Raw genomic sequence first — 113,290 nt, forward strand, 5'->3', positions numbered from 1 at the left:
TGGAAGCGCTGCTCTCCGACGGTGTCAGGCACCCGTTGCCACCCGGTCTCCCCCCGTGGCGGCTGCTGGTCACCCCGCTCGCCGTGGTGCTGCTCGGCCACCACGCCCTGCTGGACGGCCGGTCCCTGGAGACTCTCTTCCGGCTGCTGATGGACGACGCCGTACCGACCGGTCCTCCCGGGCCGGGTGCGGCAGACCCGTCCGCGACGGCGCGGCAGCGGCCCCGGGTCGGTCCGCGCGGTGTCGGCGGGGAACTGCGTCGCGTCAGGGCTCTCGGTCAGCGCCTGCCCGTGGTCCCGGCCGGCGAGGCGCGGCCGTCGGTGGCCGTCGTCGAACTCGACCCGCAGGTGATGCGCGCGGCCCGTCGACAGCCGGCGGACGGGCGCGGGGCCACGCTCAACGAACTGCTGCTGAGCACGTACGCCGGCGCTCTCCGCTCCTGCTACGGGCCGCTGAGCGCCTGGCCCACCGGACCGGCCCCGCTGTACGCCACCGTGCCGGTGGACCTGCGCACCCGCGACAACGCCCGGCGGCTCGGCAACGGGGTCACCGCGCTGCGCGTCCCGCTGCCCGTCGACACCGAGTCCCCCATCGCCCGCCTGCGCGCCTGCCAGGAACTGGTCGCGGCGTTCCAGCACCGCAGCGACGCCCACCGTGCGATCCTGCCCATGCTGCAGGCCGTCGCCCGTGCCGTGCCGTGGCTGGCCGGGGTGATGGCCAGGAGCCTGGCGCGTCCCGAGGTGACCACGAGTCTGTGCACGGCCTTCAAGTGGCGGGACAACCCCAGCCACCTGCTCGGCCGTCCGCTCTCGCGGGTCGTGCCGCTGCCGCAGCTCTCACCGCCGGGCACGGCGAACCTCTGCCTCGTCCACACCGGCGACGCCTACACGTTGACTGTCGTCAGCCACTTGCGTGCGGGGGATGCGGGGATGTTGGGGGAGGCGGTCGCGCAGGACCTGAAGGCGGTCGCGGTGTCCTAGGTGTATTGACCCGCAGGCAACGTTCGCCAGGCATGGCCGACTTCCTGCCGTGCCCGATACGTCGGCCGTACCCTGGTCGGCACCATCAGGGCGTCTTGGCGGCTGTCTGGAGGTAACGGGGTGGCAGGGCGGGTGCGTAATCCGGAGCGGGTTCGCAACAGGTTGGTTGTCTCCATCGTGGATACCCTCCAGGGTGCGGCCACGGTGAATCAGGCGGGCAGCCGGGAGTTATGGCGGGAGATACTCGCTGCCGAACTGGATTCTCCCGTGGAGCCCTTCGGCAGTGACCGGCTGCGGCCCTGGTTGCTGCATGTGGTGAAGAGATGCACCGAGGTGGGCGACGGCCTGGCCTGCCTCGTACGGTCGCTGGAGTACGTGGAGCAGCAGTCGGTGACGGTCGCCGCGCTGTGGCCGCTCGTGGACGAGTGGGAAGCCGTCGACTTCTTCAACCACGCCGACCTCGGCGAGCTGCGGCCCGTTCTGTCGTCCCTGCCGTCCTCGGACCTGGCCGCCATGACGCGGCGCGCGAGCCGTTCACGGGTCCAGGAGCTGCCTGTGTGGTGCCAGACGGCGTGGCAGGTCTTCCTGCGGCTGGCAGGCGAGAACTCCCCGGTCGGGGAACTCCCGCCCAGCATGGCCTTCCTCGCGCTCGCCGCCGACCGGTTCGTCGAGGAGGGCCGGCCCGACGCCGCCGAAGTGCTGCGCCGGTTCAATCGCGCCACGGCCACGGACCTGGGCGTGGCCGACCTGCTGGCGGACTGGCAGCACTCGGAGTTCCTGCAGCCGGCGCCCTCCCTGGTACCGGCGTATCTGCTCATCCAGTTCGAGCCGGACCGGGTCGAGGCGAATCACTACTACCTCTCGCACTGGCGTCAGTCCGACTCGGAGGGCTGGCATCCCGTGCGCGGCGAGACCGTTCGTCTGACCAGGGAAGAGCTGCCGGCGGCTGTGGAGCGGCTCATCGAGGACGTCGAGGAGAAGTGGGCCGATCTGCGGCAGCCGGTGATCCTCGAATTCGTCCTGCCGTGGGAACTGCTCAACGAGCCGGTCGAGTGGTGGTCCAAGGAGTCTGATTCCTCTTCTCCCACACCACTTGCCCTGGACTACCCGGTCGTGGTGCGCAGCCTGGAGCGGTTGCAGCGGGCCGCCTGGCACCGGCCCTGGCACAACAAGTGGCGCCAGCTTCGGGAACGCCCGGCGGACAGCCATCCGCACTGGAGCCGCCCGGAGGAGGACGGGGCGTACTTCTTCCACCTGGAGCGTGAACTCAAGGAAGACCTCCGCGCGGTGTGCCTGGTGCTCAGCGAGCCGCCCGGCGATGACTCGGGCACCGGACGCAGCGAGGTCCTTGCCGGGCTGCGGGCCGGGGTGCCCGCGATGATCTGGCACCGCAACGACTGCTCCGACCCGGCGTTCCAGGACGCCATCGGCGAGATCCTGGAGGACCGGGGGCTGGGCAGTCTGGCCGAGCGTGTCGGCAAGTGGCGCAAGGAGGCGCTGGCCCTCGGCCCGGGCGGCTGGGGGCAGCATGTCGGACGCCATCTGGCCATCCTGCTCGACGATCCGGAGCGCAAGCCGAGCCCGCCCGGGCCGGCGTAGCCTGCCGTGCTGTGCGGCACGCGGTCGTGGAGCGCGCGATCGCTGCACGGCAGAGGGGGTGACGCCCACGGGTTCCTGACTCACCCACGCGGTGAGAACGCCGCCGACGTGCGCGCCGGCCCCACCTCGTGGCACGGTGCTTTGTGGCTTGTGCCCCATGTTGCAAGGTACGCGGACCGCTGCCAGTCTTGGCACGTGGATGTCACGCATGCCCGCGGACTGCGGGACTCCTCTTCAGTGCCTCCTCCGTCCCTCCGCTCGCCCTCCGGCATCACCGGACGCTCTGAGAGCGCTCATGCAGTGTGACCACGGCCCACGCCCGGTACCAGCACCAGAATCTGACATGGCATCAGTCGACGTGGTGGTGCGGATCCTGAGTGAACTGGAGCGACTGGACTCGCCGACGCGCCCCGGTGTGCTGCTCGTCCTGGACGACCACGTGACCATGCGGGTCTGGGACGAGACGGTCGGCCGACTGGCCGAGGCACTCACCCACGACGAGCGGCTGGGCGAGGTCACCACGCTACGGCTGCTGAGTTCGGACGACACCGAGCCGGAACGGATCCGGCTGGAGCACGAGCACCTCCCGCCCGCCGGCTCCGGGCGCCGGGTGGTGCTGGTGCTGACCGACGGACTCGCCGCGGGGTGGCGGTCGGACGCGGTGTTACCACTGCTGCGTGAACTCGGACGGAACGAGCCGCTGGCGATCCTGCATCTGCTGCCGCAGCGACTGTGGTTCCGCACCGGCCTGGACGTCCACCGCATGGGGCTGCTCGCCGAGCACCCCTGGGCACGCAATGCATCCCTGCGCTGGGAACTGCGCACCTCCCCGCTCGAACCCGTCGACGACCCCGCCGCGCGTGACGGCGTGGTGCCCGTCCCCGTTCTGGAGCTGACCGAGCGCTCCCTGTCAGGCTGGACGGACCTGGTGGCCGGGCGCTCCCGCGACTGGCTGGAGACATCGGGCGTGCGTGCCCGCGACTGGAAGCGGCGGGCGGACGCCGCGCGGGCGGTGCCGTGGATCGAGGACGTGCCCGATCCCGCCAGCGCCGTGCCGCCCCGGGAGCGGATCTCGGAGTTTCGCGCCGCCGCCTCTCCCACCGCCTTCGCACTGGCCACCAGGCTCGCGGCGGCGCCGTTGACTCTTGCGGCGATGCGAGCCGTGACCGCCTCCGTGCCGGGCGCCGGTCCGGCGCACCTCACCGAGCTGTTGATGAGCGGACTCGTGCGGCCCGCGGGCACGGACGCCGAGCGGGCGGCCGGTGTGGCCTTCGCCTTCGGTCCGAACATCCGCCAGGAGTTATTGGCGCTGGCCCGCCGCAGGGACACCGCTCGTGTGCTGCACGACGTGCGAAAGCTGCTCACGCATGTCCAGGAGGGCGACGATCCGGTCCTGCCCACCGCCGACGACCTGTTCGAGGCGGCCGAAGTACCGCCCGTGACCCGGCGCAACGTGGCGTTCCTGCGCGTGGAACTGGCCGCTCTGCGCGCACTGTCCGGCCGCTTCCTGTCCCGTGCCGAGCGCCTGGCGCAGGCACTGCGGACCTACGACCGGCAGAACACGGTCAGCCTGAGCAAGGGATCGGGCGGTCGTGCCACAGGCGAGATTCCCCACCCTGTCGAACACAGGCCCACCGGGGGCCGGACATCTTCAGAAGGAGCGACGGCGATGGCGACCACGCAGCAGCCCGCAGTGGAGGGCGGGCGATCGACGCAGCCGCGCATCTGGGGGAACATCCCGCCGCGCAACCCGAACTTCACGGGCCGGGTGGACCTTCTGGAGCGACTGAGCGAACGCCTGCGGGAGGGTATGACCACCGTGCTCCCCGAAGCTCTGCACGGGATGGGCGGTGTCGGCAAGACCCAGTTGGCGATCGAGTACGCGTACCGCCACCAATCCGAGTACGACATCGTGTGGTGGATTCCCGCCGAGCGCCCCGGCAAGATCGGCCAAGCGCTGGTGGAGCTTGCCCAGCGGCTCGGCCTGAGCACGAGCGCCGAGGCCAACATCGCCGGTCCCGCGGTGCGCGAGGCGCTGCGCGAGGGCCGGCCGTACTCCCGCTGGCTGCTCATCTTCGACAACGCCGACGACCCCGAGCGGGTCCGCGAGTACTTTCCCGCCACGACCGGTGGCAGTGGCACCATCCTCGTCACCTCGCGCAACCGTCGCTGGAGTGTGAGCGGCCACGGGCACTCCCTGGAGGTGGACGTCTTCACCCGGGCGGAGAGCAAGGAACTGCTGCGTCGCTCGGGACCGGCCGGGAACGACCTCGACGACGGCGAGGCGGACCGCCTGGCCGAGGCCCTCGGCGACCTGCCGCTGGCTCTGGAACAGGCCGCTGCCTGGCGTGGAGAGACCGGCATGCCCGTGTCGGAGTACCTCCGCCTGTTCGAGCACAAGCGCAGTGAACTGCTGGAGGTCTCTCCGCCCCCGGACTACCAGCTGCCCGTGGCGGCCGCCTGGAACGTCTCCCTCGACCATCTGCAGACGCGCAGCCCGACCGCGCTGCGGCTGCTGCAGCTGTGCTCCTACTTCGCGCCGGACCCCATTTCCCGGTCCATCTTCTCCGGCCTCGGCGGAGGCAGCATCGACCCCGATCTCGACCGCGCCCTGAACGACCCCATGCGGCTCGCACGCGCCGTACGGGAGATCAACCGCTACTCACTAGCCCGGATAGACCACCGCACGAACTCGATCGAGATGCACCGGCTGGTTCAGGCGGTATTGATCAACCGTATGACACCCGAGGAACAGACCCGCATGCGTAACGGCGCCCACACCCTCCTGGCCGCCTCCGACCCGAAGGGCCCCAATCAGCCCGCGAACTGGCCGCGGTACGCCGAGCTGTACGGCCATGTCATCGCCTCTGGCGCCATCGAGTCGGATCAGCCGTGGGTGCGGGAACTGGTGATGAACGTCGCCAAGTACCTCTGGTACTGGGGCGACCACAAGGTGGCACTCGAGTTCACGGAGCAGGCCTGGCAGACGTGGGAGCGCAAGTTCGGGGAGGAGGACCAGCAGGCGCTTCTGATGGCGTGGTGGCTCGGCTTCCTCTACCTGAAGGTGGGCCGCTACGACGACGCCTCGGAGCTGGTCGCCCGGATGAAGGGCGTCTACGCCCGTACGGCGCCGCAGGGCCGCGAGGACATCCGCGAGGACGCTCTGGAGACGTTGATGCTGGAGGCGGCCGTACGGCGGGTGCAGGGGGACTTCGCCGCCGGTGCCGAGCTGGACGAGATGGCCTACGACCGGGCGCGCCGCGCCTTCGGCGAGGACGACCCGACGACGCTGAGCACCGCGCACAACCTCGGGGTGAGTCTGCGGCTGGTCGGGGAGTTCCAGCGGGCGCTGGAACTGGACGAACACACGCACGAGATGAAAACGCGTCTGTTCGGCCGTGATCACCAACAGTCCCTGATCACCGAGGGCAGCATCGCCATCGACGTGCGCGAGACCGGTGACTACGTCGGAGCGCGGTCCAGGCAGCAGGGGGTCGTCGACGGCTTCCGGGCCGAGTTCGGAGCCGGCAACCCCTCGACGCTGGGGACGGTCCGCCAGCTGGGTGAGGCCTGCCGCAAGGAGGGGGACCACGCCACCGCGCTGGAACTGGCGCGCGAGGCGTACAACCAGTTCGTCCGCCGCTACGACGACATGCACCCGGAGGCCCTGACGGCGGCACTCGCGTTGTCGGTGGCCCTGCGGCACAACGGGGACCTCGAGGCGGCACGGGAGCTCGGCAGGACCACGTCGCAGCGGTTCCGGACGCTGTTCCAGCCCCACCATCCGCACGTGCTGGCGGCCGACGTCGACCTCGCGGTGACCCTGCGGCTGCTGGGCCGGGGGGAGGAGGCCAAGGAACTGGACCAGGCGGCACTGGAGTCCCTGACCGGACGGCTCGGGGCGAGCCATCCGATGGCTCTGGCCTGTGCCATCAACCTGGCGAGCGATCTGAGCGCCCTCGGGCGGGTGACCGAGGCCTGTGAACTGGGCCGCAGGACGCTGGAGCGGTGCCGGACGAGGCTGGGCGAGGACCACCCCACGACGCTCGTGGGTGCGGCCAACCTCTCCCTGGACCTGTTCGCCCTCGGTGAGGAGGCCGAGAGCGAGGCCCTGCGGGCGGATGCCCTGGCACGTATGGAGCGGGTCCTGGACGAGCCGCGGCGGAACTCCGCCCAGACGGCACCGCACCCCGCGACGGTGCAGACCCGAGCCCGCGAGCGGGCCAACTGCGACATCGATCCGATGCCGCTGTGATATGACGCGCGGCCCGTGGGGCGGCGCCAGGAGTGCCGCCCCACGGTGAATTTCATTCCATCGATACTTGCGTTCCCGAGCGTGTATCGCGCTTTTCCGATCGGGGGCGCGGAGCGGTAAAGTTCCGGCTTGGCGGTCGGCTAAGGTTCCGATCGAAACCCTGACTTCTCGTATGGGTACCCCTTTCCCTGATTTCGGGATCACCGGGGGGTGGATGAAAGGTGTTCTGTAATGGCGCACGATGCTGTGGACTGTCCCTATCAGCGCGTGGTGAGGGCGGCCGCCTGGTCGGTCTCGGGCGTATCAGGGCTGGCCAGTGCGGGTTCTGTGGGGGTGATGGTGTGGGAGATGGCTCAGCAGGACGGGCCGATGGTGGCGGGCTGTGCGGCTGCGGCCACCGTATTCGGCGGCGTCTGCGGCGGTCTTGTGAAGTGGCTGAAGAAAGACAAGGGCAGGGAGTCCTGACCCATTCTCGCGAAGGCTAGATCATTTTCTTTCGAATGGCCCCCGGTGTGAAAGTCACCGGGGGTTTTCTCATGCCCTTTTTCGAGGTCCTCCGGGCAGGAAAAGGGAACGCCGCGTCACGAACGCAGCCATGTCGCCAGTCGGATCGGGTCGGGTGCGGGGTGGGTGGTGCGGGTCACGGCCTCGTGGACCGTTCGGGCCCGTTCCGGGTGGTGGCACAGGAGGTGTGCCGCGCCGGGGGCGAAGCCCGATGACCTGAGGGCCTGGCCCAGGCCGGCCCACGCTCCGGCCGTGCCCGGGTGGGCCGTCAGGTGGGCGACGTAGGCATGGCGGGCCGAGTCGGCGTCACCGGCCACGAGCAGCGCGTCGGCGGGCAGGGCGCCGGTGACTTCGGCCGCGGCCTTCTCCGGGTCCTCGGGTGCCGCACGGCCGTCGGCGGCGTCAACGAGGCGATGGCGGACCAGTGTCGCCATGCTGTCCAGCCCGTGTGCGGAGGTGTCGGGCACGATGACCGGCTCGACCGACAGGGAGGAGGGCGGTCCGCTCGCGCCGGTCAGCCAGGCGCGCACCGCCTCGTCCACCGCCGGGGCGGGGGGACGTAGGTGGTGGGCCCGCCAGCGGGCGACGTGGTAGTCGTTGCACAACCTCGCCAGGGCCGACTCGGCCTCGGGCACCGGCTCCCGCAGCCACTCGGCGCAGCGGTCGCGGAGCGTGTCCAGCAGGGCCGCTCCGACAGGGGTCAGACGTGCGTGCCCGCGGATCTGCTCCAGCGCGGTCGCCACATGGGTCCGCCACAGGGCGAACTCGAAGTGCTGCAAGCCGTTCGGTGCGGTGGCGGTAGCGCGCCGCGCGCGCCAGAACCCGGTGACGCCCATGAACGCGTAGATGCCCTGCAGCAGCCCGTCGATGGGGCGCGGGTCGTCCCGCCAGGGCGCGTACCACAGTTCCCCCGTCTCCCCAGGGCTGCCGTTCAGGAGGGGAGTCAGGTGCAGCAGTCCGCCCAGCTTGGTGTGCTGGAACTCGTGCACCAAGGTGGCGGCCAGCTGAACGGCGTCGTCCGGCTCCGATGCCTCCATCCCGCCGAAGGCGTCTCCGGCTGACACGCTGCGTGGCCGGAACCTTTCTCCAGCGGTGGTCGGGGTGAGCGACAGCATGCCTCGCCGCATGGCCTCGGCGGTTCCTGGAAGTTCACGCAGCAGTACGTCCCATGCCTGGCCCAGCACTTGCCGCCACCGCGCCGCCGCCTGCTCGGACACCGGGTGCGGCACGGTCGGCAGGGGATAGGTCCGGAACGGATCCGTGTCGTCCAGGGTCAGGTTCAGCCGGCGTCCCGGCGGGCCGACTGCGACCCGGCGTACCGGATGCCAACCGGGCCTCGGTGAGTTCGGCGGGTCCGGTAAGGCGACCGACGCCTCGCGCGTCTCGATCGCCGCTCGTCCCGAGGAGGCGCGGACCGTGGCCGTCGTCCATGGTTCGGGCACGGGCAGTTCGGCGCAGCCTAGGGTCGGCAGGGAAACCCGGCCGTGCCACACCGGCACGTCGAGGGCGAAGTCAAGGCCCGCGCGCAGCGCCGCCGCGGAGGCCAGGGCCGCGAAGTGGCCGAGCACCACCCCCAGCGGAGGTTCGTCCTTCGGTGCCGTGCCGCGCAGCCGGCGCAACGCCGTGGCCAGCCACATGCCCGTCTGCGGGTACATGAGCAGATCGTCGACGACGGCCGGGGCACGCCGCTGCGCTCGGCTGAGCACGTCCCAGGCGGGGCCGAGGTCCGTGGCGTCGTCGAGCATCCGCAGGAGCAGCAGCCGTCGGCTGCGTTCGGCGCCCAGCAGGACGTCCACGGTGGCCGGCCCGCCCTCGCCCCGGAGCAGTTCGGCCAAACAGGAAGCGGGCAGGTGGTGGTGGGGCAGGGACGGCTCAGTGCTCATGGCCGGCCCCGGCGTCGTCAGTCGAAGCGCTCCGCCGGGTTGAAGTCGCCACCCCCGCTGGCCTGCGGATGGTCGATGCGCTGCCGCAGCTCCTCCAGTGGAGCGGCGAGAACTCGACCGTCGATGGAGCGCAGCGCTTCAAGAGACACCCCCGCGAGATCGACAAGGCTGGACTCGACGGTGGCCACAGACGGCTCGATGACGGCCAATCCCCTTCCCTCCCCGATTGGTTCGTCGATGCGATCTGCCCACATCCCCCTGATGATGGCCCGTCGTGCGGAGGATGAAACACCGCTCTCTCAGGGCGCCGCGATATCAGGTCAGCGTCTTTCCTCGGACCGGCCATGGCTGCGCGACAGCGCCGCCGCCTCCTGGTCCACGCGGATCATCCCGGCGGAGTTGCCCTCCAACAGCCTTATCTCATCGAGGAGTTGGTCGAGAGTGCCGGGATAGCGCAGGCATGTCCTCACGATCCCGAACACATCCGGCCGCAGGGCGGGAGAGCGCAGGCTCATGGCGGCGATCACCGGGTCGATGCCGGCCAGGACGAGAGCGAGGGACGTGCGGTCGCTCACCGTGGGCAGGGCGGTCAACGCGTCCACGAGGCCGTTGATCTCGCGCAGGGGGAGATCGTCCGGGAGGCCCGCCAGGCTGAACCGGGGTGTCGTGCCGGGGGGCGGGCAGGAGAAGCGGACCAGTTGGTCCGCGGACGGGGGGAGACCGGCGTGCTCGTGCAGCAGGGCCAGTTCGGTGGCGGTGAGGAGGTCGTACCAGCGGTCCACGCGGACGGCGGCCAGCCGGCCCGGCCCGTCGGTGCGGTGGTGTGCGCTGACCAGGCCGATGAGCGTGCCGTCGTGCCAGACCGCCGCGCCGGACATGCCTTCCCAGGGTGAGCGGTCCGGCTCGGGGTCCGTCCCGGGCGGGGTGACGGCGATCTCCAGGGTGCCTTCGCGGCGGTTGGACAGCACTGAGATCAGGCCGGACGCGTGGCAGGAGTCGCGGTACTGGGACGGTGATCCGTCGTCGAGCCGCCGCATCCGGTGCTCGCGGAGTTTGAACCGCGGGAAGCCCATGGCCGTTACCGGCAGCACGTCGTCCGTGTCCGGCACGGCTCCGAACGCGGGCGAGGTCTCGGCCGCAGTCGCGTGCACGCCCGCCGGCACTGCTCCGGTGATCTCCAGGAGCGCCACATCGGCCTTGTCGGCCACCAGCGCCACGTCTGCGGACACGGTCCACTCGTCGGCGCGGTCGGCCTCGAACCGTACCCGTGCGGCTGCCGGGTCGGTGTCCCGGACGACGTGTGCCGCGGTGAGGACCCAGCGCCGCCCGACCCTGTAGCCGGTCCCGCGACGTCCGGGGCCGTGGGAACCGCGCGTGATCACCTCGGCCACCCGCACGGGGTCCAGCCCGCGGCGTCCTCCCGTTCCGCCCACCGGCTCAGCGCTCCCGCTCGGCCTCGTCGCCGCTCACCCACGGCGGCCGTCCGCCGCCGCTGCGGGTGCGGGGGTCCAGGGTGAGCTTGATCCGGTGGGTGACGCTGTCAGCCGAACGGCCGTCGGCACCGGCCTCCACCACCCAGAAGCGGACCTTTCCGCCGGCCGTGGCCGACCGTTCCACCGTCACCGCGGCCTCCACCTCCACCGGGCCCACTTCGAAGTAGAGGTCCTCGCCCGCCGCGGCGGCCCGCGCGGCGGTGAGTTCTCTGCGCAACTCCTCGATCATCTCCGCGAGTTCAATCACATACGGGGCCTACCCGCCGCGCCCTGTCGTCACTCGATCGAGGGCCGGTCGCGCGCTGTCGCGCCGTGCGATTCCTGTGATGCATTAGGGTGCTGAAGCGGTCTGAAACCACCTGAAAGACTGATTTTCAGGCATATCTGGTTAAGCATCGCATTCCTCGTAGCGCCTTCACTGCACAGGGACGGGTCATGGAGAAGTCATCGGTCGAGTCCGAGCTGATCGATCTCAGCGAGATCCCCCTGGATGCCTGGCCGTCCCTCGACCTCCGCGGCGTCGAAGGCTCCATGCGCCGGCTCCTGAGCCGTATCGACGATCCGGCGAGCAGCCTCGGCGGCTACAACCCCCAGCGCGACGCGTAGGCCCTCGGCCCCCATGCAGCCGACCACCCGTCGACACGCGCTGTCCTCCGTTTCCTTCGACGAGCTGCTGAGCGGCGGAGGCAGTCCCGGGACCGTCGCTGCCCTGCGAACGAGCGAGCGCAGCTGGCGGCTGCTCGTCGTCCGGGCGCTGCTGGACACGGCCTCCTCGGTACCCACCGGACCTCTTCCCCCGCTGGCCGACGGCTGGCAGTTGCTTTCCCGGGCCCGGGCCGTGGACGAGAACATCGTCGAGCGGTTGCTGACCTATCCGGCCGTGGGCGTGTGGGCGGCGCACACCCTGCGCCGGCTGCGGGGGGCTGCCGAGGACGACGCCCCGCTGTGGGTGGACACCGGTCACCTGCACGCGATCGCGGCCTGCGCGGCGATCCACGCCGGCCTCGAATTCCGTACGACTGTCCCCGTCCGGCAGGGCTGGGCGGTGCTTCCCTCGCTCGGGGCCATGCGGGTGCCCGGACCGGTGCGGTGGGCGACGGCCGAGGTCGCCGCCGACGCCGACGGCGTACGGATCGCGGGGCGGCACCTGGCGGGACCGGACTGGCATGCCCTGGCGCGGCTGCGCGCCGACGGGTGCACGCTGCTGCTGGACGACAGCGATCCCTACCGCACCCTGCGCCGTCCGACGTCCGCCGAACCCCTGGACCGCCCCGAGTGCTGGCAGGAGGTGTTCGAAGAGGCCTGGGAGATCGTTCGCGGCACCGGCTGCGAGGAGGCTCGGGCGCTGTCCCTCGGGCTGGTCTCGCTGGTGCCGCGGCCACGGGCGGAGCGGTTCCGGCCGCACAGCGCCTCCTCCGGCGACGCGTTCGGCGCGGCGCTGGCGTCGATGCCGGACGACGGTGAGCAGTTCGCGTCCACGTTGGTGCACGAGTTCCAGCACAACAAGCTCAGCGCCTTCATGCACCTGTTCACGCTGTACGACGACCGGGCGGAGCGCGACGGCCCCGATGGCCCGGGCACCCGGCTGTACTACGCCCCGTGGCGCGACGATCCCCGGCCGCTGGGGGGACTGCTCCAGGGCGTGTACGCCTTCTTCGGTGTCACCGGGTTCTGGCGGCGGCGCGACTCGGCGCTCGCGCAGTTCGAGTTCGCGCTGTGGCGGGCCCAGACGGCATACGCGCTGGACGCGGTCTCCCGGGCGCAGGGGCTGACCGACCTGGGCCGCCGCCTGGTGGCCGAGCTGTCCCGGCGTCTGGAACCGTGGCTGGACGAGCCGGTGGACGCTCGGGCCCGGTCCGCGGCCGAACTCGCGGTCGCGGACCACCGGGCGACCTGGCGGGCTCACCACCTGCGCCCCGACCCACGGGAGGCCCGGGCCCTCGCCACGGCCTTCGCCGACGGCGCTCCGCTCCCTTCACCCACACACGAGGGAACACTCACCCCGGGCACGCCGGTGCGCGGCTTCGACACCCGCGCGGCCCTGCTGCGCTGGTCCCTGGCCCACCCCGAGGGCTTCGACGCTCTGCGCGGCGACCCGGGTGGCACGGTGAGCGGGGCCCGGCCGGAGGACATCGCCCTGGTCACGGGGCGCACGGCCGAGGCGCTGAGCACCTGCCACGCGCGCATCGTCCACGGCGACGGCGAACCGGAGACCTGGGTGGGGCTCGGCCTGGCGGCCCGCGCGGCGGGCGACCCGGCGGGTGAGGTTCTGCTGAGCCGTCCGCAGTGGGCGATGGCCCTGTACGCGGAACTGGCCGAACGGGCCGACCCGCTGCACGTGGCCCGTGCCCTCGCGGGCGTCGACGGGACCCGCTGAGCGCGGGCGGGCAGGGGCCCCGTCAGAGGCCGCTGCCCAGCTTCGTCAGCGCCTCGTCCGTCAGGCGGTACACCGTCCACTCGTCCTGGCGGCGGGCGCCGAGGGACTCGTAGAAGGCGATGGACGGGGCGTTCCAGTTCAGCACGGCCCATTCCAGGCGCTGGTAGCCGCGCTCCACGCACAGCCGGGCCAGTTCGGTGAGCAGGGCCTTGCCGTGGCCGGCGCCGCGGGCGGCGGGGCGGACGTAGAGGTCCTCCAGGTAGATGCCGTGGACGCCGCGCCAGGTGGAGAAGTTCAGGAACCAGATCGCGCAGCCGACCGTCTCGCCGGTCGTGTCGTCGGCCGCGATGTGCGCGAAGGCGGCCGGGCGGTCGCCGAACAGGGCTTCGTGGAGCTGCTCCGGGGTCGCCTTGGCCTCGTGCGCGGCCTTCTCGTACTCGGCGAGTTCGCGGATCAGCAAGTGCAGGGCGGGGATGTCGTCAGGGGTCGCGGTGCGGATCATCCCGTGAGGTTAGCCGCGCGGCTCGCGCAGGCGCCGGGCGATTTCCAGATCCTCCTCCTGCGGTGCCTTGCCGTCCTCGACGTCCCACAGCAGGTTCTGCAGGAGTCGGCCGTACGTCCACGCACGCGCGCGTGCCCGGTCCAGGCCGAGGACGTCGGTCATGGCGTCGAAGCGCCAGCGCACGTCGGCGGGGTCGAAGCGGTTGGCGAGGGCGGGCCACAGCTCGAAGCCCGGGTCGCCGGCGAGCGGTTTGGGGTCGATGGCGAGCCAGGGGGCGCGCGCCGAGGCCAGGACGTTCTCGTCGTGCAGGTCCCAGTGCAGCAGGCGGTCGCCGGGCTCGTCGGCCACCTCGCGGACGGCGGCCGCCCAGTCGGCGACGCCCCGGCGGGTCTGCGCGTCCGGGATCCGCCGCAGCGCCCAGGGGGTCTGCTCCAGCATGTCCCGCGTGATGTCGCCGAGTCGGCGCAGGCCGTGGGGCGCGGGGAAGGACGTCAGGTGGGCCAGCAGACGGGCGATGACCAGGACGGACTCGTGGACGTCCGGGAGGTGCGCGAGCATGCGGTCCGAGTCGAGGCGTTCCAGCAGCATGGTGCCGGTTGCCTCGTCGTGGTCGAGGAGCCGTACCGCCCCGTCGCCGTCCCATACGCGCAGGGCCACCGGTTCGCCCGCGCTCTCCTCGTCGAGGAGTTGCAGCTTCAGCGCGGCCCGGGTGCCGTCGGCCGCCGTGACCGGCAGGATCAGGGCCGACCAGCCGTGCATCGAGGAGCCGTCGAGGCGCAGGTCCCAGCGGTCGAGGAACTGTGCCGCCAGGTCCGGCAGCCGCTCGATGAACGCCCGCCCCTCGTCACCGTTGACCTCCGCCTGTACCGCCGCGAGTTTCTCAGGGACGTCGATCACCCTGCGGACCCTACGGGTGTACCGCGATCGGCTCACCCGAATTAACGTCCTCGCATGAGCAGCTCGGTCAGTGGTGCGGTGAACGGCGGCATCTCCTTCTGGTACGCGGACGACGGCCTCCCCGAGGTGCGCGAGCCGCTGGCGGGGGACGCCCGTGCGGACGTGGTGATCGTGGGCGGCGGGTACACGGGACTGTGGACCGCCTACTACCTGAAGAAGGCGGCCCCCTTCCTGCGGATCACCGTCCTGGAGCAGAAGTTCTGCGGGTACGGGGCCTCGGGGCGCAACGGCGGGTGGCTGTACAACGGCATCGCGGGCCGTGACCGGTACGCGAAGCTGCACGGCCACGAGGCGGCCGTACGGCTCCAGCGGGCCATGAACGACACCGTCGACGAGGTGGTCCGGGTCGCGGCGGCCGAGGGCATCGACGCCGACGTCCACAAGGGCGGCGTCCTCGAAGTGGCGCGTACGCCCGCCCAGTGGGCGCGGCTGAGGGCCTTCCACGAGCACGAGTCGTCGTACGGCGAGAAGGACCGGGTGCTGCACGGCGCGCGGGAGACCGCGGAGCGGATCAAGGTCGCGGACGCGGTCGGTTCGACGTGGACGCCGCACGGGGCGCGGGTGCACCCCGTCAAACTGGTGAAGGGCCTCGCCGCGGCCGTGGAGGCGCTCGGGGTCACCGTCCACGAGCTGACGCCGGTCACGGAGATCCGGCCCAAGCTCGCCGTGACGCCCTACGGCACCGTCCGCGCCCCGTACGTGCTGCGCTGCACCGAGGGGTTCACGGCCGCGCTGAAGGGGGAGAGGCGGACCTGGCTGCCGATGAACTCCTCGATGATCGCCACCGAGCCGCTGACGGACGAGCAGTGGGAGTCGGTGGGCTGGGCGGGGCGGGAGACGCTCGGCGACATGGCCCACGCCTACATGTACGCGCAGCGCACGGCCGATGGACGGATCGCGCTGGGCGGGCGCGGTGTGCCGTACCGCTTCGGGTCGAGGACCGACAACGACGGGCGGACGCAGCCCGAGACCGTCGCGGCTCTGCGGCACCTCCTCGTGGGGTTCTTCCCGTCGCTGGCCGGGGTGCGCGTCGAGCACGCCTGGTCCGGTGTGCTCGGGGTGCCGCGCGACTGGTGTGCCACGGTGACGCTGGACCGGTCGACCGGGCTCGGCTGGGCGGGCGGTTACGTCGGCTCGGGCGTGGCGACGGCGAACCTCGCCGCGCGGACGCTGCGCGACCTCGTCCAACTGGACTCGGGGCAGGGCGGGCCGACCGGGCTCACCTCACTGCCGTGGGTCGGGCACAGGGTGCGCAGCTGGGAGCCGGAGCCGTTGCGCTGGCTGGGGGTGCACGGCCTGTACGCCACGTACCGGGCCGCGGACCGGCGGGAGTACGCCCGGAACCGCGCGGAGTCGTCGAGGCTGGCGCGGATCGCCGACCGGGTGGCGGGACGGCACTGACGAGAAACCGGAGAAACCTTCGCCGGCCCTCGTCCCGGATACTCATGCGTGCGTTGTCGTACCTGTGTGCGACCATCCCCTCAACGACCAATGATCCAGGGGGGATTGAGTGTCCGACGACGCTTCCTGTCCGTCAGCGAGACACAGGCGGGCGGCCGGGTCGCCGGCCGTGTTCGCCGTCATCGTCTCGCTGTTCGCCGCACTGCTGACCTGGACCGGGGCGGGCCCCGCCGTCGCCGCCGGCGAGGAGTGCGCGCCGCTCGCGCTCGCGCCCTTCGGCGACCCGGGGGACGCCGTCGGCAAGGCGACCGTCCCACCCGACGCGAGCGTCTGCTACACCGTCACCGTCGAGACACCGGGCCTGTATCTGGCACCGGCGAAGGACGGTCACGGCAACGCGATGACCAGGCAGCTGCTCGCCGCCGACGGCAGCCAGGTGGACTGCCACGGCGACGGGTACGCCACGGACGGCATGTGTGACGTGCCCGCGGCCGGCACCTACACGTTCAAGGTCCTCAACACCGGCTGGGAGGACGCGGCCACCGTCGCCGCCTTCGTGCCGCTCGGCTCGTCCGAGGGCTGCGCGGAGCCGGTCGGCACCCACTGGGACCAGCCCGACATCGCACGCCGGACCGTGAGCCCGGTGGAGGTCGACTGCCAGCCCTTCCGGGGCGAGCGCGGTGACCGGGTCCGGCTCGGCCACGGCACGAAGACGTACGGCGACTCCCTCGCCTGGATCACCGACGCGACCGGTGCCCGGATCTGTGAGCGGTTCCCGCAGGACGACGAGGACAGCTGCGTCCTGCCCGGTGACGGGCCGTACCGGGTGATCTCCACCGTGTGGCGTGCGGAGGGCGGCTTCCCCGCCGAGTACGAGGTGAGCGTGCGCCGGCTCAACGACCCGCAGGGCTGCACCACCACCCCGGTCCGGGCGTTCGGCCCGCTCGGGCAGCAGCAACCGGCCACCAGCCCCTGTGTCACCTTCACCGCGTCCGCGGCGGGCCCGTACACCGTGCACTCGGTGAGCGCGGACCGCGAGGTCGGGGTGCCCCGGGTGTACGACGCGGACGGGCTGAGCGTGTGCCGCTACGGGGCCGACCCGTGCCCCGTCAAGAAGCCGGGCACCTACACGGCCGTCGTCGGCCGGGGCGCGTACCCGGTGGTCCTGGACCGGGCCTCCACTGCCGGGTGTGTGGCGACCGGACTCGGCCTGCACAGGGGCGAGGTGAGCACGGTCGGGCAGTACGACTGCCTGACGCTGGACGTCCCGCAGGGCGCCCGGATCGCCGCGCTCACCTCGCTGTCCTCGGCCGGACCGACCCCCGAGGTGGAGGTCCTCGACCGTGACGGCACCCCGCAGTGCGGCGCGGACGAGCTGCGGGGCGGGGACTGCGCGCTCACCGGGGCGGCTCCCTACCGGGCGCTGGTCCACACCGAGGACGGCGGGGACTCGGCGACGGGCGCCTACGCGGTGGCCTTCCACCGCACCGACGTGGCGCGGGGCTGTCCCGTGCTGCCCGCCGGCAGCTTCGGCGCGGGCGGCGCGAAGGCCACGCTGACCACCGGTGACGGCGTCTTCTCGCACTGCCTGGGCATCCCGGCGGATGCGCACACGGCCGCCGAGGTGTTCCAGCTGGCCGCCACCGCCGGGACCGCCTCCGCGGCGTTCTCGGTGCTGGACGCCGACGGCAAGCGGGTCTGTCAGCGCTACGCAAGCACCAACGGCTGGAGCATCTGCTCGCTGACCCCGGGCAAGGCCCACACCGTGCTGGTCACCGGCCGCGACGAGGCGGCCACGTACACCCTGACCCGGCGGGACGTCACCGCGAGCGCCTCGGCGGCGGGCTGCCGCAGGACCACGGCCGCGAAGGTCGGCGGGCCCTCAGTGAAGAGCGGGTACGACGGTCCCGGCACGCTCGACTGCCACCAGGTGACCACCGCCGCGGACACCGACGTCGTGCACGTCAACGTCCGGGACGCCCTCGGCACCGCCAACAGCGCGGTCGTCGCAGGGGACGGCCGCGTGGAGTGCTCCTTCCGCAACACCTCCTGCGCGGTCACCGGGTCCACCACGCACCAGGTGCTGGTGCAGACCCCGGTCACGCTGAAGGCGGCGCCCGAGTACCGCCTGGACGCCCTGCGCGTCTGGACCGCGGACGGGCCCGCGCCGCAGTGCGTGAAGGTGCCGTCGGTGGCGTACGGGTACGGGCCGATCACCGGGACCCTGGACGAGTCGCGGACGGCGGTGTGCGCGGCGCTGCCGACCGCCGGGTTCGACCGTTTCGAGACCGACATCAAGGACACCTCCGGCGCCGCCGGCACCGCGGTGCCCGTGCTGTACAACACCAAAACCTGGGCCAACGGCTGCACGCACTACATCCCGGAGGGCTACGACTGCGACGCGCTCGGCTCCTCGCAGGAGAGCACACCGACGGTGTTCCTCCTCGGCCTGCCCGAGAAGGCGCCCCGCACCGCCTACAGCGCCGAGCTGACCTGCACGTCCCCGGTCTGCGGCACGCAGGAGACGACCGTCACCGCGGTCAGCCCCGACACCGGGGCCGCCGGCGGCAAGGTGCGGCTCACGGTCACCGGCACCGCGCTCGGCCCGGACGTCACCGTCCGGCTCAGCCAGGCCGGCAGGACGATCACGGCGAAAGCCGACTCGGTCTCCGCGGACAACCGGACGGTGACCGCGACCCTCGACCTGACCGGCGCGGCCACCGGCACCTGGAGCGTCAGCGTGTACACGCGCGGCTGGGAGTTCCCGCGCGGTTCGTTCACGGTGACCGCGCGGCCCGAGCTGAAGAACACGGCGGCACCCGAGGTCACCGGCACGGCCAGGACGGGCGCCAAGGTCACGGCCTCGCCCGGAAGCTGGTCGGCGGCCCCGTCGTCGTACACGTACCAGTGGAAGGCGAACGGCACGGCGATCAGCGGGGCGACGGCGGCGACGTACACCGTCCCCGCCTCGCTGGTCGGCAAGAAGCTCACCGTGACCGTCACCGCGGTCAAGGCCGGCTGGGTCAGCGGATCGGCGACCTCGGCGCCGGTCACGGTGGCCAAGGGCGCTGCGCCCGAGGCGACCGAGGCGCCGGTGATCAGCGGGACCGCGAAGGTCGGGAAGACGCTGAAGGCGGCCAAGGGGACGTGGAGCCCCGCGCCGACGACGTACTCGTACCAGTGGTACGCCGACGGCAGGGCGATCAGCGGCGCGACCAGGTCGTCGTTCGTGCTGAAGGCGGCGCAGAAGGGCAAGAAGGTCACCGTGAAGGTGATCGCGCACCGCACCGGTCACCACGACGGGGCGGCGGTGAGCAAGGCGACGAGGGCGGTCGGCTGATCGCCTCCGGCATGGGGTGGGGGAGGGGCTCCGCGGTCGGCGGGGCCCCTCCCCCGTGCCGAACGGTCGGGTGCCGCTCCTGGAAAGGAGGCGGGCCCGCCCCGGTGGTCATGGCTCCAGAACCACTTTTCCGATGGTCCCGCGCGTCTGGAGGGCGCGGTGGGCCGCCGCCGCCTCGGCGAGCGGGAAGCGCTGCACGGCCGGGCTGAGGCGGCCCGCGGCGGCCTCGGCGAGGGCGCGCAGTTCCAGGGTCCGCACCGGGTCGGGGCCGCCGGCCCTGCGCATCATCACCGGGCCGAGGACCTGCTCGGAGACGCCGTCGACGAGGTAGGGCCCGCCGTCGTGGAGTCCCTGTCCCGACCAGCCGAAGACGAGGTGCCGGCCGCCCGGCCCGAGCAGGGCGACCGACTCGCGGGCCACGTCCCCGCCGACGCCGTCGAAGACGACGGTGGCCTGTCGCCCTCCGAGGAACGCCCGTACCTTCCCGGGCCACTCGGGGACCGTGTAGTCGACGGCGAGATCGGCGCCGTTCTCCCGCACGAGGGCGGCCTTCCGCGGCCCTCCGGCCAGCCCCACGACCACGGCACCGGCGTTCTTGGCGTACTGCACGAGCAGGCTGCCGATGCCGCCGGCCGCCGCCGGGACCACGGCCACCGCATCCGGCCCGAGCTCGGCGAACTGCAGGATCCCCATCGTCGTACGTCCCGTGCCGATCATGGCGACGGCCTCCGCGAAGCCGAGGCCCGCCGGGATCTCGTGGACGCGGTCGACGTCGACCACGGCCAGTTCGGCGTAGCCGCCCGGCGCGAACCCGAGGTGGGCGACCACACGCTTGCCGAGCCACGACCCGGCGACCCCCTCACCGAGGGCCTCGACGACTCCGGCGACCTCGCGGCCGGGGATCGTGGGCAGCGTCGGCAGCCGGGGTGCGGGGCCCCGCACCCCCTCGCGCAGGGCCGTGTCCAGGAGGTGGACACCGGCCGCCGCCACGGCGACCCGGAGCCGGCCGGGGCCCGGTGCCGGGTCGTCGACCCACTCGTGGGTGAGGTTCTCGGCCGGGCCGAAGGCGTGCAGGCGGATGGCGTGCATAGGGTCCCCCATCGGGTGTGCGCCGGGTGGTGCCGGGGTGGTGCCGGGAACCCACTCTTCGACCTCAAGCCCGCTTGAGGTCAAGGGCGTCCCGGCCGAGTGCCAAGGAGACGGCCGTGAGCGCGCTGTTGAAGGAGACCTCGGACAGCACGCCGGGTGCGGCGACCTGATCGCCCGCCAGATAGACGCCGTCGCCCCGGTCCACGGCCGGACGGTCGCGCCAGCTCGTGCCGGGCAGGTCGACGGCGCCGGTACGGCCGCTCGCGACGGCCTCGCGCCGCCAGGTGACGCGCTCGCGCCAACCCGGGAAACCGAGGTCGAGGAGCTGCTCGGCGCGTGCGACGCCGTCGGCCTTCGACTCGTGCGGGGCGAGCGGGATCTGACCCTGGATCAGCTGCTCGCCGGCCGGCGCGAGGGTGCGGTCCTGCGCGGTGAACCGCTCCAGCCACCCGGTCGCGTCGAGATCGGAGACGGCGAAGGCGTCCCCGCGCCGGGTGCGCACGGCCAGGTCGACCAGGGTCGTACGGCCGCTGGTCCAGGTCAGGGAGTCGTCCTTGAGGAGGCGGCGGGCGGCGGCGAGGGAGGTGGCGACGACGACGGGAGTGTCGGTCGGCAGCTCGTCCACGCGGGACAGGGTCTCCATCCGCACCCCGAGGTTCCACGCCCGCGCCGTCATCCGGTCGATCAGCGTCCCCCAGCCGCCCCTCGGGTAGTGCGCCTCCGGAGGCAGCTTGGTGGCCCGGCGCAGCCGCTCCTGCACGAACGCGGCGGACAGGGCACCGGGGTCGTGGTGGAACAGGGCGACGGCACAGTAGTGCGCGGCGGCACGCGCCCCCTCCTCACCCGCGATGCCCGTGGCCCAGGTCATGAAGTCGACGTCGACGGGTGCCTCGGGCAGGCCGCGCCGCAGCAGCTTGAGCATGGCGAAGGGCGGGGTGCGGCGCAGGGCGCCCCGGTGCCGCAGCCGCAACCGGGCGGCCTCCAGGGGCGGGATCGGCGCGAGCGGCCCGATCAGGTCGCGCTGCCTGAGCCAGGACCAGTGCGGGCCGCCGTTGTACAGGGCGTGCGGCCCCTCGTTCGTCCGGTACGGGCCCTCGGCGGTACGCGCCCGCCCGCCGAAGGTGTAATGGGCTTCGTGCACGGTGACCTTGGCGCCCGCCTCGGCGGCGGTGATGGCCGCGGTGAGCCCGGCGAAGCCGCCGCCGATCACGGTGATGCGGTGCATGGCTGGACTGCTCCCTCTGCTCGGGGTCGCGTTTCGTGCTGTCGCTTTGTGTGTACGGCTCCTGCGCGCACGACCCTTGTCGACTACGACTCTGCGACTACGACGGATCGAGGCCGCGGAATGTGACATCGATGGCGTCGCCGCAGGTCAGACGGATTGTCAGTGGCGGGGGGCAGCATGGGGTCATGGCGAGGAGAGCGATGGGTGAGGGCGGCGGCGGTCCGGGCCGGGGCGTGGTGAAGGGCGCACGGCGGCCCGAGGTGCGGCTGCCGGCTCTGGAGCCGTTCAGGGACGGCGCTTTGGAGCCGGACGGCGACTACGACGGCCTGGAGTTCAGGGAGGAGGACCTCGCCGGGCAGGACGGCGGGGGCGCCCGCTTCATGGACTGCGCGCTGCGGGGCTGCGCCCTGGACGAGACGCGACTTCGGCACGCCCGGATCCTCGACTCCCTCCTCACGGGCCTGCGGGGCGTCGGCACCGACCTCGCCGAGTCGACCCTGCGTGATGTGGAGCTGGTCGACGCCCGCCTCGGCGGGGTGCAGCTGCACGGTTCGGTGCTGGAGCGGGTGGTGGTCCGGGGCGGGAAGATCGACTATCTGAACCTGCGCAAGGCCAGGCTCAGAGACATCGTCTTCGAGGGCTGTGTCCTGATCGAGCCGGACTTCGCGGGCGCCCGGCTGGAGCGGGTGGAGTTCGTGGACTGCGCGCTGAAGGGGGCGGACCTCAGCGGGGCGACGCTGACGGACGTGGACCTGCGACGGGCGGGCGAACTGAACATCGCGAGGGGGGTGGACCGGCTGGCGGGGGCGGTGATCAGCCCTTCGCAACTGCTGGATCTCGCCCCGGCGTTGGCGGCCGAGATGGGGCTGCGAGTGGAAGCGGAGTAGGGAAGGGGCAGGGAGGGCGTGTATGCTGGATCTTGAGCTGCTCGCCGGAACTCCCGGCGGACGGTGCTGCGTTGGTGGTCCAAGGAAAGACGCCCCGCTTCCTGCGGGGAAATGCAGGTGCAAGGCCTGCCCGGCGCTCTGACAAGGAGCCCCTCCCGTTGGCGAACGGGAGGGGCTCCTTCGTTGTCGTCGCTCCAGGTCCTAAACCACCCGGGGGAAGCGGGCCTGGAGCGTCCAGATCGCCGGGTTCTCGCCCAGGTCCTCGTGCAGGTCGATCAGGTCGGCGATCAGGTCGTGCAGGAAGTCGCGGGCCTCGCGGCGCAGTTCGGAGTGGGAGAAGGTCAGCGGGGGCTCCTCGGCGGGCATCCAGTCCGCCTCGATGTCCACCCAGCCGAAGCGGCGCTCGAAGAGCATGCGGTCCGTGGACTCGGTGAAGTCCAGTTCCGCGCGTTGCGGGCGGGAGGCACGGGAGCCGGCCGGGTCCCGGTCCAGCCGCTCGGCGATGTCGCACAGCGCCCAGGCGAAGTCGAGCACCGGCACCCATCCCCAGGCTGTGGACAACTCCCGGTCCGCCTTGGTGTCGGCGAGGTAGACGTCCCCGCAGAACAGGTCATGGCGCAGGGCGCGGACGTCCGCGCGACGGTAGTCCGTCTGCGGGGGGTCCGGGAAGCGGGTGGAGAGGGCGTAGCCGATGTCGAGCACGTAGGGATGGTGTCACGCCCGTCCTCATAGGATCACAGCGTGTCCCGTTTCGCGCCCGTTGCCCTGACCGTCACCTCCGCCCTGCTCGTCCTCAGCGCGTGCGCCGGCGGCGTCGAGGGCAGCCCCGGTGGCTCCGGCCTGCGCGACCCGTACTTCCCCAGGTCCGGCAACGGCGGCTACGACGTCACCCACTACGCCCTCGACCTCGCCTACACCCCCGAGAACCGCCGCCTCGCCGGCACCGCCGAGATCACCGCCCGCGCGACCCAGGACCTCTCGGCATTCGACCTCGACCTGAAGGGCATGGACGTCGAGCGGGTCGAGGTGGAGGGCGAGCGCGCCCGCTGGAGCCGTAACGGCCAGGAACTGGTCGTCCGGCCGCACGGCGACCTCGCCGAGAACGAGACCTTCCGGATCACCGTCCGCTACTCCGGCACGCCGCAGACCATCACCGACCCCGACGGCTCCGAGGAGGGCTGGCTCCCCACCGCCGACGGCGTGCTCGCGCTCGGTGAGCCGACGGGCTCGATGGCGTGGTTCCCCGGCAACCACCACCCGTCCGACAAGGCGTCGTACGACCTCGCGATCACCGTGCCCGAAAAGCTCCAGGCCGTCTCCAACGGGGAGTTGACCCACCGGTCCACCCGCGACGGCCGTACGACGTTCCGGTGGCGCACCGCGGAGCCCATGGCCGGCTATCTGGCCATGCTGGCCATCGGCGACTACGACATCCGCCGCTCCACCGTCGCCACCGAGGCCGACGGGGAACTGCCCGTCCACACGGCCGTCGTCCGCTCGCAGTCCGACTCCAGCCGCAAGGTCCTCGACCGGCTCCCCGAGATCATGGAGTGGGCCGAGTACAACTTCGGCCCCTACCCCTTCTCCTCCACCGGCGCGGTCATCGCCCCGCAGAACGCCGCCGCCTACGCTCTGGAGACCCAGAACCGCCCCGTCTTCCCCGGCGCCCCCGACACCGAGCTGTTCGTCCACGAACTGGCGCACCAGTGGTTCGGCAACTCCGTGACACCGAAGAGCTGGCGGGACATGTGGCTGAACGAGGGCTTCGCGACGTACGCGGAGTGGCTGTGGCGCGAGGACGACGGCGGGGACAGCGCGCAGAAGACCTTCGACGCCCTGTACGACCACGGTGAGGACGAGCACGAGGACCTGTGGTCCTTCCCGCCCGCCGAGCCGGCCGGCGCCGCGCACATCTCCGACGCCCCCGTCTACCAGCGCGGCGCGATGGTCATCCACAAGATCCGCCAGACCGTCGGCGACGACGCCTTCTACGACATCGTCCAGGGCTGGGCGGCGGCCCACCGGCACGGCAACGCGGACACCGCGGACTTCACGGCGTACGTGGAGAAGAGCGCGCCGGACGAGGACTTCGCCCCCGTCTGGCAGGAGTGGCTGTACGGCGAAGGGAAACCCGCCCGGCCCTGACACGGCCCGTCCTCACGCCGCCGGTCGCCCCCGCGTCGCCGCACCGGCCGCCCGTACCGCCTCGCCGTGCTTGAACCGCCGCTCCGGCACCTGCGGCGAGTCGACCGGTGGATCACCGGCGGCCAACACGTCCGGTCTCAGAGGAGCGGCTTGCGCAGGACCGTGCAGGGGCGGTCGAGTTGGCGGTCTCTTCCGTAGCCGATGGTCTCGTAGCCGAGGGCCGTCCAGAAGTCGAGGGCCTGGGGGTTGTTCTCCAGAACGGCCAGCCGCAGGGCGGAGCGGCCCGCCGTGCGGAAGCGGTCCTCCACGAGCGAGGCCAGCCGGCGTCCGTGCCCCTGGCGTTGCGCGTCCGCGTCGACCATCAGGAGCCCGATCCAGGGGTCCGGGTCGGACGGGTCCGGGTGCCGGGTCAGTGCGATCACGATGCCGACCAGTCGTCCGGCGCTGCGCCCGAGCAGCACCTCTGCCCCCGGCACCCGCGACTCCTCGGCCAGCGCTGCCGCCACCTGCTCCCGCCGTACGTCGTCCGGGTCGGGGAAGTCGCCGCTGAGGGCGTGGAACTCGCGGTTGGAGGCGTAGAGCGCGGTGAGTTCGGTGAGGAGCGGGGCCGGGATGTCGTGGTCGGGGGTGAGGGGGAGGGAGTCGAGGATCACATGGGGCAACCTATCGAAGCCCTCGGCCGGCCTCTCCTGCGGGAACCCTGGGACGCCGGGGTGCCGAAACACCGGAACCCCCGGCCGCGGCCAGGGGTTCCGAGGGTTCCGGCACAGCGGACCGCTGCGGTCAGACGTTCACGCCGAAGTCCTGGGCGATGCCCACCAGGCCCGAGGCGTAGCCCTGGCCGACCGCGCGGAACTTCCACTCCGCGCCGTTGCGGTAGAGCTCGCCGAAGACCATGGCGGTCTCGGTGGCCGCGTCCTCCGACAGGTCGTAACGGGCGATCTCGGCGCCGCCGGCCTGGTTGATGATGCGGATGTAGGCGTTGCGGACCTGGCCGAAGTTCTGCGAGCGCGACTCGGCGTCGTAGATGGAGACCGGGAAGACGATCTTGTCGATGTCGGCCGGGAGGGCCGCCAGGTTGACGTTGATCGCCTCGTCGTCGCCCGCGCCCTCACCGGTGCGGTTGTCGCCGGTGTGGACGATCGTGTTGTCCGGCGTCTGCTTGTTGTTGAAGAAGACGAAGTGGGCGTCGGAGTAGACCTTGCCCTGCGTGTTCACGGCGATCGCGGAGGCGTCGAGGTCGAAGTCGGTGCCGGTGGTGGTGCGGACGTCCCAGCCGAGGCCGACGGTGACGGCGGTCAGGCCCGGAGCCTCCTTGGTGAGCGAGACGTTGCCACCCTTGGACAGGCTTACAGCCATTGTTGGGAGTCCCTTCCCTCGTTGCGGTACGGCTAGACGCTACAGCTACCCCTATGAACGCGGAGACGGGTGCCATAGGTTCCAGGTGTCTTTACTTTCTTTGCCAAAGAGCACCCGTAGGGGAGACAGCGGGATATTCGCGTGACGTGGACCGGACAGAACCGGGAACATGGAGGGCATGTCCGGTCCCTACCTCATCCGCGGCTCCGTCTCGCTCCCCGAGGCCGAGCTCATGTGGCGTTTCTCGCGGTCGAGCGGCCCGGGCGGCCAGCACGTCAACACCAGTGACTCGCAGGTCGAGCTGCGGTTCGACCTGGCGAGGACCGAGGCGCTGCCCGAGGTGTGGAAGCAGCGGGCGCTGGAGCGGCTGGGCGGGCGGCTCGTCGACGGCGTCCTCACCGTCCGCGCCTCCGAGCACCGCTCCCAGTGGCGCAACCGCGAGACCGCCGCGGTACGCCTCGCGGCGCTCCTCGCCGAGGCGACGGCCCCGCCCCCCAAGCCCCGTAGGCCGACCCGCATCCCGCGGGGCATCAACGAGCGCCGCCTGAGGGAGAAGAAGCAGCGCTCGGACACCAAGCGGGGCCGTTCCGGACGGGACTGGGGGTAGCCGGCCCGCGCGTCGCCGTCACTGCTCCAGGTCCAGCACGCCCACGGTCTCGCCCTCGGAGGTCTCCCCGTTGGGGCGGAAGCCGAGGCCGAGGTAGAAGTTCTCCGGGCCGTTCGCGCCGGGGTGCCAGGTGACGTAAAGCTGCTCGCCGCCCCGGCGCCGGATCTCGGCGGCCACCGACTCGACCGCGAACCGGCCGTAACCCCTGCCCTGCTCCTCGGCGGCGATGTTCAGCCGCCACAGTCCGGAGCGCAGGACGCTGCCGTCCTCGTACCAGTCGATGTCGAAGAAGGCCATCAAGAACCCGACCGGGCGGTCGCCGTCGACGATCAGGCGGGGCCAGGCGACGCCCTCGGGATGGACGTACGCCTCGGCGAGGGACCGCATCACGGGCGAGACCGCGTGTTCCTGGTCGGGGCGGACCCGTATGCCCGTGGCGGCCTCGAAGTTTCCGGGTGTGATCTTTTCGAGGCGCGGAGACGGAGTGGTCGACGTCATGCCGGAACGGTAAGTCGGATGATCACTCGCGCGCCATGCAATTGAGTTCCGTAGTCGCCGCCGGGACTTACCCCAAGTGCCGGTAACGGCCCCGGAAATACGTCAGCGGACCGCCGTCGGCACTCGGCACCGAGGCCGACAGGACACGGCCGATCACCAAGGTGTGGTCGCCCGCGGTCACCCGCTGCTCGGTGCGGCACTCCAGGGTGGCCAGGGCGCCGCCCACCAGGGGCGCGCCGGACTCCAGGCCGCGGACGTACGGGATGTCGGCGAACAGCAGCCGGTCGCTGACGCGGCCCTTCATGGCGAAGCGGCCCGCGATGTGGCGCTGGCTCTCGGCGAGCACCGAGACCGCCCACAGGGGCTGTTCGGTGAGCAGGTCGTCCATGCGGGAGCCCTCGCGCAGGCTGACCAGGACGAGCGGCGGGTCCAGGGAGACCGACAGGAACGCCGTCGCCGTCATGCCGACGTCCTCGCCGGCGGGTGCGTGCGGGTCGTCCGGGTCCAGGGGCGGCTCCAGCGCGGTCACCAGGACCACACCCGCCGCCAGCCGCGACATGGCGGCACGGAACTCGTCGTTGCTCACTCCCTCAGCATGCCCGGAGCCGGTTGGGGAGGCGGGGAGGGGGGCGGTCACGGGCGGCGCGGCTGCGGAAGTCTTCGGCACGCCGAAAACGCTAATGTCAGGCCCGCGCACACCGCATCGGGCCTCCGTACGAGAACGGACCTAGGACTCCCGACCTACCTTGTTCCCGGGCGTTTCGCGGCACCTCCACAGGCACGCCAAGTTTGCGTCCGGCAAACGCACAGGAGAAACGCAGAAACACCGCTCAATTGTTCACGTTTACCTGTGACTTGAGTCACAAGAGCCATTAATTGTTGACCCTGTGTACCGAGTGAGCAGCGCGCTGTGATTCAGTGGCGGGGAAGTCAGCAAGGAACGTTACGCCGAAGAGAACCCTTGATTCGCTGCGAGGTCTCGGGGGGAGGGCGAGCATGGAGACCGAGTCGGAGCCGTATGTCCGTCTTGCGACCCTGCGAAAACTGCACCAGGTCATGGCTGACATGAACACGGCCCGAAGCCTGGCGGACACACTCCAGACCGTCGCCGACGGCGTCGTCACCGGCCTCGGCTTCGAGCTCGCGTGCGTCAACCTGGTGCGCCCCGACGGCGATCTCGTCGTCGCCGCCTTCGCCGGCAACCCCGCCGCCGAGGCCCTCATCACCGGCCGGGTCGGCTCGCGCGAGTCGTGGGAGCGCCGGCTGAGCATGGGCGAGCAGTGGGGCGACCTGGTCTTCATACCGCACACCGAGGGCTGGGTCCTCGACGACGACGACGTACCGCAGTGGTACACCGACGGGCCCGCCCCCCGCTTCGAGGACGAGTGGCACCCGGCGGACCGGCTCTTCGCGCCGATGTACACGCCCGGTGTGCAGGGCGGCGCGTGCGGTGAGCTGATCGGCGTCCTGTCCGTGGACCGGCCGCGCAACGGACGGCTGCCGGGCGCGTGGGGGCGCGAGGCGCTCCAGATGTACGCGTTCCAGGCGGCGATCGCCATCAGCAACGCACGTCTACGCGCGAATATGCAGCGGGCGCTGGTCAGGCTGGAGCGCGAGCAGCAGGCCCTGCGCGCGAGCGAGGAAAGCTTCAGGCAGGCCTTCGAGTACGCCCCTTCCGGCATGGCCATCGCCGAGATGGGCGGCGACCAGCACGGGCGGATCCTCCGGACCAACGACGCGCTCTGCCGCCTCCTGGGCCGCCCCGCCTCCGCGATGCGCCGCTACTCCTTCTCCGACCTCGTTCACCCCGAGGACATCGGCACCCTCCTGCGGACCTCGGCGGAGGGCGGACGGGCGGAACTGCGCCTCGGGCGCCGCGACGGCACGTACGTCTGGGTGTCCCTGCGCAACAGCGTCGTCGCCGACGCCGCCGACGGACCGCGGTTCCTGCTGACCCACGTCGAGGACATCGAGGAGCGCAAGCGCCGCGAGCTCCAGCTCGCCCACCGCGCCTCGCACGACTCGCTGACCGGACTGCCGAACTCCGCCGAGCTGCGCGCCCGCCTCTCGGCCCGCCTGTGCCAGCGGCCCGCCCACGCCGGCTCCCTGGAGTCCACGGACGCGGCCTACGGCCACCCCGCCGTCTTCGACGCCAACGGCCACGGCTTCGACTTCCGGCCGAGCCCGGCGGCGTACGACGCCTTCGACCACCACGTCCACACGGTCGCCCCGGCCGAGGGCGAGCGCGACGACGGGGCCAAGGGGCTCGCGGTGCTCTTCTGCGACCTCGACGGCTTCAAGTCGATCAACGACCGGTTCGGGCACAACGCGGGTGACGCGGTTCTCATCGAGGTGGCCCGGCGGCTGGCCCGCGGGGTGCGCGACGGCGACACCGTCGCCCGGCTCGGCGGCGACGAGTTCGTGATCCTCGCGGACGGGCTCGGCCGGGCCGACGCCCAGGACCTCGCCGTACGTCTGCGCAACGAGATCATCCAGCCGATCCGGGCCGAGGGGCGCGCCGTCCGGGTGGGCGCCAGCTTCGGCATCGGGTGGGCACACTGCGGCATGACGGCGGACGAAGTGTTGAAGTCCGCTGACGAGCGGATGTACGTAGAGAAACGATCTCGTCCCAAACAACACCGCCGCGCCGGGTAACTCCAGGTCAGCCGGTCGATGCGATTCGAGTCACCCGTTTGGGCCAGTGAGAGCGGGTAGGCTCGCCCTTCTGAACTCACGTATCGCATCCGCCCGCACCTGGTGAGGAGTACCAAGGGATGACGTCCGGCAACAACGGCGCGACCACGCCCGAGGACGACGACCCGTTCGGCTACCTCTACGCCGACGGGCAGGCCAACGGAGCCCAGCCGCCGTCGGGTGGCGGGGGCTACGGCTACCCGGGCTCGGTCAACCGGGTGCGGGCGGTCGGCCAGCGCCAGTACGGCCAGCCCGCGCAGACCGCGCAGTACGGTCAGACGATCCCGCAGCAGCAGAGCGCGCCCGGCCAGCCGAACGCCCACTACGCGGCGCCGGAGACGCTCCCCGGCGGGGCGACGACGGCCTCGCCGCAGCCGGCGTACGGCGGCGGGTCCGGCAGCGGCCGCGGCTCGGGCCCCAACACCAAGGGCCTGCTGATCGGCGCGATCGCGGTCGTCGCGGCCGTCGTCATCGGCATCAGCGTGGCCATGCTGGGCCCGGACGGCGACAAGGACGAGGCGGGCGGCGACGCCACGGCCACGCCGACGCAGTCGCAGCCCCAGAAGAGCACCGCGCCCAGCCCGTCGAACAGCAACAGCCAGGCGGCCAAGGAAGACCTGCCGACGATCGACGTGAAGGCCCTCGCCCTCGACGGCGGCGCCACCACCGCGTCCGACGTCAAGGGCGCCCAGGCCGACGGCGGCGTCTACGTCAGCGGCTTCAACCAGGTCGGCGCCTCGGTCACCTGGACCGTGAACGACATCCCGGAGTCCGGCAAGTACTCCGTCTACGTCGGCTACAGCGTCCCCGGCAAGGACCAGAACGCCACCCTCACGGTCAACGGCACCGCCGCCGGCAGGCCGGTCGACATGAAGAACTGGACGGGCGCCGGCGAGGGCGACTACGAGAAGGGCTGGACGAAGACCTACAACTACATCCAGCTCAACAAGGGCACGAACACGATCAAGGTCTCCTGCGAGCAGGGCAACCAGTGCGACGCCCTCCTCGACCAGATGTGGATCGTCAAGGGCTGGGTCAAGCGGTAGGGGCCGTCAGGCGGCACTGACCTCACTCGTCACCGCCACTCGCCCCAGCAGCTCCTCGTAGACCTCCTGGTCGAACTCCCCCGCCACCGGCGCCGTCACGCTCGCCGCGCTCAGCGCCGCCGCGCGGGCCAGCCGTTCCGGCCACGGCAGCCCCTCCACCAGCCCCGACAACAGGCCCGCCACCGCCGCGTCGCCCGCGCCGGTCGGGTTGCCGTGGAGGCGGGTCGGTGGGGTCGCGCGCCAGCGGCCCTCGGGGGTCACCGCGAGCAGGCCGGCTTCGCCCAGGGAGGCCACCACGGAGCGGGCGCCGCGTCTGCGCGCGTCCTGCGTGGCCCGCGACGGCTCGTGGGAGCCGGTCAGTTCGGCCAGTTCGTCGGCGTTGGGCTTGATGACGTCCGGGCGGGCGGCGACGCCCCGGCGCAGTGCCTCGCCGCTGGTGTCCAGCAGGACGGGCACCCCGGCGGCCTTCGCGGACCGCACCAGGTTGGCGTACGCCCCCACCGGCACGCCCGGCGGCAGGCTGCCGCACAGGGCCACCGCGGAGGCTGACACCAGCAGGTCCTCGTACGCCTGCTGGAAGGCGGACCACTCGGTCGGTGTGATCGTCGGGCCGGGCTCGTTGAGCTGGGTGGTGTCGCCGGTGCGGTCGTCGACCAGGGCGATCGTGCGCCGGGTGGCGTCCGTCACCGGGACCAGCGCGTCCGTCACGCCCGGCGCCGTGGTGAGCCGCTCCCGGACGACGCGCCCCGTCGCGCCGCCCGCGAAACCGGTGACCGTCACCTCGTGACCGAGGGCCGCGAGGACGCGGGCGACGTTCAGGCCCTTGCCGCCCGGGCGTTCGGTCACCTCGGAGACCCGGTGGGCGGCGTGCGGGCGCAGCGCCGGGACTCGGTAGGTGATGTCGAGAGCGGTGTTCAGCGTGACCGTGAGGATCACCTGGGCCGACCTCCCCCGAAGAAGTTCGCGATGTGTTCGCCGTCTGTCCGCCGGACGCTCCGGCCGGAGGCTTGATCATGCCAAACGGGCGGCGGCCGTCCCAGTCTCCCAGGACAACCGCCGCCCTCAACAGCAGGACACATCACCCCAGTTGGGGCTCAACCACCCATTCGCCCCGGCGCATCACGCCCACGAGGTCGAAGCCGGAGTCCAGCACGACCAGGTCGGCGTCCTTGCCGGGCTCCAGCGAGCCGATGCGGTCGTAGCGGCCGAGCAGCTTGGCGGGGTTGGCGGACAGGGCCGCCACCGCGTCCTCGATCGGCAGCCGGTCGATCGTCACCGCCCGCTTGAGCGCGCGGTCGAGGGTGAGGGTCGAACCGGCGATCGAGCCGCCCTCGACGAGGCGTGCCACACCGTCCGTCACATCGACCTCCAGCGGGCCGAGCATGTAGCGGCCGTCACCGAAGCCGGCCGCGTCCATCGCGTCCGTGATGAAGGCGACCCGGTCGGCGCCCGCGTGGTGGAACGCCAGCTGGAGGGCCGCCGGGTGCAGATGCGTGCCGTCGTTGATCAGCTCGACGGTCACCCGCTCGTCCTCCAGCAGGGCCGCGATCGGGCCGGGCTCGCGGTGGCCGAGTGGCGGCATGGCGTTGAACAGGTGGGTGGCGACCGTGGCGCCCGCGTCGATGGCCCGCACCGTCTGCTCGTACGTGGCGTCCGTGTGCCCGACCGCCGCGATCACGCCGTGGTCGGCCAGCAGGCGTACGGAGTCGATGCCGCCGGGCAGTTCGGTGGCGAGGGTGACCATGGTCGCGTGACCGCGCGCGGCGTCGATCAGCTTGCGGACCTCCGCCGGGTCCGGGTCGCGCAGCAGTTCCTCGGAGTGGGCGCCCTTGCGGCACGGGGAGATGAAGGGGCCCTCGAAGTGGATGCCGGCGATGTCGCCCTGCTCGGCGAGTTCGGACAGCAGACCGGCCCGCCGGGCCAGGAAGCCCATGTCGCCGGTCACCGTGGAGGCCACCAGGGTGGTGGTGCCGTGCAGACGATGGGTGTGGATGCCCTTGAGCACGTCGTCGGCGGTGCCCGAGGTGAAGGAGGCTCCGCCGCCGCCGTGGTTGTGGAGGTCGACGAAGCCCGGGACCAGCCAGTGGCCGGTCAGGTCGATGCGGTGCGCGGCCTCCGGTGCCGTCCCGGCGATGCGGGTGCCGTCGACCACCACCTGGCCCTTGGCGAGGGTTCCCGTCGGCAGGACCACGTCGGCGCCGGACAGGACCAGGGGCGCCTTGCCGTGCGCGGGCCGCGGGTGGTGTGTGGTTTCTCGCGCAGTTCCCCGCGCCCCTAGGGCGTTGGCCATCAGGGGGTTACCTCCGTACGGTCGATGTGGTCGAGGAGATCCCAGGCCAGGAGTCCGGCACCCAGGCAGCCGGCCGAGTCCCCGAGCGCCGCGGGGACGATCTCCGGCAGCTTCTGGAAGGTCACCCGCCGCCGGACGGCGTCCCGCAGGGGTGTGAACAAGGTTTCCCCGGCCTCGGCGAGGCCGCCACCGATGATCAGGACGCGCGGGTCCAGCAGGGTGAGCGCGGTGACCAGGCCGTCGGCGAGGGCGTCCACGGCCCGCTCCCAGACTCGTACGGCGTTCGGGTCACCGGACGCCACGGCCTTGGCGCAGTCGGCGGCGTCCGCCTCCGGGTCCCCGCAGGCGGCGGCCCATGCCTTGCTCACGGCCGCCGCGGACGCGAACCGCTCCAGGCAGCCGCGCTGCCCGCACGGGCAGGGATCCCCGCCGGGCCGTACGACGATGTGGCCGATCTCGCCCGCGAAGCCGTGCGCGCCCGCCTCCACCCGCCCCTCGATGCCGATGGCGCCGGCGATCCCGGTGCCGAGCGGGACGAAGAGGAAACGGTCGGCGCCCCGGCCCGCGCCGATACGGCCCTCGGCGAGGCCGCCGGTGCGCACGTCGTGGCCGAGGGCGACGGGGACGCCGCCGAGCCGTTCGGACAGCAGCCTGCGCAGCGGGACGTCCCGCCAGCCCAGGTTGGCCGCGTAGGTGGCGACGCCCCGCTCGGTGTCGACGATGCCGGGGACGGCGACGCCGACGGCGGCCGCGGGTTCGCCGAAGCGCTGTTCGCCGTACGCGCACAGCTCGGCGGCGAAGCCGAGGATGCCCTCGACGACCGCGTCCGGCCCGCGCTCGCGTCCGGTGGGGCGGCGGGCCCGGTGGAGCAGGGGTGCCGTGCCGGGCGGGCCGTCGGCAGGCGTGATGCCGCTCGCCCCTGCCAGGGCGGCCTTCATCTCGGTGCCGCCCACGTCGAGGGCGATGACATGTCTCACGGGGACAGTGTGTCTTGCATACCCGCGAGAGGTCTAGTCCACTTACGTGGTGTAGACCTTAGGGGGCAATTTGTATGACGTTTCGAAAGTATTCGAACATGGGTGTGGGGCGGTTTTGCGTGCAGCGGCGTAGGCGTACCGGAACGATCGCGGCGGTGACCGCGCTGGGCCTGACGGCGGTCCTGGGCGGCTGCGGGGTGACCGGCGGTTCGGGTGAGGTCACGCTGAAGCTGGTCGCGGCGGACTACGGCGACAGCGCGGTGAACAGTTCCCGGAAGTACTGGGACAAGCTCGTCAAGGAGTACGAGAAGCAGCACCCGGACGTGACGGTCGACGTCACGGTGTACTCCTGGAACGACGTCGACGCCAAGGTCAAGGGGATGGTGGCGGCCGGGGAGGCGCCGGACCTGGCGCAGATCGGCGCGTACGCCGACTACGCCGCGAAGGACCTCCTCTACCCGGCCGACGACCTGCTCTCCATCCCCGTCCAGGGCGACCTCGTCTCCCAGCTGGCGGACGCGGGCCAGGTGAACGGGGTGCAGTACGGCATTCCGTTCGCCTCCTCCACGCGCCTGCTCTTCTACAACAAGACCCTCTTCGAGAAGGCCGGCATCACCCCGCCGACGACCTGGAAGGAGCTGGCCGCCGACGCCCAGGCGCTCAAGGCGGAGGGCGTGAAGTACCCGTACGCGCTGCCGCTCGGGCCCGAGGAGGCACAGGCGGAGACGATGCAGTGGCTGCTCAGCGGCGGGGGCGGCTACACCGACCCCGAGACCGGCACGTACAGCCTCGACTCGGCGGAGAACGTCGCCACCTTCAACTGGCTGAAGAACAACCTGGTCGGCAAGGGCCTCACCGGGCCGGTCGCGCCCGGGGAACTCAACCGGGCCGACGCGTTCTCCGCCTTCGCGGCCGGTGACGTCGGCATGCTCAACGGACATCCCTCGCTGATGCAGATGGCGGCGAAGAAGGGCGTGAAGTTCGGCATGGTGCCGATGCCCGGCGTGGAGGGACCGACCAAGGTCTCCATGGGCGTGGCCGACTGGATGATGGCCTTCAAACAGAACGGGCACGCCGAACAGGCGGGCGAGTTCCTCGACTTCGTCTACGACGAGCAGAACGTGCTGGACTTCTCGCGGCGCTACGACCTCCTTCCCGTCACGACCTCCGCGTCCGCGCGGATGACGGCGGCGAAGCAGGACGCCGACCTCAGGCCCTTCCTGGAGCAGCTGCCGCTGTCCGAGCTGTATCCGGTCGGCCACACGTCCTGGGCCTCCGTCAGCGCGGAGATCAAGCAGCACATGGGCAGGACGGTGTCCGTCGGCGGCAGCCCGTCGGCGATCCTGGGACAGCTGCAGTCGACGGCCGCGCGGGTGGAGCACGCGGAGTAGGCGGCGGCACGGGCCGACTGTCAGCGGCCGGGGTTACGGTGCTGGGCATGGACCAGCACCAGGACGGGAGCAGGACGCAGGACGGCCTCGCCGAGCGCGAACAGGCCGTCCTCGCTCTGGAACGGCGGGGTTTTCCGGGGCCCGGCGCGAAGGAGCGGGCCATACGGGAGGAACTGGGCCTGGCCCCCGTGCGCTACTACCAGCTTCTGAACGCCCTCCTGGACGACCCACGCGCCCTGGCGCACGACCCGGTCACGGTGAACCGGCTGCGGCGGGTCCGGGAGGCGCGGCGGGCGGAGCGCTGAGGGCGGCCAGGCGTACACCCGGCCCTGCCTGGATAGGGTCGCCGTATGGGCAGTCACAAGGAATCTCTGCCGGTACCCGTGACCCCGCGAGGGCGTGACGGGCTGGACGCCATCCTCGCGAGGCCCGGCGGGACGCTGGTGGCGCTGGACTTCGACGGGACGCTCGCGGCGATCGTGGCGGACCCGGAGCAGGCTCGCGCCCACCCCGACGCCGTTCCCGCGCTCGCCGTACTCGCGCCGAAGGTGGCCGCCGTCGCGGTGATCACCGGCCGTCCGGCCGAGGTGGCCGTGCGGTACGGCGGCTTCGCGGGCGTCCCGGGGCTGGAGCACCTCGTCGTGCTCGGGCACTACGGCGCCGAACGCTGGGACGCCGTCAGCGGTGAGGTCACCGCCCCCGACCCGCACCCCGGCGTCGCGGCCGTCCGCGCCGAACTGCCGCGGATCCTGGAGCGCACCGGCGCGGGCACCGGCACGTGGATCGAGGACAAGGGGCACGCCGTCGCCGTGCACACCCGCCGCGCGGCCGACCCGCAGGGCACCTTCGAGGCCCTGCGTGAACCCCTCCACGACCTCGCCGCGCGAAGCGGCCTCGTCGTCGAGCCGGGGCGGATGGTCCTCGAACTGCGCCCGCCCGGCATGGACAAGGGCAGGGCGCTGAGCGAGTACGTCCGCGAACTGGGCGCCGAGTCCGTCCTGTACGCCGGAGACGACCTCGGCGACCTTCCCGCCTACGCCGCCGTCGACGAACTCCGCGCCGACGGCGTCCCGGGCCTGCTGGTGTGCAGTGGCAGCGAGGAGGTCACCGAGCTGTCCAAGCGGGCGGACATCGTGGTCGACGGCCCGGAGGGCGTCGTACGGCTGCTGCGCCAGATCGCCGATCAGGCGGACTGACCGGCGCCGCCCTCCTCCAGCGCGTGCAGCTGGTCCAGGAACCACTGGGCCGGGGGGAGGGCGGTCGCCGACGCCGCCAGCCGCTTGGAGCGCTCCGCCCGCTCCTCCGGTCCCATGGACAGCGCCTCGTGCAGGGCCCGCGCCGTGCCGACGACGTCGTACGGGTTCACGGCGATCGCGTCCTCGCCCAGCTCCTCGAAGGCACCGGCCTCCCGCGACAGCACCAGCGCGCATCCCTCGTCGGAGACGACCGGCACCTCCTTCGCGACCAGGTTCATGCCGTCCCGGATGGGGTTGACCAGCGCCACGTCCGCCAGCCGGTACGCCGCCAGCGAGCGCGCGAAGTCGTCCTCGACGTGCAGCACCACCGGAGTCCAACCCGGTGTCCCGTACCGGGAGTTGATCTCCTCGGCGAGCCGCTGCACCTCGGCCGTGTAGTCCCGGTACACCGCCAGGTCCTGCCGCGAGGGGTAGGCGAAGGCCACGTGCGCCACCCGCTCGCGCCACTCGGGGTGGTCGTCGAGCAGCTGCCGGTACGCCAGCAGGCCCCGCGCGATGTTCTTGGACAGCTCGGTCCGGTCGACCCGCACGATCGTCCTGCGGGCGCTCCCGTCGGGTGCCGCACCGATCTCGCCCTTCAGCGCCGCCATCCGCTCGACCACGTCGGCCTCACGGGAACGTGCCCGCAGGAAGTCCGCGTCCGCGCCCAGTCCGTGCACCCCGACCCGGGTGCCGCCGAGTCCCCCGGCGAACAGGTCGCAGCACGCCTCGAACGCGTCCGCCCACCGCCGGGTGAGGAAGCCCAGCCGGTCCGCGCCCAGCATGCCGCGCAGCACCTGCCCGGCCACGTCGTCCGGCAGCATCCGGAAGTACTCCGGCGGTGCCCACGGCGTGTGCGAGAAGTGGCCGATCCTGAGGTCCGGGCGCAGTTCGCGGAGCATGCCCGGCACCAGGGTCAGGTGGTAGTCCTGCACGACCACCGCGGCACCCGGCGCCGCCTCCTCGGCCAGCGCCTCGGCGAACGCCCGGTTGTAGGTCTCGTACGACGCCCACCGGCGCCGGAACTCCGCGTCGAAGACCGGTTCCAGGGGCGTCTGGTAGAGCATGTGGTGCACGAACCACAGCACCGAGTTCGCGATGCCGTTGTACGCGTCGGAGTGCACCTCGGCCGGGATGTCGAGCATCCGCACGCCGTCCCGGCCCGCCCCCGCGACCCCGCGCCGGACCGCCTCGCGGTCACCGTCGGAGAGCGCGGAGCACACCCACAGCGCGTCCGCGTCCGAGCCGATCGCGGACAGGCCCGAGACCAGCCCGCCGCCGCCGCGCTTGGCGTTCAGCGAACCGTCCGCGGCCACCGTGTACGAAACCGGGCCGCGGTTCGACGCGACCAGCACTTTTGCAGCACCCTGCGTGGAAGCCATACGCCTCAACCTAGCCCGGCACGGAAACGCTCAAACGTACGGTTCCACTCAGTGGCGGGCCTGTATACGGCCCGTGTGCGACAGCTACGCGACCCGCCGCGCCGCGTACTCGGCGATCTCCACCATGGGCGGCCGCTCCTCGGTGTCCACGGAGTACGTGCGCGGCTCGAACCCGTCCTCGCCGCGCTCGAACTGGGTCAGGCAGGGACGGACGAGATGCCCGCGGGCCAGCCGCAGCTGGGCGGTGCGGTAGATCGCCGCGGACATCCGGCCCAGGGCCTGTCCGTCCTGGTGGCGGTGCTTGCGCACACCCACGTCCACCTGGGCCAGGGCGTCCAGGCCCACCAGGTGCAGGGCGTCGACCAGCATGCCCAGCTCCACGCCGTACCCGACCGGGAACGGCAGCTGTTCCAGCAGCGAGCGGCGGGCCGCGTACTCGCCGCCCAGCGGCTGCACGAAACCGGCCAGCTGCGGCCAGTGCATGTTCAGCAGCGGGCGTGCCATCAGCTCGGTGACCCGGCCGCCCTGTCCGGCCGCGGCGCCCAGGGGGCGGTCGTACATCGCCTTGACCAGGTCGACGCCCGGCTCGGTGAGCAGCGGGCCCACGATGCCGGAGACGAAGTCCGAGGAGAACTCCTTCAGGTCGGCGTCGATGAAACAGATGACATCCCCACGGGTGACGAGCAGGGAGCGCCACAGGACCTCGCCCTTGCCGGGCACGGCCGGCAGGCGCGGCAGGATCTCGTCCCGGTGCACCACGGTCGCGCCGGCCGCCGCGGCCACCTCGGAGGTGCGGTCGGTGGACCCGGAGTCGACGACGACGATCTCGTCGACCAGCGGAATCTGCCGGACCAGGTCGTGTCGGATGATCGCGACGATCTCGCCGACGGTCTCCTCCTCGTTGAGCGCTGGCAGCACGACGGAGACCGACTGGCCCGAACGCTGCTTGGCGGCCAGTACGTGATGCAGCGGGTGGTCGGACACGGACCAGGAGCGGGTGCTCAGCCAGCGCTCGACTTCTTCCAGCACGGTCGGCTGCTCCTCACTGTTGTCTCGCGGTTCGGACGACTATCTCAACTGTCCTGGCCGTCGGTTACAGTCTTGGACAAGGCGGATGACCATCGCATGTCCGAGGTCACCCGTCGCCCACAACCGCATACAGCTCATCCAGAGGGGCAGAGGGAAACGGCCCGATGAAGCCCCGGCAACCCTCCAGTCGGTACTCGTAGGTCACTGGCGACCACTTCGCGAGGCTCCCGGCTAGGGAAGGTGCCAAATCCGTCTCACGGCGAAGTGCGTCGTGAGGAAGATGAGGAGAAAGGGCCTCGCCTCACATGGCTGTGCAGACTGTTGCAAGCACCACGGAATCCACCGTAGACCTCGGTCCCGCCGCGGCGCTGTCCTGCCGCGAGTGCGGTCACCGGGTACCCCTCGGACCGGTCTTCGCGTGCGAGGAGTGTTTCGGCCCGCTGGAGATCGCGTACGACTTCTCGGCCTACGACACCGAGGAGCTCCGCAGGCGGATCGAGGCGGGACCCGCGAACATCTGGCGCTACGCGCCCCTGCTGCCCGTCCCGGCGGACGTGGCGACCAAGCCGAACATCAACCCCGGCTGGACCAAGCTCGTCCAGGCCGACAACCTCGCGGCCGAACTCGGTGTCGAGGCCGGCAAGCTGTTCGTCAAGGACGACTCCGGCAACCCGACGCACTCCTTCAAGGACCGTGTCGTCGCCCAGGCCCTGGAGGCCGCCCGCGCCTTCGGCTTCACCACGCTCTCCTGCTCCTCCACCGGCAACCTGGCCGGTGCTGTCGGCGCCGCCGCCGCGCGCGCCGGCTTCCGCTCCTGTGTGTTCATCCCGCACGACCTGGAGCAGGGCAAGGTCGTCATGGCCGCCGTCTACGGCGGTGACCTCGTCGGCATCGAGGGCAACTACGACGACGTGAACCGGTTCTGCTCCGAGCTGATCGGCGACCCGGCCGGTGAGGGCTGGGGCTTCGTCAACGTCAACCTGCGTCCGTACTACGCCGAGGGCTCCAAGACCCTGGCGTACGAGATCTGCGAGCAGCTCGGCTGGCGGCTGCCCGACCAGATCGTGGTGCCGATCGCGTCCGGCTCGCAGCTCACGAAGATCGACAAGGGTCTTCAGGAGCTGATCAAGCTCGGGCTGGTCGAGGACCGGCCGTACAAGATCTTCGGCGCGCAGGCGGAGGGCTGCTCGCCGGTGTCGGCCGCCTTCAAGGCCGGCCACGACGTGGTCCGCCCCCAGAAGCCGAACACCATCGCCAAGTCCCTCGCGATCGGCAACCCGGCCGACGGTCCGTACGTCCTGGACATCGCGCGCCGCACGGGCGGTGCGGTGGAGGACGTGACCGACGAGCAGGTCGTCGACGCGATCAAGGTGCTCGCCCGGACCGAGGGCATCTTCGCGGAGACCGCAGGCGGGGTGACGGTGGGCGTCACGAAGAAGCTGATCGACAACGGTCTGCTCGACCCCGCCAAGACCACCGTCGTCCTCAACACCGGCGACGGCCTGAAGACCCTCGACGCGGTGGCCGGTACCGGCCTCACCGCCACCATCCGCCCGAACCTGGACTCCTTCCGAGAGGCTGGCCTCGCATGAGCGTGACCGTCCGCATCCCCACCATCCTGCGCACCTACACCGGCGGTCAGGCCGAGGTCGCCGCCGAGGGCGCGAACCTCGGCGAGGTCATCGCCGACCTGGAGAAGAACCACACCGGGATCGCCGCCCGTGTTCTCGACGACCAGGGCAAGCTGCGCCGGTTCGTCAACGTGTACGTCAACGACGACGACGTGCGCTTCGAGCAGGGACTGGAGACGGCCACCCCGGACGGAGCGGGCGTTTCCATCATTCCGGCCGTCGCCGGCGGCTGAGCACGGCTGACCGAATGACCGATCATTACCGTCGGTAACGCCAATTACCGAGGGTTCATCGAATTGCCCCCACCGTGAGAGAAGCGGAGGGGGCAATTCTGTGTGGTTGAGCGAGGTACAGTTGGGGAACGAGCTGCCGATCCCTGAGTCGACAGCCCTGCATTTCTGCCGCATGCCCGACAAGAAGTAGCCAAACTGTGTGGGTTTTATGCGGCTTTTGTCATGTTTGCCGGGTCCGACTTGACCTGAAGTCAGGGGAATTGTCCCCACATTCCCGACCGGCCGTGCCCGGATTTCTCGTCCGATTGACCTGTTGCAGAGGGCAGTTGGGCAGATACATTCAGCCGCGGTCGACGCGTTCCGGCGCACGCCCCCGACCGATGGGGGGTGAGGTCTGACCCGGATCCGCGAAGTGTGGATCTGTGCAAGGGCCAGTAATAGGGGAGTTAGGCATGGCTCAGGGCACCGTCAAGTGGTTCAACGCGGAGAAGGGGTACGGCTTCATCGCGGTCGACGGTGGTGCGGATGTTTTCGTCCACTACAGCGCGATCCAGATGGACGGGTACCGCACCCTGGAGGAAGGTCAGCGGGTCGATTTCGAGATCTCGCAGGGCCAGAAGGGGCCGCAGGCGGACATGGTCCGTCTGGCGACCAGCTGAAGCACGCGTCGACACTGCAGCGACGTTCTTCGAAGGGTCCGCACCTCCCGGGGTGCGGACCCTTCGCCATGCCCGGGGCCCCCTCCGAGCCCGTGTGCGCCGGGCTGAGCGCCCCGCCCGAACACGAGAGCCGCTTGCACTCGACAGGGGCGAGTGCTAATCATTGGCGTTAGCACTCTGAAGGTGAGAGTGACAACGAAGGACCGGGTCGGTGAGGCCCGCAGGCCGGGTGGGGCAAGGAACCACGAGGCAGGCAGGCCGTCCGTCGCGGGCGCGGGCGCGGTCCGAAGGAATCACCCCCAGTCCTGGAGGGACCACTTCACATGGCCAAGATCATCGCGTTCGACGAGGAGGCGCGGCGCGGCCTCGAGCGCGGCATGAACCAGCTCGCGGACGCCGTGAAGGTGACGCTCGGCCCCAAGGGTCGCAACGTCGTCCTCGAGAAGAAGTGGGGCGCCCCCACGATCACCAACGATGGTGTGTCCATCGCCAAGGAGATCGAGCTCGAGGACCCGTACGAGAAGATCGGCGCCGAGCTGGTCAAGGAAGTCGCCAAGAAGACGGACGACGTCGCCGGTGACGGTACGACCACCGCGACCGTTCTCGCCCAGGCCCTGGTCAAGGAAGGCCTGCGCAACGTAGCCGCCGGCGCCAACCCGATGGCCCTCAAGCGCGGTATCGAGAAGGCCGTCGAGGCCGTCTCCGCCGCCCTGCTGGAGCAGGCGAAGGACGTCGAGACCAAGGAGCAGATCGCCTCCACGGCCTCCATCTCCGCCGCCGACACCCAGATCGGCGAGCTCATCGCCGAGGCCATGGACAAGGTCGGCAAGGAAGGCGTCATCACCGTCGAGGAGTCCCAGACCTTCGGTCTGGAGCTGGAGCTCACCGAGGGTATGCGCTTCGACAAGGGCTACATCTCGGCGTACTTCGCCACCGACATGGAGCGTATGGAGGCCGTCCTCGACGACCCGTACATCCTGATCGCCAACTCCAAGATCTCCTCGGTCAAGGACCTGCTCCCGCTGCTGGAGAAGGTCATGCAGTCGGGCAAGCCGCTGCTGATCATCGCCGAGGACGTCGAGGGCGAGGCCCTGTCGACCCTGGTCGTCAACAAGATCCGCGGCACCTTCAAGTCCGTCGCCGTCAAGGCCCCGGGCTTCGGCGACCGCCGCAAGGCCATGCTCGGCGACATCGCCATCCTCACGGGCGGCGAGGTCATCTCCGAGGAGGTCGGCCTCAAGCTGGAGAACGCCACGCTCGACCTGCTGGGCAAGGCCCGCAAGGTCGTCATCACCAAGGACGAGACCACCATCGTCGACGGTGCCGGCTCCTCCGAGCAGGTCAACGGCCGTGTGAACCAGATCCGTGCCGAGATCGAGAACAGCGACTCGGACTACGACCGCGAGAAGCTGCAGGAGCGCCTGGCGAAGCTCGCCGGCGGCGTCGCGGTCATCAAGGCCGGTGCCGCCACCGAGGTGGAGCTCAAGGAGCGCAAGCACCGCATCGAGGACGCCGTGCGCAACGCCAAGGCGGCCGTCGAGGAGGGCATCGTCGCCGGTGGTGGCGTGGCCCTGCTGCAGGCCTCCCAGGTCTTCGAGAAGCTGGAGCTGGAGGGTGACGAGGCGACCGGCGCCAACGCCGTGAAGCTCGCGCTGGAGGCCCCGCTGAAGCAGATCGCCGTCAACGGTGGTCTCGAGGGCGGCGTCGTCGTGGAGAAGGTCCGCAACCTCGCCGTCGGTCACGGCCTGAACGCCGCGACCGGTGAGTACGTCGACATGATCGCCGAGGGCATCATCGACCCGGCGAAGGTGACCCGTTCCGCGCTGCAGAACGCCGCCTCCATCGCCGCGCTGTTCCTCACCACCGAGGCCGTCATCGCCGACAAGCCGGAGAAGGCCGCCGCGCCCGCCGGTGGCGGCATGCCGGGCGGTGACATGGACTTCTGATCCCTCGCGGATCGGGCTCGTCCTACCGAGGGCGGCACTCCCTGGAGACAGGGGGTGCCGCCCTCGGGCGTGTCCGGGGTCACGGCCGGACGGGGTGGGATGAGGAATGCGGCGCCCGTACGATCAGTTGCTTAAGAGGCTGCAACAATGCATGCGCACATACTCACCGGTTTGCAGACACCACCCCGAGGAGACCCGCGTGACCGTCACCGAGACCCCCGCCTCCCGTGCGGCCCAGATCCTGTCCCGGCCTGCCGTGATCAACGGTCTGACCGTGCCGAACCGCATCGTCATGGCCCCGATGACGCGCATGTTCTCGCCGGGCGGTGTTCCCGGCGAGGACGTGGTGTCGTACTACGCCCGCCGCGCCGCCGCCGGCGTCGGTCTGATCGTGACCGAGGGGACGTACGTCGGTCACGACTCGGCCGGGCAGAGCGACCGCGTCCCGCGCTTCCACGGTGAGGAGCAGCTCGCGGGCTGGGCGAAGGTCGCCGAGGCGGTGCACGCGGCGGGCGGCACGATCGTCCCGCAGCTGTGGCACATCGGCATGGTCCGCAAGCAGGGCCAGCCGCCTTTCGCGGACGCCCCCGCCGTCGGCCCCTCCGGTCTGCGCATCGGCGCGACCGAGCCCACGGGCAGGGTGATGACCCGGAGCGATCTGGACGACGTCATCGGTGCCTTCGCGCAGGCCGCCGCGGACGCCGAGCGCATCGGCTTCGACGGTGTCGAGCTCCACGGCGCCCACGGCTACCTGCTCGACCAGTTCCTGTGGGCGGGCACCAACCGCCGCACGGACCCGTACGGCGGCGACCCGGTGGCCCGTACGAAGTTCGCGGCGGAGATCGTGGCCGCCGTGCGGGAGAAGGTCTCCGCCTCCTTCCCCGTCATCTTCCGCTACTCGCAGTGGAAGCAGGAGGCCTACGACGCCCGTCTCGCCGAGACCCCCGAGGAACTGGAGGCCATCCTCACCCCGCTGGCCGCGGCCGGTGTCGACGCCTTCCACGCCTCCACCCGCCGCTACTGGATCCCGGAGTTCGACGGCTCCGACCTCAACCTGGCCGGCTGGACGAAGAAGCTGACCGGCAGGCCCGTCATCACGGTCGGCTCGGTCGGCCTGGACGGTGACTTCATCCACGCCTTCGTGGGCGAGGGATCCGCGGTCAAGGGCATCGACGACCTGCTGGACCGTCTGGAGCGCGAGGAGTTCGACCTGGTGGCCGTCGGCCGTGCCCTGCTCCAGGACCCCGAGTGGGCGGCGAAGGTCCTCGGCGGCCGCCTCGACGAGCTGAAGGCGTACGACGCGGCGGCGCTCAAGACGCTGAGCTGACCCCCGACACCCTGCCGTCGTCCGGGAGATGAGGGTTCGCCGGCAGGGAGGCCGGTCGCTCCGGGGCCGACGGCCGGGGCCCGAGGCGTCGGCGGGCGCGGCGGCGAAGTCCTGGCCGGAAGGCCGCCTACAGGTTGCCCATCGGCTCGATGTCGACCCGCATCGGGGTCCCCCACACCCGCAGCACCTCGTAGTCCGTGAACTCGTGCACGAGCCGGTACGCCATCGCGGGACGCGGTCCCCGGCGCTGGGCGGCGAGATAGAGCTCGGCCTCCCGGCGGTCCCGGCGCGGGGTACCGCACAGCTGCCACTCCTGCCCGTTCCACAGCTCCGGCAGCCAGCGCTGCTGGGGCTGGGGGCGGTCACCCCGGACGCCGTAGCGGGAGGGGACGGGGTGCTCGGACGTGCGGGGTACGGCGGGGGCGGGGCCGTTGAACTCGGAGCGGCGGGCGGCTCGGCGCCGGGTCTCGCACAGCAGGCACAGGTCGGGGGCGGCGGGGTCGACCGGTCCGGTGGGGTGTTCCGGGCAGCGCGTGCTGGGGGCGGCGCCGGCGACGCTCTCGTCGAGCAGGTCGAGGGCACGGCGCAGGTCCGCCCTCACCTCGTGCAGCCTGGCGTCCGGGGTGGTGGCGGTGAGGGCCTCGCCGTGCTCGCCGAGGAGGCGGAGGGCGCGGCCCAGGGCGGTCAGCTGGGCGTGGTTCATGGGTGCCAGTCTGTGCCAGTCCCCGGGCCGTCCGCCAATGGTCAGCCCATGCTCTTCGCGCCGTCCAGGGACTCCCGGATGATGTCGGCGTGCCCGGCGTGCTGGGCCGTCTCGGCGATGATGTGGAGCAGCACCCTGCGGGCCGACCAGTGGGCACCGGGCTCGTACCAGGGGGCCTTGGGCAGGGGGTGGGAGGCGTCCAGGTCGGGCAGGGTGGCCACCAACTCGTCGGTGCGGCGCGCCACCTTGTCGTACGCGGCCAGCACGCCTGCCAGCGTCTCGCCGGGCAGCATCCGGAACTCGTCGGCCCGCCGGGCCCAGTCCTCCTCGGTCATGGCGTCGAAGTCGGCCTTCGGCGACGGGCCGTGCTCGATGAAGTCCACCCAGTTCTGCTCCATCGCCGTGACGTGCTTGATGAGACCGCCCACGCACAGCTCGCTGACCGTGGTCCGCTGCCCGGCCTGCTCGTCGGTGAGATCACGGGCGGTCAGGCGCAGGAACTCGCGGTGCTTGGCCAGGGACTCCAGCAGGTCGGCGCGCTCGCCGGTGACGGGGGCGGTGGCGGGGGTGGTCTCGCTCATGGCGTTGGCCTCCAAGGACGTGTGTTCCAGCGGTCGTGGACCACGTTAGGAGCCATTGAGGTCAGATCCTGTCCTCTGTGCGCCGGTCCGGCGTGGAACTTTCGTCCAAGACAGGGCCGCCGGATTCGGTGACGCTGGTGTCATGCGCAGTCAGGAACTGGGGTCCGCCCCCGTGCATCGCGGCACCGACCACGGCTGGGAGGTCGCCCTGCCCGCCGGTACGTCCCTCGACGGCGTCCGGATGGCCGGGTTCCGCGACCGCGCGGCGGGAGGGCTGGACATGATGGTGCTGCCCCAGCCCGTCGTGGTCCTCGTCGTCGGGCTCGGGGACGGCCCGGTCACGGTCGAGGGTCCCGACGGACCGCGGTCTCCGGGGAGCTTCGTCGCCTCCTTGTCGCCCGGCCCCGCCCGCGTCCGCGGCGAGGGGATCGAGTGCGTCGAGGTCTGTCTGTCGCCCGGGGCCGCGTATGCGCTGCTGGGTGTCCCCCCAGGTGAGCTCGACGGGTCGGTGACCGGCCTGGAGGACCTGTGGGGGCGGCACGAGCGACGCCTTCGCGAGCGTATGACCGAAGCCGTGACGTGGCCGGAACGCCTCGCGCTCATGGACGACTTCCTCACGCGGCGGGCCACCCGTGCCCCGGCGATGGCACCCGAGGTCGCCGCCGCCTGGGACACCATCGTGGCCCGCCGGGGACACGTGCGGGTCGAGGACCTCGCCGCGTCGATCGGGTGGAGCCGCAAGCGGCTGTGGTCCCGGTTCAGCGCGCAGATCGGCCTCACCCCCAAGCGGGCCGCCATGCTGGTCCGCTTCGACCGCGCCGCCAGGGCACTGTGCGCGGGCGCGAGCATCAGCGACACCGCCATGAACTGCGGCTACGCCGACCAGTCCCACCTTCACCGCGATGTGCTCGCCCTCGCCGGATGCACGCCGGGCGCCCTGGCCGGGACCGTCACGTCCGCCGGCTAGCGGCGTCTCTGTCCACCACACGGATCTTTCTCACACGGATCTCGACCGCACGGATCTCCACCACACCCACTCCTGGAAGGAACACCTCTGTGCCCGACACCGACGTCCGAGCAGCGGCTGACATGGCCGACCGCGACCTGATCGTCCGCCTCGCCTTCGGAAGCATGGCCGCCCAGACCCTGCGCGCGGCCGTCCGCTTGAAGGTCCCGGAGCTGGTCGGCGACAAGCCGCGCCCTGCCACCGAGGTGGCCGTCGCCGCCGGAGCCGAGGTCCAGCCCATGACCCGCCTGCTGCGCGCCCTGACCGGCCTCGGCCTGCTGCGGGAACACACCCCGGACACCTTCTCGGTGACCCCCGCGGGCGGCCTCCTCGACCCGGCCCACCCCGAGTCCCTGACGTCGTTCGTGCGGATGTTCACCGAGCCCGCCATCATCCGCGCGTGGGAGCACCTGGACCGCAGCGTCCGCACCGGCGACATCGCCTTCGACGCGGTCTTCGGTACCGACTTCTTCAGTCACCTCTCCCAACACCCGGAACTGTCGGCCCAGTTCAACGCCGCGATGAGCCAGGCCGTCGCGGAGACCGCCGCGGTGCTGCCGTACGCCTTCGACTTCGGCCGGTACACCTCGGTCACGGACGTCGGCGGCGGCGACGGCACCCTCCTGGCCGCCGTCCTCGCCGCGCACCCCGGGCTCACCGGCGTCGTCCTCGACACGACGGACGGTCTCGCCCAGGCGCCGAAGACCCTTGAACGGCACGGGCTTCAGCAGCGGTGCTCCCTGGTCGCCGGGGACTTCTTCCGTGCCGTCCCGGCCGGTTCGCAGCTCTACCTGATGAAGAGCATCCTGCACGACTGGTCCGACGACCAGGCGGTGACGATCCTCCGCCACTGCCGCGAGGTGCTGCCGCCCGGCGGGCGGGTGCTGATCGTGGAGCCGGTGCTGCCGGAAACCGTCACGGACGACGAGGTCACCTACCTGAGCGACCTCAACATGCTGGTCAACGTGGGTGGCCGGGAGCGCACCCGCGAGGACTTCGAGGACGTGTGCGGGCGCGCGGGGCTGTCCGTGACGTCGGTGACGCCGCTGGTGGACGCGGCGCCCTTCTGGCTCATCGAGGCCGCTTGAGGTCTTCGACGAAGGCGGGTACGCCGAGGGCCACTTCACGGCGGTCACGGCCGCGGCCGTGACCCTGGCCGTGGCACGTCGCCTAAGCCGGGGCGGCGGGACCGGCACGGGTCCGTCGGTCAGACGGACTCGGCGGCGCGGGTGAGGCGGTCGTACTGCTCCCGGGTCAGGTGGACGGCGGCCGCGCCGAGGTTCTCCTCCAGATGCGCGATGCTCGTGGTGCCCGGGATGGGCAGGATCACCGGCGAGTGGGCCAGCAGCCAGGCCAGGACGACCTGTGTCGCGGTGGCGCCGACCTCCTTCGCCACCGCGGCGATCTCCGACCGGGTCCCCGTCGTCCCGGCCGCGACGGGCCGCCAGGGCAGGAAGGCGATGCCCGCCGCCTCGCAGGCCGCGAGTACGGGTTCGTGCTCGCGGTCGAGGAGGTTGTAGCGGTTCTGGACGCTCGCGATGTCCACGATGCCGCGAGCCTCGGCCAGTTCGGCGACCGTCACCTCGGACAGGCCGATGTGGCCCACCTTGCCCTCGTCACGCAGGTCGCGGAGGGCGCCGAGCTGGTCGGGGAGCGGGACGCCCGGGTCGAGGCGGTGGAGCTGAAGCAGTTCGATGCGGTCCAGGCGGAGGCGGCGCAGCGCTTCGTCGACCTGGGCGCGCAGGTCGCCGGGCTCGCCCGCGTGCCGCCAGCCCTCGCCGGAGGCGGTACGCCGGATGCCCACCTTCGTGGCGATCACGAGCCCTTGCGGGTAAGGGTGCAGGGCTTCGGCGAGGAGATCCTCGTTGGCACCCCAGCCGTACATGTGCGCCGTGTCCACCAGCGTGACGCCGAGGCCGACCGCGCGCCGTACGACCGCGAGACAGCCCGCGCGCGCCTCGGCCGTCCCGGGCCGCAGGTGCATGGCCCCGTATCCCAGTCGCCGTACTTCCAGTTCGCCGCCCAAGGGGAAGGTCGTCGGTTCCGTCATGGGGGCACGCTAGCAAGGGAGTTGGGGGATCGGCGGTGCTCATTCTCCTCGCCGGCGGCTGCGGCGCAGGATGAGGACCGAGGCGGCGAGCGTCGCGAGCAGCAGGTCAGGATCCGCCCGCCCGCACGGCCTCCCGCAGATGACCGTTCGCCGCGGCCAGCAGCTCCGTCGCGGTGGTGGCGTCCACGTCTGTCAGCAGGATCAGGATCGCCGTCTTCACCTCGCCGTCCGCCTCCGTGAGGGCCCGTTCGACCTCGGTGTCGTTCGCGCCCGTGGCCAGGGCGACGATGCGGCGGGAGCGGGCGCGGAGCTTGTCGTTGGAGGCGCGGACGTCGACCATCAGGTTTCCGTAGGTCTTGCCCAGGCGGATCATCGTGATCGTCGAGAGCATGTTGAGGACCAGCTTCTGGGCGGTCCCGGCCTTCAGGCGGGTCGAGCCGGTCAGCAGCTCCGGGCCCACCACGATCTCCAGGCCGTGCTCGGCGGCGGCAGCGAGGGCGCTGCCCGGGTTGCAGGCCAGGCCGATCGTCAACGCGCCCCGCGCGCGGGCGTGTTCGACCGCGCCGATCGCGTACGGGGTGCGTCCGGAGGCGGAGATGCCGACCACCGTGTCGGCGGGGGTGAGCGCGAGGGCGTCCAGGTCGGCGCGAGCCAGGTCCGCGGAGTCCTCGGCGCCCTCGACGGAGGTGACCATCGCTTCCGGGCCGCCCGCGATGAGGCCGACGACCTGGGAGGGGGCGGTGTTGAAGGTGGGCGGGCACTCGGAGGCGTCGAGCACGCCCAGGCGGCCCGCCGTGCCCGCGCCCGCGTAGACGAGTCGGCCGCCCCGGGCCATCCGCTCGGCCACGGCGTCGATGGCGGCGGCGATCTCCGGGAGGCGCGCGGCGACGGCCGCCGGTACGGCGGAGTCCTCGCCGTTCATGAGCCGGGCGATGTCGAGGGTCGCGAGCCGGTCGATCCCGGCGAGTTCGGGGCGGAACGCCTCGGTGGTCAGGGAGTCCAGCTCGGCGCGAAGGGCGCGGGGGTCGGATGTGGAGGTCATGAGGGAGGCGGCTCTTTCCACTGTGCGGTGTGCTGTCCGGCCCGGGGGCCGTCAGACCTGCGGTCTACCGACGATGCCGGTGTGCCAGCGCCTCGTAGGACGCCGCCAGCGCCGGCGCCGCCGTCTCGTAGGTCCGCTGGGCAACACCGACGAACAGGCAGTCCACCACGAGCAGCTGGCTGGTCCGCGACGACATCGCCGCCGGACGCAGCTCGCTCTCCCGTGCCGTGGACGTCGTGAGGATGTGATCGGCGTACTGGGTGACCGGCCCGTCCGGGCGCCCGGTGATGGCGACCGTGGTGGCCCCGTGCTCGAACGCCACCCGCAGCGGCTCGATGACGTCCCCGGTGGAGCCGGAGTGGGTGATGGCGATCGCCACGTCACCCGCGCGCAGCTGCACGGCGTTCGTCACGGCGAGGTGCGGATCGCTGTGCGCGTGGGCTATGAGCCCTATCCGCAGCAGCTTCTGCGTGAGGTCCTGGGCGACGAGTCCCGAGGCGCCCACACCGTAGACGTCTATACGGCGGGCCGCGGCGGCGGCCGAGACGGCTGCCCCGAGCTGGGCGGTGTCGAGTCCGGCGGCGGTGTCCGCGAGGGTCTGCTGCTCGTCGTGGGCGAGCTTGGCCACCACGTCGGCGATGGGGTCGTCCACCGCGATGTCCGTCGTTATGGCGGGAGCCCGACCCGACTGCTGCTGGGCGGCGAGACCGGCGAGGGCGAGGCGCAGGTCGCGGTAGCCGGGGTAGCCGAGGAGGCGGGCCGTGCGCACCACGGTGGCCTCGCTGGTGCCGGTGAGTTCGGCGAGACCGGTGACCGTGAGGGCCGCGCAGCCCGCCGGGTCGCCGGCGACCGCTTCGGCGACGCGCTGCATGGAGCGGGTCATCGACGGGGCGAGCGTGCGCACCTTGGCCGCGAGGGCCGCGGGTGCGGGGGGAGCACCGCCGAAAGTTTCCTTCACTTCACGGGTCACATCTGAAAGGTATTTTCATCGCCGTCCCGTGGTCAAGGGTGCGCACAATAGGGGCATGGAATCCATCGGTCCGCTGGAGCAGGCTTTGCACACGGCCCGCGCCCTCGTACTCGCCGACCTGGTCGCGGGTGAGGTCGCCGAGGCGGACGTCGTGTCGCTGGTCGAGGAGTCGGTCGTGCAGCGGCGCTGGTGGGTGGAGCAGTGGCCGGAAGGCGTGGCGTACGTGGCCGGACTGGTCGCCCAGGACGTGCAGGACGCCCTGCTGGACCGGCACGGCCGCTGGCCGCTGTGCCCGGTGTGCGGCACCGGCGACCCGCACGCGCTGGACGTCGAGCCGGAACTGGGCCCCGATCCGCACTGGGTGTGCCACGAGGCGGGGGTGAAGGTCGCCCCCGTGGGCTCGCTCGGGTCGTGCGGCGCGGGCGGGACGCCGTCCTCGTGAACGGACGGAGCGGGGGCGGGGCAGGGCCGGGCCGGGGGACGGGTGAGGGGTACATGACGCAGTGACGATCTACATCGACCCCCCGACCTGGCCCGGGCACGGGCGTATGTGGTCACACCTGGTCAGCGACGTGTCGTACGACGAACTGCACGCGTTCGCCGAACGGTTGGGGGTCCCGGCACGGGCCTTCGAGCGGGATCACTACGACATTCCCTCGCACCGGTACGCCGACGCGGTCCGCGCGGGCGCCGTGGAGGTCGGCAGCCGCGAGGTGGTGAGGCTGTTGCAGGCGTCGGGGTTGCGCAGGCCGAAGGGACGGGCGGAGGGCCGGGTCCGCCGTCCCGGCCCTCCGGGCCGCGATGCCTCCGGCCGGCACACGACCTAGGCGAACTGGCCGGGCTTGTAGTCGCCCGCGGGCTGCTGGATCATCACGTTCATCCGGTTGAAGGCGTTGATGAGGCCGATCAGGAACACCAGGGCGGCGAGCTGCTCCTCGTCGTAGTGCTTGGCGGCGTTCTCCCAGACCTCGTCCGGGACCCCGCCGGCCCCGTCCGCGATACGGGTGCCTTCCTCCGCCAGTTCGAGGGCGGCGCGCTCGGCATCGGTGAAGCAGGTGGCCTCCCGCCACGCCGCGACCAGGTTGAGCCGCAGCCAGTCCTCGCCCGCCGCCACGGCGTCCTTGCTGTGCATGTCGGTGCAGAAGCCGCAGCCGTTGATCTGGCTGGCGCGCAGGGTCACCAGGTTCTGCGTGGTGACCGGCAGCGGCGAGTCGTGCACCACCTTGCTCGCCGAGACGATGTGCTTGATGACCTTGCCGGCGGTCGGGATCTCGAAGACGTTGAGACGGGCGCCCATGGTGAACTCCTTGGCCGTTGTCGTGGGTTACACACTTACGACGGGACGGCTCCACGAGATGTGACACGGACGGATGTGACGTGGGCCACTCACGTGCGGTGTTCGGTGCGGCGCGTGGCGTACCAGGCATCCCCGGCCGGGCGGGGCGGGTCCGCCAGGTTCCAGCTCCACGAGAGCGTCGGCGTGATGCGCAGGTAGTGACCGGGGCCCACCATGCCGTCCCGCTCCACGGGGCCGTCCGCGACGCCGTACACCCGGATGCCGCGGGCGACGAACGGCTCGACGGAGACCAGGTCGTCCACGACGAAGGCCACCTTGCGGCGGCCCTGCGCGACGTTGCGGAACTTGCGGGTGCCGAGGACGTCAGGGCCGGGACCGCCCACCCAGAAACGGGTGCCGTCGAAGTCGAGGGCCACCGGCACCACATCGGGCTGCTCGCCCGCGCACAGGCTGGCGAAGCGGGCGAGCGGGTTCGCGCGCAGGTAGGCGAGCTCCTCGTCGGTGAACGACACGGCGGTTCCCTCCGGCGATGCGGGTCGGCTCGCCCCAGGCTAGGCCGCGGACTGCCGTTCCCCGCGGACGTACAACCGCAGCGCGCCGTCCGTGCCGTTCACATCCTGTTCCCCTCGCGCGGCCCGCTCCTCCTCGACCGTCGCCCGCACATACCCGGCGCGCGAGGCGACGCCCTGCGACGGGACGTTGCCGGCCTCCACGGTGGCGCACAGGAGTCGTACGTCGTCCCTGGCCAGCGCCCACTCCGAGAGCGCGTTCAGTGCCTCGCTCGCGTAACCGCGGCCGCGGGCGCCCTCCACCAGGTCGTAGCCGACCTCGGCCCGGCCCTCCTCGTCGGGGGCGCCGTGGAAGCCCATGCCGCCGACCGCGAGGCCGTCCTCCTTCCTGACGAGGACGAACAGGCCGAACTCGGGGCGGTGCACGCCCGTCTCGTAGGCGTTCAGCATCATCCCGGCCGCCTCCCTCGTCCCCTCGAAGGGGCCGCCCACGATCCAGGTGAACCCGCCGTCGCCGCCCGCGCTCAGATCGGCGGCGGCCGCGGGAGTGACGCCCTGGAGGGTGAGGCGGTCGGTGGGGATGACCAGGTTGTTGCGCCAGCGCCACTCGGTGACCGGCGCGCGACCGGGCAGCTCGCCGCGGCCGGTGGCCCACAGCAGGGTGCCCCAGTGGTCGTCGGGCTCGCGCTGTACGTGCGGGAAGATCGTCGTGAGGACGAACTTGGGCAGTTCGACGGGCGGTTCGTACGCCAGGCCCAGCCCTTCGGCGATGTCGTGCGTGTGCAGCAGGACCTCCGCGACCCCCATCGCGGCGAAGCCCTCGCGGTTGGCGCTGCGGAAGGGGTACGGGTGGAAGGCGCGGACCTCGCGGGGGGTGGTGCGGACGGTGGCGGTGAGCAACGCGCCGGTGGTCTCGATGACCTGGAGCAGGCCCTCGTTGTCGGTGCCCTCGTCGAGGGTGATCTCGAACGGGACGTAGGCGCTCTGTGCGCGTCCGGCCAGGTTGGCGGCGTAGGCGATGAGGTCTTCGGCGATGTGGAACGCGGTGGTGTGGCAGTCCCACTCCAGCCGCCCGGCCCGGACGGCCGTCCAGTCCCGGTCCGCCGCCGTGCGCAGCAGTGCCACACAGCTCGCCACTGCTTCCTGTATGTGTTCCCCGCTCATGTCTCGCATGCCGAGAGGCTACGGTGCCCGGCTGGTCACAGCGACAGCATTTCCAGCTCGGAGGAGAGGTTGTAGCGGGCCGTGGCCTCCCACTTCTCGTGGCCGTACGGCGTGCTGAACAGGCGGGGCAGGTCGAGCAGTTGGCGCAGAACCGCGCAGCGGCCGGCGCGGAAGGCGTCGTTCGGCACGAAGTGGTACTCCTCGCGGACGGCGGCGGTGTAGGCGGCGTACGCGGAGGGCGGGGCGGCGAGGATCGCGAGGTCGGCGTCGCACAGGACCTGGCCGTTGCGATCGTCCGGCGCCGGGGCGTGGGTGGTGGTGAGACGGACGAGACGGGCCACCTCGGCGGTCCGCTCGGCGGGGACGCCGGCCTCCGGGAGGGCGCGTTCGGCGAGGCGGGCGGAGCGCTCCTCGTTCGTCGACCGTTCCGGCAGGTACACGGCGTCGTGGAACCAGGCCGCGAGCCGCACCGCCGGCACGTCGTCGGCGTACTCCTCCAGTACGTCGATGTGAGCGAGGACCGCCGCCAGGTGCTCGACGGTGTGGTAGCGCCGCTGCGGTTCCGACCAGCGGCGCAGCAGGGCGTCCCCGTAGCGCTCTGGGGCGATGGCGCAGGAGTCGTCGGCACGGGCCGCGAGCAGGGTGCGCAGCCAGCGGGAGCGGAGGTCTTCGAGGTCGGCCATGCCCTCATTGTCCCGGGCCGGCCGCCGGGGGCGGTGCGGGACGCCATGACCGGTGCGATCCCGCCAAGTGGGCGGCCCTCCGCTGCCGCGGCCGCTCCACCCCGTACCCTTGGATTGGACTAGACCTGTAGTTCTGCCGTCGCCGTCGAATGCCGAGGAATGGGGTCCCATGAGCAAGCGTGCAGTCCTGGAGGTGATCGCCCTCGGCGTCGAGGACGCGGTCGCCGCCCAGGCCGGGGGTGCGGACCGGCTCGAACTGGTCACCGACATGGCGGCCGACGGGTTGACGCCGTCGGTCGGGACCGTGGCCGGGATCCGGGACGCCGTCGACATCGACCTTCGCGTGATGCTCCGGCTGGCGGACGGGTTCGCGGCGGGGGACGTCGACCGACTGGCGGGGGTGGCTCGCGAGATGCGGGGGATCGGGGCCGAGGAGTTCGTGCTCGGGTTCCTCGATGCGGACGGCGGTCTGGACCTCGGGGCCGTCGAGCGGGTGGTGGGCGAGCTGGACGGATGCCGCTGGACCTTCCACCGGGCGCTGGACCGGGCCGCTGACCGGGATGCGCTGCGCAAGCAGTTGGACGGGATGCCGGGGCTGGACACGTACCTCACGGCGGGCTCCGCGGCCGGCGTGGACGACGGGCTTCCCACGCTGCTCGCGGAGGCGGCACGGGAGGGGGAGCCGGGGTACGAGCAGCGGATCCTGGTGGGCGGCGGTTTGCGTCTCGACCATGTGCCGAAGCTGCTGGCGGCAGGGATCGACGCGTTCCACATCGGCGGGGCGGCGCGGCCGGACGGCTGGGCGGGGGCGGTCTCGGCGGAGGCGGTGGCCGAGTGGCGGGCCGTGCTGGACGGGGTCGTGCGAGGGGTCGCGTAGGCAGGGGCCTCGGGGCGGGGCGGGCCGCGAGACCCGGCGCGGACGGGCCGCCGCCCGCACCCACCCGGGCCGCCCCGGCGGTACGACTGCCCGGGCCGGGGGAGCCGGGAGCGGGCCCGGCGGGAGGCGGTCGGCCGCGAATCCCCTCGGGGGCGCGCGGTCGGCCGCGAATCCCCTCCGAGGCGCGCGGTCGGCCGTGATCCCCTCGGGGGCGGCGAGCCACGCAACCAGCCCGCACCCCCGGACGCGGTACGACAGGAATGCCTCGCCCGGGGGTCCGCGGTCCGGTGGGCGGGAGCGCCCCGCCCGGCGCTCGCAGCGCGACAGGAACGGAATCTGCCCGCCTGACGCCTGCTGCCCGCTGCCCGGGTGCGACGGAATCGCCCGGCACGGAGCTCGCAGCCCGGGACGTCAGGCATCCGCCCGCCCCCGAACCGCCCGGCACAACCCCGGCGCTCAGCCCAACGGCGTCGGCAGGGCCGTCGTATGCGTCACGATCAGGCCCGACACCGCTCGCGTCAGCGCGACGTACAGCCGCCTCAGTCCCGTCCGTTCGTCAGGCTCCCCGTCCACCACGGCCTGGGGCTCGTCCAGGACGACATAGTCGTACTCCAGGCCCTTCGCGAGCGACGCGGGCACCAGCGTCAGGCGCGTCTGCCGGGTGGTCTCCTCGCCGGGCGCCAGGTACGTGATCCCCGCCGCCGCGAGCGCCTCCGACAACACCGGAATGCGCGCGTCCGCCGCGATCAGGCCGATCGAGCCCTCGTTGCGCAGCAACTCCTCGCAGGCGGCGACCACTTCGTCCGCCCCCGGCACCGCACGCACCTCGAAGAGCCCCGGGTTCTCACGGATCGACGCCACCGGCGTCAGGCCCGGCGCGATGTGCGGGAGGAGACGGGAGGCGTACGTGATCACGTCCGTCGGTACGCGGAAACCGGCCGTCAGCTCCTCGATCACGCCGTCGGACTTGCCGAGGTGGGCGAGTGCCTCGTCCCAACTCCGCGTGGCCCAGGGCGTCGTCCCCTGCGCCAGGTCACCGAGGACCGTCGCCGAACCGGTCGTGCAGCGCCGCCCGACCGCCCGGTACTGCATGGGGGACAGGTCCTGCGCCTCGTCGAGGACGACATGGCCGAGGGACGGTGTCCGGGACACGATGTCGGCCGTCTCGTCGATCAGCACCGCGTCCGCCGCGGACCACTTGGCCGACTTCACCGACCGCGCCGGCTTCGCCCACAGGATGGTCTTCTGCTCGTCCTCGCTCAGTACTCCGTCCGCGTGCACGGCGAGGAAGTCCGCGTCCGCCAGCAGCCGCAGCACGAGCTTCGCCGGCTCGACCGGTGGCCAGATCGCCTTGACGGCCGCCTTGACCGCGCTGTTGCGGGCCACGGAGTCCTGCACCCGGTCGTCCGGCGCCTCGCCCGACCGCTCCATCTGCACCAGGACCGCGTGCGCGATCCGCTGCGGAAGGGCCTCCCGGGCGGCGCCGTAGCGGATGTCGCGGGCGAGCAGCTCGCGGACCATCTCCTCGATCTCGTACGCCGGCACCCGCCAGCGGCGTGATCCGCGTACGACGACGACCGGCTCGGTCGGCAAGGTCACGTGCGAGTAGACCGCCCGCCGCAGCACCTGGGCCATCCGCGCGTCGCCCTTGATCACCGCGGCCGCCGCGTCGTCCGTGCCGCGCACCTCGACGTGGGCGACGAGGTCGTCCACGGTGGCCTGCCGGACCGTCAACTCGCCCAGCGCGGGCAGCACTTGCTCGATGTAGTGCAGGAAGGACCGGTTCGGCCCGATGACGAGCGTGCCGGTGCGGGCGAGCCGCTCACGATGGGCGTACAGCAGGTACGCCACCCGGTGCAGGCCGACGGCCGTCTTCCCGGTGCCCGGGCCTCCCTGCACGCACACGGTCCCGCCGAGCCCGGACCGCACGATCTCGTCCTGCTCCGGCTGGATCGTCGCCACGATGTCCCGCATCGGGCCGACGCGCGGGCGCTCGATCTCCTGCTGGAGCAGCTTGCTGGTCTTCGCCGCCTCCGCCGGATCGGAGAGGTGCTCGTCCTCGTACGCCGTCAGGTCGCCGCCCGTGTAGCCGAACCGGCGGCGCAGCGCGATGTCCATCGGGTCGTTCTTGGAGGCCCGGTAGAACGGCTGGGACACCGGCGCACGCCAGTCGATCACCATCGGGTCGCCCTCGGCGTCGTGCACATGCCGGCGCCCGATGTAGAAGCGCTCCCCCTCCGCGCCCTCCGCCGCCTCCACGCCCGGGGCGTGGAGGTAGTCGAGCCGGCCGAAGAACAGCGGGGTGTCGCTGAGGTCGGCCAGCGCCTTGATGCGCTCGTCGATCTGGCGGGCCAAAACCTCGGCGTTGACCCAGTTCGCGGTGACGTCGCTGATGTCGAGGGCCTCCACGTCCTCGCGCATGGCACGCAGGGCGGCGCGGGACTCGGCGAGGTGCGAGCGCTCACGGGAGAGCGGGTCGAGGGCGTCGTCGACGGGCGTGGACACGGGGGTGCCTCCGGAGGACCTGCGGGAAGGTGGGTGAGAGAGCCGACCGGTTTCCGTCCGGGCGGCGGCACTCCGCGGGGGGAGGCGGGCAAGAGCGGAGATTTTAGGGGAGAGGGGATGGCCGAGGCCAACGAATATTCCGACCGCGGCCGCCGCCGCCCGTTCCCCGTCCGCCCCCTAGGGGATGCCTCCCCCCTCACCGGGGTACGCGGTCCGTCCGGAGGTGTACGCGGAGGGGGTGCGGCTTCGGCCTGCAGGCCGATGCCGTTCTTATGTCCCCGAATCCATCATGGAGACATGAGCGCAGCAACCATTCACCCAGCACCCGTGGGTCCCCACGGAGCGACCGCGCTCCAGGGGAACCACCACCACCGCCTCGGCGAAGCCCTGCGTGCCGTCAAGGTGTTCGCGGGTGCCGCCTTCGACGTGATCATCCTCGGTGAGTACAGCGAGGAAGCGGGCGTCCGCCGCAAGTGACCCTCGCGGGACGCCCGTGCCTTCCCGCTACCCCTCCGCGAGGATCTCGTCCGCGTCCACGATCCGGTACGCGTACCCCTGTTCCGCCAGGAACCGCTGACGGTGCGCGGCGAAGTCCTGGTCGATCGTGTCGCGGGCGACGACCGAGTAGAAGTGGGCCTGGTGCCCGTCCGACTTGGGCCGCAGCACCCGGCCGAGGCGCTGGGCCTCCTCCTGGCGGGAGCCGAAGGTGCCCGAGACCTGGATGGCGACGGTCGCCTCCGGCAGGTCGATCGAGAAGTTCGCGACCTTGGAGACCACCAGCACGCTGATCTCGCCCTCGCGGAACGCGTCGAACAGCTTCTCGCGCTGGGCGTTCGACGTCTCACCCTTGATCACGGGCGCGTTCAGATGCTCGCCCAGCTCGTCGAGCTGGTCGATGTACTGCCCGATGACCAGGATCTGCTGCCCGGCGAACCGGCGGACCAGGGCCTCGGTGACCTTCCGCTTGGTGTCGGTCGTCGCGCAGAAGCGGTACTTCTCCTCCTGCTCGGCGGTGGCGTACGCGAGCCGCTCGGAGTCGGTGAGGTTGACCCGCACCTCCACGCAGTCCGCGGGCGCGATGTAGCCCTGCGCCTCGATCTCCTTCCAGGGAGCGTCGAAACGCTTCGGCCCGATCAGCGAGAACACGTCCGACTCCCGCCCGTCCTCCCGGACGAGGGTCGCGGTCAGTCCGAGTCGGCGCCGGGCCTGGAGATCGGCGGTGAACTTGAAGACGGGCGCGGGCAGCAGGTGCACCTCGTCGTAGACGATGAGCCCCCAGTCCCGGGAGTCGAAGAGCTCCAGGTGCGGATAGACACCCTTCCGCTTCGTCGTCAGCACCTGGTACGTGGCGATGGTGACGGGGCGGATCTCCTTCCGCGTCCCGCTGTACTCGCCGATCTCGTCCTCCGTCAGCGACGTCCGCTTCACCAGTTCGTGCTTCCACTGCCGGGCGGACACGGTGTTGGTGACCAGGATCAGGGTGGTCGACTTCGCCTGCGCCATGGACCCGGCGCCGACGAGCGTCTTCCCGGCGCCGCACGGCAGGACGACGACACCGCTGCCGCCGTGCCAGAAGTTCTCCACGGCCTGCTTCTGGTACGGCCGCAGCGCCCAGCCGTCCTCGGCCAGCTCGATCGGATGCGCCTCACCGTCGACGTACCCGGCGAGATCCTCGGCCGGCCAGCCCAGCTTCAGCAGCGTCTGCTTGATCTGCCCGCGCTCGGAGGGGTGCACGGCGACGGTGTCCGGGTCGATGCGGGCGCCGACGAGGGGCGCGATCCGCTTGGAGCGCAGCACCTCCTCCAGGACCGGGCGGTCGGTGGTGGTGAGGACGAGGCCGTGCGCGGGGTGCTTGGAGAGGGTCAGCCGGCCGTACCGGTCCATCGTGTCGGCGATGTCGACGAGCAGCGCGTGCGGCACGGGGTAGCGGCTGTAGGTCACCAGCGCGTCCACGACCTGCTCGGCGTCGTGCCCGGCCGCACGCGCGTTCCACAGGCCGAGCGGTGTCACTCGGTAGGTGTGGATGTGCTCGGGCGCCCGCTCAAGCTCCGCGAACGCCGCGATCGCCCGACGGCACGCGTCCGCCTGCTCGTGGTCGACCTCCAGGAGCAGGGTCTTGTCCGACTGGACGATCAGTGGTCCGTTCACGCGCGGCTGCCTTTCCGGATGCTCGGTGGGGCCAAACGTCCAGTGTGCCTGATCCTCCTCGTAGTCCTACAGGATGTCTTTTCATTCGTGTGAGTGGTGTGGTTTCACCTGGACGGCGGCGTCTGCGAAGAATGCCGACCGTGCCGCACATCAGCCGTGAGCCGTCTCCGCCCACCACCACTCTCGGGTACGCCCTGTTCGCCACCCGCTGGCTGCAGGCCCCGCTCTACTTCGGCCTCGTGGCCGCCCAGGGGGTGTACGTCTACAAGTTCTTCAACGAGTTGTGGACGTTAGTGCTCCGGTGCGTGACCGGGCGGGCGACCGAGACGTACGTCATGCTCGCCGTGCTCAAGCTCGTCGACGTCGTCATGATCGCCAATCTGCTGATCATGGTGATCGTCGGCGGTTACGAGACGTTCGTCTCCCGCATCGGTCTCCAGGGCCACCGCGACCAGCCGGAATGGCTCTCGCACGTCAACTCCAACGTGCTGAAGGTCAAGCTCGCCACCGCGATCGTGGGCATCTCCTCCGTCCATCTGCTGCAGATGTTCGTGGACGTCCACCACACCTCGCGCCACTCCCTGCTGTGGGGCACGGTGATCCACATGGCTTTCATCGCGTCGGCGGCGATCCTGGCGTACATGTCGGGGCCGATGGCCGCGCAGGCCGAGCGGGCCTCCCAGCACGCGCACCGTGAGCACCTCCCCGAGCAGGCCCCCGAACAGGTCTTCGTCCCGGCCCAGGGCGTCGCGCGCGACGACGAGCCCAGCACCGAGCAGCGGCTGCGCGCCGCCCGCTTCCCCGCCCGCAAGCTGCTGGAGGACTTCGACGCCGGGCATCCCCGCTCCTTCGACCAGGAGGCCGTGGCCCGGCTCGGCAAGCTGGACTTCGTGGCCGCCCGCCGGAACGTGGTCTTCGTGGGACCGCCCGGCAGCGGCAAGACGCATCTGGCCGTCGGTCTCGGCGTCCGCGCCTGCCAGGCGGGCCACTCGGTACTGTTCGCGACCGCTGCCGAGTGGTCCGCCCGGCTGGCCGCGGCGCGGGACGCCGGCCGCCTCGCCGAGGAACTGGAAGCGCTGGACGCCCACCCCCTGCTGATCGTCGACGAGGTCGGCTACACCCCCTTCGAGCCGGACGCCGCGGCTCTCTTCTTCCAGTTGGTCGCGCACCGCTACGAACGGGCCTCGCTGATCGTGACCAGCGACCGTCCCCTCGGCCGCTGGGACGAGATCTTCGGTGGCCCCTCCGCCCTGGCGATGGTGGACCGGCTGGCCCATCACGCCGAGGTGGTGCGGATCGACGGGGACAGCTACCGGATGCGGCGCACTAGTGCAGCGTGGGCAGAGTGAGGTTGTTGATCAGCGGTCCTTCGATGGTGACCCCCTCGGTGACCAGCGACTCCGTGCCGGCCGGGAGCGGCAGCGGGGCGGCGGGGGCCGCCGACGCCCCGGGTGCGAGGACGGTCGTCACCGCGGCCGCGGCGAGGGCGGCGGTGACGGCGGCGGAACGGGCGCGAACGGGGCGCTTGGAGGGCATGCGGAGTTCAGGGCCTTTCACGTGACGGAGGGTGGAGCGGGCCGAGGGGGCGGGCGGGCCGGTCCTGGGGCGCCGGACCGGCCCGAGCGGTGCGTCGGGGTCGGGTCAGACCTGCGGTGTCTCGACGACCAGACCGGCTACGTCGACGCTGATCGCCGCCGCCTGGGCGGTGAAGGCGCCCATCATCAGGGCTGCGGCGGCCAGGACGGTGGCGAGACGACGAGCTGTGCGCATGGTGACGACTGCCTCTCTGTTGCGCTCGCTGGAGCGTGATCAGGACACCGGGTGGCTGCCCCGCGCCGCGCGGGGGGATGCGGAAGGGCCCGTAAGGTCCCTCGACAGTTGGAAAAGCCCGGCGTGGCGTGCATGGAACGGCACGTACACCCGAAGGTGTCTCAGACGTCCTCGTCCGCGAGCTCGGCGACGCCCGTGATCCGGTGCAGCGGGTAGGTCCGCACCTCGTCCGCGGTGTGGTCGTACGCCGTCACGAACCCGCCCTCGACCCGGACCGGCGCGACTACCCGCTGACTCGCGGCGCCTTCGGCGTTGACGTACCCGATCCACAGCGCCTCGCCGGTCAGGACCGCGGCCTGCATGGCGGCGAGGGTCTCGGCTGAGGTGGTACGGGGCAGTTCGCCCCCGGTGACGGAGGTCGAGGCCGCGCTCGGCCTGCGCGGTGTCGTGGCGGCCAGGTCGCCCGCCCGGATGGCGCGGATCGCGGCCGCCAGCAGTGTGTCGTCCGGTGTCGGCGGGCCGTCCGGCACCGGCTCGGGGGCCGTGCGCGGCGGGGTGCGGTGGGCGTCGGCGCGGGTGATCAGGACGTCGCCCTCCGCCGACTCGGCGGCCGGCGCGAAGCCCATCGCGCGCAGGCCCTCCAGCAGGGCGGCCGGGTCCGCCTGGGCGGCGAGCACCGTCGGCGCGAGGCGGCGCAGCCGCAGGCCCGCGGCCCGCTTGTCGGCGAGGATCTCGTTCAGCATCGCGTCGTCGTCGCAGCGCACGTACGCCGAGGCGGCGCCCACCCGGAGATGGCCGTGCTTACGGGCCACGTCGTCGATCAGGTACGCCAGCGGCTGCGGCACCGGCGTCCGCGCGTGCTCGGCGAGGAAGGCGTGCAGGTCGGAGGCGCTGCGCCCGGCGTCCAGCGCGCGCCGCACCGAGCCCGGCGTGAACCGGTACACGGTGGCCCCGCCCTTCGACTCCACGTCGGCGAGGATCCCCAGCATGTCGGCGAGCGGCCGCCGCAACGGTCCCGGAGCCACGGCCGTGAGGTCGGCCTGGAGCAGGACGTGGTCGAGCGGCTCCGGCAGGAGCGGGGCGAGCAGCCGCGCGGCGGCGGCGGTGGCCGCGGCCTGCTCGGCGGGGGAGAGGGGCTCCGGGGGAGCGGCGGGGTGGGGGTGCTCGTGGTGGACGGGGAGCTTGTCTCCGGGGCCGGCGGGGGAACCGGACGGGTCCGACGGCGCGGCGGCCGACGGAGCGGTGGCCCGGGTACCGGACGCGGGCCTGTGGGGGGCCGTCGTGGAGGGGCCGGTGGCCGAGGGCCCGGTGCCGCCATGTGCGGCCACCGGCTTCCCGGCCGCCGCCGAGGGGCCCGGCCCCAGCAGTGCCCGCCCGTGCGCGGACAGCGCGCCCCGCCCCGTCACGCCCAGCATTTCCGCCTCGTGCAGTGTCCAGCGGGCGAGCCTGCTGCGCAGGTCGTCCTCCTGCTGAGGGCCGCGCAGCGGACGCTCCCAGCGCAGGCGGTCCAGGACGGACTCGGCGGTGGGGGAGGTGCCCTCCGGCAGTGCGGCGAGCAGGGTCAGCACCCGGTGCCGTACCTCCGGGGCGGCCGAGCGGTCCAGGCCGGGCCCCAGCGCCGACAGCGTGCGGTCCTTGGCGTCCCGGCCTCCGACCAGTCCGGCCGTACGCGTCGCCGTGAGCCAGGCCTGCGCCAGCAGACCCCAGCGCTGCGCGGCGGGCTGGTCCAGCCACTCGTCGTAGGCCGGGGTCGCCGCGTACCGCTCGTCGGCCTCGCCGTCGGAGGCCAGCAGCCCCGCGGCGTAGGCGAGTTCGACCCAGAACGCGGCGACGGGTTCGGGTACGTCCAGCGCCACGGCGGTCCGCTTGAGGTCGCGCACGCTCAGGCCGCCCGCCCGCAGCACGGCCGGGCCACCCTCGTCCCAGTCCTTCAGCAGCTCCTCGACGGTCGCCAGCGCCGTGTACGCCTGCCCCGCCGCCGTCGCGTCCACAACCTGTGGACGGTGCGTGGCGGCCGGCTCGATCACGGGCGGCAGCGGTTCGGTGGCGCGGTGCGCGCGGCCCGCACGCACGTGCAGGGCCACCTCGCGGGGCAGGACGACCGTGCCGGGCGCCGTCGGCAGCAGGAGGCCGCGGTCCAGCAGCCAGCGCAGACGGGGCGCCGGATCGGCGGTGACCTGTCCGTACGGCGGCCCCCAGACCAGACGGGACAGGACCTCCCGGGACTCTTCCGGGGCATCGGCGAGGAGCGCCGCCATCCGCCGCCGGTCGGTGAACAGCGCGGTCAGCGACGACACGGCGGACACGGCGTCGTGCGTGGACGGCAGCCCGGCCGTCGTGACGATCTCCTGGATCCGGCCCGGCGACATGCCCGCGGTGGCCTCCTGCACCGTCGGCCCCAGACCGGTCGGCGAGGGATGCTGCGGCGTGGGCGCGAGCAGCTCCCGAGCCGTGCGCACCAGCCGCAACCGGTCGTCGCCGCCCCACACCAGGGCCTGCTCGCGCAGCGTCCCCAGGGCGCGCGGCAGGGCGCCCGCGACGGTCGGATCGCCCGCGTCGCCGGTCATCAGGCCGAGCAGTTCGTCGTACGTCGCCGGATCCGCCGCCACCGCCAGCGCCTGAGCCGTCTGCAGCGCGAAGCGGTCCAGACGCTCCAGGGCGCGTACCACGGAGGCCCGGGTGCCGGCCCGGGTCGCCAGCTGGGTGAGGTCGGTGGGGACGGGCGTGATGAGGTCGGGACGGCTGCGCAGGAGCACGGCCAGGGAGACGTCGTCCCGCGCGCGGAGCGCTTCCGCGAGGGAACGGGGCGGTGCAGCCGGGTCGCTCATCCGACTCACGTTACCGGGTGCGGGGGCGGGGCTGGGGGGTGCGCGGGGCGGCTCCCGGGCGAACGGAGCGTTTCGTAGATGGCCCCCGGATGAACATCGGTCGGAGTGTTGCGGCGCCTCTGGCGACACCGCGCACCCGGTCGTCACCCTGGGCTCCCTGCCAACCACTTCACGGCTCAAGGGAATTCGGGGGAAGCGGTGAGTGAGCGGATCGAGCAGTGGATCGCGATCCTCAGTCTCGCGTTCCCCGTCGCGGCGTTCCTGTGGGAGTTCGCCGTCGTCGGCCGCAAGCGGCTCGGCTACCGGGTGCAGATGGACACCCTGGCCGCGGACGCCGCCGACAAGCCGTACGCCGACGTCCTGGGCGACATGCGGCACGACGGCCACCAGCTCCGGGACCCCTCGTTCGTCCTGCTGCGCATCGAGAACGCCGGATCGACCAAGATCGTCTCGGAGGACTACCTGGCCGACCCGGCCGATCCCTACGGCATACGGGTCACGTTCCGCAACCGCCGGGTCGCGGCCGTGGTCCTCACGGATCCGAGCAACGAGGCGCTGCGTGACTTCTTCTTCGAGGAGGTGACGGAGGGCGACACCCTCCGCATCGTCGCCAAGCCCGGTTTCCGCCGCAGCAACAACGCCGGGGACCGCACGGGCACCATCCGGCTGCCGAAGGTCACACTGCCCCGAGGCGCCGAGTACAAGGTGCTCGTGGTGCTGGAACGCTGGCCCGACGACCACACCGCCGACGCCTTCCCGGACCCCCTCGTGCAGGGCACCGACGGGCACGACCGCTGGTACGACCCGCTGGTGCGGTTCCTGCGGCTGAAGGCCACCAGGACCGAGAGCCACGTCTTCGCCTCCCGGCCCGCCTGGTGGGCCATCTGGGTCCTGATCGCGGCCGTCGTCGTCCAGGCCGGCTTCACCCTCTTCCTGCGCGACGAGCGGCGGCCCCCGCTGGACTGCGTCGAGGGCACCCTGTACCTGCACGGCTCCACCGCCTTCGCGCCGGCCGTGCGCGCCGCCGCCGAGGACTACCTCCGGCGGTGCGAGGGGGCGAACGTGGCGATCCCGCTGGAGGACGACACCTTCCGGGGCAGCACCGACGGCGTCACCGCCCTGGACGCGGCCGGTGAGGACGCGAAGGTCCCGGTCGGCGAAGGGCTCGGCGACCATCTCGCCTTCACCGACGGCCTCGCCTCCGCGGGGCACCCCCGGCTGATCCCCCGGCCCGTCGCCTTCTCCGTGTTCACCCTCGTCGTCAACAAGGACGCGGGCGTGGAGAACCTGAGTCTCGACGAGGTCCGCGCCCTCTTCGCCGGCCGCGTCCGCACCTGGTCCCAGGTCGGCGGCAACGCGGTCCCCGTCCACCTCGTCAACCGCAACCCCGGCTCCGGCACCCGCGGCGCCCTCGTCCGCAAGGTCCTCGACGGCCGGCAACCGCCCCAGTTCACCGAGACCGACTGCGCGGCCCTGGACGCCGAGGCGTACGGCCGCTGCGAGGTCAGCAGCACCGACACCATGCTCGACACCGTCGCCTCGGTCCCGGGCGCCCTCGGCTACAGCGAGGCCGCGGCGGCCGACGGCCACGGCGGCGCGGACCGCTTCGTCAAGGTGGCGATCGACGGCAGGCAGCCCACCGCCGAGGGGGTGGAGGAGACGAACTACCCGTACTGGCAGACCGAGTTCGCCTACACCTACGGCGAGCCCCCGGCCGGCTCGGTCGCCGCCGGCTTCCTGAACTTCCTCACCCGGCAGAGCGGCAGCGACCTCCTGCGCGAACACGGCCACGGCCTGTGCTCCGAGGTGCGGAACTCCGGGGAGTGCCGCCCGGTCTGACCCGCCCGGCCCGACCCGCACGCGCCGCCCCTGTCCTGCGCTAACGTCGTGCCACGGGGTATCCAACGCATACTCCCCGGAGGGGACTTCGTGGGGATCGAGAGCGACCAGGTCGTCTACGAGTATCTGAGCCGCGTCGGCGACGTGGCGCAGCAGCGGCAGCTGCCGTCGGCCACCCGCATGCGCCTGGTGTCCGAGCTGCGCGGCGAGATCGACCGGCGGCGCGCGAAGGCGCCCGTCGACAGCCCCGCCGCCGTCCGCCGCATCATCGCCCGCCTCGGCACTCCGGACGAGGTCGTCACGGCCGCCGGGGGTGCCCCCGAGCCCGCACCGCAGGGGCCGGTCACCTCCGTGCCCGTCCAGCCGGACAGCCGCGCCGAAGCCGACCGGGAACGGCCCAAGGGCCTGCGCCGCATCGTGCCGCGTCCCCGGGCCGCCGAGCCCTCGACTGCGGCCGACGACGCGCCGGCGCCGCCGCACCTCGCGAGCGCGGCCGAACTCGGGGGCAGCGCGGTCCAGCCGGACTGGTGGCGGGTGGACAGCAGCCCCTTCGGTCCGGGCGAGGACGTCCCGGGCTTCGTCGGCGGGGTGGAGATCCCTGAGATGCTCAGGCGCCCGCCCGCGCAGGACGACCCGCGGGCCGGCAAGGAAGAGCCGGCCGAGGAGCCCGCTCCGGCCGCCGTGGAGAAGGCCGAGCCGGCGCCCCGCCGCCGCCTCGTCAGGCGCCCCGCCCTCCCCGCCGGCCGCTGGAGCAACCCCCTCCTGCTGCTCGCCGCGGCCCTCCTCGTCGCCGGTGCCGTCCTCGGCAACCTCGTCGTCCTGCTCCTCGGCTGGCTCATCGCCTGGGGCTCCCGCCGCCTGTCCGACGCCGAGACCAAGTGGGCGGTCGTGATCCTTCCCGGTCTCTCCCTCACCGCGGGCGTCGTGTGGCTGTGGGGCCGCACCACCGGCCGCTGGGGCGAGCCCATCGCCGAGGGCCAGACGAACGCGGCGATCGGGGAGACCTGGCCGTGGGTGGTGCGGGGCGCGGCGCTGGCGTCGGCGCTGTTCATCGTCTGGCGTTCACAGCGCAGGACGTGAACCCGGCCACGGGCCGCACCTCACACCCGCCCGGCGTCTGCGTCGCGCGCTCCCTGGGCACAATGGCCCATATGGCCTCTTCGCTGACCGTCGGCTTCGACCTCGACATGACCCTGATCGATTCCCGTCCCGGCATCCACGCCACCTACACGGCGTTGGCCGAGCGGACGGGGACGTACATCGACGCCGACCTCGCGGTCACCCGTCTGGGCCCACCCCTGGCCGAGGAACTGCTCAACTGGTTCCCGGCGGAACAGGTCCCCGCGGTGGCCGACCTGTACCGCGAGATGTACCCCGCGATCGCCATCGCCGCGACCCCCGCCCTGCCCGGCGCCCGGGAGGCGATCGCGGCCGTGCGGGAGGCCGGCGGCCGTGCCGTCGTCGTCACCGCCAAGTACGAGCCGAACGCCAAGCTGCACCTGGCCCACCTCGGCATGGAGCCGGACGCGGTCGTGGGGAACCTCTGGGCCGAGCAGAAGGCGCAGGCCCTGCGCGAGTACGAGGCGGGCGTCTACGTCGGCGACCACGCCGGTGACGTGCGCGCCGCCCGCGCCGCGGGCACCCTGTCGGTGACGGTGGCGACCGGCCCGTACGACGCCGACCAGCTGCGCGCGCTCGGCGCGGACGTCGTCCTGACCGACCTGACCGGCTTCCCGGCCTGGCTCACCGGCTACCTGGACGCGCCGCGCGCCTGACGCCGTCCGGCCGCGACGGACCGCAGCACGCCCGCCCCGGCGACGAGGAATCCGACACCCATGAGCATGCTCAGCCCGAACATGTACGTCGGAAAAGGCGTCGTACCGAGCAGGAACGGGGCCACCGTGACCAAAGTGGCCACGGCACCGATGAAGAACACGACCGCGCCGGCACGGATCAGTCGGTCACCGGGAGCGGCGGAATTCGTTTGGGTTTTGTCACGCACTCGACCAGGGTAGTTCCCTGCGCGAGGGAACTACCGGGCGACGTCTTGTCAGCGGCCCGGGGAGCATTAGCCTTGGTACCGGCGGGTCATGGTCGACCCGCTGTAGTGCTATCAAGAGCCGTTTTCAGAAGCAGTTTTCCGACGAGTACGAGGACGAGGACAGACGTGCCTACCGGCAAGGTCAAGTGGTTCAACAGCGAGAAGGGCTTCGGCTTTCTCTCCCGTGACGACGGCGGTGACGTCTTCGTCCACTCCTCGGTCCTCCCCGCCGGAGTAGACACACTCAAGCCGGGACAGCGGGTGGAGTTCGGGGTGGTCGCCGGTCAGCGAGGTGACCAGGCGCTCTCGGTCACCCTGCTCGACCCGACGCCCTCGGTCGCGGCCGCCCAGCGCAAGAAGCCGGACGAACTGGCCTCCATCGTCCAGGACCTGACGACGCTCCTGGAGAACATCACGCCGATGCTGGAGCGCGGCCGCTACCCGGAGAAGACCGCCGGCAAGAAGATCGCGGGCCTCTTGCGCGCGGTCGCCGACCAGCTCGACGTATAGGCCCTTTCCCGGCGTTTCCGGCCTTGTGCGGAAATTCCGGCGCGTCCGGCCCGGGGGGCGCCACCAGCCCCTCGGCCGCGGTCCGCGTGACCGACCCCGGTGGCGCGGCGGCGTCGTTGTCCGCCGTCCTCCGGGTCAGGGGAAGGTGAGCGAGTCGGGTCCGAGGGGCGGCACCAGTCCCTCCGCCGCCGCCCGCGTGAGCAGTCCCCGCACCGCGGCGTAGCCGTCCTCGCCCAGGTCGGCGGTGAACTCGTTGACATACAGCCCGATGTGCTGGTCGGCGACGGCCGGGTCCATCTCCTGGGCGTGCTCCATGACGTACGGGCGGGAGGCCTCGGGGTCGTCCCAGGCGGCCCGTACGGACGTCCGGATCGCGTCGGCGAGCAGCCGCAGCCTCTCCGCGCCCAGCGACCGCTTGGCGATGATCGCGCCCAGCGGAATGGGCAGCCCGGTCGTGTCCTCCCAGTGCTCGCCCATGTCGGCGAGCCGGTGCAGCCCGTAGTTCTGGTACGTGAAGCGCGCCTCGTGGATGACGAGCCCCGCGTCGACCTTCCCGTCCCGCACCGCGGGCATGATCTCGTGGAATGGCATGACCACGATCTCGCCGACCCGGCCGGGCAGCGTGTCCGCGGCCCACAGGCGGAACAGCAGGTACGCCGTCGACGTCTCGCTGGGCACCGCGACCGTACGGCCGGTGAGGTCCATCCCCGCCTCCCGCGTCAGCACCAGCGGTCCGCACCCCCGCCCCAGCGCTCCCCCGCAGGGCAGCAGGGCGTACGTGTCCAGGACGTAGGGCAGCACGGCGTACGACACCTTCAGGACGTCGAACTCGCCGCGCTCGGCCATGCCGTTGGTGATGTCGATGTCGGCGAACGTGACGTCGAGCGCGGGGGCGCCGGGGACGCGGTCGTGGGCGAGGGCGTCGAAGACGAAGGTGTCGTTGGGGCAGGGGGAGTACGCGATCTCAAGGGGCGGTCGCTGCTGTTCACCGGTCATGCGGGTGCCAACTCTCCAGGACGGGTGCGAGCTTCCCGAACGCCTCCGCGAGGGCCGCCAGCGCGTCGCCGATGCGCCAGGCGGCACGGTCGCGGGGGCCGACGGGGTTGGAGACCGCGCGCAGCTCCAGCACGGGCGTGCGGTGGGCGGCCGCGGCCTCGGCGACGCCGAAGCCCTCCATGGCCTCGGCGAGGGCGGTGGGGTGGCGCCGCAGGAGCCGCGCGGCGCGCTCGGCGGTGCCGGTCACCGTGGAGACGGTGAGGACGGCGCCGCGGCGGGCGCCGGTGGCGGCCGCGACCTCTCGTACGAGTGCTTCGGGCGGACGGTGGGTGACGGTGCCGAAGCCCAGTTCGGTGACGGGCAGGAAGCCGTCCGGGGTCTGCGCGCCGAGGTCGGCGGCCGTGATCTCGTCGGCGACGACCAGGGAGGCGACGGGGGCGTGGGGTGCGAAACCGCCGGCGATCCCGGTCGAGACGACCAGCCCGTAGGGGGCGCCCTGAAGGGCGGCGGTGGTGAGGGCGGTGGCGGTGGCGGCGGCGGCCCGGGCGGGTCCCACGCCGACGGCGATCAGGTCGGCGCCGGGAGCCGTGAGCGCCCCGGCCACCGCCTCCCGCTCCGCCGGGACCGCGGTGGCCACGAGGACCCGTACTGCGGCGGACGTGGTCAGCTGTCCTTCTTGAGCTTGAAGGACCACAGACCCGTCACGTCCTTCTCGCCCTCCTTGATCGACACCAGCGTCGAGTCGCCGCTGGCGCCGTACTGGGCGTTGAAGAACACGCTGCCCGGGATGGTGCGGTACGTCTTCTTGCTGGAGTCGGTGAGCGGCTGGCCGTTCATGAGGATGGTCCAGCCCTCGTCCGCGATCTCCGGGTCGACACCGAAGCGCACGGTCTCGTCCGGGTCGACCGAGATGGACTCCAGGTTCTTGTCCTTCAGGCACTTCGCCAGGTCCGGCGTCTTCAGGGCGTCGCCCTCACCGCCGCAGGTGGCCTCGGAGTGCACGGAGGAGGAGCCGACCGTGATCGTGGCCAGCGGCGTCGGCTTGTCGCAGGCCGACAGGACGAGCAGTCCGGCGCAAACGGCGCCGGCGGCGGCGACGGCGCGGCGGCGTCGCACAGCCCGGTGTACATCAGCGGCTTCGCCGCGGGGCAGCGTGGTCATGGGCGAAGGCTATCGGGCGGGCGTGGCGCTCTCTCCACGTGGGGGCGGCGTGCCGCCGGTCCCGGCCGCCCTCAGGCCACCCGTGGCCGCGCGTGCCCGCCGTGCCGTGCCGAGCCGATCAGGCCCTTGACGGTGGTCAGCCAGCCGATGGCGACGATCGCCGCTCCGACCAGCAGTCCGAGGGAGCCCCGCAGCGGCAGCACGATGCCGATCGCGCCGCCGAGCACCCAGGACATCTGGAGCAGTGTCTCCGAGCGGGCGAACGCCGAGGTGCGCACCAGCTCGGGCACGTCCCGCTGGATCAGCGCGTCCAGCGACAGTTTGGCCAGCGCCTGGGCGAACCCGGCGACCCCCGCCAGGCACGCCACCAGGACCGTGCTGAAAAACGCCGCGGCCGTGAGCGCCACGCCCACCACCAGGCCCAGGACGGACACGATGATGATCTCCGGCGCCCGGGATCTGAGCCATGCCCCGACGGCCGTACCGAGCGCGTTCCCGGCCCCGGCCGCGACGGCCACGATCCCCAGCGACACCGCGGCGCTCTGCCCGGACATCGGATGCTCGCGCAACAGGAACGCGAGGAAGAAGATCAGGAAGCCGGACTGGCAGCGGATGGCCGCGTTGGCCGTGAGGGCGTGGGTGACGGCGATGCCGACCGTGCGCAGTCCCGGGCGCTTGACGGGTTTGCGGTGCGGCCCGTGCAGATGCTGCTCGTCGGCCGCCAGCAGCGCGGTGTCCTCGCCCTTGGCCGAGTCGACCTTCCGCGGCAGCGAGAAGGACAGGAACGTACCGGCGATGAAGATGACGAAGGCGCCGTACAGCGGCCAGCGCGGCCCGATGGCCTGCAGCCCGGCCCCGACCGGCGCCGCCACGCCGGTGGCGAGGAGGCCGCCCAGGGTGACCCGGGAGTTCGCCTTCACCAGGGAGAACCGCGGTGGCAGCAGACGGGGCACGACGGCGCTTCTGACGACCCCGTACGCCTTCGAGGCGACCAGCACCCCGAGGGCGGCCGGATACAACTGGAGATCGCCGCTGACGACGGCGCTGGACAGGACCAGGGCGAGCAGCGCCCGGGCGAGCATGGCGCCGGCCATCGCGGCGCGGCGGCCGTGCGGAAGGCGGTCGAGGAGAGGGCCGATCACCGGCGCGAGAAGCGTGAACGGCGCCATGGTGATGCCGAGGTAGAGCGCGACCCGGCCACGGGCCTCGTCGGTGGGGACGGAGAAGAAGACGGTGGAGGCGAGGGCGACGGTGATCATCATGTCCCCGGCGCCGTTGACCGCGTGCAGTTCGATCAGCTTTCCGAGGCCGGACTCGCCGGCGCCCTGCGCGTGGGTGGCCTTGCGGATGCCGCGGGCGGTGCCGGTGACGGGGAAGTGCAGGGCACGGCCCACCGCGCGGAGGGAGCCGCGCATCCGGCCCGTTCCGCCACCTCGACTGCGGCCTCCCTTGTCCCCACCGACACCGGTGGCTCCTCGGGGCGGCCTCGCGGTTGCCACGACGCAATAGTGCCCCGAGATGGGGGAGGCTAGTGCGGTTACGGCGCGTATGGAGGGCAGTGACCCATGGCGCCGGACCGGTTTTGCCACCGCCGCGCAGCGGTGAAAGGGCCGTCGGTGTAGGCCCAGCGCTCGCGAACAGGTAGCGTGCGTATCTCAGCCATCCCGCACAATGGATGACGTAGGTGCGCCCGAGCGCGTTTCGGACGCGGACGTCGACGCGGCCCACAGGTCCGCTCCGTCCGTCCCGTTGCCCTTGAGGACCGCACCCGAGTGACGGCGTAGGAGAGAAGCGATACCTGTGAGCGCAGCGACAACGCGAAGCCGCACCCCCGACCGTCTGTGCGCCGAGGCGGTCGACCTCGCGCGCAGCGCAGCCGAGGAGGCCGCCGCGCCCGGCGTGGTGGGCGAGCACGCGGGCCTGGTCTCCGAGGGCGACCGCGTTGTCACGCACTTCTTCGAGTGCAAGGAACTCGGGTACCGCGGCTGGCGCTGGGCGGTGACCGTGGCCCGGGCGTCGCGGGCGAAGGTCGTGACCCTGGACGAGGTCGTCCTGCTCCCCGGCCCGGACGCCCTTCTCGCCCCCGAGTGGGTGCCGTGGAGCGAGCGCCTGCGTCCCGGCGACATGGGTCCGGGCGATCTGCTGCCCACGGACGCCGAGGACCTGCGCCTGGAGCCCGGCTGGTCCGGCGAGGACGAGCCCGCGCCGAACACGGCCGTCTCCGAGGAGATGGCGGAGCTGGTGGAGGCGGAGGACGCGGAGGTCGCGGGTGGCGTTCCCGCCAAGCTCGCCGTCGCGCCCTCGCGTGGCTCGATCGCCGCGGTGGCGGAGGAACTGGGCATGCGCCGCGCCCGCGTCCTGTCCCGCTACGGCCTGCACACCGCCGCGGACCGCTGGGAGGAGGCGTTCGGCGCGAAGACGCCCATGGCCCAGGCGGCCCCCGCCTCCTGCGTCACCTGCGGCTTCCTGGCGCCGATCGGCGGTTCGCTGGGCCAGGCCTTCGGCGTCTGCGCCAACGAGTTCTCCCCGGCCGACGGCCGCGTGGTGTCGCTGACGTACGGCTGCGGCGGCCACTCCGAGGCCGCGGTGATGCCCAAGCCGCCCCGTCCGGCTCCGCCGGTGATCGACGAGACCCGGGTGGACCCGTTCCCGCTGCGCCCGGCGCCGGACTCGGGATCGGTGCCGGTGACTTCGGACGACGACTCGGCGGAGCTGGGGCACTCGTAGGGTCAGGCGTTCTCCTGCCCCTCAGCGGGTGGCGGGTGGTCGCGCGTCTCGGTGACCCGCTCGCCGTCCGTGCGGGAGACGATCTCGACGGCGGCGGCCGCCCTCTGCCCCGGGGGTGATGATCCGCCTACGATGGGCCGGGTCGGCTACGGGTTGGCTGCGTGGAGGGGGGACCATGCAGGTCGAGGTTCTCGCGGCTCTGATCACCGCCGCGGGCGCCGTATGGGTCGGGTACGCGTCCCGTGGCACGGACCGCCCCCACATCGGCGGACCGTTGATGAGCATGAGCCGGCGCTGCGGCTCGATCCGGGGAGTGGCCGCCGCCGCGCGGAAGGACTGCGAGCAGGCGCTGGAGCGGCTTCGGCGTGGACTGCCTCCGGAGCGCACGGCGGCAGCGCGGGACCAGTGGTTCGAGGAGGCGCGCGTCGGTGAGGTGCTGGTCGACGAGTACCGCTTCGACGTGGAGCACTTCGACCGAGCTGTCCGCCACTACCGGAATCAGGTTCGTACCGTGGGTGAGAAGCTCGACGAGCTGGCCCGCTCCACCTCGGCCGAACCGGGTTCGCGGGACCGGGAACTGGCTGATGTGCGGCTGGAGCTGGAACGGTTCGAGGCGTCGCTCCGTAGCGTCGACGGACACTTCCACCTGGCCGCGAAGGACTATCTGGAGCGGCAGGTGATCCAGCCGAAGCCCTGGGCGGCACACCGGCTGCGCAAGCGGGCGACGAAGCGGTACGACCTCGCGGCACGCCGCGCCGAGGAGGACATGCTCGGCCTGCTCCCGGCGCAGCGTGACGGACGGCGTCCTGAAAGCGGCGGCGCACCGCCGGACCCCGAGCCGCTCTCGGGCGGTGATCCCGCAGCGCCCGCTGAGCCGCCCCCCTGCGGCTACTGCATCTGGCGTTGCCCGCACGCGCCCGCCGGAACCGGCTCCCTCGGGGCATGACCCCCCGGCCGCCTCGCCGACCGTGCCGCATGCCCTGACTCACCTCTGATCTGCACCCGCACTGCCCAGGCGGTACCTTCATCGTCACGCCGATGAGGAGAGTCAACGTGAGCAAGTTCGTGCGGCCCGCGGCCGAAGGCGCCGACCCCTTCGGTACGGCTCGTCTGCGCCGCGGAGTCATGGACGCCTGGGCCACCAGCCCCGCCCGTTTCCGCGAGGACGCGAACGCCGAGGAGGACCTCGTCCTCGGCGGGTACCGGGACCGGCTCGTCGTGGAGCTCGCTCAGAACGCCGCGGACGCCGCCGCCAGAGCGGGAGTGCCCGGGCGGCTCCGACTCACCCTGCGGGAAGGGGTGCTGGTCGCCGCCAACACCGGTGCCCCGCTCGACGCGGCCGGTGTCGAGTCGCTGTCCACCCTGCGCGCCTCGGCCAAGCGGGACACGGCCTCCGTGGGGCGCTTCGGTGTCGGGTTCGCCGCCGTTCTCTCCGTCACCGACGAGCCCGCCGTCGTCGGGCGGCACGGGGGTGTGCGGTGGTCCCTCGCCGAGGCCCGGGAACTGGCCCGGGACATCGCACGGCACAGCCCGGGGCTCGGGGACGAGGTACGGCGGCGGGACGGGCATGTGCCCCTGCTCCGGCTGCCGTTCGCCGCCGAGGGCACCGCCCCCGACCCGTACGACACCGCCGTCATCCTGCCGCTGCGGGACACCCCGGCCGCCGACCTCGCGGAGCGGCTGCTGCACGCCGTCGACGACGCGCTGCTCCTCGCCCTGCCCGGCCTGGAGGAGGTCGTGGTCGAGACCGGCGACGACGAGCCGCGCACGCTGCGCCGGAGCGTCGACGGTCCCTTCACGGTCGTCGAGGACTCCCGGGGCGGCGTCACCCACTGGCGTACGTCCGCGGCGCACGGCCCCCTCACCCCCGAACTGCTCGCCGACCGCCCGGTCGAGGAGCGGCTGCGTCCCCACTGGTCGCTCACCTGGGCCGTGCCCGTCGACGCAACCGACAGCACCCCCGCGCCGCCCCGCACCGCCCCCGTCGTCCACGCGCCCACCCCGAGCGACGAACCCCTCGGTGTCCCCGCCCTCCTCATCGCCTCCTTCCCCCTCGACACCACCCGCCGGCACGCCGCCCCCGGCCCGCTGACCGACTTCCTCGTGCAGCGCGCGGCGGACGCGTACGCCGAACTGCTCGCCGACTGGCGTCCGGTGAGCGAGGGGATCATCGGGCTCGTGCCCGGCCCGCTCGGCAAGGGCGAGCTGGACGGGGCCCTGCGGCAGGCCATCCTGGAGCGGCTGCCCCGCACGTCCTTCCTGCCGCCCGCCGTGCCCCCGCAGGAGCACGACGACTCGGAGCTGCCCGAGTCCCTGCGGCCCCGGGACGCCGAGGTCGTCGAGGGCGCCGGTGCCGACACGGTGCGGGTGCTGGCCGAGGTACTGCCCACGCTGCTGCCCGCCGGGCTCGAACGGCGCGTGGAGCTGCGGACCCTGGGCGTCGCCCGGGTCCCGCTCACCGACGCCGTCGACCGCCTCGCCGGTCTGGAGAAGGACCCCGGCTGGTGGCGGCGGCTGTACGACAGCCTCGCCGGGGTCGACCCGGACCGGCTGTCCGGGCTGCCCGTGCCGCTCGCCGACGGGCGCACCACCATCGGGCCCCGGCAGGTCCTGCTCCCCACGGCGGACGCCGCCCGCATCGACCCGGAGGTGCTCGCCCGGCTCGGTCTCAAGGTCGCCCACGAGGACGCCGCCCATCCGCTCCTGGAGAAGCTCGGCGCCCTGCCCGCCACGCCCCGCGCGGTCCTCACCACGCCCCAGGTACGGGCCGCCGTCGCCGCCTCCCTGGACGACGACGGGGGCGTGAGCTGGGAGGAGGACTCCCTGGACGCCGAGGAACTGGCGGACACCGTACTGGCGCTGGTGCGGGACGCGGGCCTGGAGCCCGGTGACGAGCCGTGGCTCGGTGCCCTCGCGCTCCCGGACGAGGAGGGGGAACCGGCCCCGGCCGGCGAGCTGGTCTTCCCCGGCAGCCCTTTCCACCAGGTCATGCGGGAGGGTGAACTGGCCACCGTGGACGCCGAGCTGGCCGAGAGGTGGGGGCAGGGGCCGCTCGCGGCCTGCGGGGTGCTCGCCGACTTCGCCCTCGTGCGGGCCACGGACGTCGTGCTCGACCCGGACGAACTGGAGCCGCGTGACGGGGACTTCGCCGAACCGGACGACGCGGGCCTGCTGGACGCGGTCGACGTGTGGAGCGAGGACGTCCTCGACCGCTTCCCGGACACCCCCGTACCGCCGGTGGCCACCGAGCTGGTCGCCGTACGCGATCTCGACCTCGTCGACGACGACAAGTGGCCGCAGGCCCTCGCCCTGCTCGCCCAGCCGCCCCTGCGGGACGCGCTCACACAGCAGGTGCGGATCCTGCTGCCGGACGGCACGCACGAGGTCGTACGGCCGTACACGGCCTGGTGGCTGCGGGGGCACCCGGTGCTGGACGGCCGCCGGCCCGCCGGTCTGCTCGCCTCCGGCGGGGACCCGCTGCTGCGGGGGCTGTACGAGGAGGTCGACGCGACCGGCTTCGACGACGAACAGGTGCTGCGGGCGCTCGGCGTACGCACCTCCGTCGCCGCGCTGCTCGACGAGCCGGGCGGCGCCGCCGAGCTGCTCGACCGTCTCGCCGACCCGGACCGGCCCGTCACCTCCGCGCAACTGCACGCCCTGTACGGCGCCCTGGCCGAGCTGGACCCCGAGCAGGTGACCCTGCCGGACGAGCTGCGGGCGGTGGTCGACGGGCGCGTGGAGGTCGTGGACGCGGCGGACGCGGTGGTCGTCGACTCGCCGGACCTGCTGCCGTTCACCGAGGGTGTGCCGCTGCTTCCGGTACGGCCGTCCCGGGCCGCCGAGCTGGCCGAGCTGTTCCAGGTGCGGCGGCTGAGCGAGTCGGTCACCGCGGAGGTGACGAGCGAGGGCACCGAGCACGACGTACCGGAGCCGGTACGGGTGCTGCTCGGGCCGCGGACGCCCGAGGCGTACGTCGAGCACGAGGAACTCGTCGTCGACGGCGTGGAGATCGACTGGCGGCTCACCGACGACGGCGTCCTGCACGCGTCCACCCTGGAGGGCGTCGCCGCCGGCCTCGCCTGGGCGGCGGGCCAGTGGCCCCGGCGCTTCGAGGTGGCGGCGCTGCTGGAGGATCCGTCGCGGACGGGGGAGTTGGCGCGGGACCGGTGGTTCGACTGAGGGCGGCCGCCTTGCGGGACCGGGTCGGCCGTTCAGTCCGCCGCCACCTCCAGGAAGTAGTCGAACCGGTCCAGGTCGAGGTCCAAGCCGGTCAACTCGTACAGCCCGGCCGCGTGTTCGGGCTTCAGCGGGTACACGTCGGCCAGCCGGGACACGGGGATCCCCAGCAGGCGCGCGAACGCCTCGGCACCTGCCGAGGAGACGTCGATCTCCGCGTCCGGCGTGTCCTCGGTCTTGGCGTAGCGGGTGACGAGGAATGTCATGGGTTGCCTCCGGATCGCTTTCCTGGACGCAGTGATCTTCGCGGTTCTCGCACATTCTTTTCCATACGAGTACAACCATTCGCATGTGTCGCGGATCTGATCACCTGAGTCAGCTGACTCACTGATCACTCGGGCCCATGCTGACCCAGCGGGCCCCGACCCAACGTGGGGACAACACATGCGCATTCGTGCCTCTGTCGCCGCCGTCACCGGCGCTCTGGCCCTGTCCGCCCTCGCTGTTCCGGCCGCGCAGGCCGACAGCCGTCCCGACCTCGCCTCGAACGTTCCGTCGCTGTCGAAGGCCACGCCGTTCGCCGCCGCTCCGGTCGACGAGGTCGAGGGTGACACCAAGATCACGGCGGTCACCGTCAACGGGGGCAAGAACATCGTCGTCGGCACCACGCTGAAGAAGGTCTTCACCGTCTCCGTGACGGCCACGGACCCGGAGGGCATCTACGACGCCTTCGCCATGCTGTGGCACGGTCCGGACACCGAGAACGCCGACGGCGCGATCGCGCCGGAGAGCCTGGACGAGGAGCAGATCGGTACCTGCACCAACTCCAGCGCGACCACCGCCACCTGCAAGGTCACGCTGGTCGCCGACCCGAACGAGAACATCTACAGCAACATCCTGGCCGGCACCTGGAAGGTGTGGGCCGCCGCGGCCGGCAACGACGGCGACTACGTGATCCGTGAGGCCTACAAGACGGCCAAGGTCCAGCGCGCCTCCAAGCTGACCGTCAACGCCTCGCCGGAGCCGGTGGCCAAGGGCAAGACCATCACGGTCACCGGCAAGCTCTCCCGTGCCAACTGGGACGACAACCAGTACCACGGCTACACCAACCAGCCGGTGAAGCTGCAGTTCCGCCAGAAGGGCAGCGACACCTACAGCACGGTGAAGACCATCACCTCGAACTCGACGGGCAACCTGAAGACGACGGTCACCGCGTCGGTCGACGGCTACTTCCGCTACTCCTTCGCGGGCACCACGACCACCCCGGCGGTCAACGCCACGGGTGACTTCGTCGACGTCCAGTAGGACCTCGCCGTACCCCGGCCGCCCGGTCCCGGAGTCATCCGGGGCCGGGCAACTCGCGCTCTGGCAAACGAACTTCATAACACTTGCGCAACATCCACATCCGCGGCACAACCGGCCACGCCGACCGCCCATCTGATCTTCTGAGTCAACAGACTCCAACGATCACTCGGGCCCCGGTGCGACCGCCGGAACGCGGTGCGCAGCGACCAACGGGGCCCCTTCTCCACGTGGAGAACGCATGCGCATACGAGCCACCGTGGCCGCCGTCTCCGGCGCCCTGGCCCTGTCCGCCTTCGCCGTGCCGGCCGCGCAGGCCGACGACGCCGCGAGCCGTGCGGACATCGCGAAGATCCGTGAGGCCGCGCAGGCCGCGTCCGGGAAGAGCGCGCTCAGCACCCGCGCCCCCGAAGAGGGCCAGCCGTACGCCCTGAACGTCTCCTTCTCCAACTTCAAGATCACCAAGGCGGTCAAGGTCGGGACGACCAACCCCGTCTCCACCAAGGCGACGTTCACGATGACCCACGGCGCGGACGTCGACGTCACCGCCGGTGACTTCCACGTCGACCCCTTCCTCTACAAGGGGGCCTTCGACTCGCCGGACAACATGCTCTTCGGCAACAAGTACGCGAAGTGCACGCCCACGTCGTCGACCACGGCCAACTGCGCCGGCACGATCGACTTCTACCCGGCCCAGAGCGAGCTCATCAACTCCGACGCCGGCAGCTGGAAGGCCGGTGCGATGGCGATCGCCTTCAACGGCCAGAACCCGGACGGCGAGACCTTCGACATCACCAAGGTCGGCTACAAGGACCAGGGCGGTCTCGCCACCACCCTCGTCCAGCGCTACTCCAAGCTGACGGTCAACGCCTCGCCGGAGCCGGTGGCGAAGGGCAAGACCATCACGGTCACCGGCAAGCTCTCCCGGGCCAACTGGGAGGACAACAAGTACCACGGCTACACGAACCAGCCGGTGAAGCTGCAGTTCCGCAAGAAGGGCAGCGACACCTACAGCACGGTGAAGACCATCAACACCAACGCGACCGGTGAGCTGAAGACGACGGTCACCGCGTCGGCCGACGGCTACTTCCGCTACTCCTTCGCGGGCACCACGACCACCCCGGCGGTCAACGCCACGGGTGACTTCGTCGACGTGCGGTAAGGACCAGCGGTACGCCGCTCGACGCGCCGTCGGCCTCCGGTTTCCGGGGCCGGCGGCGCGTTTCCTCGTACAGGCGTCGAGCCGTGACCCCGGCGGTCGACGCGCGCCCTACGCCGGGAAGCGGCGGTCCACCCACCTCCACACGAACTCCAGGGTGACCGCCGCCACCGCCGAGATCCCCACCGCGATCCACGGCATCGTGACCCCCACCAGCCGCAGCGCGAAGAACTCCTGCAGCCACGGCACCGCCAGCACCAGCAGGAAGCCCAGCCCCATCGCCGCCACCAGGGCGATCCGCCACCAGGTGTACGGGCGAGCGATGATGGCCAGCACCCACATCGAGATCAGGAACAGCGTGAGCGTGGCGACGCTGGTCTCGGCGGGCAGGGTGTCCTCACCCGTGTAGAAGTGCCGGGCGATCAGGTATGTCGCGAAGGTCGCCACCGCGGCCACCACCCCGCCCGGGATCGCGTACCGCATGACCCGCCGCACGAAGTGCGGTTTCGCGCGTTCCTTGTTGGGCGCGAGGGCCAGGAAGAAGGCCGGGACGCCGATGGTGAGGGTGGACAGCAGGGTCAGGTGGCGGGGCAGGAAGGGGTACTCCACCTGCCAGAACACCACCATCAGCGCAAGCAGCACCGAGTAGACGGTCTTCACCAGGAACAGCGTCGCGACACGCGTGATGTTGCCGATGACCCTGCGGCCCTCCGCCACCACCGACGGCAGCGTCGCGAAGCTGTTGTTGAGCAGCACGATCTGCGCGACCGCGCGTGTGGCCTCCGACCCCGATCCCATCGCCACACCGATGTCGGCGTCCTTCAGTGCCAGGACGTCGTTGACGCCGTCGCCGGTCATGGCGACCGTGTGGCCGTGCGACTGGAGGGCGCCGACCATGTCCCGCTTCTGCTGCGGGGTGACCCGCCCGAACACCGTGGCCTCGTCGATGGCCGCGGCCATGCCGTCCTTGTCGTGGGGGAGCCCGCGGGCGTCGACGGTCGCACCGGTCAGGCCCAGCTTGTCCGCCACCGCGCCCACAGAGACCGCGTTGTCCCCGGAGATCACCTTCGCGTGGACGTTCTGCTCGGCGAAGTAACGCAGGGTGTCGGCGGCGTCCGGCCGCAGCCGCTGTTCCAGTACGACGAGGGCGGTCGGCTCGGCAGCCACGGCGACCTCGGGGTCGTCGAGATCGCGGCCGGCGCGGGCGAGCAGCAGCACCCGCAGGCCCTGCTCGTTCAACCGGTCGGTCTCGGCCAGGGCGGGGTCGTCGGCGGCCAGGAGCACGTCGGGGGCGCCCAGCAGCCAGGTGCTGGACTCGCCGTTGCCCTCGCTGAAGCTGGCGCCGCTGTACTTGCGGGCGGAGGAGAAGGGCAGGGACTCGGTGCAGCGCCAGTCCTCGGCGTCCGGGTAGGCGTCGATGATGGCCTTCAGGGACGCGTTCGGGCGGGGGTCGGACTCGCCGAGGGCGCCGAGGACCGTGCGTACGTACTCCTCGTCGCTGCCGTTCAGGGGCCGCAGTTCGGTGACGTCCATGCCCCCCTCGGTGAGGGTGCCGGTCTTGTCGAGGCAGACCGTGTCGACGCGGGCCAGGCCCTCGATGGCGGGCAGCTCCTGCACCAGGCACTGCTTGCGGCCGAGGCGGATGACGCCGATGGCGAAGGCGACGGAGGTGAGGAGCACGAGCCCTTCCGGGACCATGGGCACGATGCCGCCGACGGTCCGGGCGATCGAGTCGTCGAGGTCGTTGTCCTTGACGAACAGCTGGGTGATGATCAGGCCGGTCGCGGCCGGGATCATCATCCACGTCACGTACTTGAGGATGACGGAGATGCCGGAGCGCAGCTCGGAGTGGACCAGGGTGAAGCGCGAGGCCTCCTCGGCGAGCTGGGCGGCGTAGGCTTCGCGGCCGACCTTGGTGGCACGGAAGGCGCCGCCGCCGGCGACGACGAAGCTTCCGGACAGCACCTGGTCGCCCGGCCGTTTGACGACCGGATCGGCCTCCCCGGTGAGCAGGGACTCGTCGATCTCCAGCCCGTCGGTCTCCACGCACACGCCGTCCACGACGGCCTTGTCCCCCGGCCCGATCTCTATCAGGTCGTCCAGCACGATCTCGGACGTGCCGACCTCGGCGGCGACACCGTCCCGCCGCACCGTGGGCCGGGCCTCGCCGATCACGGCGAGCGAGTCGAGGGTCTTCTTGGCCCGCCATTCCTGGATGATCCCGATGCCGGTGTTGGCGAGGATCACGAAGCCGAACAGGCTGTCCTGGATCGGCGCGACGAACAGCATGATCACCCAGAGGACGCCGATGATCGCGTTGAACCGGGTGAAGACGTTGGCCCGGACGATGTCGGTCATCGACCGGCTGCTGCGCACCGGTACGTCGTTGACCTGGCCGCGTGCGACCCGCTCGGCCACCTCGGCGGCGGTGAGCCCGCCCGTCGCCACCGGGACGGCGGTGGGGTGCACAGCGTTGTCCACGTCGGTGCCCGCGTCGGCATGCGTCATGCCTTCGACGGTACGTGCGGATGTGCGCCTTCACCCGCCGAGTGCGCGCAAGTTCCGACCTGGGGAGGACGGGAACGGCCGGATGTGGTGCCGTGGTTGTACGTCCTTCGTCGACCGCGGGCTTCAGTCGGCGGCGTGGGCCCTGGCGGCGCTCTCGGCTTCCTCGTGCGCCGCCGCCCGCTTGAGGGCCGCGTCGCGCTTGCGGACGTACCAGATGCCGATGAGTCCCAGCCCGCCGCCGGCCAGGCAGGTCCACACCCACCAGGTGTGCCCGTGGTCGTCGAACCAGCCGTAGAAGGGCAGCTGGACGACGAAGAGGACGAACCAGAGGATGGTGCCGCCGGTGATGGTGGCGACCACAGGCCCCTCAAGGGGCTCCGGTGCCTCGTGCTTGGGGGATCCCGAGAAGAAGGGGGCCATGAGGGACAGCTTACGAGGAAGCCGAATCTACGCGCGGAGATGGCCGATCCCGGCTTCATATGTTCATACTGAAACGGTTTGTGCCTGACCGCTTCTCTTCGTAGGAACAACCAAGCATGTCCACCTCGGCTCCTGCCAAGGCCCCCACCCCTGAACAGCCGGGAGCCGGGCCCGCCTACGGCGTCCTCGACCGCTTCTTCAAGATCTCCGAACGCGGCAGCACCCTGCCCCGTGAGATCCGCGGCGGCTTCGCCACCTTCTTCGCGATGGCCTACATCATCGTGCTGAACCCGATCATCCTCGGCAGCGCGAAGGACATGTACGGGCATCAGCTGGACAACGGCGAGCTGGTCACCGCGACCGCCCTGACCGCGGCGTTCGCCACCCTGCTGATGGGCGTCATCGGCAACGTCCCCATCGCGCTCGCCGCCGGCCTGGGCGTGAACTCGGTCGTCGCCCTCCAGCTGGCGCCCCGGATGTCCTGGCCGGACGCCATGGGCATGGTCGTGCTGGCCGGCTTCGTGGTCATGCTGCTCGTCGCCACCGGTCTGCGCGAGCGCGTCATGAACGCCGTGCCCTACAGCCTGCGCAAGGCCATCTCCATCGGTATCGGCCTGTTCATCATGCTGATCGGCCTCGTCGACTCCGGCTTCGTCTCCCGGATCCCGGACGCCGCCCGGACGACGGTCCCGCTCCAGCTCGGCGGTGACGGGCACCTCAACGGCTGGCCGGTCCTGGTCTTCGTCCTCGGCGCGCTGCTCACGCTCGCGCTCATCGTGCGCAAGGTCCCCGGCGCGATCCTGATCTCGATCGTCGCGATGACCGTGCTCGCCGTCGTCATCGAGGCGGTGGCCACGGTGCCGTCCTGGGGCCTGACGGCCCCGAAGTGGCCCGGCAACCCGGTCGCGAGCCCCGATTTCGGCCTGATCGGTGAGGTCAGCCTGTTCGGCGGCTTCGAGAAGGTCGGCGCTTTGACCGGCGTCCTCTTCGTCTTCACGGTCCTGCTGTCCTGCTTCTTCGACGCCATGGGCACGATCATGGGCGTCAGCGACGAGGCCAAGCTGACCGACGCCCAGGGCCAGATGCCGGGCATCAACAAGGTCCTGTTCGTCGACGGCCTCGCCGTCGCCGCGGGCGGTGCCGGCTCCTCCTCGGCCACCACCGCGTTCGTGGAGTCCACGGCCGGCGTCGGCGAGGGCGCCCGTACCGGATTCGCGAACGTCGTCACCGGCGCCCTCTTCGGGGTGGCGCTGTTCCTGACGCCGGTGGCCACCATGGTCCCGTCACAGGCGGCCACCCCGGCCCTGCTCGCGGTCGGCTTCCTGATCCTGGCCAACTCGGTCAAGGAGATCGACTGGGCCGACTACACGATCGCCGTCCCGGCCTTCGTGACGATGGTGATGATGCCGTTCACCTACTCGATCACCAACGGCATCGGCATGGGCTTCATCACCTTCGCGGTGCTGCGCCTGGCCGCCGGGCGGGGCCGGGAGGTGCCGGTCGCCATGTACGTCGTGGCGGCGGTGTTCGCCTTCTACTACCTGATGCCGGCGCTGGGGCTCACGTAAGCCCGTAGAACTTCTCCGTCTCCTCCACGGCGGTCTGGAACCGTTCGTCGAAGTCATCGCGGATGAGCGTCCGGACGACATAGTCCTGGACGCTCATTCCCCTTCTCGCCGCATGCTCCCGGAGTCGTTCGAGCAGCTCATGGTCTATGCGCAGGCTGAGCACGCTGGTCCCCATGAACACGAGGGTCGCGGCACTCTTCGGCATGGTGTGTCGCATTCCGCAACCACATCACCCATATGAGTGATCTGATGCTTCAGTGGCGGGTGTCACGGGCATCCGTGCGTGATATGACTGGTCTTTAGCGAGAGTAATGAGTTACGCTAAAGAACATGTCGGACCTTACCCATGGCGACGACGTAGCCGCCGTGAACTCCCTGCGCTCCGCCGTGATGCGACTGTCGCGCCGGCTCAAGCACCAGCGGGTCGACGAGTCGCTGAGCCCCACCGAGATGTCGGTCCTGGGCACCCTCTCCCTCTGCGGCAAGGCCACCCCCGGTGAGCTGGCCCGCAAGGAGCACGTACAGCCGCCGTCGATGACCCGCATCGTGGCCCTGCTGGAGGCCAAGGGACTGGTCCGTCTGGAGCCGCACCCGGAGGACCGGCGCCAGAAGGTCGTCACGAAGACCGAGCAGGCCGAGGCGATGCTCGAAGAGAGCCGCCGCAAGCGCAACGCCTTCCTGGCCGCCCTGGTCGAGGGCCTGGACGAGGACGAGTGGGCGAAACTGCGCGCCGCCGCCCCCGTGCTGGAGAAGCTCGCACACCTGTAAGCAGCAGTCGTCGCAAGGAGGCGAACCCCTTTGAGTTCGGGACCCGGAGCAGCTTCCGTCCCCGCACCAGACTCCAACGACTCCCCGTCCGCCCTGACGACCCGCTCGTCCCGTAAGCCCTCGATGTTCGCCTCCCTGAAGGTTCGCAACTACCGGCTGTTCTTCCTCGGTCAGGTCGTCTCCAACACCGGCACCTGGACGCAGCGCATCGCGCAGGACTGGCTGGTGCTCAGCCTCACCGGCTCCGCCACCGCCGTCGGCATCACGACGGCCCTGCAGTTCCTGCCGATGCTCCTGTTCGGCCTCTACGGCGGCGTCCTCGTCGACCGCCTGCCCAAGCGCCGTACGCTGCTCGTCACGCAGACGTCGATGGCCGCCACCGGCATCGCGCTCGCCGTCCTCACCCTCACCGGGCATGTCGAGGTCTGGCACGTGTACCTGGCCGCCCTCTCCGTGGGACTGGCCACGGTCGTCGACAACCCGGCCCGCCAGTCCTTCGTCACCGAGATGGTGGGGCCCGACCAGCTCCAGAACGCGGTCAGCCTCAACTCGGCGAACTTCCAGTCCGCCCGTCTGATCGGCCCCGCCGTCGCGGGTCTGATGATCACCGGCGTCGGCACCGGCTGGGCGTTCCTCGCCAACGGCCTGTCCTTCGTCGCGCCCGTCGCCGGACTGCTGCTGATGCGCGCACGTGAGCTGCACGTCGTCGAGCGCGCCCCGCGTGCCAAGGGGCAGCTGCGGGAGGGGCTGCGGTATGTCGCCGGGCGCCCGGAGCTGATCTGGACCATCGTCCTCGCCGGCTTCGTCTCCACCTTCGGCTTCAACTTCCCGGTCTACCTGTCCGCCTTCGCCGATGACGTCTTCCGCGCGGGCGCCGGCTCCTACAGCCTCTTCAACACGCTGATGGCGGTCGGCTCCCTGGCGGGCGCCCTGCTCGCCGCCCGGCGCGGTACGGCCAGGATGCGGGTGCTGATCGTGGGCGCGGTGGCCTTCGGCACCATGGAGATCGTGGCCGCGTTCGCGCCTTCCCTGTGGCTGTTCGCCCTGCTCATGGCGCCCATAGGCATGTTCGGCATGACGGTGAACGTCACCGCCAACAGCAGCATCCAGATGTCCACGGACCCGGCCATGCGCGGCCGTGTGATGGCCCTGTACATGATGGTCTTCATGGGCGGTGCGCCGCTGGGCGCACCGATCGCCGGCTGGATCACGGACGCCTACGGCGTGCGGGCCGGCCTGGCGGTGGGCGGCGCCATCAGCGCCGCCGCGGCCGTGACGATCGCCCTGGTGCTGGCCCGCGTGGGCGGCCTGCGGCTGTCCTTGGGCTGGGAGCGCGGCCATCCGCAGGTGCGGTTCGTGCCGCGGGAGACTCGGGAGAAGCAGCTGGCGTCGGCGGCCTAGGTCGTGTCCGCAAAGTCCCTTCGTCCGCCCGCAGGGCAGGCGGGACTTTGCGGACACGACCTAGGGGAGGGGCGAGGGACGCCGGGTCAGTCGCGGGGGAACTCGTCGGTCTTGAGGACCAGGCCGACGGGGGTCGACTTCAGGTCGATGTCCTCCCCGAAGGGGAAGCTGACCTGGCTGTGGTACTTGCCGTCCTGCGGCAGGGTGTGCACATGCCACTCGCCTGCGTACGGGTCCACGATCAGGTACACGGGCACTTCGGCGGCGGCGTACGCGTCCTTCTTCGGGCCGTGGTCGTTGGCCGCCGTGTCCTTGGACAGGACCTCGGCGACGAACTCGACGTCCTGATAGCGCCAGCGGCCCCTGCTGTCCTTCACCGACCGCTCGGCCATGGCCGCCAGGTCGCAGGCGAAGCCGTTCAGGTGCCCGGGGAAGTCGATCCGCACGTCCGAAGCCAAGCGCTTCTGCGAGTACCTGGCGTCCATCTGCTTCGCGATGCCGAAGATGATCTCCCAGTGGCTCTGCCTCTGCGGTGACATGAAGATGTTCCCCCCGACGATCTCGACCTTCGTTCCCTCGGGGACGGGCATCTTCTCGAGCCACTCGAACAGAACGTCCAGAGTCAGCTCGCCGCACTCCTCGGCCATCTCGATCCTGTCGTCAAGGACGGTCATCGTGGCGCTCCTCCCCGGCCGCCGCTCGGTCACGGACAGCCGCGCGGTACAACGATACGCACGGTGACCGCGTCACGTGTGGCCGTGGTCACGCCCGCGGCTCGCGCGAGCGCCAACGGCATGATCCGAACGATCAGGCCCTAGACGCGCCGGGCCAGCACCTGCCCGGGCCAGGTGCCGTCCGCCCCGCCGGTGTACGTCACCGTCGGAGTGAAGCCGTGGCTCTCGTAGTAGCGGACGAGCCGGCCGTCGTCCCCCGCGTAGCAGTCCACCCGCAGCAGGGAGATTCCCGCGCGCCGGGTCACCTCGGCGGCGTGCGCGAGCAGGGCGCCGCCCACGCCGTGCCCCTTGTGGCGGCGGTCGGAGGTGAGCCAGTGGATGTAGCGCTCGGGTTCACCGGGGGGCGGGAGGTGGGCCAGTGAGGCGCCGGGCGCGTCGGCGAGGGTCAGGGCCCCGGCGGGCACGCCGTCGGCCTCGGCGATGAAGGCGCTGCCCTCGTCCATGTCCCGGGTCAGCGACTCCACCACCTTCGGGTTCTCGGACAGGGGCTTCGTCCCCCACTGCCCCGGACGGCCCTGCGTGACCAGCCACTCCACACCGCTGTCGAGCATGCCGAGTATCGCGCGGATGTCGTCGGGCCCACCGTCCCTGATGGTGATCTCCATGGCCCCATGGTGCCAGGCTGGACCCATGAGACTCTTCGCCGCCGTGCTGCCGCCCGAGGACGTGACCCGCGAACTGGCCGCCGAAGTCGCCGAGTTGAAGAAGCTGCCCGGCGCGGAACGGCTGCGCTGGACCGGCCGCCCCGGCTGGCACTTCACACTCGCCTTCTACGGGGAGGTCGACGAGGACCTCGTACCCGAGCTGTCGGCCCGTCTGGAGCGGGCCGCGCATCGCACCCGGCCCTTCCGGCTGGCGCTGCGCGGCGGCGGTCAGTTCGGGCACGGGCGGGCGCTGTGGGCGGGAGCGGACGGGGACCTGGCGACCCTGCGGCTGCTGGCGGACCGCAGTGAGGCGGCGGCGCGCAAGGCCGGTGTGCCGATGGGGGAGCACCGGCGGTACAAGGCCCACCTCACGGTGGCCAGGAGCCGCTCGGCGGTGGACGTACGGCCGTATGTCGCGGCCCTTGACACCTTCACGAGCCGTAGCTGGACCGTGCAGGAGCTGGTGCTGGTGCGCAGCCGGCTGCCGAAGTCCGGGGTCGCGGGGGAGGAGCCCCGCTACGAGGCGGTCGCCCGTCGGCCGCTCGGCGGGGCCGGTTAGGCTCCTGTCGTGGACCCGAAAACCCGTAACCGGATCATGGCCGGTGTGCTCGTCCTGATGTTCCTCGTGGTGGCGCTGGCCGCGGCCCTCGGCAGGTAGTGCCGGGGACCGCGGCCGTCGGTGTCACCAGGCGAACGCCTCCGGTGAAGGCCCCGGACCCGGGAAGACCTCCTCCAGCCCGGCCAGCAGTTCCTCGCTCAGCTCCAGCTCGGACGCCCGCAGCGCGGACTCCAGTTGCCCGGCCGTGCGCGGGCCGACGATCGGTCCGGTCACGCCCGGGCGGGTGAGCAGCCAGGCCAGGGCCACCTCGCCGGGCTCCAGACCGTGCTTGTCGAGCAGGTCCTCGTACGCCTGGATCTTCCCGCGTACGGCCGGGTCGGCGAGGGAGTCGGCGGCCCGGCCACTGGCCCGGCGCCCGCCCTCGGCCGCCTTCTTGATCACCCCGCCGAGCAGCCCACCGTGCAGCGGCGACCAGGGGATGACGCCGAGCCCGTAGTCCTGCGCGGCCGGGATGACCTCCATCTCGGCACGGCGCTCGTAGAGGTTGTACAGGCACTGCTCGCTCACCAGGCCGATGGTGCCGCCGCGGCGGGCGGCGATCTCGTTGGCCTGGGCGATCTTGTAGCCGGGGAAGTTGCTGGACCCGGCGTAGAGGATCTTGCCCTGCTGGACGAGGACGTCGATGGCCTGCCAGATCTCCTCGAACGGGGTGTCCCGGTCGATGTGGTGGAACTGGTACACGTCGATGTAGTCGGTCTGCAGCCGCTTGAGCGAGGCGTCCACCGCGCGCCGGATGTTCACCGCCGACAGCTTGTCGTGGTTCGGCCAGGCCGCGCCGTCCGCGCCCATGTTGCCGTACACCTTGGTGGCGACGACGACCTTGTCGCGCCGCTCACCGCCCTTGGCGAACCAGTTCCCGATGATGCTTTCGGTGCGGCCCTTGTTCTCGCCCCACCCATACACGTTGGCCGTGTCGAAGAAGTTGATGCCGGCGTCCAGCGCCGCGTCCATGATCGCGTGGCTGTCGGCCTCGTCGGTCTGCGGTCCGAAGTTCATGGTGCCGAGGACCAGTCGGCTGACCTTGAGTCCCGTGCGTCCGAGCTGCGTGTACTTCATGGTGTGCACGCTAGTGACGTGGAGTGCGCTCTAGGCAAGCATTGAGGACACGGAGAGCAGGCCGCGACGCGCTCGTCCGAGCCGTCGAGCGTCAGGCGCCGTACGGCTCGCCCAGGTCCCACGCCTGGTACATCGCCTCCGCGAAGGCCTCCGCGATCCGGTGTTCGCCGGCGGCGTTCGGGTGCGTGCCGTCGTAGGTGTCGAGGTGGATGTCGTACGAGGCGGGCGGGGTGGCCAGCAGGAGCGGGGAGCGTGGCTCGTCCAGGTCGGCGAGGGTCTTGGCCAAAAGTTCGTTGAAGCGGGCGACCTCGGCGGCGAAGGGGGCGTCCGCCTCGGCGCGGACGTTCGGGATCACCGGCAGCACGACCATCCGGATCCGCGGGTTCGCCGAGCGCGCCTCGGCCACGAACTCCCGTACGTTCTGCGCCGTCTGCTCCGCGTTCGTGTAGAAGCCCAGGTCGATCAGGCCGAGCGACACCAGCAGCACGTCCGCCCGGCACCCGCGCACGGCCTCGCCGATCAGCGGCGCCATGTGCAGCCAGCCTTCACCCCAGCCGGCCAGATGGGCGCGGGGGAAGGCCGGGTCGGGGTCGGCGTACTCGTACGACGTCGGCGCGTCCGTCGCCTTGTCGTACAGCGTCTCGCGCGGGCCGACGAGGGCGAACGGGCCGCCGTACGTCTCACGCAGGTGCTGCCACATGCGGTAGCGCCACGTGTGTTCGCCGGCGCTGCCGATGGTCATGGAGTCGCCGACGGGCATGAACCTGAGCATCCGCTCATGATGGACGATCGCTACCCGGCGGTAGTGGCCGGTGGGGTGTGAACCCTGACACGCCCCGGACGATCACTCCCTTGGCCGCCCCGCCTCCGAACGACCGGGCCGGATGGCAGGCTTGGGGCATGCGCCGACCGCTCGCCATACTCGCCGGGGTCCTGCTCACCGGTGCGCTCACCCTGCCCGCTTCCGCCGCCGACGGCGACGAGGACTTCACGATCAAGGACCCGCGGATCACCGAGTCCAGCGGCCTCGCCGCCTCGCGTCAGCACCCGGGCATCTACTGGACCCACAACGACCAGGACGAGGGCGCCTACCTCTACGCCGTCGACAGCGGCACCGGCGAGACGGTCGCGACGATCACGATGACCGGCGTGGGCACCCCGCGTGACGTGGAGGCCGTCTCCGTGGGGCCGGACAACCAGCTCTACGTCGGTGACATCGGCGACAACGACGGTGTGGAGTGGCCCTATGTGTGGGTGTACCGGCTCCCCGAGCCCAAGACCCTCAAGGACCGGACGATCCGCGCCACCCAGTACGTGGTGAAGTACTCCGACGGGCCCCGTGACGCCGAGTCGCTCGTCGTGCATCCGAAGACCGGGCGGGTCTACATCATCGACAAGCAGGAGGACGGCGGGCACCTGTACGCGGCACCGGCCGAGCTCTCCCCCTCCGGCACGAACGTCTTCGAGCCGGTCGCCCCCATCGACCTGTGGGCCACCGACGCCGCCTTCTCGCCGGACGGCAGGACACTCGCCGTACGCGGCTACTTCGGCGGCATCGCGTACGACTGGAACGGCGGCAAGCCCAAGCGGCTGGAACGTATCAGTGTGCCCCTGGGGCAGGGCGAGTCCGTCAGCTACTCCCGCGACGGCAGCAAGCTCATGCTCGGCAGCGAGGGCGCCGGCAGCGCCGTGGTCGCCAACGACGCCCCCGGGGACGCCGGATCCTCCGGCGCCTCCGCGGGCAACGGAAGCTCGGCCTCCGGGGACGGCGACGGCCTCGGTTCGAGCGGTGACCTCAAGATCGGTGCCGTGGCGGTGGTGGTCGGCTGCGTCCTCTTCTTCGGGCTCCGACGACTGTTGCGGAGGGGATGAGGGGAGCACGCGCGGGTCCGGCGGGGAGACGGGTGGGCGCTGGCATTCGATGCCGCGGCCCCTGGAGTACCGCACCCGGCACCCCTCGGTGAGCGGATGAGGCGCGTACTCGGGTGGGCCTGCGGTGCCGTCCTCGCCTTCGCGAGGGCCTTCTGGTGTGTCACCGCGACCGCAGACCTCGCGCTGTCCGCGGGGCTTTACGGCACTGCGGGGACGTACCAGGTGGAGCGCTGCTACGACTCCAGCCCCAGGGCAGGTACACGGGGTACGGCTGCCGCGGCCGGTTCGTCCCGGACGGCGCAGAGTTCGCCGTCCGGCAGGGCATGGAGCCGGCCGCCTGGAGTCGGCCGTCCGCGCCGCGGAGTCAGCCGCCGGCCCCTTGCGTGCGCCGGGCGACGAAGGACTCCAGCCCGTCCAGGATGCGCTGCAGCCCGAACTCGAAGTGGTCGAAGTCGGTGCTCCAGGTGTTCTCGTCCAGCGAGGCCATGAGGGGGTAGCGGCCGGACGCCAGGACCTTCTCCAGCATCGGGGTCTGGGCCTGCCAGAACTCCGCGTCCGTCAGACCCGTCCGGCGCTCCGCCTCCAGGTGGTACAGCTGGGTGCGCGCGGCCCCGACGACGTAGCCGTCGATCATGATGATCGCCGAGATCAGCTCGGGGTCGGTCAGACCCATGGGCTTGATCCGGGCGAGCACCTTCTCCATGCCGTCGAGTGCGCTCGGGCCCAGGATCGGGCGGGACTGGTTGACCTGGAGCAGCCAGGGGTGGCGCCGGTAGAGGGCGAGGGTCGACCGGCCCAGGGCCTCCAGCGCCGCGCGCCAGCCGCCGTCGCCGAGGTCGGCCGGGTTCTCGGAGGGGCGCTGGACGCGGTCCAGCATCAGGTCGAGCAGTTCGGCCTTGCCGGGGACGTATCGGTACAGCGACATCGTGCCGGTGCCCAGTTCGGTGGCGACCCGGCGCATGGACAACGACTCCAGGCCCTCGGAGTCCGCGACCCGGACGGCCGCTTCCACGATCTGGTCCAGCGTGAGCGCCGGCTTGGGGCCGCGGCTCGGGCGTCTGCCCGTGTCCCAGAGCAGCTCCAGCGTGCGCCCGATGTCGCCGCTTCCGCTGGTCTCCGTACCGCCGCTGCCGCTCTTGCCGCTCGTCATGCGGTTCAGCTTAAGTCCTCGGAAAAAAATTGAGTACGGTGTACGCGTAATCGGGTACGCTGTACTCAATTAACGGAAGGGGGACCCATGGGGGACGACGGATTCGCGGTCCGGGCCGAGGGGTTGGAGAAGCGCTACGGCGACAAGCGGGCCCTGGCCGGCTTCGATCTCACGGTCCGCGCGGGCACGGTGCACGGCCTGCTCGGCCCGAACGGCGCGGGCAAGACGACAGCCGTACGCATCCTGTCGACGTTGATCAAGCTGGACGGCGGCCGGGCGAGCGTGGCCGGACTCGACGTGGCCCGGCAGCCGCGCGAGGTCCGCGCACGGATCGGCCTGACCGGGCAGTACGCGGCCGTGGACGAGGTGCTCACCGGACGCCAGAACCTGGAGATGTTCGGCCGCCTGTTCCACCTGGGCGGCAAGCGGGCCAGGCTGCGCGCCACCGAGCTGCTGGAGCAGTTCGACCTGACGGACGCCGCCGACAAGGGCGTCGGCCAGTACAGCGGCGGCATGCGGCGCCGCCTCGACCTCGCCGCCTCGATGATCCTCGCCCCGGCCGTCCTCTTCCTCGACGAGCCGACGACGGGGCTCGACCCGCGCAGCCGCGGCGAGGTCTGGGAGTCGGTGCGGGCGCTGGTGGCGGGCGGCACCACCGTCCTGCTGACCACGCAGTACCTGGAGGAGGCCGACAAGCTGGCCTCGCACATCACCGTCATCGACCAGGGCCGGGCCATCGCCGACGACACCCCCGACGGGCTGAAGAACCTCGTCGGCGGGGACCGTATCGAGGTCGTGGTCGCCGAGCGGGCCGACATCGCACGCGTGGTGAAGGTCGTCGCCCGCGTCTCGGACGGCGAACCCGAGGCGGACGAGGCGGAGTCGCGGGTGCACGCGCCGGTCACCGACCGGGTGTCCGCGCTGACCGAGGTGGCGCGCACGCTCCAGGACGAGGGTGTCCCGGTCGAGGACATCGGGCTGCGCAGGCCGAGCCTGGACGACGTGTTCCTGCGGCTGACCGGCCACCGCACCGAGAAGACCGAGAAGGAGGCCGTCGCATGACCGCCGTAGACCTCACCGTCCCGGCCGAGCGCGGCCGCCTGTACTGGGCCCTGGCCGACGTCTGGAACATCGTCCGCCGCGGCATCACCCACTACCAGCGCCAACCGGTCAACATCGCCTGGCAGCTGGGCTTCCCGATCCTGTCCGTCCTGCTCTACGGCTATGTCTTCGGCAGCGCGATGAAGGTCCCCGGCGGCGGGAACTACACGGACTTCCTGATGCCGGGCATGTTCGTGATGACCATGGCGTTCGGCTTCATCAACACCGCCACCCTGGTCGTCCACGACTCCACCAAGGGCGTCATCGACCGGTTCCGCTCCATGCCGATGGCCTCGTCCGCGGTGGTCGCCGGGCGGGGGATCACCGATCTGCTGGGCGCCTGCGCGGAGTTGGCGATCATGATGCTGACGGCCCTCGCCATGGGCTGGCGTCCGGACGGCGGTCTCGGCTTCCTCGGCGCCTTCGGGCTGCTGCTGTGGCTGCGGTTCTCGCTGATCTGGATCGGGGTGTGGCTGGGCCTGCTGGTGCCCAACCCGGAGGCCGCGGGCGGCCTGTTCGCCGTCGCCTTCCCGCTCACGATGATCTCCAGCATCTTCGTCGCGCCGCAGCTGATGCCGGACTGGCTGGGCTGGGTCGCGGCCTGGAACCCGATCTCCTCCACGGCGGCGGCAACCCGGGAACTGTTCGGGGTGCCTGGCGGGGCCGTGGCCGGGGACTCCTGGGTCGAGCAGCACGCGCTGCTGATGGCCGGGGTGTGGCCGGTCGTCGTCACGGCGGTCTTCCTGCCGCTCGCGGTACGCCGCTTCCAGAGGCTGAGCCGGTGAACCGACTCAGGTGAATGCACGCGCACCTCCTTGACGTGCCCATGGCGTGTCAGTTTCCTGGGAGGTGCGCGGTGTATGGGAGCGCTCCCATCAGTTCCGGGGCCGCGCCACCCTGAGAGGAACAAGGGACATGTTCCGCAGCTTGCGAAGAGCGCTGTGCGCTGCCGCGGCGGCGCTGCTGCTACCGCTGGGGGCCGGTGCGCAGACCGCCCACGCGGCGGAGCCCGGCGCCGGCTACTGGCACACCAGCGGCCGCCAGATCCTGGACGCGGCCGGACAGCCGGTCCGTATGGCCGGGATCAACTGGTTCGGCTTCGAGACCGCCAACCATGTCGTCCACGGCCTGTGGGCCCGCGACTACAAGAGCATGATCGACCAGATGAAGTCGCGGGGCTTCAACACCATCCGGATGCCCTACAGCGACGACATCCTCAAGCCCGGCACCATGCCCGACAGCGTCAACCACGACGGCAAGAACACCGACCTGCGCGGACTGACGTCGCTTCAGGTCCTGGACAGGATCGTGGCGTACGCCGGCCGGTCCGGCCTCAAGATCGTCCTCGACCGGCACCGTCCGGACGCGGCCGGCCAGTCGGCGCTCTGGTACACCTCCTCGGTCCCCGAGTCGACGTGGATCGCCAACCTCAGGTCCCTGGCCGCCCGTTACAAGGGCGACTCCACCGTCATCGGCATCGACCTGCACAACGAGCCCCACGACCCCGCCTGCTGGGGCTGCGGCGACACGGCACGGGACTGGCGTCTGGCCGCCCAGCGCGCGGGCAACGCGGTGCTGTCGGTCAACCCCGAGTTGCTGATCATGGTCGAGGGCGTGCAGTCGCACAACGGCACGAACGGCTGGTGGGGCGGCAACCTGATGGGCGTGGCCCAGCACCCGGTCCAGCTGGACGTCCCGAACCGGCTGGTGTACTCGGCCCACGACTACGCCACGTCGGTCGCCCAGCAGCCGTGGTTCAGCGACCCGTCCTTCCCCGCCAACCTCCCGGGCATCTGGGACAAGTACTGGGGCTACGTCTTCAAGCAGAACATCGCCCCGGTCTGGCTCGGCGAGTTCGGCACGACCCTGCAGTCCGCGGTGGACCAGAAGTGGCTGGCCGAACTGGTGAAGTACCTGCGCTCGACGTCGGCGGACGGAGCGGACTCGTTCCACTGGACCTTCTGGTCCTGGAACCCCAACTCCGGTGACACGGGCGGAATCCTGAAGGACGACTGGCAGACCGTGGACACCGTGAAGGACGGGTACCTGGCGAGCATCAAGGCACCGGGATTCCCGCCCGGCGGGGGCGGGGAAGGCCCCGACCCGGACCCCGGCGGCGGCGCACCTGCATGCAGCGCCGCCTACTCCGTCAGCAGCGACTGGGGCGGGGGCTTCAACGCCGAGGTCAGGGTCAGCAACACCGGATCGACGCCGCTCAAGTCCTGGAAGGTGACCTGGAACTGGAGCGGGTCACAGAAGGTCACGAGCATGTGGAACGCCTCGTACACGCAGACCGCCAACAGCGTGACGGCCGTGAACGCCGCGCACAACGGCGTCGTACCGACGGGAGGTTCGGCCGGCTTCGGCTTCGCGGGCGCGCCCGGGGGCGGGGGTGTACCGAGTGTGAGCTGCACGGCTACGTGAGAAAGGTGCGGAACGAGGGCGCGCGCCGACCTCGTTCCCTGCGGGGCACCCGGCCTGGGCAGGCTGCACCGACGGCACCCAGGCCGGGGCCTCCCCCACACGGGGGAGGCGGATCATGCCGGCGCATGATCCACGCGCGCTGCGGGTCCACAACAGTGAGCCCTGTGGCAATCGCTCCCTTCGCCGTCTCCCGACCGTCCACTGCGCCGACCACGCCTGGGGGCTGTCCATGACCGCTCTGCTCATGTCGTTCCCGGCGTTCGCGGCCGTGCTGGCCTTGTCCGCACTCGTGGAGAGCACGTGGCGATGGTTCACGGGGCTGGGCTTGATCCCGTGGGTGCGCAGACGCACGGGGCGGTCGCTGTCGAGCATCGCCTTCGACGAGTTCACGGCGGTCGTCAACGGAAACAAGACGGTGGAGCTGGAGCAGCGGAGGGTGGAACTGCTGCTGCGGGACGACGAGAGCGACGGCGCTCCGCCCCGCTCCAGGGTCGACCTGACCGAGGGCACGGCGTTCATCGTTCCGCCCGAGGGCGAACGCCGCGCTCATCGAGTCTGACGGGACTGCGGGGCTGATCGTGGTACACCGCCGTACGGCGAAGGGCGCCCGGTGTTCGCCGGGCGCCCTTCGCCGTCGTACCGAGTGCCGGTGATCAGAGCTTCTCGATCACGTAGTCGATGCACTTGGTCAGCGCCTCGACGTCCGCCGGGTCGATCGCCGGGAACATCGCGACGCGGAGCTGGTTGCGGCCGAGCTTGCGGTAGGGCTCGGTGTCGACGATGCCGTTGGCGCGCAGGGCCTTGGCGACGGCGGCGGCGTCGATCTCGTCAGTGAAGTCGATCGTGCCGATGACCTGGGAGCGCTTGGCCGGGTCGGTGACGAACGGGTTGGCGTACTTGATGTCCTCGGCCCAGCCGTACAGCGTGCGGGCGGAGGTGGCCGTGCGGCGGACCGCCCAGTCGAGGCCGCCCTGGCCGTTGATCCACTCCAGCTGCTGGTTGAGCAGGAAGAGGGTGGCGAGGGCCGGGGTGTTGTACGTCTGGTTCTTGCGGGAGTTGTCGATCGCCGTGGGAAGGCTGAAGAACTCCGGGATGTGGCGGCCGGACGCGTGGATGCGCTCGGCGCGCTCGATCGCCGCCGGGGAGAATACGCCGATCCACAGGCCGCCGTCGGAGGCGAAGGACTTCTGCGGGGCGAAGTAGTAGACGTCCGTCTCGGCGACGTCGACCGGCAGGCCGCCCGCGCCGGACGTGGCGTCCACCAGGACCAGGGCGCCCTCGTCGGCACCGGCCACGCGCTTGATCGGCATGGCGACGCCGGTGGAGGTCTCGTTGTGCGTGAAGGCGTAGACGTCGACGCCGGACTCGGCGACCGGCTCGGGGTGGGTGCCGGGGTCGGAGGAGATGACGCCCGGCTCGGCGAGCCACGGGGCGAGCTTGGCGGCCTTGGCGAACTTGGAGCTGAACTCACCGAAGGTGAGGTGCTGCGACCTGTTCTCGATCAGGCCGTGCGTCGCGATGTCCCAGAAGGCCGTCGAGCCGCCGTTGCCGAGGATCACCTCGTAGCCGTCGGGCAGCTGGAACAGCTCGCGGATGCCCTCGCGCACCTGGCCGACCAGGTTCTTGACGGGGGCCTGGCGGTGGGAGGTACCGAGGAGGGAGGCTCCGGTCGCGGCCAGCGCGTCCAGCGCTTCCGTCCGCACCTTGGAGGGGCCCGCGCCGAAACGTCCGTCGGCGGGCTTGATGTCAGCGGGAATCTGGATCTCAGCCACGACAGGGAGGTTAGCCGTTTCGAGAAACTTCGGTGAAACCTCGTCCGTCGGGTGAGACGGCGTCGTCCTGGTCGTGAGCTGATTGAGTGGACGTATGTCGGAACTTGAGGCGGAGCTGCGCAGGGCCGTCCGAGGCGAGGTCGGATTCGATGCCACCTCCCGGGCGCTGACGACCATGGACGCGTCCAACTACCGGCGTGTCCCCCTGGGTGTGGTCGCGCCACATGACGCCGCCGACGTCGCGGCCGTGCTGGAGGTGTGCCGGGAGCACATGGTGCCGGTGGTGGCGCGCGGTGGCGGCACCTCGATCGCGGGGCAGGCCACCGGCACCGGCGTCGTGCTGGACTTCACCCGGCACATGAACCGGATCCTGTCCCTGGACCCGGAGGCCGGCACCGCCGTCGTCCAGCCCGGTGCCGTACTCGACCGCCTCCAGGAGGCCGCCGCCCCGCACGGGCTGCGGTTCGGGCCGGACCCCTCCACCCACAGCCGCTGCACGCTCGGCGGGATGATCGGCAACAACTCGTGCGGCTCGCACTCGGTGGCCTGGGGGACCACCGCGGACAGCGTGCGGGAGCTGGAGGTGATCACCGCGCGGGGGGAGCGGCTGCGGCTGGGGCAGGGGTGGGCCGGTGCGCCGCGGGGGCTGCGAGGGCTCGTCGAGGGGGAGCTGGCCCGACTGCGCACCGGGTTCCCGGAGCTGCCCCGGCGTATCTCCGGGTACGCGCTCGACGCGCTGCTGCCCGAGAAGGGCGCCGACGTCGCGCGTTCCTTCTGCGGCAGCGAGGGCACGCTCGGGATCCTCACCGAGGCGGTCGTCCGGCTGGTGGCGGCACCACGCGCGCGTGCGCTCGCCGTGCTGGCGTACGCCGACGAGAGCGCGGCGGCTCAGGCCGCTGCCGGGCTGCTGCCGTACCGGCCGCTGACCGTGGAGGGCATGGCACAGGACCTCGTGCCGGCGGCGGCCTCGGCCGCGCTGCCGAGGGGCGGGGCCTGGCTGTTCGTGGAGACGGGCGGGGACACGGCGGCCCATGCACGCGCGCGTGCGGAGACGATCGTGCGGGCCGCCGACGTCGTGGACGCGCTAATCGTGACCGACACGGCCGGGCAGCGGGCCCTGTGGCGGATCCGGGAGGACGCCAGCGGTACGGCGACCCGGATGCCCGACGGGAGCGAGGCATGGCCGGGCTGGGAGGACTGCGCGGTGCCGCCCCGGCGGCTCGGGGCCTATCTGCGGGACTTCCGCGGGCTGCTGGCCGCGCACGGGTTGCGCGGGACGCCGTACGGGCACTTCGGGGACGGCTGCATCCACGTCCGTATCGACTTCGACCTGCTGACCGAGGCGGGGATCGGCCGCTTCCGGCGCTTCTCGGAGGAGCTCGCCGAGGTCGTGGTCGCCCACGGGGGATCGCTGTCCGGGGAGCACGGCGACGGGCAGGCGCGTGCCGAGCTGCTGCCGAAGATGTACGGCGACGACATGGTCGCCCTCTTCGAGCGGGCGAAGGGGGTGTGGGACCCGGACGACCTGCTCAATCCGGGGATGCTGGTGCGCCCGGCCCCGCTCGACGCGAACCTCCGCTTCGCCGTCCTGCCCCGCCGGCCGGTGGACGTGGCCTTCGGTTACCCGGCCGACGGCGGCGACTTCTCGGCGGCCGTACGGCGGTGTGTCGGGGTCGCCAAGTGCCGTACCACGTCGGTGCCGGGCCCGTCCGTCATGTGCCCGTCCTTCCGCGTGACCGGCGAGGAGGAGCACTCCACGCGCGGGCGGGCCCGGCTGCTGCACGAGATGCTCGCCGGGGAACTGGTGACCGACGGGTGGCGGTCGGCGCAGGTGCGGGACGCGCTGGATCTGTGCCTGTCGTGCAAGGGGTGCCGTACGGACTGTCCGGTCGGGGTCGACATGGCCACGTACAAGGCGGAGTTCCTGCACCACCACTACGCGGGGCGGCGCCGCCCGGCCGCGCACCACAGCATGGGACGCCTCCCGCAGTGGCTTCGACTGGTGTCCCGTACGCGTACGGCGGCGCTGGTCAACGCCCTGACCGCGGTACGGCCGCTAGCGTGGGCGGCGAAACGGCTCGGCGGGATCGCGCCGGAACGGGAGCTACCGCGGCTGGCGACACGGACGTTCAGCCGGTGGTGGGAGCGGCGGCGGCGCTCGGCCGCGGTCGCCGACGGGAACGAGGGCGGTGAGCTGGTCGTCCTGTGGCCGGACACCTTCACCGAGCACCTCTCGCCGTCCGTGGGAGAGGCGGCCGTACGGGTGCTGGAGGCGGCCGGACTGCGGGTGGCCCTGCCGCCCACGGTGCCGATGGCGAGGCCGCCGGGAGGCGACGGGGTGACGGTGGCGCTGGACCCCGGGGCACTGCTGCGGGGCCGGGGGCGGGTCTGCTGCGGGCTGACGTACGTCTCGACGGGGCAGCTCGACCGTGCGCGGGCGGTGCTGCGGCGCACGCTCGACCTGATGGAGCCGGTGCTGGAGACGCCCGCGCCGGTCGTCGTCCTGGAGCCGAGCTGCGCGGCGGCCCTCCGCACGGACCTGCCGGAACTGCTGCACGACGATCCGCGGGCCCGGCGCCTGGCCGACCGCGTCCTGACCTTCGCACAGACGCTGGAGCGGCTGGCCCCCGACTGGACGCCGCCCTGCGTGGACCGGCCGGCGGCCGGGCAGACGCACTGCCACCAGCACGCGGTGCTGGGCGAGGACGCCGAACGCCGGTTGCGCGAGGCGGCGGGAATCACCGGGGAACTGAGCGGCGGCTGTTGCGGCCTGGCGGGCAACTTCGGATTCGAGAAGGGGCACTACGCGGTGTCGGTGGCGTGCGCTGAGGAGCAGTTGCTGCCGGCGGTGCGAGGGGCCGGGGCGGGTGCCGTGGTGCTGGCGGACGGGTTCTCCTGCCGGACACAGCTTGAGCAGCTGGCCGGGGTACGGGGGAGGCATCTGGCGGAGGTGCTGGCGGAGCGGTTGTAGGCCGATCGTGAGCCCGCGCGCCGCTGGAGGTGAGCCCGTGCCGGGGCGCGCATAGGCTTGCAGACCACCCGCCCCACACGCCCCACATCCGCCCCACACGCCCCCGACAGCCCGGCCCCTCCGCCCACCGCCCTTGGGGCGCGCCCCATGGCCTCCGGCCGCCAGCGCCGGCCGCCGACTCCGGCCTCCGGCCTCGGGCCGCCCACTCCGACCGCCAACGCCGCCGACTCCGACCGCCAGCGCCGCCGACTCCGGCCGCCAGCGCCGCCGACTCCGGCCGTCGACTCCGACCCCGACCGCTGCCCACTGCCTCCGGCCTCTGCCTCCGGCCTCTGCCCTCCGGGTCTTTGCCTGGGTCGGACGCGGCCCGGCCGTGATCCGCGGGTTCGGCCCTTCTGCCGCCGAGGCCGGCCCTGTCCATCGTCCGCGCCCTCGGCGTGCCGACTTCCGTACGCGGTTCCACTCGCCCCCTTCCACCCCCCTCGACCCACCCAGCCACCGACAGGAGCCCGCTCATGTCCCTCCGTCTCCAGACCCTCACCCGCGACGAGCACCTCGCCTTCATCGCTCAGCGCCCCTCCGCCAGTCATACGCAGGTGCCCTCCTGGGGCGAGGTGAAGCCGGACTGGCGGGCGGAGAGCCTCGGGTGGTTCGACGAGGAGGGGCGGCTGGTCGGGGCGGGGTTGGTGTTGTTCCGGCCGCTTCCGAAGCTGAAGAGGTACCTCGCCTACCTTCCCGAGGGCCCGATCGTCGACTGGCATGCCCCCGACCTCGGTGAGCGCTGGCTCCAACCGATGCTCGCCCACCTCAAGCGGCGGGGCGCCTTCTCGGTGAAGATGGGCCCGCCCGTCGTCGTCCGCCGCTGGAGCCCCGAGGCGGTGAAGGCGGCCATCGCCGACCCGGCCGCGCGGCGGCTGCGGGACGCGGAACCGACGGTGTGCGAGACGGCCGCCCTGGACGTCGCCGACCGGCTGCGGCGGGCCGGCTGGCGGCAGGCCGAGCCGGGCGGCGAGGAGGGCTTCGCGGCCGGGCAACCGCGGTTCGTCTGCCAGGTGCCGTTCGCCGGGCGGTCTTTGGACGACATCCACCGCGGCCTCAACCAGCAGTGGCGTCGCAACATCAAGAAGGCCGAGAAGGCCGGCGTGAAGGTCGAGCGGGGCGGTTACGACGACCTGCCCGTCTTCCACGCCCTGTACACCGAGACCGCCGAGCGCGACCGTTTCCTCCCGCGCCCCCTGCCGTACTTCCAGCGCATGTGGACCGCCCTCACCACTGAACACCCCGACCGTATGCGGCTGTACCTCGCCCACCACGACGGCGAGGTCCTGGCCGCGGCCACCATGCTGGCGGTCGGCGACCACGTCTGGTACTCCTACGGCGCCTCCACCAGCCGCAGGCGGGAGGTCCAGCCGAACAACGCCCTGCAATGGCGCATGATGACCGACGCCCACGCACTCGGCGCGTCCGTCTACGACTTCCGGGGCATCACCGACACCCTGGAGGAGTCCGACCACCTGCTGGGCCTGCTGCGGTTCAAGGTGGGCGCCGGAGGCGAGGCCGTCGAGTACCTGGGGGAGTGGGACTTCCCGCTCAACCGGTTGCTGCACAAGGCGCTTGGTCTTTACCTGGCCCGGAGGTAGTCCCGGCGTCAGAGGTCCACATGCCGGGACAGTGGCTTAATGGGTTCACACTCCTGTCGAAGTCTATTACTGTGGACTCGGCAGTACAGCATGATGAACACCTGAAGCCGAGCCCTTGGACCGCCCGTGAGCACCCCTGACGCCGCCGCCGTGCCCTCGTCGTCCGCCGCCCGGGCAGTCGCCCCCGGGGTGACGGGCGGTGCCCCGCGCGGTCGCTGGAACTCCCTCGGTCCGGTGGGCCTCGTGCTGGCCGGCGGTGTCTCGGTGCAGTTCGGAGGCGCCCTGGCGGTGAGTCTGATGCCGAGGGCCGGGGCGCTCGGCGTAGTGGCGCTGCGGTTGCTGGTGGCGGCGGTCGTCCTGCTGCTGGTCTGCCGCCCCCGGCTGCGCGGCCACTCCCGCACCGACTGGGGAACAGTGATCGTCTTCGGTATCACGATGGCCGCGATGAACGGCTTGTTCTACCAGTCGGTCGCCCGTATCCCGCTCGGCCCCGCGGTCACCCTGGAGGTCCTCGGCCCGCTCGCCCTGTCGGTCCTCAGCTCCCGACGCGCGATCAACCTGGTCTGGGCCGGACTCGCCCTGGCCGGTGTCTTCCTCCTCGGCGGGGGCTTCGGCAGCCTCGACCCCCTGGGTGTCGTCTTCGCCCTGGCGGCCGGCGCCATGTGGGCGGCCTACATCGTGTTCAGCGCCCGCACGGGCCGACGCTTTCCCCAGGCCGACGGGCTGGCCCTCGCGATGGCCGTGGGAGCCGTGCTGTTCCTGCCCCTGGGAATCGCCGAATCAGGCATGAGGCTCGTCGACCCGGTCACCCTGGGGCTGGGCGCGGCCGTGGCGATCCTCTCCTCCGTTCTGCCCTACACCCTCGAACTCCTCGCCCTGCGCCGCCTCCCCGCGGCCACCTTCGCCATCCTGATGAGCCTGGAGCCGGCCATCGCGGCGACAGCCGGCTTCCTCATCCTCGACCAGGCCCTCTCCGCCGTGCAGGCCCTGGCGGTCGCCCTGGTCATCGCGGCGAGCATGGGCGCGGTGCGCACACAGGTGGGGCGGCGGAAGGCGAGGACCGCGAGGCCCGGCAAGAGCTGAGGGTCGGACCCCGCCGACGAGGTGCGTGCGACGCCCGGTCGAAGGGGTGACGGGGCCCCCGCTCACTCGGGGCGCCCGGGTGCTGCGGGGCGGACTGTCGGGGACGGGCTGTGCCGGGCCCGCCCAAGCGCACCCCCTGCGGCCGCGTGGCCGTCCCCCCCCGCCCCCACGGCCCGCCCCCGTCGCCGGGCGCCGCCCGGACCCGCCACTGCCGAAGCGGCCACCGCGAGCGCGGCCTCTGCCCCGGCGACCCCGAACGCGTCCCCCATGTCCCGGCGACCCCGATACCCCGGCGCGCGCCCGTCCCCGATGCCCAGGCGACCCCGAACGCGTCCCCGATACCCCGGCGTGGGCCCGAGCCGAAGGGCGGCGAAGCCTCCAGAAGGGTGGCGTGGCGCCAGCAGCCGTACGGGACGGAAATTAATGCAAGCATGCTTGCTTGTTTTCATTCGCGCTGCCATGCTCCTCACCACGCCGCACCACCCCACCGCACCACCCCGCACACCGCCGTGCCCGAGGGGAGCGCACCGTGTCCGATCCGACGCCCGTGTTCGACGACCTGCGCGAGGAGAGCGAGGAACTCGAACGGCTCGTGGCCGGCTTGACCTCCGAGCAGTGGACGCTCGCCACCCCGGCGCCCGGCTGGAGCGTCGCCCACCAGATCGCGCACCTGGCCTGGACGGACCATTCGGCACTGCTGGCGGCGACCGACGTGGAGGCGTTCCACGCGCTGGTGGAGAAGGCGCTGGTGGCGCCGGGCTCCTTCGTCGACGAGGGGGCGCGGGAAGGGGCCGCGCTGCCGTCCGCCGAACTGCTGGCCCGGTGGCGGGAAGGGCGGGCCGCGCTGGACACGGCGTTGCGGCAGACGCCCCCCGGCGCGAAGATCCCCTGGTACGGCCCACCCATGTCCGCAGCCTCCATGGCCACCGCTCGACTCATGGAGACCTGGGCCCACGGTCTGGACGTCGCCGACGCGCTGGGTGTGGTGCGCACACCCACCGACCGGCTGAGGCATGTGGTGTGGATCGGCGTGCGGACCCGCGACTTCGCCTTCACCGTGCACGGGCTCCCGGTGCCGCCCGACGCGTTCCGTGTCGAACTCGTCTCGCCCTCGGGGGAGTTGTGGGTGTACGGGCCCGAGGACGCCCCGCAGCGCGTCACCGGGCCGGCGCTCGACTTCTGCCTGCTGGTCACCCAGCGCGCCCACCGCTTGGACCTCGCCCTGCGCGCCGAGGGCCCCGACGCCGACCGCTGGTTCGACATCGCCCAGGTCTTCGCGGGCCCGCCCGGCGCGGGCCGCGCTCCGAAGGGGGCCGCGCGGTGACGACCGCTCCCCGTCCGCTGCGGATAGGCAACGCCTCCGGTTTCTACGGCGACCGGTTCGACGCCATGCGCGAGATGCTCACCGACGGTGAACTGGACGTCCTCACCGGCGACTACCTGGCCGAGCTGACCATGCTGATCCTGGGCCGGGACCGGCTGAAGGACCCCCGCGCGGGGTACGCCCGTACCTTCCTGCGGCAGCTGGAGGAGTGCCTCGGGCTCGCCCGGGAGCGGGGCGTCAGGATCGTCGCCAACGCGGGCGGCCTCAACCCCGCCGGACTGGCGCAGGCCGTACGGGACTTGGCCGGCCGCCTCGGCGTGCCCGCCCGGGTCGCCCACGTCGAGGGCGACGACCTCACCGCCGCGCACCCGGGCAGCCTCGCCGCCCACGCCTACCTCGGCGGTTTCGGGATCGCCGCCTGCCTGCGCGAGGGCGCCGACGTCGTGGTCACCGGACGGGTGACGGATGCGGCCCTGGTCACCGGGCCCGCCGCCGCGCACTTCGGATGGGGTCCGCAGGAGTACGACCGGCTCGCGGGCGCCGTCGTCGCCGGGCATGTGCTGGAGTGCGGGGCCCAGGCGACCGGCGGGAACTACGCCTTCTTCCACGAGAACGGCCGCGACCTCGGGCGCCCCGGCTTCCCTCTCGCCGAGCTCCACGAGGACGGCACCTGCGTCATCACCAAGCACCCCGGCACCGGCGGCTTCGTCGACGTCGGCACGGTCACGGCCCAGCTGCTGTACGAGACGGCGGGCGCCCGGTACGCCGGCCCCGACGTCACCGCCCGCCTCGACACCGTACGGCTCACCCCGGACGGCCCCGACCGGGTCCGCGTCCAGGGCGTACGGGGAGAGGCACCGCCCCCGGCCCTCAAGGTCGGCGTCAACCGGCTCGGCGGCTTCCGCAACGAGGTCACCTTCGTGCTCACCGGCCTCGACATCGAGGCCAAGGCCGCCCTGGTGCGCCGGCAGATGACGGACGCGCTCGCCAAGTCGCCGCCCGCCGAGGTCCGCTGGGACCTCGTACGCACCGACCGGCCCGACGCTCCCAGCGAGGAGACGGCGAGCGCGCTGCTGCGGCTCGTGGTGCGCGACACGGACCAGGAGGCCGTCGGCCGGACCCTGAGCGGAGCCGCCGTGGAGCTGGCGCTGGCCAGCTACCCGGGCTTCCATGTACTCGCGCCACCCGGAAAGGGCGCGCCCTATGGGGTCTTCGAGGATGTGTACGTCCCCCATGGTGCCGTCGACCATGTGGCCGTCCTCCATGACGGACGCCGAATCCCCGTGCCGCCGGCCCACGACACCGCCGTACTCGACGACGTCCCGCAGCCATCGTTGCCGAGGCCGCTGCCCCACGGGCCTACCAGGCGCGCCCCCCTCGGCCTCGTCGCCGGTGCCCGCAGCGGCGACAAGGGCGGCAACGCCAATGTCGGGGTCTGGGCCCGCACGGACGACGCCTGGCGGTGGCTCGCGCACCAGCTCACGGCCGCCGTGTTCCGGCGGCTGATCCCGGAGAGCCGGGAGCTGAAGGTGACCCGGCACCTCCTGCCGAACCTGCGCGCCCTCAACTTCGTCGTCGAGGGCGTCCTCGGCGAGGGCGTCGCCGCCCAGCACCGCTTCGACCCGCAGGCCAAGGCCCTCGGCGAATGGCTGCGCAGCCGCCACCTCGACATCCCGGAGACCCTGCTGTGACCGTCCTCGCCTCCGCCCTGGACACCACGAGCTCCGCATACACGGCCCACCGCGAGGCCATGCTCGCCAAGCTCGCCGACCTTGACGCCGAGCACGCCAAGGCCCTCGCGGGCGGCGGCGAGAAGTACGTCGGACGGCATCGCGGGCGCGGCAAACTCCTCGCCCGTGAGCGCATCGAGCTGCTCCTCGACCCCGACACACCCTTCCTGGAGCTGTCCCCGCTGGCCGCCTGGGGCAGCGACTACACGGTCGGCGCGTCCCTCGTCACCGGCATCGGGGTCGTCGAGGGCGTCGAATGCCTCGTCACCGCCAACGACCCCACCGTGCGCGGCGGGGCGAGCAATCCGTGGTCGCTGAAGAAGGCCCTGCGGGCCAACGACATCGCGCTCGCCAACCGGCTGCCCGTCGTCAACCTCGTCGAGTCGGGCGGCGCCGACCTGCCCTCCCAGAAGGAGATCTTCATCCCCGGGGGTGCCGTGTTCCGGGACCTGACCCGGCTGTCGGCGGCCGGGATCCCCACCGTCGCGGTCGTCTTCGGCAACTCGACGGCAGGCGGCGCGTACGTCCCCGGCATGTCCGACCACGTGATCATGGTCAGGGAACGCGCCAAGGTGTTCCTCGGGGGCCCGCCCCTGGTGAAGATGGCCACCGGCGAGGAGAGCGACGACGAGTCGCTGGGCGGCGCCGAGATGCACGCGCGCGTGTCGGGCCTCGCCGACTACTTCGCCGTCGACGAGCAGGACGCGCTCCGCCAGGCACGACGGGTGGTCGCCCGCCTCAACCACCGCAAGGCGTACGCGGATCCGGCCCCCGCCGAGCCGCCCAGGTACGACGCCGAGGAACTCCTCGGGATCGTCCCCGGCGACCTCAAGACCCCCTTCGACCCGCGCGAGGTGATCGCCCGGATCGTCGACGCCTCCGACTTCGACGAGTTCAAGCCGATGTACGGCACGAGCCTGACCACGGGCTGGGCGGCCCTGCACGGCTATCCGGTCGGCGTGCTGGCCAACGCCCAAGGGGTCCTGTTCAGCGAGGAGTCCCAGAAGGCCGCCCAGTTCATCCAGCTCGCCAACCAGCGCGACATCCCGCTGCTGTTCCTGCACAACACCACCGGCTACATGGTGGGCAGCCGGTACGAGCAGGGCGGCATCATCAAGCACGGCGCGATGATGATCAACGCGGTCAGCAACAGCCGCGTACCCCATCTCTCGGTCCTCATGGGCGCCTCCTACGGCGCCGGGCACTACGGTATGTGCGGCCGCGCCTACGACCCTCGTTTCCTGTTCGCCTGGCCCAGCGCCAAGTCGGCCGTCATGGGGCCCCAGCAGCTCGCCGGGGTGCTGTCGATCGTCGCCCGCCAGTCGGCGGCCGCCAAGGGACAGCCCTACGACGACGAGGCGGACGCCGCGCTGCGCGCCATGGTCGAGCAGCAGATCGAGTCCGAGTCGCTGCCCATGTTCCTGTCCGGGCGGCTGTACGACGACGGCGTCATCGACCCGCGCGACACCCGTACCGTCCTCGGCCTGTGCCTGTCCGCCGTCCACACCGCGCCCTACGAGGGCGCGCGCGGCGGCTTCGGCGTCTTCCGGATGTGAGGCAAATGATCGGAACTCTGCTCGTCGCCAACCGGGGCGAGATCACCTGCCGCATCTTCCGTACCTGCCGTGAGATGGGTGTCCGGACGGTCGCCGTGTACTCGGACGCCGACGCGAACGCCCTCCACGCGCGCGTGGCCGACGCGGCCGTACGGCTGCCGGGAACGGCACCGTCCGACACGTACCTGGACGCCGGTCTGATCGTGAAGGCGGCCCTGACGGCCGGCGCCGACGCCGTGCACCCCGGATACGGCTTCCTGTCCGAGAACGCCGGCTTCGCCCGCGCCGTCCTCGACGCGGGGCTCGTGTGGGTCGGTCCGCCCCCGGAGGCGATCGAGGCCATGGCCTCCAAGACGCGGGCCAAGCAGCTGATGGGGCTGGCGCCCCTGGGCGAGGTCACCGAGGCCGACCTCCCCGTCCTCGTCAAGGCGGCCGCGGGCGGCGGAGGGCGCGGGATGCGGGTCGTGCGCCGCCTGGAGGACCTCGACGCCGCCCTGGAGAGCGCCCGCTCCGAGGCCGCGAGCGCCTTCGGCGACGGCGAGGTCTTCGTCGAGCCGTACGTCGAGAACGGCCGCCATGTCGAGGTGCAGATCCTCGCCGACACCCACGGCACGGTCTGGGCCCTCGGCACCCGGGACTGCTCCTTGCAGCGCCGCCACCAGAAGGTGATCGAGGAGGCCCCGGCACCCGGGCTCGACGAGGCGCTCACGGACGAACTGCACGCCCTGGCCGTACGCGCCGCCCGTGCCGTCGACTACGTGGGAGCCGGCACCGTCGAGTTCCTGGTGGCCGAAGGCAGGGCCCACTTCCTGGAGATGAACACCCGCCTCCAGGTCGAACACCCGGTGACGGAAGCGGTCTTCGGTATCGACCTGGTCGCCGAACAGCTGCGCGTCGCCGAAGGCCACGCCCTCGCCGACACCCCGCCACGCGCGCGTGGCCATGCCGTGGAAGCCCGCCTCTACGCCGAGGACCCGGCCCACGACTGGGCCCCGCAGACCGGCACCCTGCACCGCTTCGCCGTACCCGAGGGCGTCCGCCTGGACACCGGCTTCAGCGACGGCGACGACATCGGCGTCCACTACGACCCGATGCTCGCCAAGCTCGTCTCCCACGCCCCCACGCGCGCGGCGGCCGTCCGCAAGCTCGCGGGCGCCCTGGAACGGGCCACGCTCCACGGCCCGGTCACCAACCGGGACCTGCTCGTCCGCTCCCTGCGCCACGAGGAGTTCACGTCCGCCCGGATGGACACCGGCTTCTACGACCGCCACCTCGCCGCCCTGACCCGGCCCGCCCACGACCCGTACGCCCACCCGTCTCCCGCCACCGCCCCCGACGGAGTCGCTGCGCGACCGCCTCTGGTCGCCCTTGCCGCCGCCCTCGCCGACGCCCACGGCCGCTCCCGCTTCGGCGGCTGGCGCAACGTGCCGTCCCAGCCGCAGGTCAAGCGCTACGTGCTGGCGGGCGAGGAGGTCGACGTCCGCTACCGCCACGGTCGCACGGGCCTGGAGGCGGAGGGGGTGCGGGTCGTCCATGCCGATGCCGCGCTGGTCGTCCTCGAAGCGGCCGGCGTGCGGAGGAACTTCGAGGTGGCGAGGTACGGCGACCGGATCCACGTGAACACCACCGTGCTGACCGCCCTGCCCCGCTTCCCCGACCCGACGGCTCAGCTCGCGCCGGGTTCGCTGCTCGCGCCGATGCCGGGGACGGTCGTACGCGTCGCCGAGGGGCTGACCGTAGGGGCGCCCGTGCAGGCCGGTGAACCCCTGCTGTGGCTGGAGGCGATGAAGATGGAACACAAGGTCACAGCGCCGGTCACAGGGACGCTGAGCGCCCTTCACGCCACGCCTGGTCAACAGGTGACAGCCGGCTCGCTGCTGGCGGTGGTGCAGTCGGCCTGAGAGGCGCGGGGCTGTATCGATATGCGGCCACCGCCGCGTGAGCGCGAGCAACACACACCACCCGCACCCGGGAAGGAACGCCATGCACCCCACCCTCGAAGCCGAAGAGCACAAGGCCCTACGGTCGGCGGTAGCCGCCCTGGGCAAGCGCCACGGCCGCACCTACGACCGGGAGCAGCTCTGGTCCGAGGCGGCCGAGCTCGGCTACCTCGGCGTCAACCTGCCGGAGGCGTACGGCGGCGGAGGCGGTGGAATCTCCGAACTCTCCATCGTCCTCGAAGAACTCGGCGCCGCCGGCTGCCCCCTGCTCATGATGGTCGTGTCCCCCGCGATCTGCGGCACGGTGATCGCCCGCTTCGGCACGGACGAGCAGAAGCAGCACTGGCTCCCCGGCCTCGCCGACGGCACCCGCACCATGGCCTTCGGCATCACCGAACCCGACGCCGGCTCCAACAGCCACCGCATCACCACCACCGCCCGCCGCGACCCGGACTCCGGAGACTGGCTGCTCACCGGGCGCAAGGTCTTCATCTCCGGCGTCGACATAGCCGACGCCACCCTGATAGTCGGCCGCACCGAAGACGCCCGCACCGGCCGTCTCAAGCCCTGCCTCTTCATCGTCCCGAGGGACACCGAAGGTTTCCGGCGCAGCCGGATCGACATGGAACTCGACGCCGCCGAGAAGCAGTTCGAGCTGACCCTGGACGACGTACGGCTCCCGGCGCACGCACTCGTCGGCGACGAGGACGCCGGGCTGCTCCAGCTCTTCGCCGGACTCAACCCCGAACGCATCATGACGGCCGCCTTCGCGATCGGCATGGGACGGTACGCCCTCGTACGTGCCGTCGAGTACGCACGCGAGCGCACCGTGTGGAACGCCCCCATCGGCGCCCACCAGGCCATCGCGCACCCCCTGGCCCAGGCTCACATCGACCTCGAACTGGCCCGCCTGATGATGCAGAAGGCGGCGTCCTTGTACGACGCCGGGGACGACGTCGGAGCGGGCGAGGCCGCCAACATCGCCAAGTACGCGGCCGGGGAGGCCTGCGTGAAGGCGGTCGACCAGGCGGTGCACACCCTCGGCGGCAACGGCCTCACGCGCGAGTTCGGGCTCGCCTCGCTCATAACGGCCGCGCGCGTGTCTCGTATCGCCCCGGTGAGCCGGGAGATGATTCTCAACTACGTCTCCCACCAGACCCTGGGCCTGCCCAAGTCGTACTGACCGGCACGGTGTCGTGCCCGGTCGCGAGGAGGAACGATGTTCCGCAGCGAGTACGCAGACGTCCCGGCCGTAGAACTCCCCATCCACGAGGCCGTACTGGGCCGGGCCGCGCAGTTCGGTGACGCGCCCGCGCTCATCGACGGCACGGACGGCACCACCCTCACCCACGAGCAGCTCGACCGCTTCCACAGGCGCATCGCCGCCGCGCTCGCCGAGGCCGGTCTGCGCAAGGGTGACGTCCTCGCCCTGCACAGCCCCAACACGGTCGCCTACCCCACCGCGTTCTACGCCGCCACCCGCGCCGGGGCCTGCGTGACCACCGTGCACCCGCTCGCCACGCCCGAGGAGTTCGCCAAGCAGCTGAAGGACTCGGCGGCCCGCTGGATCGTCACCGTCTCCCCGCTGCTGCAGTCGGCGCGCCGGGCCGCCGAACTCGCGGGCGGTGTCGAGGAGATCTTCGTCTGCGACAGTGCGCCGGGCCACCGGTCGCTCATCGACATGCTGGCCTCGACGGCACCGGAACCACAGGTGGACATCGACCCCGTGGCGGACGTCGCGGCGCTGCCGTACTCCTCGGGCACCACCGGTGTCCCCAAGGGCGTGATGCTCACCCACCGTCAGATCGCCACCAACCTGGCCCAGCTGGAGTCCGCCATGCCGGCCGGACCCGGCGACCGCATCCTCGCCGTGCTGCCCTTCTTCCACATATACGGGCTCACCGCCCTGATGAACGCACCCCTGAGGGTGGGCGCCACGGTCGTCGTCCTGCCCCGCTTCGACCTGGAGACCTTCCTCGCGGCCATCCAGAACCACCGCATCACCGGCCTGTACGTGGCCCCGC

At 71.8% G+C, this 113,290-nt stretch carries 102 protein-coding genes and 1 riboswitch (2 of these 103 only partly in view); of the genes, 55 read left to right on the forward strand and 47 right to left on the reverse strand.

Translation table 11 applies throughout. From position 1 onward, the window contains the following. The 4 genes from ACWCPI_RS13610 to ACWCPI_RS13625 form a co-directional block, all read left to right on the forward strand. A protein-coding gene (locus ACWCPI_RS13610; protein WP_451038274.1) for a wax ester/triacylglycerol synthase domain-containing protein crosses the window boundary here: on the forward strand, positions 1–980 show its 3' portion. It extends 256 nt beyond the left edge of the window; 980 of the gene's 1,236 nt are visible here — the last part of the coding sequence; its start codon lies beyond the left edge, outside the window; its stop codon occupies positions 978–980. A gap of 177 nt (positions 981–1,157) precedes the next feature. After that, on the forward strand, positions 1,158–2,579 hold the full coding sequence (locus ACWCPI_RS13615; RefSeq protein ID WP_451038275.1) for a VMAP-C domain-containing protein: 1,422 nt from the start codon (positions 1,158–1,160) through the stop codon (positions 2,577–2,579). 343 nt (positions 2,580–2,922) lie between these two features. Further along, positions 2,923–6,834 (forward strand): FxSxx-COOH system tetratricopeptide repeat protein, encoded by a 3,912-nt coding sequence (fxsT, locus tag ACWCPI_RS13620; protein WP_451038276.1) that lies wholly within the window; start codon positions 2,923–2,925, stop codon positions 6,832–6,834. Between the two features lie 231 nt (positions 6,835–7,065). After that, positions 7,066–7,299 carry a hypothetical protein gene (locus tag ACWCPI_RS13625; RefSeq protein ID WP_451038277.1) on the forward strand — a complete coding sequence of 78 codons (234 nt, stop codon included), beginning with the start codon at positions 7,066–7,068 and terminating at the stop codon, positions 7,297–7,299. A 116-nt stretch (positions 7,300–7,415) separates the two neighbouring features. Here ACWCPI_RS13625 and ACWCPI_RS13630 read toward each other — a convergent pair whose 3' ends face one another. The 4 genes from ACWCPI_RS13630 to ACWCPI_RS13645 form a co-directional block, all read right to left on the reverse strand. Continuing rightward, on the reverse strand, positions 7,416–9,221 hold the full coding sequence (locus ACWCPI_RS13630; protein WP_451038278.1) for an HEXXH motif domain-containing protein: 1,806 nt from the start codon (positions 9,219–9,221) through the stop codon (positions 7,416–7,418). Positions 9,222–9,238: 17 nt separating this feature from the next. Next, on the reverse strand, positions 9,239–9,430 hold the full coding sequence (locus tag ACWCPI_RS13635) for a hypothetical protein (protein WP_451038279.1): 192 nt from the start codon (positions 9,428–9,430) through the stop codon (positions 9,239–9,241). Between the two features lie 111 nt (positions 9,431–9,541). Beyond that, on the reverse strand, positions 9,542–10,654 hold the full coding sequence (locus ACWCPI_RS13640) for an effector-associated domain 2-containing protein (protein ID WP_451038280.1): 1,113 nt from the start codon (positions 10,652–10,654) through the stop codon (positions 9,542–9,544). A gap of 4 nt (positions 10,655–10,658) precedes the next feature. Further along, entirely contained in the window at positions 10,659–10,961 is a 303-nt protein-coding gene (locus ACWCPI_RS13645) for a trypco2 family protein (protein ID WP_451038281.1), read from the reverse strand. A gap of 188 nt (positions 10,962–11,149) precedes the next feature. Between ACWCPI_RS13645 and ACWCPI_RS13650 the strand changes: the two genes are divergently transcribed. Then, positions 11,150–11,320 carry a hypothetical protein gene (locus ACWCPI_RS13650; protein ID WP_451038282.1) on the forward strand — a complete coding sequence of 57 codons (171 nt, stop codon included), beginning with the start codon at positions 11,150–11,152 and terminating at the stop codon, positions 11,318–11,320. Positions 11,321–11,333: 13 nt separating this feature from the next. Continuing rightward, positions 11,334–13,091, forward strand: coding sequence for an HEXXH motif domain-containing protein (locus ACWCPI_RS13655; RefSeq protein ID WP_451038283.1), 1,758 nt, complete (start codon positions 11,334–11,336; stop codon positions 13,089–13,091). Positions 13,092–13,113: 22 nt separating this feature from the next. Here ACWCPI_RS13655 and ACWCPI_RS13660 read toward each other — a convergent pair whose 3' ends face one another. Together ACWCPI_RS13660 and ACWCPI_RS13665 are read right to left on the reverse strand one after the other, a co-directional pair. After that, entirely contained in the window at positions 13,114–13,593 is a 480-nt protein-coding gene (locus ACWCPI_RS13660; protein WP_451038284.1) for an N-acetyltransferase family protein, read from the reverse strand. Positions 13,594–13,602: 9 nt separating this feature from the next. Beyond that, on the reverse strand, positions 13,603–14,526 hold the full coding sequence (locus tag ACWCPI_RS13665; RefSeq protein ID WP_451038285.1) for an aminoglycoside phosphotransferase family protein: 924 nt from the start codon (positions 14,524–14,526) through the stop codon (positions 13,603–13,605). 18 nt (positions 14,527–14,544) lie between these two features. Between ACWCPI_RS13665 and ACWCPI_RS13670 the strand changes: the two genes are divergently transcribed. Both ACWCPI_RS13670 and ACWCPI_RS13675 read left to right on the forward strand, forming a co-directional pair. After that, entirely contained in the window at positions 14,545–15,951 is a 1,407-nt protein-coding gene (locus ACWCPI_RS13670; protein ID WP_451038286.1) for an NAD(P)/FAD-dependent oxidoreductase, read from the forward strand. Positions 15,952–16,120: 169 nt separating this feature from the next. Beyond that, positions 16,121–19,291 (forward strand): Tat pathway signal protein, encoded by a 3,171-nt coding sequence (locus ACWCPI_RS13675; protein WP_451038287.1) that lies wholly within the window; start codon positions 16,121–16,123, stop codon positions 19,289–19,291. A gap of 108 nt (positions 19,292–19,399) precedes the next feature. On the opposite strand, the gene ACWCPI_RS13680 is transcribed toward ACWCPI_RS13675, so the two are convergent. Together ACWCPI_RS13680 and ACWCPI_RS13685 are read right to left on the reverse strand one after the other, a co-directional pair. Further along, positions 19,400–20,380, reverse strand: coding sequence for a zinc-binding dehydrogenase (locus ACWCPI_RS13680; protein ID WP_451038288.1), 981 nt, complete (start codon positions 20,378–20,380; stop codon positions 19,400–19,402). A 64-nt stretch (positions 20,381–20,444) separates the two neighbouring features. Further along, on the reverse strand, positions 20,445–21,605 hold the full coding sequence (locus tag ACWCPI_RS13685) for an NAD(P)-binding protein (RefSeq protein WP_451038289.1): 1,161 nt from the start codon (positions 21,603–21,605) through the stop codon (positions 20,445–20,447). 185 nt (positions 21,606–21,790) lie between these two features. Between ACWCPI_RS13685 and ACWCPI_RS13690 the strand changes: the two genes are divergently transcribed. Continuing rightward, complete coding sequence (locus tag ACWCPI_RS13690; RefSeq protein WP_451038290.1) at positions 21,791–22,492, forward strand: pentapeptide repeat-containing protein; 702 nt, start codon at positions 21,791–21,793, stop codon at positions 22,490–22,492. A gap of 201 nt (positions 22,493–22,693) precedes the next feature. Here the strand turns inward: ACWCPI_RS13690 and ACWCPI_RS13695 are convergent, their stop codons facing one another. Next, on the reverse strand, positions 22,694–23,194 hold the full coding sequence (locus ACWCPI_RS13695; protein ID WP_451038291.1) for a hypothetical protein: 501 nt from the start codon (positions 23,192–23,194) through the stop codon (positions 22,694–22,696). Between the two features lie 39 nt (positions 23,195–23,233). Here ACWCPI_RS13695 and ACWCPI_RS13700 point away from each other — a divergent pair, with 39 nt between their 5' ends. After that, the gene (locus tag ACWCPI_RS13700) at positions 23,234–24,637 is read left to right on the forward strand and encodes a M1 family metallopeptidase (RefSeq protein WP_451038292.1); all 1,404 of its coding nucleotides are present in this window, start codon (positions 23,234–23,236) and stop codon (positions 24,635–24,637) included. Between the two features lie 137 nt (positions 24,638–24,774). Here the strand turns inward: ACWCPI_RS13700 and ACWCPI_RS13705 are convergent, their stop codons facing one another. Together ACWCPI_RS13705 and ACWCPI_RS13710 are read right to left on the reverse strand one after the other, a co-directional pair. Beyond that, entirely contained in the window at positions 24,775–25,290 is a 516-nt protein-coding gene (locus ACWCPI_RS13705; RefSeq protein ID WP_451038293.1) for a GNAT family N-acetyltransferase, read from the reverse strand. A 130-nt stretch (positions 25,291–25,420) separates the two neighbouring features. Then, entirely contained in the window at positions 25,421–25,996 is a 576-nt protein-coding gene (locus ACWCPI_RS13710; RefSeq protein ID WP_388807421.1) for a TerD family protein, read from the reverse strand. 169 nt (positions 25,997–26,165) lie between these two features. Between ACWCPI_RS13710 and arfB the strand changes: the two genes are divergently transcribed. Next, positions 26,166–26,603, forward strand: a complete 438-nt coding sequence (gene arfB / locus ACWCPI_RS13715) for an alternative ribosome rescue aminoacyl-tRNA hydrolase ArfB (RefSeq protein ID WP_451038294.1) — start codon at positions 26,166–26,168, stop codon at positions 26,601–26,603. A gap of 18 nt (positions 26,604–26,621) precedes the next feature. Here the strand turns inward: arfB and ACWCPI_RS13720 are convergent, their stop codons facing one another. Both ACWCPI_RS13720 and ACWCPI_RS13725 read right to left on the reverse strand, forming a co-directional pair. Further along, entirely contained in the window at positions 26,622–27,101 is a 480-nt protein-coding gene (locus ACWCPI_RS13720; RefSeq protein ID WP_451038295.1) for a GNAT family N-acetyltransferase, read from the reverse strand. Positions 27,102–27,168: 67 nt separating this feature from the next. Next, positions 27,169–27,768 carry a flavin reductase family protein gene (locus ACWCPI_RS13725; RefSeq protein WP_451038296.1) on the reverse strand — a complete coding sequence of 200 codons (600 nt, stop codon included), beginning with the start codon at positions 27,766–27,768 and terminating at the stop codon, positions 27,169–27,171. Between the two features lie 329 nt (positions 27,769–28,097). Between ACWCPI_RS13725 and cdgB the strand changes: the two genes are divergently transcribed. Together cdgB and ACWCPI_RS13735 are read left to right on the forward strand one after the other, a co-directional pair. Beyond that, positions 28,098–29,756: a diguanylate cyclase CdgB gene (gene cdgB, locus ACWCPI_RS13730; protein ID WP_451038297.1), complete on the forward strand. Its 1,659-nt coding sequence runs from the start codon at positions 28,098–28,100 to the stop codon at positions 29,754–29,756. A 119-nt stretch (positions 29,757–29,875) separates the two neighbouring features. Then, entirely contained in the window at positions 29,876–30,841 is a 966-nt protein-coding gene (locus ACWCPI_RS13735) for a CBM35 domain-containing protein (protein ID WP_451038298.1), read from the forward strand. 6 nt (positions 30,842–30,847) lie between these two features. On the opposite strand, the gene ACWCPI_RS13740 is transcribed toward ACWCPI_RS13735, so the two are convergent. The 3 genes from ACWCPI_RS13740 to ACWCPI_RS13750 all read right to left on the reverse strand — a co-directional run bounded on the left by ACWCPI_RS13740 (position 30,848) and on the right by ACWCPI_RS13750 (position 34,108). Then, positions 30,848–31,777 carry a 1-phosphofructokinase family hexose kinase gene (locus ACWCPI_RS13740; RefSeq protein ID WP_451038299.1) on the reverse strand — a complete coding sequence of 310 codons (930 nt, stop codon included), beginning with the start codon at positions 31,775–31,777 and terminating at the stop codon, positions 30,848–30,850. 142 nt (positions 31,778–31,919) lie between these two features. Then, entirely contained in the window at positions 31,920–33,131 is a 1,212-nt protein-coding gene (gene nagA / locus ACWCPI_RS13745) for an N-acetylglucosamine-6-phosphate deacetylase (RefSeq protein ID WP_451038300.1), read from the reverse strand. Continuing rightward, positions 33,131–34,108, reverse strand: a complete 978-nt coding sequence (locus ACWCPI_RS13750) for an ROK family protein (RefSeq protein WP_451038301.1) — start codon at positions 34,106–34,108, stop codon at positions 33,131–33,133. Before ACWCPI_RS13750 ends, nagA begins: the two co-directional genes overlap by 1 nt. Positions 34,109–34,206: 98 nt before the next feature. Between ACWCPI_RS13750 and ACWCPI_RS13755 the strand changes: the two genes are divergently transcribed. Genes ACWCPI_RS13755 through otsB form a run of 3 tightly spaced genes read left to right on the forward strand, consistent with a single transcriptional unit; the run spans position 34,207 to position 36,695 of the window. Beyond that, a complete protein-coding gene (locus ACWCPI_RS13755; RefSeq protein ID WP_451038523.1) occupies positions 34,207–35,499 on the forward strand; it encodes an ABC transporter substrate-binding protein in 1,293 nt (430 codons plus the stop codon). 47 nt (positions 35,500–35,546) lie between these two features. Next, complete coding sequence (locus ACWCPI_RS13760) at positions 35,547–35,804, forward strand: DUF3263 domain-containing protein (protein WP_451038302.1); 258 nt, start codon at positions 35,547–35,549, stop codon at positions 35,802–35,804. Positions 35,805–35,849: 45 nt separating this feature from the next. Further along, entirely contained in the window at positions 35,850–36,695 is an 846-nt protein-coding gene (gene otsB, locus ACWCPI_RS13765; RefSeq protein WP_451038303.1) for a trehalose-phosphatase, read from the forward strand. Here otsB and ACWCPI_RS13770 read toward each other — a convergent pair. Both ACWCPI_RS13770 and ACWCPI_RS13775 read right to left on the reverse strand, forming a co-directional pair. Next, complete coding sequence (locus ACWCPI_RS13770; protein ID WP_451038304.1) at positions 36,683–38,116, reverse strand: alpha,alpha-trehalose-phosphate synthase (UDP-forming); 1,434 nt, start codon at positions 38,114–38,116, stop codon at positions 36,683–36,685. The genes otsB and ACWCPI_RS13770 overlap by 13 nt on opposite strands. Before the next feature lie 84 nt (positions 38,117–38,200). Continuing rightward, positions 38,201–39,145, reverse strand: coding sequence for a glucosyl-3-phosphoglycerate synthase (locus tag ACWCPI_RS13775; RefSeq protein WP_451038305.1), 945 nt, complete (start codon positions 39,143–39,145; stop codon positions 38,201–38,203). A 131-nt stretch (positions 39,146–39,276) separates the two neighbouring features. Then, positions 39,277–39,432: riboswitch (SAM riboswitch) on the forward strand. Positions 39,433–39,450: 18 nt separating this feature from the next. Between ACWCPI_RS13775 and thrC the strand changes: the two genes are divergently transcribed. The 5 genes from thrC to ACWCPI_RS13800 all read left to right on the forward strand — a co-directional run bounded on the left by thrC (position 39,451) and on the right by ACWCPI_RS13800 (position 44,941). After that, positions 39,451–40,737 carry a threonine synthase gene (gene thrC, locus ACWCPI_RS13780; RefSeq protein WP_451038306.1) on the forward strand — a complete coding sequence of 429 codons (1,287 nt, stop codon included), beginning with the start codon at positions 39,451–39,453 and terminating at the stop codon, positions 40,735–40,737. Further along, on the forward strand, positions 40,734–41,009 hold the full coding sequence (locus ACWCPI_RS13785) for a MoaD/ThiS family protein (protein ID WP_003991133.1): 276 nt from the start codon (positions 40,734–40,736) through the stop codon (positions 41,007–41,009). Before thrC ends, ACWCPI_RS13785 begins: the two co-directional genes overlap by 4 nt. Before the next feature lie 452 nt (positions 41,010–41,461). Then, positions 41,462–41,668 carry a cold-shock protein gene (locus tag ACWCPI_RS13790; RefSeq protein WP_019057200.1) on the forward strand — a complete coding sequence of 69 codons (207 nt, stop codon included), beginning with the start codon at positions 41,462–41,464 and terminating at the stop codon, positions 41,666–41,668. A gap of 323 nt (positions 41,669–41,991) precedes the next feature. Next, positions 41,992–43,614: a chaperonin GroEL gene (groL, locus tag ACWCPI_RS13795; protein WP_388807435.1), complete on the forward strand. Its 1,623-nt coding sequence runs from the start codon at positions 41,992–41,994 to the stop codon at positions 43,612–43,614. Between the two features lie 199 nt (positions 43,615–43,813). Then, positions 43,814–44,941: an NADH:flavin oxidoreductase gene (locus ACWCPI_RS13800; RefSeq protein WP_451038307.1), complete on the forward strand. Its 1,128-nt coding sequence runs from the start codon at positions 43,814–43,816 to the stop codon at positions 44,939–44,941. Positions 44,942–45,068: 127 nt separating this feature from the next. Here ACWCPI_RS13800 and ACWCPI_RS13805 read toward each other — a convergent pair whose 3' ends face one another. Further along, on the reverse strand, positions 45,069–45,644 hold the full coding sequence (locus ACWCPI_RS13805; RefSeq protein WP_451038308.1) for a hypothetical protein: 576 nt from the start codon (positions 45,642–45,644) through the stop codon (positions 45,069–45,071). Between the two features lie 41 nt (positions 45,645–45,685). Then, positions 45,686–46,225 (reverse strand): DinB family protein, encoded by a 540-nt coding sequence (locus ACWCPI_RS13810; protein ID WP_451038309.1) that lies wholly within the window; start codon positions 46,223–46,225, stop codon positions 45,686–45,688. Between the two features lie 142 nt (positions 46,226–46,367). Here ACWCPI_RS13810 and ACWCPI_RS13815 point away from each other — a divergent pair, with 142 nt between their 5' ends. Both ACWCPI_RS13815 and ACWCPI_RS13820 read left to right on the forward strand, forming a co-directional pair. Beyond that, positions 46,368–47,192: a helix-turn-helix domain-containing protein gene (locus ACWCPI_RS13815; RefSeq protein WP_451038310.1), complete on the forward strand. Its 825-nt coding sequence runs from the start codon at positions 46,368–46,370 to the stop codon at positions 47,190–47,192. 122 nt (positions 47,193–47,314) lie between these two features. Then, entirely contained in the window at positions 47,315–48,319 is a 1,005-nt protein-coding gene (locus ACWCPI_RS13820) for a methyltransferase (RefSeq protein WP_451038524.1), read from the forward strand. A 119-nt stretch (positions 48,320–48,438) separates the two neighbouring features. Here ACWCPI_RS13820 and ACWCPI_RS13825 read toward each other — a convergent pair whose 3' ends face one another. The 3 genes from ACWCPI_RS13825 to ACWCPI_RS13835 form a co-directional block, all read right to left on the reverse strand. Next, the gene (locus ACWCPI_RS13825) at positions 48,439–49,281 is read right to left on the reverse strand and encodes an aldo/keto reductase (RefSeq protein WP_451038311.1); all 843 of its coding nucleotides are present in this window, start codon (positions 49,279–49,281) and stop codon (positions 48,439–48,441) included. A gap of 106 nt (positions 49,282–49,387) precedes the next feature. Next, positions 49,388–50,323, reverse strand: coding sequence for an N-acetylmuramic acid 6-phosphate etherase (gene murQ, locus ACWCPI_RS13830; protein WP_451038312.1), 936 nt, complete (start codon positions 50,321–50,323; stop codon positions 49,388–49,390). A 64-nt stretch (positions 50,324–50,387) separates the two neighbouring features. Further along, on the reverse strand, positions 50,388–51,293 hold the full coding sequence (locus ACWCPI_RS13835) for a MurR/RpiR family transcriptional regulator (protein ID WP_388807449.1): 906 nt from the start codon (positions 51,291–51,293) through the stop codon (positions 50,388–50,390). A gap of 55 nt (positions 51,294–51,348) precedes the next feature. Here ACWCPI_RS13835 and ACWCPI_RS13840 point away from each other — a divergent pair, with 55 nt between their 5' ends. After that, positions 51,349–51,735, forward strand: a complete 387-nt coding sequence (locus ACWCPI_RS13840) for a hypothetical protein (protein ID WP_451038313.1) — start codon at positions 51,349–51,351, stop codon at positions 51,733–51,735. A 61-nt stretch (positions 51,736–51,796) separates the two neighbouring features. After that, a complete protein-coding gene (locus ACWCPI_RS13845) occupies positions 51,797–52,120 on the forward strand; it encodes a DUF4031 domain-containing protein (protein WP_451038314.1) in 324 nt (107 codons plus the stop codon). Here the strand turns inward: ACWCPI_RS13845 and ACWCPI_RS13850 are convergent. From ACWCPI_RS13850 to ACWCPI_RS13865, 4 genes are all read right to left on the reverse strand, one after another. Beyond that, complete coding sequence (locus tag ACWCPI_RS13850) at positions 52,117–52,590, reverse strand: carboxymuconolactone decarboxylase family protein (RefSeq protein ID WP_451038315.1); 474 nt, start codon at positions 52,588–52,590, stop codon at positions 52,117–52,119. The two genes, ACWCPI_RS13845 and ACWCPI_RS13850, sit on opposite strands and share 4 nt — an antisense overlap. Positions 52,591–52,679: 89 nt before the next feature. Then, positions 52,680–53,102: a PPOX class F420-dependent oxidoreductase gene (locus tag ACWCPI_RS13855; RefSeq protein ID WP_451038316.1), complete on the reverse strand. Its 423-nt coding sequence runs from the start codon at positions 53,100–53,102 to the stop codon at positions 52,680–52,682. Positions 53,103–53,141: 39 nt separating this feature from the next. Further along, positions 53,142–54,272 carry a GNAT family N-acetyltransferase gene (locus ACWCPI_RS13860; protein WP_451038317.1) on the reverse strand — a complete coding sequence of 377 codons (1,131 nt, stop codon included), beginning with the start codon at positions 54,270–54,272 and terminating at the stop codon, positions 53,142–53,144. A gap of 26 nt (positions 54,273–54,298) precedes the next feature. Continuing rightward, positions 54,299–54,946, reverse strand: coding sequence for an HD domain-containing protein (locus ACWCPI_RS13865; protein WP_451038318.1), 648 nt, complete (start codon positions 54,944–54,946; stop codon positions 54,299–54,301). A gap of 169 nt (positions 54,947–55,115) precedes the next feature. Here ACWCPI_RS13865 and ACWCPI_RS13870 point away from each other — a divergent pair, with 169 nt between their 5' ends. After that, positions 55,116–55,823: a copper homeostasis protein CutC gene (locus ACWCPI_RS13870; RefSeq protein ID WP_451038319.1), complete on the forward strand. Its 708-nt coding sequence runs from the start codon at positions 55,116–55,118 to the stop codon at positions 55,821–55,823. A gap of 456 nt (positions 55,824–56,279) precedes the next feature. Here the strand turns inward: ACWCPI_RS13870 and ACWCPI_RS13875 are convergent, their stop codons facing one another. Next, complete coding sequence (locus ACWCPI_RS13875; RefSeq protein ID WP_451038320.1) at positions 56,280–58,328, reverse strand: HelD family protein; 2,049 nt, start codon at positions 58,326–58,328, stop codon at positions 56,280–56,282. Positions 58,329–58,625: 297 nt separating this feature from the next. Here ACWCPI_RS13875 and ACWCPI_RS13880 point away from each other — a divergent pair, with 297 nt between their 5' ends. Continuing rightward, a complete protein-coding gene (locus ACWCPI_RS13880; protein WP_451038321.1) occupies positions 58,626–58,805 on the forward strand; it encodes a hypothetical protein in 180 nt (59 codons plus the stop codon). A 27-nt stretch (positions 58,806–58,832) separates the two neighbouring features. Here ACWCPI_RS13880 and ACWCPI_RS13885 read toward each other — a convergent pair whose 3' ends face one another. Next, complete coding sequence (locus tag ACWCPI_RS13885; RefSeq protein WP_451038322.1) at positions 58,833–60,476, reverse strand: DNA repair helicase XPB; 1,644 nt, start codon at positions 60,474–60,476, stop codon at positions 58,833–58,835. A gap of 131 nt (positions 60,477–60,607) precedes the next feature. Here ACWCPI_RS13885 and istB point away from each other — a divergent pair, with 131 nt between their 5' ends. Then, positions 60,608–61,825, forward strand: coding sequence for an IS21-like element helper ATPase IstB (istB, locus tag ACWCPI_RS13890; RefSeq protein WP_451038323.1), 1,218 nt, complete (start codon positions 60,608–60,610; stop codon positions 61,823–61,825). On the opposite strand, the gene ACWCPI_RS13895 is transcribed toward istB, so the two are convergent. From ACWCPI_RS13895 to ACWCPI_RS13905, 3 genes are all read right to left on the reverse strand, one after another. Beyond that, on the reverse strand, positions 61,803–62,033 hold the full coding sequence (locus tag ACWCPI_RS13895; protein ID WP_451038324.1) for a hypothetical protein: 231 nt from the start codon (positions 62,031–62,033) through the stop codon (positions 61,803–61,805). The genes istB and ACWCPI_RS13895 overlap by 23 nt on opposite strands. 84 nt (positions 62,034–62,117) lie before the next feature. Next, positions 62,118–62,246, reverse strand: a complete 129-nt coding sequence (locus ACWCPI_RS13900) for a hypothetical protein (protein WP_388807462.1) — start codon at positions 62,244–62,246, stop codon at positions 62,118–62,120. 161 nt (positions 62,247–62,407) lie between these two features. Beyond that, positions 62,408–65,074 (reverse strand): helicase-associated domain-containing protein, encoded by a 2,667-nt coding sequence (locus ACWCPI_RS13905; protein WP_451038325.1) that lies wholly within the window; start codon positions 65,072–65,074, stop codon positions 62,408–62,410. A gap of 198 nt (positions 65,075–65,272) precedes the next feature. On the opposite strand from ACWCPI_RS13905, the gene ACWCPI_RS13910 reads away from it, so the two are divergent. The 3 genes from ACWCPI_RS13910 to ACWCPI_RS13920 all read left to right on the forward strand — a co-directional run bounded on the left by ACWCPI_RS13910 (position 65,273) and on the right by ACWCPI_RS13920 (position 68,688). Beyond that, positions 65,273–66,913, forward strand: a complete 1,641-nt coding sequence (locus ACWCPI_RS13910; RefSeq protein WP_451038326.1) for a substrate-binding domain-containing protein — start codon at positions 65,273–65,275, stop codon at positions 66,911–66,913. Between the two features lie 90 nt (positions 66,914–67,003). Then, the gene (locus ACWCPI_RS13915) at positions 67,004–67,993 is read left to right on the forward strand and encodes a hypothetical protein (protein ID WP_451038327.1); all 990 of its coding nucleotides are present in this window, start codon (positions 67,004–67,006) and stop codon (positions 67,991–67,993) included. A gap of 62 nt (positions 67,994–68,055) precedes the next feature. Then, complete coding sequence (locus ACWCPI_RS13920; protein ID WP_451038525.1) at positions 68,056–68,688, forward strand: HAD family hydrolase; 633 nt, start codon at positions 68,056–68,058, stop codon at positions 68,686–68,688. On the opposite strand, the gene ACWCPI_RS13925 is transcribed toward ACWCPI_RS13920, so the two are convergent. Then, the gene (locus ACWCPI_RS13925) at positions 68,664–68,915 is read right to left on the reverse strand and encodes a hypothetical protein (protein WP_037887985.1); all 252 of its coding nucleotides are present in this window, start codon (positions 68,913–68,915) and stop codon (positions 68,664–68,666) included. The genes ACWCPI_RS13920 and ACWCPI_RS13925 overlap by 25 nt on opposite strands. A 165-nt stretch (positions 68,916–69,080) precedes the next feature. Here ACWCPI_RS13925 and ACWCPI_RS13930 point away from each other — a divergent pair, with 165 nt between their 5' ends. After that, on the forward strand, positions 69,081–69,464 hold the full coding sequence (locus ACWCPI_RS13930) for a cold-shock protein (protein ID WP_217206711.1): 384 nt from the start codon (positions 69,081–69,083) through the stop codon (positions 69,462–69,464). Positions 69,465–69,599: 135 nt separating this feature from the next. On the opposite strand, the gene ACWCPI_RS13935 is transcribed toward ACWCPI_RS13930, so the two are convergent. The 4 genes from ACWCPI_RS13935 to ACWCPI_RS13950 all read right to left on the reverse strand — a co-directional run bounded on the left by ACWCPI_RS13935 (position 69,600) and on the right by ACWCPI_RS13950 (position 73,120). After that, positions 69,600–70,460 carry a 1,4-dihydroxy-6-naphthoate synthase gene (locus ACWCPI_RS13935; RefSeq protein WP_451038328.1) on the reverse strand — a complete coding sequence of 287 codons (861 nt, stop codon included), beginning with the start codon at positions 70,458–70,460 and terminating at the stop codon, positions 69,600–69,602. Beyond that, positions 70,450–71,154, reverse strand: a complete 705-nt coding sequence (locus ACWCPI_RS13940; RefSeq protein WP_451038329.1) for a futalosine hydrolase — start codon at positions 71,152–71,154, stop codon at positions 70,450–70,452. Before ACWCPI_RS13940 ends, ACWCPI_RS13935 begins: the two co-directional genes overlap by 11 nt. Then, positions 71,124–71,621, reverse strand: a complete 498-nt coding sequence (locus ACWCPI_RS13945) for a DUF2771 domain-containing protein (RefSeq protein WP_451038330.1) — start codon at positions 71,619–71,621, stop codon at positions 71,124–71,126. Before ACWCPI_RS13945 ends, ACWCPI_RS13940 begins: the two co-directional genes overlap by 31 nt. Before the next feature lie 71 nt (positions 71,622–71,692). Next, a complete protein-coding gene (locus tag ACWCPI_RS13950) occupies positions 71,693–73,120 on the reverse strand; it encodes an MFS transporter (RefSeq protein WP_451038331.1) in 1,428 nt (475 codons plus the stop codon). Positions 73,121–73,421: 301 nt separating this feature from the next. Between ACWCPI_RS13950 and ACWCPI_RS13955 the strand changes: the two genes are divergently transcribed. From ACWCPI_RS13955 to ACWCPI_RS13965, 3 genes are all read left to right on the forward strand, one after another. Further along, on the forward strand, positions 73,422–74,348 hold the full coding sequence (locus tag ACWCPI_RS13955) for a DUF3027 domain-containing protein (RefSeq protein WP_451038332.1): 927 nt from the start codon (positions 73,422–73,424) through the stop codon (positions 74,346–74,348). 175 nt (positions 74,349–74,523) lie between these two features. Next, the gene (locus ACWCPI_RS13960) at positions 74,524–75,294 is read left to right on the forward strand and encodes a hypothetical protein (protein WP_451038333.1); all 771 of its coding nucleotides are present in this window, start codon (positions 74,524–74,526) and stop codon (positions 75,292–75,294) included. Between the two features lie 107 nt (positions 75,295–75,401). Then, entirely contained in the window at positions 75,402–78,527 is a 3,126-nt protein-coding gene (locus ACWCPI_RS13965) for a sacsin N-terminal ATP-binding-like domain-containing protein (protein ID WP_451038334.1), read from the forward strand. 32 nt (positions 78,528–78,559) lie between these two features. Here the strand turns inward: ACWCPI_RS13965 and ACWCPI_RS13970 are convergent, their stop codons facing one another. Further along, a complete protein-coding gene (locus ACWCPI_RS13970; protein ID WP_451038335.1) occupies positions 78,560–78,790 on the reverse strand; it encodes a DUF7683 domain-containing protein in 231 nt (76 codons plus the stop codon). Positions 78,791–78,968: 178 nt separating this feature from the next. On the opposite strand from ACWCPI_RS13970, the gene ACWCPI_RS13975 reads away from it, so the two are divergent. Continuing rightward, positions 78,969–79,829 carry a calcium-binding protein gene (locus ACWCPI_RS13975; protein ID WP_451038336.1) on the forward strand — a complete coding sequence of 287 codons (861 nt, stop codon included), beginning with the start codon at positions 78,969–78,971 and terminating at the stop codon, positions 79,827–79,829. A gap of 238 nt (positions 79,830–80,067) precedes the next feature. Beyond that, positions 80,068–80,988: a hypothetical protein gene (locus tag ACWCPI_RS13980; RefSeq protein WP_451038337.1), complete on the forward strand. Its 921-nt coding sequence runs from the start codon at positions 80,068–80,070 to the stop codon at positions 80,986–80,988. Between the two features lie 108 nt (positions 80,989–81,096). On the opposite strand, the gene ACWCPI_RS13985 is transcribed toward ACWCPI_RS13980, so the two are convergent. Both ACWCPI_RS13985 and ACWCPI_RS13990 read right to left on the reverse strand, forming a co-directional pair. After that, positions 81,097–83,493, reverse strand: coding sequence for a cation-translocating P-type ATPase (locus ACWCPI_RS13985; protein ID WP_451038338.1), 2,397 nt, complete (start codon positions 83,491–83,493; stop codon positions 81,097–81,099). 123 nt (positions 83,494–83,616) lie between these two features. Continuing rightward, the gene (locus tag ACWCPI_RS13990; RefSeq protein ID WP_388807480.1) at positions 83,617–83,913 is read right to left on the reverse strand and encodes a DUF2530 domain-containing protein; all 297 of its coding nucleotides are present in this window, start codon (positions 83,911–83,913) and stop codon (positions 83,617–83,619) included. 116 nt (positions 83,914–84,029) lie between these two features. Here ACWCPI_RS13990 and ACWCPI_RS13995 point away from each other — a divergent pair, with 116 nt between their 5' ends. Next, positions 84,030–85,481 (forward strand): NCS2 family permease, encoded by a 1,452-nt coding sequence (locus ACWCPI_RS13995; RefSeq protein WP_451038339.1) that lies wholly within the window; start codon positions 84,030–84,032, stop codon positions 85,479–85,481. On the opposite strand, the gene ACWCPI_RS14000 is transcribed toward ACWCPI_RS13995, so the two are convergent. Then, positions 85,474–85,656: a ribbon-helix-helix protein, CopG family gene (locus ACWCPI_RS14000; RefSeq protein WP_062703673.1), complete on the reverse strand. Its 183-nt coding sequence runs from the start codon at positions 85,654–85,656 to the stop codon at positions 85,474–85,476. The genes ACWCPI_RS13995 and ACWCPI_RS14000 overlap by 8 nt on opposite strands. A gap of 155 nt (positions 85,657–85,811) precedes the next feature. Between ACWCPI_RS14000 and ACWCPI_RS14005 the strand changes: the two genes are divergently transcribed. Together ACWCPI_RS14005 and ACWCPI_RS14010 are read left to right on the forward strand one after the other, a co-directional pair. Beyond that, entirely contained in the window at positions 85,812–86,249 is a 438-nt protein-coding gene (locus ACWCPI_RS14005) for a MarR family winged helix-turn-helix transcriptional regulator (protein WP_451038340.1), read from the forward strand. Positions 86,250–86,279: 30 nt separating this feature from the next. Continuing rightward, on the forward strand, positions 86,280–87,650 hold the full coding sequence (locus tag ACWCPI_RS14010) for an MFS transporter (protein ID WP_451038341.1): 1,371 nt from the start codon (positions 86,280–86,282) through the stop codon (positions 87,648–87,650). An 86-nt stretch (positions 87,651–87,736) separates the two neighbouring features. Here the strand turns inward: ACWCPI_RS14010 and ACWCPI_RS14015 are convergent, their stop codons facing one another. Both ACWCPI_RS14015 and ACWCPI_RS14020 read right to left on the reverse strand, forming a co-directional pair. Continuing rightward, positions 87,737–88,324, reverse strand: a complete 588-nt coding sequence (locus ACWCPI_RS14015; RefSeq protein ID WP_451038342.1) for a Uma2 family endonuclease — start codon at positions 88,322–88,324, stop codon at positions 87,737–87,739. A gap of 140 nt (positions 88,325–88,464) precedes the next feature. Next, positions 88,465–88,989, reverse strand: a complete 525-nt coding sequence (locus tag ACWCPI_RS14020; protein WP_451038343.1) for a GNAT family N-acetyltransferase — start codon at positions 88,987–88,989, stop codon at positions 88,465–88,467. Between the two features lie 25 nt (positions 88,990–89,014). Here ACWCPI_RS14020 and thpR point away from each other — a divergent pair, with 25 nt between their 5' ends. Beyond that, entirely contained in the window at positions 89,015–89,587 is a 573-nt protein-coding gene (gene thpR / locus ACWCPI_RS14025; RefSeq protein WP_451038344.1) for an RNA 2',3'-cyclic phosphodiesterase, read from the forward strand. Between the two features lie 123 nt (positions 89,588–89,710). Here thpR and ACWCPI_RS14030 read toward each other — a convergent pair whose 3' ends face one another. After that, on the reverse strand, positions 89,711–90,703 hold the full coding sequence (locus tag ACWCPI_RS14030) for an aldo/keto reductase (protein ID WP_388807487.1): 993 nt from the start codon (positions 90,701–90,703) through the stop codon (positions 89,711–89,713). Between the two features lie 91 nt (positions 90,704–90,794). Beyond that, the gene (locus ACWCPI_RS14035) at positions 90,795–91,475 is read right to left on the reverse strand and encodes an SGNH/GDSL hydrolase family protein (protein ID WP_451038345.1); all 681 of its coding nucleotides are present in this window, start codon (positions 91,473–91,475) and stop codon (positions 90,795–90,797) included. Between the two features lie 128 nt (positions 91,476–91,603). Here ACWCPI_RS14035 and ACWCPI_RS14040 point away from each other — a divergent pair, with 128 nt between their 5' ends. Next, positions 91,604–92,575: a WD40 repeat domain-containing protein gene (locus ACWCPI_RS14040; protein ID WP_451038346.1), complete on the forward strand. Its 972-nt coding sequence runs from the start codon at positions 91,604–91,606 to the stop codon at positions 92,573–92,575. Positions 92,576–92,939: 364 nt separating this feature from the next. On the opposite strand, the gene ACWCPI_RS14045 is transcribed toward ACWCPI_RS14040, so the two are convergent. Next, positions 92,940–93,725 (reverse strand): TetR/AcrR family transcriptional regulator, encoded by a 786-nt coding sequence (locus ACWCPI_RS14045; protein WP_451038347.1) that lies wholly within the window; start codon positions 93,723–93,725, stop codon positions 92,940–92,942. Positions 93,726–93,812: 87 nt separating this feature from the next. Here ACWCPI_RS14045 and ACWCPI_RS14050 point away from each other — a divergent pair, with 87 nt between their 5' ends. From ACWCPI_RS14050 to ACWCPI_RS14065, 4 genes are all read left to right on the forward strand, one after another. Continuing rightward, positions 93,813–94,787 (forward strand): ATP-binding cassette domain-containing protein, encoded by a 975-nt coding sequence (locus tag ACWCPI_RS14050; RefSeq protein WP_451038348.1) that lies wholly within the window; start codon positions 93,813–93,815, stop codon positions 94,785–94,787. Next, positions 94,784–95,611 carry an ABC transporter permease gene (locus tag ACWCPI_RS14055; RefSeq protein WP_451038349.1) on the forward strand — a complete coding sequence of 276 codons (828 nt, stop codon included), beginning with the start codon at positions 94,784–94,786 and terminating at the stop codon, positions 95,609–95,611. The genes ACWCPI_RS14050 and ACWCPI_RS14055 overlap by 4 nt, the downstream gene beginning before the upstream one ends. A 130-nt stretch (positions 95,612–95,741) precedes the next feature. Further along, positions 95,742–97,250 (forward strand): cellulase family glycosylhydrolase, encoded by a 1,509-nt coding sequence (locus ACWCPI_RS14060; protein WP_451038350.1) that lies wholly within the window; start codon positions 95,742–95,744, stop codon positions 97,248–97,250. Positions 97,251–97,479: 229 nt separating this feature from the next. Next, positions 97,480–97,809, forward strand: a complete 330-nt coding sequence (locus ACWCPI_RS14065) for a DUF6191 domain-containing protein (protein WP_451038351.1) — start codon at positions 97,480–97,482, stop codon at positions 97,807–97,809. A 94-nt stretch (positions 97,810–97,903) separates the two neighbouring features. On the opposite strand, the gene serC is transcribed toward ACWCPI_RS14065, so the two are convergent. After that, positions 97,904–99,022, reverse strand: coding sequence for a phosphoserine transaminase (serC, locus tag ACWCPI_RS14070; protein ID WP_451038352.1), 1,119 nt, complete (start codon positions 99,020–99,022; stop codon positions 97,904–97,906). Between the two features lie 94 nt (positions 99,023–99,116). Between serC and ACWCPI_RS14075 the strand changes: the two genes are divergently transcribed. From ACWCPI_RS14075 to ACWCPI_RS14115, 9 genes are all read left to right on the forward strand, one after another. Next, positions 99,117–101,993 (forward strand): FAD-binding and (Fe-S)-binding domain-containing protein, encoded by a 2,877-nt coding sequence (locus tag ACWCPI_RS14075; RefSeq protein WP_451038353.1) that lies wholly within the window; start codon positions 99,117–99,119, stop codon positions 101,991–101,993. A gap of 515 nt (positions 101,994–102,508) precedes the next feature. Beyond that, the gene (locus tag ACWCPI_RS14080; protein ID WP_451038354.1) at positions 102,509–103,633 is read left to right on the forward strand and encodes a lipid II:glycine glycyltransferase FemX; all 1,125 of its coding nucleotides are present in this window, start codon (positions 102,509–102,511) and stop codon (positions 103,631–103,633) included. 126 nt (positions 103,634–103,759) lie between these two features. Then, positions 103,760–104,716, forward strand: a complete 957-nt coding sequence (locus ACWCPI_RS14085; protein ID WP_451038355.1) for an EamA family transporter — start codon at positions 103,760–103,762, stop codon at positions 104,714–104,716. A gap of 529 nt (positions 104,717–105,245) precedes the next feature. After that, positions 105,246–106,040, forward strand: a complete 795-nt coding sequence (locus ACWCPI_RS14090) for a TIGR03084 family metal-binding protein (RefSeq protein ID WP_451038356.1) — start codon at positions 105,246–105,248, stop codon at positions 106,038–106,040. A 65-nt stretch (positions 106,041–106,105) separates the two neighbouring features. Beyond that, positions 106,106–107,731 (forward strand): acyclic terpene utilization AtuA family protein, encoded by a 1,626-nt coding sequence (locus ACWCPI_RS14095; RefSeq protein ID WP_451038526.1) that lies wholly within the window; start codon positions 106,106–106,108, stop codon positions 107,729–107,731. After that, positions 107,728–109,326, forward strand: a complete 1,599-nt coding sequence (locus tag ACWCPI_RS14100; RefSeq protein ID WP_451038357.1) for an acyl-CoA carboxylase subunit beta — start codon at positions 107,728–107,730, stop codon at positions 109,324–109,326. Before ACWCPI_RS14095 ends, ACWCPI_RS14100 begins: the two co-directional genes overlap by 4 nt. A gap of 5 nt (positions 109,327–109,331) precedes the next feature. Next, positions 109,332–111,227 (forward strand): ATP-binding protein, encoded by a 1,896-nt coding sequence (locus ACWCPI_RS14105; protein WP_451038358.1) that lies wholly within the window; start codon positions 109,332–109,334, stop codon positions 111,225–111,227. An 82-nt stretch (positions 111,228–111,309) separates the two neighbouring features. Then, the gene (locus tag ACWCPI_RS14110; RefSeq protein ID WP_451038359.1) at positions 111,310–112,449 is read left to right on the forward strand and encodes an acyl-CoA dehydrogenase family protein; all 1,140 of its coding nucleotides are present in this window, start codon (positions 111,310–111,312) and stop codon (positions 112,447–112,449) included. Between the two features lie 36 nt (positions 112,450–112,485). Continuing rightward, a protein-coding gene (locus ACWCPI_RS14115; RefSeq protein ID WP_451038360.1) for a 4-coumarate--CoA ligase family protein crosses the window boundary here: on the forward strand, positions 112,486–113,290 show its 5' portion. Its footprint extends 773 nt past the window's final position; only the first 805 of its 1,578 coding nucleotides appear in the window; its start codon is at positions 112,486–112,488; the stop codon falls past the right edge of the window.

It is taken from the genome of Streptomyces sp. NPDC001920 (assembly GCF_053594495.1).

What these genes read in the sequence shown, in the direction of transcription:
- fxsT (WP_451038276.1), top strand. Translation starts at nt 2,923, where the DNA reads ATGGCATCAGTCGACGTGGTGGTGCGGATCCTGAGTGAACTGGAGCGA.
- ACWCPI_RS13625 (WP_451038277.1), top strand. Translation starts at nt 7,066, where the DNA reads ATGGCGCACGATGCTGTGGACTGTCCCTATCAGCGCGTGGTGAGGGCG.
- ACWCPI_RS13630 (WP_451038278.1), bottom strand. Translation starts at nt 9,221, where the DNA reads ATGAGCACTGAGCCGTCCCTGCCCCACCACCACCTGCCCGCTTCCTGT.
- ACWCPI_RS13650 (WP_451038282.1), top strand. Translation starts at nt 11,150, where the DNA reads ATGGAGAAGTCATCGGTCGAGTCCGAGCTGATCGATCTCAGCGAGATC.
- ACWCPI_RS13655 (WP_451038283.1), top strand. Translation starts at nt 11,334, where the DNA reads ATGCAGCCGACCACCCGTCGACACGCGCTGTCCTCCGTTTCCTTCGAC.
- ACWCPI_RS13660 (WP_451038284.1), bottom strand. Translation starts at nt 13,593, where the DNA reads ATGATCCGCACCGCGACCCCTGACGACATCCCCGCCCTGCACTTGCTG.
- ACWCPI_RS13670 (WP_451038286.1), top strand. Translation starts at nt 14,545, where the DNA reads ATGAGCAGCTCGGTCAGTGGTGCGGTGAACGGCGGCATCTCCTTCTGG.
- ACWCPI_RS13680 (WP_451038288.1), bottom strand. Translation starts at nt 20,380, where the DNA reads ATGCACGCCATCCGCCTGCACGCCTTCGGCCCGGCCGAGAACCTCACC.
- ACWCPI_RS13685 (WP_451038289.1), bottom strand. Translation starts at nt 21,605, where the DNA reads ATGCACCGCATCACCGTGATCGGCGGCGGCTTCGCCGGGCTCACCGCG.
- ACWCPI_RS13690 (WP_451038290.1), top strand. Translation starts at nt 21,791, where the DNA reads ATGGCGAGGAGAGCGATGGGTGAGGGCGGCGGCGGTCCGGGCCGGGGC.
- ACWCPI_RS13710 (WP_388807421.1), bottom strand. Translation starts at nt 25,996, where the DNA reads ATGGCTGTAAGCCTGTCCAAGGGTGGCAACGTCTCGCTCACCAAGGAG.
- arfB (WP_451038294.1), top strand. Translation starts at nt 26,166, where the DNA reads ATGGAGGGCATGTCCGGTCCCTACCTCATCCGCGGCTCCGTCTCGCTC.
- ACWCPI_RS13720 (WP_451038295.1), bottom strand. Translation starts at nt 27,101, where the DNA reads ATGACGTCGACCACTCCGTCTCCGCGCCTCGAAAAGATCACACCCGGA.
- cdgB (WP_451038297.1), top strand. Translation starts at nt 28,098, where the DNA reads ATGGAGACCGAGTCGGAGCCGTATGTCCGTCTTGCGACCCTGCGAAAA.
- ACWCPI_RS13735 (WP_451038298.1), top strand. Translation starts at nt 29,876, where the DNA reads ATGACGTCCGGCAACAACGGCGCGACCACGCCCGAGGACGACGACCCG.
- nagA (WP_451038300.1), bottom strand. Translation starts at nt 33,131, where the DNA reads ATGGCCAACGCCCTAGGGGCGCGGGGAACTGCGCGAGAAACCACACAC.
- ACWCPI_RS13755 (WP_451038523.1), top strand. Translation starts at nt 34,207, where the DNA reads ATGGGTGTGGGGCGGTTTTGCGTGCAGCGGCGTAGGCGTACCGGAACG.
- ACWCPI_RS13760 (WP_451038302.1), top strand. Translation starts at nt 35,547, where the DNA reads ATGGACCAGCACCAGGACGGGAGCAGGACGCAGGACGGCCTCGCCGAG.
- otsB (WP_451038303.1), top strand. Translation starts at nt 35,850, where the DNA reads ATGGGCAGTCACAAGGAATCTCTGCCGGTACCCGTGACCCCGCGAGGG.
- ACWCPI_RS13770 (WP_451038304.1), bottom strand. Translation starts at nt 38,116, where the DNA reads ATGGCTTCCACGCAGGGTGCTGCAAAAGTGCTGGTCGCGTCGAACCGC.
- thrC (WP_451038306.1), top strand. Translation starts at nt 39,451, where the DNA reads ATGGCTGTGCAGACTGTTGCAAGCACCACGGAATCCACCGTAGACCTC.
- ACWCPI_RS13785 (WP_003991133.1), top strand. Translation starts at nt 40,734, where the DNA reads ATGAGCGTGACCGTCCGCATCCCCACCATCCTGCGCACCTACACCGGC.
- ACWCPI_RS13790 (WP_019057200.1), top strand. Translation starts at nt 41,462, where the DNA reads ATGGCTCAGGGCACCGTCAAGTGGTTCAACGCGGAGAAGGGGTACGGC.
- groL (WP_388807435.1), top strand. Translation starts at nt 41,992, where the DNA reads ATGGCCAAGATCATCGCGTTCGACGAGGAGGCGCGGCGCGGCCTCGAG.
- ACWCPI_RS13805 (WP_451038308.1), bottom strand. Translation starts at nt 45,644, where the DNA reads ATGAACCACGCCCAGCTGACCGCCCTGGGCCGCGCCCTCCGCCTCCTC.
- ACWCPI_RS13810 (WP_451038309.1), bottom strand. Translation starts at nt 46,225, where the DNA reads ATGAGCGAGACCACCCCCGCCACCGCCCCCGTCACCGGCGAGCGCGCC.
- ACWCPI_RS13815 (WP_451038310.1), top strand. Translation starts at nt 46,368, where the DNA reads ATGCGCAGTCAGGAACTGGGGTCCGCCCCCGTGCATCGCGGCACCGAC.
- ACWCPI_RS13820 (WP_451038524.1), top strand. Translation starts at nt 47,315, where the DNA reads ATGGCCGACCGCGACCTGATCGTCCGCCTCGCCTTCGGAAGCATGGCC.
- ACWCPI_RS13825 (WP_451038311.1), bottom strand. Translation starts at nt 49,281, where the DNA reads ATGACGGAACCGACGACCTTCCCCTTGGGCGGCGAACTGGAAGTACGG.
- murQ (WP_451038312.1), bottom strand. Translation starts at nt 50,323, where the DNA reads ATGACCTCCACATCCGACCCCCGCGCCCTTCGCGCCGAGCTGGACTCC.
- ACWCPI_RS13840 (WP_451038313.1), top strand. Translation starts at nt 51,349, where the DNA reads ATGGAATCCATCGGTCCGCTGGAGCAGGCTTTGCACACGGCCCGCGCC.
- ACWCPI_RS13850 (WP_451038315.1), bottom strand. Translation starts at nt 52,590, where the DNA reads ATGGGCGCCCGTCTCAACGTCTTCGAGATCCCGACCGCCGGCAAGGTC.
- ACWCPI_RS13860 (WP_451038317.1), bottom strand. Translation starts at nt 54,272, where the DNA reads ATGCGAGACATGAGCGGGGAACACATACAGGAAGCAGTGGCGAGCTGT.
- ACWCPI_RS13865 (WP_451038318.1), bottom strand. Translation starts at nt 54,946, where the DNA reads ATGGCCGACCTCGAAGACCTCCGCTCCCGCTGGCTGCGCACCCTGCTC.
- ACWCPI_RS13870 (WP_451038319.1), top strand. Translation starts at nt 55,116, where the DNA reads ATGAGCAAGCGTGCAGTCCTGGAGGTGATCGCCCTCGGCGTCGAGGAC.
- ACWCPI_RS13880 (WP_451038321.1), top strand. Translation starts at nt 58,626, where the DNA reads ATGAGCGCAGCAACCATTCACCCAGCACCCGTGGGTCCCCACGGAGCG.
- istB (WP_451038323.1), top strand. Translation starts at nt 60,608, where the DNA reads ATGCCGACCGTGCCGCACATCAGCCGTGAGCCGTCTCCGCCCACCACC.
- ACWCPI_RS13900 (WP_388807462.1), bottom strand. Translation starts at nt 62,246, where the DNA reads ATGCGCACAGCTCGTCGTCTCGCCACCGTCCTGGCCGCCGCAGCCCTG.
- ACWCPI_RS13905 (WP_451038325.1), bottom strand. Translation starts at nt 65,074, where the DNA reads ATGAGCGACCCGGCTGCACCGCCCCGTTCCCTCGCGGAAGCGCTCCGC.
- ACWCPI_RS13920 (WP_451038525.1), top strand. Translation starts at nt 68,056, where the DNA reads ATGGCCCATATGGCCTCTTCGCTGACCGTCGGCTTCGACCTCGACATG.
- ACWCPI_RS13935 (WP_451038328.1), bottom strand. Translation starts at nt 70,460, where the DNA reads ATGACCGGTGAACAGCAGCGACCGCCCCTTGAGATCGCGTACTCCCCC.
- ACWCPI_RS13945 (WP_451038330.1), bottom strand. Translation starts at nt 71,621, where the DNA reads ATGACCACGCTGCCCCGCGGCGAAGCCGCTGATGTACACCGGGCTGTG.
- ACWCPI_RS13960 (WP_451038333.1), top strand. Translation starts at nt 74,524, where the DNA reads ATGCAGGTCGAGGTTCTCGCGGCTCTGATCACCGCCGCGGGCGCCGTA.
- ACWCPI_RS13970 (WP_451038335.1), bottom strand. Translation starts at nt 78,790, where the DNA reads ATGACATTCCTCGTCACCCGCTACGCCAAGACCGAGGACACGCCGGAC.
- ACWCPI_RS13975 (WP_451038336.1), top strand. Translation starts at nt 78,969, where the DNA reads ATGCGCATTCGTGCCTCTGTCGCCGCCGTCACCGGCGCTCTGGCCCTG.
- ACWCPI_RS13980 (WP_451038337.1), top strand. Translation starts at nt 80,068, where the DNA reads ATGCGCATACGAGCCACCGTGGCCGCCGTCTCCGGCGCCCTGGCCCTG.
- ACWCPI_RS13985 (WP_451038338.1), bottom strand. Translation starts at nt 83,493, where the DNA reads ATGACGCATGCCGACGCGGGCACCGACGTGGACAACGCTGTGCACCCC.
- ACWCPI_RS13990 (WP_388807480.1), bottom strand. Translation starts at nt 83,913, where the DNA reads ATGGCCCCCTTCTTCTCGGGATCCCCCAAGCACGAGGCACCGGAGCCC.
- ACWCPI_RS13995 (WP_451038339.1), top strand. Translation starts at nt 84,030, where the DNA reads ATGTCCACCTCGGCTCCTGCCAAGGCCCCCACCCCTGAACAGCCGGGA.
- ACWCPI_RS14000 (WP_062703673.1), bottom strand. Translation starts at nt 85,656, where the DNA reads ATGGGGACCAGCGTGCTCAGCCTGCGCATAGACCATGAGCTGCTCGAA.
- ACWCPI_RS14005 (WP_451038340.1), top strand. Translation starts at nt 85,812, where the DNA reads ATGTCGGACCTTACCCATGGCGACGACGTAGCCGCCGTGAACTCCCTG.
- ACWCPI_RS14015 (WP_451038342.1), bottom strand. Translation starts at nt 88,324, where the DNA reads ATGACCGTCCTTGACGACAGGATCGAGATGGCCGAGGAGTGCGGCGAG.
- ACWCPI_RS14020 (WP_451038343.1), bottom strand. Translation starts at nt 88,989, where the DNA reads ATGGAGATCACCATCAGGGACGGTGGGCCCGACGACATCCGCGCGATA.
- thpR (WP_451038344.1), top strand. Translation starts at nt 89,015, where the DNA reads ATGAGACTCTTCGCCGCCGTGCTGCCGCCCGAGGACGTGACCCGCGAA.
- ACWCPI_RS14030 (WP_388807487.1), bottom strand. Translation starts at nt 90,703, where the DNA reads ATGAAGTACACGCAGCTCGGACGCACGGGACTCAAGGTCAGCCGACTG.
- ACWCPI_RS14035 (WP_451038345.1), bottom strand. Translation starts at nt 91,475, where the DNA reads ATGCTCAGGTTCATGCCCGTCGGCGACTCCATGACCATCGGCAGCGCC.
- ACWCPI_RS14040 (WP_451038346.1), top strand. Translation starts at nt 91,604, where the DNA reads ATGCGCCGACCGCTCGCCATACTCGCCGGGGTCCTGCTCACCGGTGCG.
- ACWCPI_RS14045 (WP_451038347.1), bottom strand. Translation starts at nt 93,725, where the DNA reads ATGACGAGCGGCAAGAGCGGCAGCGGCGGTACGGAGACCAGCGGAAGC.
- ACWCPI_RS14050 (WP_451038348.1), top strand. Translation starts at nt 93,813, where the DNA reads ATGGGGGACGACGGATTCGCGGTCCGGGCCGAGGGGTTGGAGAAGCGC.
- ACWCPI_RS14055 (WP_451038349.1), top strand. Translation starts at nt 94,784, where the DNA reads ATGACCGCCGTAGACCTCACCGTCCCGGCCGAGCGCGGCCGCCTGTAC.
- ACWCPI_RS14060 (WP_451038350.1), top strand. Translation starts at nt 95,742, where the DNA reads ATGTTCCGCAGCTTGCGAAGAGCGCTGTGCGCTGCCGCGGCGGCGCTG.
- ACWCPI_RS14065 (WP_451038351.1), top strand. Translation starts at nt 97,480, where the DNA reads ATGACCGCTCTGCTCATGTCGTTCCCGGCGTTCGCGGCCGTGCTGGCC.
- ACWCPI_RS14075 (WP_451038353.1), top strand. Translation starts at nt 99,117, where the DNA reads ATGTCGGAACTTGAGGCGGAGCTGCGCAGGGCCGTCCGAGGCGAGGTC.
- ACWCPI_RS14080 (WP_451038354.1), top strand. Translation starts at nt 102,509, where the DNA reads ATGTCCCTCCGTCTCCAGACCCTCACCCGCGACGAGCACCTCGCCTTC.
- ACWCPI_RS14095 (WP_451038526.1), top strand. Translation starts at nt 106,106, where the DNA reads ATGCGCGAGATGCTCACCGACGGTGAACTGGACGTCCTCACCGGCGAC.
- ACWCPI_RS14105 (WP_451038358.1), top strand. Translation starts at nt 109,332, where the DNA reads ATGATCGGAACTCTGCTCGTCGCCAACCGGGGCGAGATCACCTGCCGC.
- ACWCPI_RS14110 (WP_451038359.1), top strand. Translation starts at nt 111,310, where the DNA reads ATGCACCCCACCCTCGAAGCCGAAGAGCACAAGGCCCTACGGTCGGCG.